Annotated in this window: 98 protein-coding genes, 1 tRNA gene and 1 pseudogene; 64 read left to right on the top strand and 36 right to left on the bottom strand. The window is 66.8% G+C overall.

Annotated features, from left to right (window positions below):
- Window positions 1-42: 42 nt before the first annotated feature.
- The 11 genes from AC1DEY_RS02575 to AC1DEY_RS02525 all read right to left on the bottom strand — a co-directional run bounded on the left by AC1DEY_RS02575 (window position 43) and on the right by AC1DEY_RS02525 (window position 9,328).
- On the bottom strand, window positions 43-270 hold the full coding sequence (locus tag AC1DEY_RS02575; protein ID WP_476866650.1) for a Flp family type IVb pilin: 228 nt from the start codon (window positions 268-270) through the stop codon (window positions 43-45).
- A gap of 49 nt (window positions 271-319) precedes the next feature.
- A complete protein-coding gene (locus AC1DEY_RS02570) occupies window positions 320-532 on the bottom strand; it encodes a Flp family type IVb pilin (RefSeq protein WP_476866649.1) in 213 nt (70 codons plus the stop codon).
- Window positions 533-808: 276 nt separating this feature from the next.
- Window positions 809-2,209 carry a pilus assembly protein TadG-related protein gene (locus AC1DEY_RS02565; RefSeq protein WP_476866648.1) on the bottom strand — a complete coding sequence of 467 codons (1,401 nt, stop codon included), beginning with the start codon at window positions 2,207-2,209 and terminating at the stop codon, window positions 809-811.
- A gap of 53 nt (window positions 2,210-2,262) precedes the next feature.
- Window positions 2,263-2,718 (bottom strand): TadE/TadG family type IV pilus assembly protein, encoded by a 456-nt coding sequence (locus AC1DEY_RS02560; protein ID WP_476866647.1) that lies wholly within the window; start codon window positions 2,716-2,718, stop codon window positions 2,263-2,265.
- 75 nt (window positions 2,719-2,793) lie between these two features.
- A complete protein-coding gene (locus AC1DEY_RS02555) occupies window positions 2,794-3,675 on the bottom strand; it encodes a type II secretion system F family protein (RefSeq protein WP_476866646.1) in 882 nt (293 codons plus the stop codon).
- A 12-nt stretch (window positions 3,676-3,687) separates the two neighbouring features.
- On the bottom strand, window positions 3,688-4,632 hold the full coding sequence (locus AC1DEY_RS02550) for a type II secretion system F family protein (protein ID WP_476866645.1): 945 nt from the start codon (window positions 4,630-4,632) through the stop codon (window positions 3,688-3,690).
- Between the two features lie 5 nt (window positions 4,633-4,637).
- A complete protein-coding gene (locus tag AC1DEY_RS02545; RefSeq protein ID WP_476866644.1) occupies window positions 4,638-6,086 on the bottom strand; it encodes a CpaF family protein in 1,449 nt (482 codons plus the stop codon).
- The gene (locus AC1DEY_RS02540; RefSeq protein WP_476866643.1) at window positions 6,083-7,276 is read right to left on the bottom strand and encodes a CpaE/TadZ family protein; all 1,194 of its coding nucleotides are present in this window, start codon (window positions 7,274-7,276) and stop codon (window positions 6,083-6,085) included. Before AC1DEY_RS02540 ends, AC1DEY_RS02545 begins: the two co-directional genes overlap by 4 nt.
- Window positions 7,273-8,001, bottom strand: coding sequence for a Flp pilus assembly protein CpaB (cpaB, locus tag AC1DEY_RS02535; RefSeq protein WP_476866642.1), 729 nt, complete (start codon window positions 7,999-8,001; stop codon window positions 7,273-7,275). The genes AC1DEY_RS02540 and cpaB overlap by 4 nt, the downstream gene beginning before the upstream one ends.
- A gap of 149 nt (window positions 8,002-8,150) precedes the next feature.
- Window positions 8,151-8,357: a Flp family type IVb pilin gene (locus AC1DEY_RS02530; protein ID WP_476866641.1), complete on the bottom strand. Its 207-nt coding sequence runs from the start codon at window positions 8,355-8,357 to the stop codon at window positions 8,151-8,153.
- A 269-nt stretch (window positions 8,358-8,626) separates the two neighbouring features.
- A complete protein-coding gene (locus AC1DEY_RS02525) occupies window positions 8,627-9,328 on the bottom strand; it encodes a prepilin peptidase (protein ID WP_476866640.1) in 702 nt (233 codons plus the stop codon).
- A 319-nt stretch (window positions 9,329-9,647) separates the two neighbouring features.
- Between AC1DEY_RS02525 and rplM the strand changes: the two genes are divergently transcribed.
- Complete coding sequence (rplM, locus tag AC1DEY_RS02520) at window positions 9,648-10,091, top strand: 50S ribosomal protein L13 (protein ID WP_015937805.1); 444 nt, start codon at window positions 9,648-9,650, stop codon at window positions 10,089-10,091.
- A gap of 36 nt (window positions 10,092-10,127) precedes the next feature.
- Window positions 10,128-10,637 (top strand): 30S ribosomal protein S9, encoded by a 510-nt coding sequence (gene rpsI / locus AC1DEY_RS02515; protein WP_018773707.1) that lies wholly within the window; start codon window positions 10,128-10,130, stop codon window positions 10,635-10,637.
- Between the two features lie 81 nt (window positions 10,638-10,718).
- On the opposite strand, the gene AC1DEY_RS02510 is transcribed toward rpsI, so the two are convergent.
- A complete protein-coding gene (locus AC1DEY_RS02510) occupies window positions 10,719-12,644 on the bottom strand; it encodes a glycosyltransferase family 39 protein (protein WP_476866639.1) in 1,926 nt (641 codons plus the stop codon).
- Window positions 12,641-13,858, bottom strand: coding sequence for a bifunctional glycosyltransferase family 2/GtrA family protein (locus AC1DEY_RS02505; RefSeq protein ID WP_476866638.1), 1,218 nt, complete (start codon window positions 13,856-13,858; stop codon window positions 12,641-12,643). The genes AC1DEY_RS02510 and AC1DEY_RS02505 overlap by 4 nt, the downstream gene beginning before the upstream one ends.
- A 217-nt stretch (window positions 13,859-14,075) precedes the next feature.
- Here AC1DEY_RS02505 and glmM point away from each other — a divergent pair, with 217 nt between their 5' ends.
- The gene (gene glmM / locus AC1DEY_RS02500) at window positions 14,076-15,437 is read left to right on the top strand and encodes a phosphoglucosamine mutase (protein WP_476866637.1); all 1,362 of its coding nucleotides are present in this window, start codon (window positions 14,076-14,078) and stop codon (window positions 15,435-15,437) included.
- Window positions 15,438-15,674: 237 nt separating this feature from the next.
- Here the strand turns inward: glmM and AC1DEY_RS02495 are convergent, their stop codons facing one another.
- Window positions 15,675-16,616 carry a M15 family metallopeptidase gene (locus AC1DEY_RS02495; RefSeq protein WP_476866636.1) on the bottom strand — a complete coding sequence of 314 codons (942 nt, stop codon included), beginning with the start codon at window positions 16,614-16,616 and terminating at the stop codon, window positions 15,675-15,677.
- A 5-nt stretch (window positions 16,617-16,621) separates the two neighbouring features.
- The gene (gene coaA, locus AC1DEY_RS02490; RefSeq protein WP_441407875.1) at window positions 16,622-17,587 is read right to left on the bottom strand and encodes a type I pantothenate kinase; all 966 of its coding nucleotides are present in this window, start codon (window positions 17,585-17,587) and stop codon (window positions 16,622-16,624) included.
- Window positions 17,588-17,767: 180 nt separating this feature from the next.
- Here coaA and glmS point away from each other — a divergent pair, with 180 nt between their 5' ends.
- The 8 genes from glmS (at window position 17,768) to AC1DEY_RS02450 (ending at window position 30,633) form a co-directional block, all read left to right on the top strand.
- On the top strand, window positions 17,768-19,660 hold the full coding sequence (gene glmS, locus AC1DEY_RS02485; RefSeq protein WP_476866635.1) for a glutamine--fructose-6-phosphate transaminase (isomerizing): 1,893 nt from the start codon (window positions 17,768-17,770) through the stop codon (window positions 19,658-19,660).
- Between the two features lie 4 nt (window positions 19,661-19,664).
- On the top strand, window positions 19,665-20,012 hold the full coding sequence (locus tag AC1DEY_RS02480) for a holo-ACP synthase (protein WP_011692749.1): 348 nt from the start codon (window positions 19,665-19,667) through the stop codon (window positions 20,010-20,012).
- Between the two features lie 68 nt (window positions 20,013-20,080).
- Window positions 20,081-21,619: an NAD(P)H-hydrate epimerase gene (locus AC1DEY_RS02475; RefSeq protein ID WP_476866634.1), complete on the top strand. Its 1,539-nt coding sequence runs from the start codon at window positions 20,081-20,083 to the stop codon at window positions 21,617-21,619.
- Window positions 21,620-21,710: 91 nt separating this feature from the next.
- The gene (gene glgX, locus AC1DEY_RS02470) at window positions 21,711-24,179 is read left to right on the top strand and encodes a glycogen debranching protein GlgX (RefSeq protein ID WP_476866633.1); all 2,469 of its coding nucleotides are present in this window, start codon (window positions 21,711-21,713) and stop codon (window positions 24,177-24,179) included.
- A complete protein-coding gene (gene treY / locus AC1DEY_RS02465; RefSeq protein WP_476866632.1) occupies window positions 24,176-26,500 on the top strand; it encodes a malto-oligosyltrehalose synthase in 2,325 nt (774 codons plus the stop codon). The genes glgX and treY overlap by 4 nt, the downstream gene beginning before the upstream one ends.
- 45 nt (window positions 26,501-26,545) lie before the next feature.
- Window positions 26,546-28,318 carry a malto-oligosyltrehalose trehalohydrolase gene (gene treZ / locus AC1DEY_RS02460; RefSeq protein ID WP_476866631.1) on the top strand — a complete coding sequence of 591 codons (1,773 nt, stop codon included), beginning with the start codon at window positions 26,546-26,548 and terminating at the stop codon, window positions 28,316-28,318.
- Window positions 28,319-28,345: 27 nt separating this feature from the next.
- Window positions 28,346-29,383 carry an L-glyceraldehyde 3-phosphate reductase gene (gene mgrA, locus AC1DEY_RS02455; protein ID WP_476866630.1) on the top strand — a complete coding sequence of 346 codons (1,038 nt, stop codon included), beginning with the start codon at window positions 28,346-28,348 and terminating at the stop codon, window positions 29,381-29,383.
- A gap of 164 nt (window positions 29,384-29,547) precedes the next feature.
- Window positions 29,548-30,633, top strand: coding sequence for an inositol-3-phosphate synthase (locus AC1DEY_RS02450; RefSeq protein WP_476866629.1), 1,086 nt, complete (start codon window positions 29,548-29,550; stop codon window positions 30,631-30,633).
- Window positions 30,634-30,728: 95 nt separating this feature from the next.
- Here the strand turns inward: AC1DEY_RS02450 and AC1DEY_RS02445 are convergent, their stop codons facing one another.
- The 3 genes from AC1DEY_RS02445 to mshA form a co-directional block, all read right to left on the bottom strand.
- Window positions 30,729-31,646, bottom strand: coding sequence for a DUF559 domain-containing protein (locus tag AC1DEY_RS02445; RefSeq protein WP_476866628.1), 918 nt, complete (start codon window positions 31,644-31,646; stop codon window positions 30,729-30,731).
- Between the two features lie 132 nt (window positions 31,647-31,778).
- Window positions 31,779-33,512 (bottom strand): formate--tetrahydrofolate ligase, encoded by a 1,734-nt coding sequence (locus AC1DEY_RS02440; protein ID WP_476866627.1) that lies wholly within the window; start codon window positions 33,510-33,512, stop codon window positions 31,779-31,781.
- A gap of 77 nt (window positions 33,513-33,589) precedes the next feature.
- Window positions 33,590-34,855 (bottom strand): D-inositol-3-phosphate glycosyltransferase, encoded by a 1,266-nt coding sequence (gene mshA / locus AC1DEY_RS02435; protein ID WP_476866626.1) that lies wholly within the window; start codon window positions 34,853-34,855, stop codon window positions 33,590-33,592.
- Window positions 34,856-35,003: 148 nt separating this feature from the next.
- Between mshA and AC1DEY_RS02430 the strand changes: the two genes are divergently transcribed.
- The gene (locus AC1DEY_RS02430; RefSeq protein WP_476866625.1) at window positions 35,004-35,621 is read left to right on the top strand and encodes an N-acetyltransferase family protein; all 618 of its coding nucleotides are present in this window, start codon (window positions 35,004-35,006) and stop codon (window positions 35,619-35,621) included.
- Between the two features lie 58 nt (window positions 35,622-35,679).
- Here AC1DEY_RS02430 and AC1DEY_RS02425 read toward each other — a convergent pair whose 3' ends face one another.
- Entirely contained in the window at window positions 35,680-37,110 is a 1,431-nt protein-coding gene (locus AC1DEY_RS02425) for a family 4 glycosyl hydrolase (protein ID WP_476866624.1), read from the bottom strand.
- An 81-nt stretch (window positions 37,111-37,191) separates the two neighbouring features.
- Here AC1DEY_RS02425 and AC1DEY_RS02420 point away from each other — a divergent pair, with 81 nt between their 5' ends.
- The 6 genes from AC1DEY_RS02420 to tsaD all read left to right on the top strand — a co-directional run bounded on the left by AC1DEY_RS02420 (window position 37,192) and on the right by tsaD (window position 42,715).
- Entirely contained in the window at window positions 37,192-38,283 is a 1,092-nt protein-coding gene (locus AC1DEY_RS02420; RefSeq protein WP_441407888.1) for a carbohydrate kinase family protein, read from the top strand.
- A gap of 209 nt (window positions 38,284-38,492) precedes the next feature.
- A complete protein-coding gene (alr, locus tag AC1DEY_RS02415; RefSeq protein WP_476866623.1) occupies window positions 38,493-39,713 on the top strand; it encodes an alanine racemase in 1,221 nt (406 codons plus the stop codon).
- Window positions 39,710-40,411, top strand: a complete 702-nt coding sequence (gene tsaE, locus AC1DEY_RS02410; protein WP_476866622.1) for a tRNA (adenosine(37)-N6)-threonylcarbamoyltransferase complex ATPase subunit type 1 TsaE — start codon at window positions 39,710-39,712, stop codon at window positions 40,409-40,411. Before alr ends, tsaE begins: the two co-directional genes overlap by 4 nt.
- Window positions 40,411-41,082 (top strand): tRNA (adenosine(37)-N6)-threonylcarbamoyltransferase complex dimerization subunit type 1 TsaB, encoded by a 672-nt coding sequence (gene tsaB, locus AC1DEY_RS02405; RefSeq protein ID WP_476866621.1) that lies wholly within the window; start codon window positions 40,411-40,413, stop codon window positions 41,080-41,082. Before tsaE ends, tsaB begins: the two co-directional genes overlap by 1 nt.
- Window positions 41,083-41,135: 53 nt before the next feature.
- Window positions 41,136-41,603, top strand: coding sequence for a ribosomal protein S18-alanine N-acetyltransferase (gene rimI, locus AC1DEY_RS02400; protein ID WP_476866814.1), 468 nt, complete (start codon window positions 41,136-41,138; stop codon window positions 41,601-41,603).
- Window positions 41,600-42,715, top strand: coding sequence for a tRNA (adenosine(37)-N6)-threonylcarbamoyltransferase complex transferase subunit TsaD (tsaD, locus tag AC1DEY_RS02395; RefSeq protein ID WP_476866620.1), 1,116 nt, complete (start codon window positions 41,600-41,602; stop codon window positions 42,713-42,715). The genes rimI and tsaD overlap by 4 nt, the downstream gene beginning before the upstream one ends.
- Before the next feature lie 68 nt (window positions 42,716-42,783).
- On the opposite strand, the gene AC1DEY_RS02390 is transcribed toward tsaD, so the two are convergent.
- Complete coding sequence (locus AC1DEY_RS02390) at window positions 42,784-43,935, bottom strand: glutamate--cysteine ligase (RefSeq protein WP_476866619.1); 1,152 nt, start codon at window positions 43,933-43,935, stop codon at window positions 42,784-42,786.
- Window positions 43,936-44,231: 296 nt separating this feature from the next.
- Here AC1DEY_RS02390 and AC1DEY_RS02385 point away from each other — a divergent pair, with 296 nt between their 5' ends.
- A complete protein-coding gene (locus AC1DEY_RS02385) occupies window positions 44,232-45,065 on the top strand; it encodes a shikimate 5-dehydrogenase (RefSeq protein ID WP_476866618.1) in 834 nt (277 codons plus the stop codon).
- A 42-nt stretch (window positions 45,066-45,107) separates the two neighbouring features.
- On the opposite strand, the gene AC1DEY_RS02380 is transcribed toward AC1DEY_RS02385, so the two are convergent.
- Window positions 45,108-46,340 (bottom strand): class I SAM-dependent methyltransferase, encoded by a 1,233-nt coding sequence (locus AC1DEY_RS02380; protein ID WP_476866617.1) that lies wholly within the window; start codon window positions 46,338-46,340, stop codon window positions 45,108-45,110.
- Between the two features lie 66 nt (window positions 46,341-46,406).
- Between AC1DEY_RS02380 and AC1DEY_RS02375 the strand changes: the two genes are divergently transcribed.
- The 4 genes from AC1DEY_RS02375 (at window position 46,407) to AC1DEY_RS02360 (ending at window position 51,610) form a co-directional block, all read left to right on the top strand.
- Window positions 46,407-46,841, top strand: coding sequence for a hypothetical protein (locus AC1DEY_RS02375; RefSeq protein ID WP_476866616.1), 435 nt, complete (start codon window positions 46,407-46,409; stop codon window positions 46,839-46,841).
- A 452-nt stretch (window positions 46,842-47,293) separates the two neighbouring features.
- Window positions 47,294-47,590, top strand: coding sequence for a co-chaperone GroES (gene groES, locus AC1DEY_RS02370; RefSeq protein ID WP_028275747.1), 297 nt, complete (start codon window positions 47,294-47,296; stop codon window positions 47,588-47,590).
- Between the two features lie 80 nt (window positions 47,591-47,670).
- Window positions 47,671-49,281 (top strand): chaperonin GroEL, encoded by a 1,611-nt coding sequence (gene groL, locus AC1DEY_RS02365; protein ID WP_223980133.1) that lies wholly within the window; start codon window positions 47,671-47,673, stop codon window positions 49,279-49,281.
- A 250-nt stretch (window positions 49,282-49,531) separates the two neighbouring features.
- Complete coding sequence (locus AC1DEY_RS02360) at window positions 49,532-51,610, top strand: acyltransferase family protein (protein WP_476866615.1); 2,079 nt, start codon at window positions 49,532-49,534, stop codon at window positions 51,608-51,610.
- Between the two features lie 47 nt (window positions 51,611-51,657).
- Here AC1DEY_RS02360 and AC1DEY_RS02355 read toward each other — a convergent pair whose 3' ends face one another.
- Window positions 51,658-51,879, bottom strand: coding sequence for a DUF389 domain-containing protein (locus AC1DEY_RS02355; RefSeq protein ID WP_476866614.1), 222 nt, complete (start codon window positions 51,877-51,879; stop codon window positions 51,658-51,660).
- Between the two features lie 679 nt (window positions 51,880-52,558).
- Here AC1DEY_RS02355 and AC1DEY_RS02350 point away from each other — a divergent pair.
- From AC1DEY_RS02350 to AC1DEY_RS02340, 3 genes are all read left to right on the top strand, one after another.
- The gene (locus AC1DEY_RS02350; protein WP_476866613.1) at window positions 52,559-54,649 is read left to right on the top strand and encodes an acyltransferase family protein; all 2,091 of its coding nucleotides are present in this window, start codon (window positions 52,559-52,561) and stop codon (window positions 54,647-54,649) included.
- A gap of 214 nt (window positions 54,650-54,863) precedes the next feature.
- On the top strand, window positions 54,864-56,375 hold the full coding sequence (gene guaB / locus AC1DEY_RS02345) for an IMP dehydrogenase (protein ID WP_476866612.1): 1,512 nt from the start codon (window positions 54,864-54,866) through the stop codon (window positions 56,373-56,375).
- A 169-nt stretch (window positions 56,376-56,544) separates the two neighbouring features.
- Window positions 56,545-58,395: an ABC transporter ATP-binding protein gene (locus tag AC1DEY_RS02340; RefSeq protein WP_476866611.1), complete on the top strand. Its 1,851-nt coding sequence runs from the start codon at window positions 56,545-56,547 to the stop codon at window positions 58,393-58,395.
- On the opposite strand, the gene AC1DEY_RS02335 is transcribed toward AC1DEY_RS02340, so the two are convergent.
- A complete protein-coding gene (locus tag AC1DEY_RS02335) occupies window positions 58,382-59,014 on the bottom strand; it encodes a hypothetical protein (RefSeq protein WP_476866610.1) in 633 nt (210 codons plus the stop codon). The two genes, AC1DEY_RS02340 and AC1DEY_RS02335, sit on opposite strands and share 14 nt — an antisense overlap.
- 54 nt (window positions 59,015-59,068) lie before the next feature.
- On the opposite strand from AC1DEY_RS02335, the gene AC1DEY_RS02330 reads away from it, so the two are divergent.
- From AC1DEY_RS02330 to AC1DEY_RS02300, 7 genes are all read left to right on the top strand, one after another.
- Entirely contained in the window at window positions 59,069-60,205 is a 1,137-nt protein-coding gene (locus tag AC1DEY_RS02330) for a GuaB3 family IMP dehydrogenase-related protein (protein ID WP_476866609.1), read from the top strand.
- Between the two features lie 92 nt (window positions 60,206-60,297).
- Window positions 60,298-62,049 carry a glycerol-3-phosphate dehydrogenase/oxidase gene (locus AC1DEY_RS02325; protein ID WP_476866608.1) on the top strand — a complete coding sequence of 584 codons (1,752 nt, stop codon included), beginning with the start codon at window positions 60,298-60,300 and terminating at the stop codon, window positions 62,047-62,049.
- Between the two features lie 89 nt (window positions 62,050-62,138).
- Window positions 62,139-62,627 (top strand): PTS sugar transporter subunit IIA, encoded by a 489-nt coding sequence (locus AC1DEY_RS02320; RefSeq protein WP_441407904.1) that lies wholly within the window; start codon window positions 62,139-62,141, stop codon window positions 62,625-62,627.
- Between the two features lie 76 nt (window positions 62,628-62,703).
- On the top strand, window positions 62,704-63,639 hold the full coding sequence (locus AC1DEY_RS02315; RefSeq protein ID WP_476866607.1) for an SURF1 family protein: 936 nt from the start codon (window positions 62,704-62,706) through the stop codon (window positions 63,637-63,639).
- Window positions 63,636-64,145, top strand: a complete 510-nt coding sequence (locus AC1DEY_RS02310; protein WP_476866606.1) for a DUF3817 domain-containing protein — start codon at window positions 63,636-63,638, stop codon at window positions 64,143-64,145. The genes AC1DEY_RS02315 and AC1DEY_RS02310 overlap by 4 nt, the downstream gene beginning before the upstream one ends.
- 141 nt (window positions 64,146-64,286) lie before the next feature.
- Window positions 64,287-65,876 carry a glutamine-hydrolyzing GMP synthase gene (gene guaA / locus AC1DEY_RS02305; protein ID WP_476866605.1) on the top strand — a complete coding sequence of 530 codons (1,590 nt, stop codon included), beginning with the start codon at window positions 64,287-64,289 and terminating at the stop codon, window positions 65,874-65,876.
- Window positions 65,877-66,191: 315 nt separating this feature from the next.
- Entirely contained in the window at window positions 66,192-70,382 is a 4,191-nt protein-coding gene (locus AC1DEY_RS02300; protein ID WP_476866604.1) for an AAA family ATPase, read from the top strand.
- Window positions 70,383-70,395: 13 nt separating this feature from the next.
- Here AC1DEY_RS02300 and AC1DEY_RS02295 read toward each other — a convergent pair whose 3' ends face one another.
- The 3 genes from AC1DEY_RS02295 to AC1DEY_RS02285 form a co-directional block, all read right to left on the bottom strand.
- Window positions 70,396-71,307, bottom strand: a complete 912-nt coding sequence (locus AC1DEY_RS02295; RefSeq protein WP_476866603.1) for an RcpC/CpaB family pilus assembly protein — start codon at window positions 71,305-71,307, stop codon at window positions 70,396-70,398.
- Between the two features lie 138 nt (window positions 71,308-71,445).
- Window positions 71,446-71,700, bottom strand: coding sequence for an FmdB family zinc ribbon protein (locus tag AC1DEY_RS02290; protein WP_476866602.1), 255 nt, complete (start codon window positions 71,698-71,700; stop codon window positions 71,446-71,448).
- Window positions 71,701-71,855: 155 nt separating this feature from the next.
- Entirely contained in the window at window positions 71,856-72,491 is a 636-nt protein-coding gene (locus AC1DEY_RS02285; RefSeq protein WP_476866601.1) for a 5-formyltetrahydrofolate cyclo-ligase, read from the bottom strand.
- A gap of 106 nt (window positions 72,492-72,597) precedes the next feature.
- Between AC1DEY_RS02285 and galU the strand changes: the two genes are divergently transcribed.
- From galU to AC1DEY_RS02250, 7 genes are all read left to right on the top strand, one after another.
- Window positions 72,598-73,515 carry a UTP--glucose-1-phosphate uridylyltransferase GalU gene (gene galU / locus AC1DEY_RS02280; RefSeq protein WP_476866600.1) on the top strand — a complete coding sequence of 306 codons (918 nt, stop codon included), beginning with the start codon at window positions 72,598-72,600 and terminating at the stop codon, window positions 73,513-73,515.
- 5 nt (window positions 73,516-73,520) lie between these two features.
- Window positions 73,521-74,141: a GNAT family N-acetyltransferase gene (locus tag AC1DEY_RS02275; RefSeq protein WP_476866599.1), complete on the top strand. Its 621-nt coding sequence runs from the start codon at window positions 73,521-73,523 to the stop codon at window positions 74,139-74,141.
- Between the two features lie 142 nt (window positions 74,142-74,283).
- The gene (locus AC1DEY_RS02270; protein ID WP_476866598.1) at window positions 74,284-75,285 is read left to right on the top strand and encodes a hypothetical protein; all 1,002 of its coding nucleotides are present in this window, start codon (window positions 74,284-74,286) and stop codon (window positions 75,283-75,285) included.
- Between the two features lie 107 nt (window positions 75,286-75,392).
- Window positions 75,393-76,205 carry an SDR family oxidoreductase gene (locus AC1DEY_RS02265; RefSeq protein ID WP_476866597.1) on the top strand — a complete coding sequence of 271 codons (813 nt, stop codon included), beginning with the start codon at window positions 75,393-75,395 and terminating at the stop codon, window positions 76,203-76,205.
- Between the two features lie 46 nt (window positions 76,206-76,251).
- A tRNA-Ala gene (locus AC1DEY_RS02260) sits at window positions 76,252-76,324 on the top strand.
- Window positions 76,325-76,941: 617 nt separating this feature from the next.
- The gene (locus tag AC1DEY_RS02255) at window positions 76,942-77,469 is read left to right on the top strand and encodes a hypothetical protein (RefSeq protein WP_476866596.1); all 528 of its coding nucleotides are present in this window, start codon (window positions 76,942-76,944) and stop codon (window positions 77,467-77,469) included.
- Window positions 77,470-77,577: 108 nt separating this feature from the next.
- Window positions 77,578-78,192 carry a GNAT family N-acetyltransferase gene (locus AC1DEY_RS02250; protein WP_476866595.1) on the top strand — a complete coding sequence of 205 codons (615 nt, stop codon included), beginning with the start codon at window positions 77,578-77,580 and terminating at the stop codon, window positions 78,190-78,192.
- Between the two features lie 15 nt (window positions 78,193-78,207).
- Here AC1DEY_RS02250 and AC1DEY_RS02245 read toward each other — a convergent pair whose 3' ends face one another.
- Window positions 78,208-78,711, bottom strand: coding sequence for a hypothetical protein (locus AC1DEY_RS02245; protein WP_476866594.1), 504 nt, complete (start codon window positions 78,709-78,711; stop codon window positions 78,208-78,210).
- 177 nt (window positions 78,712-78,888) lie between these two features.
- On the opposite strand from AC1DEY_RS02245, the gene AC1DEY_RS02240 reads away from it, so the two are divergent.
- The gene (locus AC1DEY_RS02240) at window positions 78,889-80,562 is read left to right on the top strand and encodes a phosphodiester glycosidase family protein (RefSeq protein WP_476866593.1); all 1,674 of its coding nucleotides are present in this window, start codon (window positions 78,889-78,891) and stop codon (window positions 80,560-80,562) included.
- Between the two features lie 24 nt (window positions 80,563-80,586).
- Here the strand turns inward: AC1DEY_RS02240 and AC1DEY_RS02235 are convergent, their stop codons facing one another.
- Window positions 80,587-81,447: a glycosyl hydrolase gene (locus AC1DEY_RS02235; protein ID WP_476866592.1), complete on the bottom strand. Its 861-nt coding sequence runs from the start codon at window positions 81,445-81,447 to the stop codon at window positions 80,587-80,589.
- Between the two features lie 288 nt (window positions 81,448-81,735).
- Between AC1DEY_RS02235 and AC1DEY_RS02230 the strand changes: the two genes are divergently transcribed.
- The 5 genes from AC1DEY_RS02230 (at window position 81,736) to AC1DEY_RS02210 (ending at window position 85,641) form a co-directional block, all read left to right on the top strand.
- Window positions 81,736-82,119, top strand: coding sequence for a hypothetical protein (locus AC1DEY_RS02230; RefSeq protein ID WP_476866591.1), 384 nt, complete (start codon window positions 81,736-81,738; stop codon window positions 82,117-82,119).
- Between the two features lie 25 nt (window positions 82,120-82,144).
- Window positions 82,145-82,615, top strand: coding sequence for a GatB/YqeY domain-containing protein (locus tag AC1DEY_RS02225; protein ID WP_476866590.1), 471 nt, complete (start codon window positions 82,145-82,147; stop codon window positions 82,613-82,615).
- Window positions 82,612-84,204 (top strand): ABC-F family ATP-binding cassette domain-containing protein, encoded by a 1,593-nt coding sequence (locus tag AC1DEY_RS02220; protein ID WP_476866589.1) that lies wholly within the window; start codon window positions 82,612-82,614, stop codon window positions 84,202-84,204. Before AC1DEY_RS02225 ends, AC1DEY_RS02220 begins: the two co-directional genes overlap by 4 nt.
- Before the next feature lie 167 nt (window positions 84,205-84,371).
- Window positions 84,372-85,175: a hypothetical protein gene (locus tag AC1DEY_RS02215; RefSeq protein ID WP_476866588.1), complete on the top strand. Its 804-nt coding sequence runs from the start codon at window positions 84,372-84,374 to the stop codon at window positions 85,173-85,175.
- A gap of 142 nt (window positions 85,176-85,317) precedes the next feature.
- Complete coding sequence (locus AC1DEY_RS02210; RefSeq protein ID WP_441407924.1) at window positions 85,318-85,641, top strand: hypothetical protein; 324 nt, start codon at window positions 85,318-85,320, stop codon at window positions 85,639-85,641.
- 34 nt (window positions 85,642-85,675) lie between these two features.
- On the opposite strand, the gene corA is transcribed toward AC1DEY_RS02210, so the two are convergent.
- Window positions 85,676-86,671 (bottom strand): magnesium/cobalt transporter CorA, encoded by a 996-nt coding sequence (gene corA, locus AC1DEY_RS02205; RefSeq protein WP_441407925.1) that lies wholly within the window; start codon window positions 86,669-86,671, stop codon window positions 85,676-85,678.
- A 7-nt stretch (window positions 86,672-86,678) separates the two neighbouring features.
- Window positions 86,679-87,218: an Lrp/AsnC family transcriptional regulator gene (locus AC1DEY_RS02200; RefSeq protein WP_441407926.1), complete on the bottom strand. Its 540-nt coding sequence runs from the start codon at window positions 87,216-87,218 to the stop codon at window positions 86,679-86,681.
- Window positions 87,219-87,394: 176 nt separating this feature from the next.
- Here AC1DEY_RS02200 and AC1DEY_RS02195 point away from each other — a divergent pair, with 176 nt between their 5' ends.
- On the top strand, window positions 87,395-88,636 hold the full coding sequence (locus tag AC1DEY_RS02195) for an MFS transporter (protein WP_476866587.1): 1,242 nt from the start codon (window positions 87,395-87,397) through the stop codon (window positions 88,634-88,636).
- Between the two features lie 18 nt (window positions 88,637-88,654).
- Here AC1DEY_RS02195 and AC1DEY_RS02190 read toward each other — a convergent pair whose 3' ends face one another.
- Window positions 88,655-89,152 (bottom strand): Lrp/AsnC family transcriptional regulator, encoded by a 498-nt coding sequence (locus AC1DEY_RS02190; protein WP_476866586.1) that lies wholly within the window; start codon window positions 89,150-89,152, stop codon window positions 88,655-88,657.
- Window positions 89,153-89,285: 133 nt separating this feature from the next.
- Here AC1DEY_RS02190 and AC1DEY_RS02185 point away from each other — a divergent pair, with 133 nt between their 5' ends.
- Window positions 89,286-90,449: a trans-sulfuration enzyme family protein gene (locus tag AC1DEY_RS02185; protein WP_476866585.1), complete on the top strand. Its 1,164-nt coding sequence runs from the start codon at window positions 89,286-89,288 to the stop codon at window positions 90,447-90,449.
- A 48-nt stretch (window positions 90,450-90,497) separates the two neighbouring features.
- On the opposite strand, the gene AC1DEY_RS02180 is transcribed toward AC1DEY_RS02185, so the two are convergent.
- On the bottom strand, window positions 90,498-91,865 hold the full coding sequence (locus tag AC1DEY_RS02180; RefSeq protein ID WP_476866584.1) for an MFS transporter: 1,368 nt from the start codon (window positions 91,863-91,865) through the stop codon (window positions 90,498-90,500).
- Window positions 91,866-91,956: 91 nt separating this feature from the next.
- Here AC1DEY_RS02180 and AC1DEY_RS02175 point away from each other — a divergent pair, with 91 nt between their 5' ends.
- Window positions 91,957-92,985 (top strand): LysR family transcriptional regulator, encoded by a 1,029-nt coding sequence (locus AC1DEY_RS02175; RefSeq protein ID WP_476866583.1) that lies wholly within the window; start codon window positions 91,957-91,959, stop codon window positions 92,983-92,985.
- A gap of 159 nt (window positions 92,986-93,144) precedes the next feature.
- On the opposite strand, the gene AC1DEY_RS02170 is transcribed toward AC1DEY_RS02175, so the two are convergent.
- Window positions 93,145-94,206, bottom strand: a complete 1,062-nt coding sequence (locus AC1DEY_RS02170) for a nitronate monooxygenase (protein WP_476866582.1) — start codon at window positions 94,204-94,206, stop codon at window positions 93,145-93,147.
- A gap of 87 nt (window positions 94,207-94,293) precedes the next feature.
- On the opposite strand from AC1DEY_RS02170, the gene AC1DEY_RS02165 reads away from it, so the two are divergent.
- The 9 genes from AC1DEY_RS02165 to AC1DEY_RS02125 all read left to right on the top strand — a co-directional run bounded on the left by AC1DEY_RS02165 (window position 94,294) and on the right by AC1DEY_RS02125 (window position 103,323).
- Window positions 94,294-95,196, top strand: a complete 903-nt coding sequence (locus AC1DEY_RS02165) for an N-acetylglucosamine kinase (RefSeq protein WP_476866813.1) — start codon at window positions 94,294-94,296, stop codon at window positions 95,194-95,196.
- A gap of 35 nt (window positions 95,197-95,231) precedes the next feature.
- Window positions 95,232-95,687, top strand: coding sequence for an NUDIX hydrolase (locus AC1DEY_RS02160; protein ID WP_476866581.1), 456 nt, complete (start codon window positions 95,232-95,234; stop codon window positions 95,685-95,687).
- A 426-nt stretch (window positions 95,688-96,113) separates the two neighbouring features.
- Entirely contained in the window at window positions 96,114-97,229 is a 1,116-nt protein-coding gene (rsgA, locus tag AC1DEY_RS02155; RefSeq protein ID WP_476866812.1) for a ribosome small subunit-dependent GTPase A, read from the top strand.
- 238 nt (window positions 97,230-97,467) lie between these two features.
- On the top strand, window positions 97,468-98,571 hold the full coding sequence (locus AC1DEY_RS02150; RefSeq protein WP_476866580.1) for an ABC transporter ATP-binding protein: 1,104 nt from the start codon (window positions 97,468-97,470) through the stop codon (window positions 98,569-98,571).
- The gene (locus AC1DEY_RS02145; protein WP_476866579.1) at window positions 98,571-99,311 is read left to right on the top strand and encodes an ABC transporter permease; all 741 of its coding nucleotides are present in this window, start codon (window positions 98,571-98,573) and stop codon (window positions 99,309-99,311) included. Before AC1DEY_RS02150 ends, AC1DEY_RS02145 begins: the two co-directional genes overlap by 1 nt.
- A complete protein-coding gene (locus AC1DEY_RS02140; RefSeq protein WP_476866578.1) occupies window positions 99,308-100,054 on the top strand; it encodes an ABC transporter permease in 747 nt (248 codons plus the stop codon). The genes AC1DEY_RS02145 and AC1DEY_RS02140 overlap by 4 nt, the downstream gene beginning before the upstream one ends.
- Window positions 100,051-101,016, top strand: a complete 966-nt coding sequence (locus AC1DEY_RS02135) for an ABC transporter substrate-binding protein (RefSeq protein WP_441407314.1) — start codon at window positions 100,051-100,053, stop codon at window positions 101,014-101,016. Before AC1DEY_RS02140 ends, AC1DEY_RS02135 begins: the two co-directional genes overlap by 4 nt.
- A 162-nt stretch (window positions 101,017-101,178) precedes the next feature.
- Window positions 101,179-102,399 carry a pyridoxal phosphate-dependent aminotransferase gene (locus AC1DEY_RS02130; protein WP_441407315.1) on the top strand — a complete coding sequence of 407 codons (1,221 nt, stop codon included), beginning with the start codon at window positions 101,179-101,181 and terminating at the stop codon, window positions 102,397-102,399.
- Window positions 102,400-102,468: 69 nt separating this feature from the next.
- Window positions 102,469-103,323 carry a polyphosphate kinase 2 family protein gene (locus AC1DEY_RS02125; protein WP_476866577.1) on the top strand — a complete coding sequence of 285 codons (855 nt, stop codon included), beginning with the start codon at window positions 102,469-102,471 and terminating at the stop codon, window positions 103,321-103,323.
- Window positions 103,324-103,371: 48 nt separating this feature from the next.
- On the opposite strand, the gene AC1DEY_RS02120 is transcribed toward AC1DEY_RS02125, so the two are convergent.
- Complete coding sequence (locus tag AC1DEY_RS02120) at window positions 103,372-103,602, bottom strand: exodeoxyribonuclease VII small subunit (RefSeq protein ID WP_441407317.1); 231 nt, start codon at window positions 103,600-103,602, stop codon at window positions 103,372-103,374.
- A 75-nt stretch (window positions 103,603-103,677) separates the two neighbouring features.
- Complete coding sequence (gene xseA, locus AC1DEY_RS02115) at window positions 103,678-104,961, bottom strand: exodeoxyribonuclease VII large subunit (RefSeq protein WP_476866576.1); 1,284 nt, start codon at window positions 104,959-104,961, stop codon at window positions 103,678-103,680.
- Window positions 104,962-105,219: 258 nt separating this feature from the next.
- Here xseA and AC1DEY_RS02110 point away from each other — a divergent pair, with 258 nt between their 5' ends.
- Window positions 105,220-106,080 carry a hypothetical protein gene (locus tag AC1DEY_RS02110; RefSeq protein WP_476866575.1) on the top strand — a complete coding sequence of 287 codons (861 nt, stop codon included), beginning with the start codon at window positions 105,220-105,222 and terminating at the stop codon, window positions 106,078-106,080.
- Between the two features lie 9 nt (window positions 106,081-106,089).
- Entirely contained in the window at window positions 106,090-107,178 is a 1,089-nt protein-coding gene (locus AC1DEY_RS02105; RefSeq protein ID WP_441407320.1) for a 4-hydroxy-3-methylbut-2-enyl diphosphate reductase, read from the top strand.
- 123 nt (window positions 107,179-107,301) lie between these two features.
- Here AC1DEY_RS02105 and AC1DEY_RS02100 read toward each other — a convergent pair whose 3' ends face one another.
- Complete coding sequence (locus AC1DEY_RS02100) at window positions 107,302-108,540, bottom strand: DNA recombination protein RmuC (RefSeq protein ID WP_476866574.1); 1,239 nt, start codon at window positions 108,538-108,540, stop codon at window positions 107,302-107,304.
- Between the two features lie 201 nt (window positions 108,541-108,741).
- Between AC1DEY_RS02100 and ychF the strand changes: the two genes are divergently transcribed.
- The 4 genes and pseudogenes from ychF to AC1DEY_RS02080 form a co-directional block, all read left to right on the top strand.
- Window positions 108,742-109,827: a redox-regulated ATPase YchF gene (gene ychF / locus AC1DEY_RS02095; protein WP_441407322.1), complete on the top strand. Its 1,086-nt coding sequence runs from the start codon at window positions 108,742-108,744 to the stop codon at window positions 109,825-109,827.
- Between the two features lie 338 nt (window positions 109,828-110,165).
- Window positions 110,166-111,947 carry an ABC transporter family substrate-binding protein gene (locus AC1DEY_RS02090; RefSeq protein ID WP_441407323.1) on the top strand — a complete coding sequence of 594 codons (1,782 nt, stop codon included), beginning with the start codon at window positions 110,166-110,168 and terminating at the stop codon, window positions 111,945-111,947.
- Between the two features lie 177 nt (window positions 111,948-112,124).
- On the top strand, window positions 112,125-113,666 hold the full coding sequence (locus tag AC1DEY_RS02085; RefSeq protein ID WP_476866573.1) for an ABC transporter permease: 1,542 nt from the start codon (window positions 112,125-112,127) through the stop codon (window positions 113,664-113,666).
- A pseudogene (locus AC1DEY_RS02080) lies at window positions 113,663-114,129 on the top strand (ABC transporter permease); the annotation flags it as partial. The gene AC1DEY_RS02085 and the pseudogene AC1DEY_RS02080, both read left to right, overlap by 4 nt.

Below are 114,129 nucleotides of genomic sequence, written 5' to 3'. Positions count from 1 at the left end.
GCTCAGAGCCGCCACCACACGATGTTTCGGGGCCGATGGGGTTTAAGGCGTGCAGGAAGCCTGGCCGGCCGCGCCACCTGCAGCGAAAGTCCCATGCGATACGGAGCATTGCACCTGGACGAACGTGTCATGCAAGGTGCCTCCGAGGAGCGTGACGGCCGCGATGATCACGACCGCTATCAACGAGACCATGATCCCGTATTCGACGGCGGTAGCGCCGCGCTGGTCGCGGCAAAGACGGGCAGCGATGTTACTGAAGAACGAACTCATGAATGCCTCCTGAACGGACTTGCTAGCGGAGAAGTACCTTGGCGGGGTGCTACGCGCAAGTCGACGTAGCTGCTGTCCAGGTCTTACCCGAGACTTGGCACTGCACCTGGCTGAACGTGTTCTTCATCGTGGTGCCGAGGAGAGTCACGGCGACGATGATGACGACCGCGATGAGGGAGACCATGATGCCGTACTCGACGGCGGTGGCGCCGCGCTGATCTCGGCGAAGGCGGGCTGCGAAGCTGGAGAAAATAGAACGCATTGGTGACTCCTGAGCGAGTTGGGAGGCTGGCCCTGCACCAGCACTGAGAGGAACTTAGCAACGGACGACACGCCGACGATTCGCCTTTGACGCATCCTGTGCTAAGGCTTCCCAAACTGCACGTTTCCTGTACATTCCCTGCGCTCATCTTGCGCTTGAAATGCAACATTGCTGTCGCCGGGCCCAAGGAAGGACCCCCTTGGCTCTGGTCCAAGGGGGTCCGGTTTCTGGGGCACGAGCCGCGGTTGGCGGCTTCCTGCGCGGCTGATCGAAGGGTCAGCCGGGAATACGTATCAGCCGGGAGTTCGAGCTGATCGCATTGATCGCTGAGACAAATATCGGACCGAGGTCCGCTCCGTTTGACGCGCAGAAGAAGTAATCCCCGTCGGAGTTCTCCGCCGCCGCGAGAGCCGGCGTTGAACAATCGTTGCTGGCAGTGCTTGGGACCCCTGTGGATTTTTCGGAGGCAGCGGCAGCGAGGACGTCGCGCACATACGCTGAACCGCTGCCGCCGCATCGGGCTGACGTTGCTGCGTTGTACGCGACAGTGACGATCAGGATGTTCCGCGCCTTTGCGTCGGCTGCAACGGCTTTCAGATTGTTGCAGGCAATCACCGGGTCTGAGTTCTTGACGTCGGCAGGATCACTCACCGAGGTGGTTCCTCCGGTGCCCGTCTCGTTTGGTTGACCATCCGTCTCCAGGACAATGGCCTTGCGGGGTGTTCCTGAGCGGGCCGGCAGGCTCCCCAGGTTGTTGGCATCCATGCCAAGCAGATACCGGGCCGCGGCCTTCATGGGCGAGGCCAAATACGTGCCGCTGCCCGAGTGCGCCAGGCATTGCACACCCTTGACGAGTGCGCTGCTGTTGTTGAGCGCAGGCGGTGTGCCTGTGGTGGTGTAGTCATTGGAGAACGGGACGGGAATCCAAGGGCCACTCGTGGCCGAGCCCGAAGGGTTGGTGACGCAGCCGCTGGTGGGGCTGCTCCGGCCGATAGTTCCCAGAGCTACGTACTGCTGGTCCTTGGTCATGGTCTTGAGCGTGGTCTGAATGGCGGTTTTCATACTGGAAAGGTCAGTGTCGCTCATACTGCCGGTCCGGTCGGCCACCAGTGCGACGTCCATGGGGTTCGGTGTCTGGGAGCCGCAGGAGCCCTTGCAGGCATCTGACGCCAGCGAGCCGGTGTTGCCGCTATTGATCCCGATCACGGGCGCGAAGCTGAATGCTACGTCCTTATCGTCGGTCACTGTGATCGAATTACAGGCGATACTACCCCCTGGGATACAGGGGATTGCGCAGATGGTTTCGTTGCATCTGGCGCCGGCGATTGTTCCGGGATTGCAGACGCTCGGAATCTGGCTGGTGACCACAGTCCTGCCCGTACCTGTTGACGCCACCACGCACCAGAAGGTGACCGTGGGTGCCGCTTCCGGGTCGTTGGCCCGGGCGAATGATGCCGCTGCGTTGCGGGCAGCCACCGGGTCGCCGGGGAGGTATGACGCGCCAGCCAGCGCGGCGGCGTCCAGGGCGTTGCTCAGGTGCTGGCGCTCATAGACCAACTTGCCGACGTCGAGCGCCATCGCAAGGGCTCCGAAGAGCACAGGAACCATCAAGGCGAAAATGACGGTCGCCGCCCCGCGCTGCCGGAGTGCTTTGCTGCGCTTGTTCTTGCGGTTCACTGGCTCCTGGTTGCTACGGACGCGACGTTGCCGCTTAAGGAACGATCCTGATGTCAAGGCGTGCATGATCCTCCGGTCCAACGCTGTGCACCCGAGGCCACGGCGGCCGGGCTTTCCATTTTCATGACGGCTTTTGCTTCGAAAACGCCCCCGAGCGCCCACGAATAGAAACCGGTCAGGGACGACTGGGGGTAGCGCAGGCACACGACCATGAGCCCCGGGGCCCCTGCTGACGTGTCGACGGCAAATCTGACTTGGAGCTGGCTGGTGTCCAGCGAACCTCCGGCGCGGTTGGCGGAGGCAATGACGTCACCCTGAGTCACCCCCTGCCTGGCGCTCTCGCGGGCCGCTCCCTGCAGACTGACGCTTTGCCCGAAGGCCATCCCAAAGTCGATTACGCCAAGCAGCATGGACACGAGCAAGGGAAGCACCAAAGCAAATTCAACAGCCGTGGCACCGCGCTCCCGGCCATCCCGAACCGTTCGACGTCCCGTCCTGGACCTAAACATCTGTTGCTCCTTCAATCTTGGGATTCCTGCCCACTCCGGCGAGGTGAGGGATGAATTGCGTGCCGACTAGATGCGTTACCGGCCCGAAAAGGTGGCGATTGCGTTGATAACAGCGGGACCAAGGATGACGATAAACAGCGGTGGAAAGATAAAGAGAAGCAACGGAAAAACCACGGCGACCGGAAGCTTCATTGCTTTTTCCTCTGCCCGAAGACGTCTCTTGATTCGCATCTGGTCTGCCTGGGGTTTTAGGACCCGGGCCACTGAAAGGCCCTGCACATCGGCCTGGATGACAGCACCTACGAAACTCTTCAAATCCCTCACCGTGGACCGGGCGGCCATGGCCTTGTAAGCCTCACGGCGGGTACGGCCGGCCTGGATGTCCTGCAGCGTGCGTACCATCTCTTCCGCCAGCGGACCCTTTCCACTCGTGCCCACGCGAGCCATGGCAGTTTCAAAACCGAGGCCGGCCTCGACTGAGATGAGCAACTGGTCAAGGACATTGGGCAGATCCAGTTGCAACCTCGCCTGGCGTTTTGTTCCGCTGTTGTAGATCAGCAGGTCAGGGAGGAAGTAGCAGGCTGCCGTAAAACAAACTGACAGCAGAGCTGCCTGAGGACTCTTTGTTCCGCCGAAAAGAAGCGCCAGGACAACCCCGCCAAGGGCCGCCAGAGCTTTCAGGCTCAAGAGGCGGTCCAACGGCATTGAGGCCGGCCGTCCGGCGTTCCCGAGCATCCGGTCCAGACGGGACACATAGGACGTCGGCGTGAGCCTGCGTGCAAGACGGACCAGCCAGTGCGGTCCGGCAGACGAGACATCCGCTTGCGGGGCCGAAGCGGCAGCCAGCCTCGATTGGATCAAACGGCCGGAAGCTCTGTCGACGCCGATCAGGGACCAAGCGAAGTACGTCAAAGGAAGGATGATAGTGGCGATCAGCAGCCAGACTGTGGTGTTCATGTCCTCAGCTCCTCAGAATTCGATCTTGACCATGCGGCTGATCCAGAAGGACCCGATGGCCATCATGACCACGCTGGCTGTGATGAGGACCCAGCCCAGCGCCGTGGTTGTCAGGACCGACATGTATCCCGGATTGACGAGATTGATGAATAGTGCGACGAAGAACGGCAGCGCAATCAGGATGTATGCCGAGAACTTTCCTTCTGCCGCCAATGCACGGACCTGGCCCTTGATCTGAGCCCTTTCGCGCACGGTCTCTGCAACGTGGTCGAGAACCCCGGCCAAATCGCCGCCAACCTCTCGGTTGATCTCAATCGCTTGGCTGAGCCACTGGAAGTCCTCGCAGCGCATCCTATGACCCACCTCGGCCATAGACTCCGACACGGGTCGGCCAACTCTTTCCTCATTGACGATCCTGGCGAGTTCCTCGCCCATCGGAGCCGGCATCTCGACGCTGGCCGTGTGCATGCTCTGGGCGATGCTGTGGCCTGCGCGCAGGCTGCCAGAGAGGGACATAAGCATGTCGCTGAGCTGCTCGTCGAATTCGGCTCGCCGGCGCCCGGTCTTGAAGGAGAGCAGCGCCCTCGCGCCCACCGGACCAATGGCCGCGAACACGACGGCGAGAAGCCAGCCCTGTAGCACGTAGCCCACCAGGCCCAGAACGAAGGAAGCAACCAAGATCAGGACGACGAATTCGGAGGGCCGGACTTTCAGTCCCGCCCCGCCGAGTGCGTCGCGGCCAAAGGGGCCGCCACTTCCTTGTCCGACTCGACGCTCAACGACCGCGACGGTGACGCCGCTCAGCTTCGAAATCATGGAGGAGTTGGACTCCGCCTGAGGCCTTCTCCGGTCGACATGGATGTCGGTGTACCGGGGCCTGAACGCAACGAAAAGGGCGAGAGACACGGCGAGCAGAATGAGAACGGTTCCGGCCAGCAACGCCGAATCATGAGTCATGGTGCTCACCATCCCGATTTGGGGGAAGCAGGGACGAAGATTTCGCCGGGAACGCTGATTCCCAGGTCGGCGAACCGTTCGACGAAGCGTGGGCGGACACCAGTGGGAATGGGCTTGCCGATGAATCGACCATCCTGGTCAACGCCCGCCGCGTAGTCGAAGACGAAAGCATCCTGTAGCGTCACGACGTCGCCCTCCATGCCGAGGACTTCGGTGATGTGGGTGACTCTTCGGGTGCCGTCCTTCAGCCTGCTCAACTGGACGATCAGATGGACTGCGCTGGCGATTTGTTCACGGATGGCCCTTAGCGGAAGATCCATGCCTGCCATGAGGACCAGGGTCTCCATGCGGGCTATGGCGTCCCGGGGCGAGTTTGAATGCACCGTGGAGATGGATCCGTCATGGCCGGTGTTCATGGCCTGGAGCATGTCCAGGGCTTCCCCGCCCCGGACTTCGCCCACCACGATCCTGTCCGGCCGCATACGGAGAGAATTTCGCACGAGGTCGCGGATGCCAACGGCGCCGCGGCCTTCGATGTTTTCCGGCCGGCTTTCCAAACGGACCACGTGCTCCTGCTGCAGTTGCAGTTCCACGGCGTCTTCAATGGTGACGATGCGTTCATCGTCCGGTATGAACGAGGAAAGAACGTTGAGCAGTGTGGTTTTTCCAGTGCCGGTACCGCCCGAGACGATGATGTTCAGGCGTGCCTGGACGCAGGCGTGGAGCAGCTGCGCCATGGCCGGTGAGAGAGAGTCGAACCTGATCAGGTCCTCGACGGTCAGCGGTACGGCGGAGAACTTTCGGATAGTCAACGACGGGCCGTCCACCGCGAGGGGCGGGATGACGGCGTTGACTCGCGAACCGTCCTGGAGCCGCGCGTCTACCAACGGCGAGGACTCGTCGATACGGCGCCCCACCCGGGAAACGATCCTCTCGATGACCCTGCGCAGGTGGGAATCCGAACTGAATGTTGTGCCGGTCAAGTGCAGCCGGCCGCCGCGCTCCACATAGATTCTGTTGGCGCCGTTGACCATGATTTCGGACACCAGCGGGTCGTCCAGGAGCCGCTGTAGCGGCCCAAGGCCCAGGACTTCGTCCACGATCTCCCGGATAAGGCGCCGCCTTTCTTCCGGCGTCAGGGGGACCTGCTCGTCATCGATGAAGGAGCCAAGGGCCTCGCGCACCATGCGCCGCACGTCGCCTTCGTCGAGGCTGCTGTCAGTGATGCGATTGCCAAGACGGGCTGTCAGTTCTTCGGCCGCGCGCTTCTTGATCCCTGCCAGGGCGTCCGAGGAGGCGGCTTGAGGTGCCACGGCCAGGGTCCCCAGCAGATTTTTGCCGGCGGGTTCGGCCGCCGGGACAACGGAAACCGGGGCGGTGCCGGGCGTGTGATCCGGCTGGGTGGGGCCGTCCGTGGCCATCCGGACGACTTCAAGTCGGTCTACGAGACTCATGGCATTTCGCCCCTTCGGTTCAGGTGCTTATTGGCGGCGGAGGACGAATTTGGCCCCAAGAGCGCGATTAGGCTTTTCAACCCTTTCAAGGCCGGATCCCGGCGGTTGTCCTGGATCAGCGGGACGCCGGCATTCGTTGAAAACGGCAATGTGCGGGACCACGGCAGGATGATGTCCACCGGCAGACCAACCGTGGCTTCCACATCCTGGACAGTTAGTCCGCTGCGCTTGTCGGCGAAGTTGAGGACAATCGTGTTCGACGGGGGCATGAGGTCCAGTTGTCGCAGCACGTCCAGTCCGTGGTTGAGGCCCCGGATGCTGGGAATGTCCATTCCGCAAACCCAGACGCCGTCGGTGGCCAGTTCCAGGACGGCCAAGACCTCTTCCCCGAGACCTGGCGATGTATCCAAAATGACGAACGGGAACTCCAATGACAGCTGGTTGATCAAAGTTGTCACGTGCGCCGGCTTGATGAGGTCGGCATCTGCCGGACGACGCGGCGCACACATGGCGTATGCCCCGGACGGATGCCGGCTGAGGAACGCCTTCAGCACCATGGCGTCACTTGAGGCGGCACCCGAAACTGCATCATTGATGGTGTACTGCGGCTCCAGGCCCAGCCCCGAGGCCACATCTCCGAATTGAAGGTCGAGATCGACAATCACAGCGCCCATCGGTGCCAGTTTGGCCAAACCAACAGCCAAATTAGTGGCAACGGTGGTCTTCCCCACCCCGCCCTTCGGGGACATCACGGAGATCACCCGCCCGCGGACCCGATTCTGGCTGGCATCATCGGATACAACCTGCTTGCGGCTCCTGGACGTTTCCGCAGCGTATTCCAATGCCTCACGCAGGAGTCGGGCCTCCGTGTCCGGCGGCAGGACATCGCGGATGCCGGAACGCATGGCGGCCAGAGTGAGTTCGGGTGTCACGACTGCTGCCAGCACGAGCACTACATCCGGGAAAGCGTGCTCCAGGCCTGCCGCCAAGGCGAGCATCTGCTCGGTCCGGACGTCGGGGCCCAATACCATCACATCGATGGGCCCGCCCAGATTTTGGGCCATCAGATGGCCCGGGCTGCCGCCCGCGGCTTCGGAGGCAAGGACCTGGATCTCGTGCGCGTCTCCCAGAGCTGCCGCGAGATGCTGCTCGAACTCAGGGGTCGACGTCAGGACTAGGAAGCGGCTCATTGGAAGATCCCGCTGGTGGTGACGGCTGTGCGTTGGCTTGCGGGTGTCTTCGCCGTCTGTTTGGTCAGCCAGATATTGCCCACACGGGCACTGAGAATGATTTTGGCGGAGTCAGTGGAATTGCGGGCCAGGGTCACAAACGAGGAACCGGTGGGAACAGCAGATGTTCCATCCGCCGTGTTTCCATTGCTGGGCGGCGCCTGCTGGATTGCAGTCACCAGAACCTTGTCGAAGACCAGTTGGGTGCTCATGACTTGCGGAGCCGCAGGATCTCCCTGGGTGACGTAGAGTCCCACGAGGTCTCCGGCACGGAGCGTGCCGCCGACCACACTTTCCGGGGGCAGCAGAATGGTGACTTCCTGCATGCCGGCGGGGACCTCCACTGCACCCGGGGTAACCCGTTGGGACGGGTCCACCAGCCGGCTTGCCAGCAGCTGTTCCCCCGGTTCCAGGGCGACGGCCGTGACCTGACCCGTGAATCCGTCCAGCGAGGACAGAGCGCCGTCGGCCTTGGCCGCATCCGGAATGGACCGGAGCCGGACGTGCAAACGGAGGTCTTCCACAGCGGTACCGGCAGGAACCGCTGAATCGATCACGACGACGTCGACGGGCTGGAGGGATTCCTGTGCCCGGCGGTCTGCATTCGACACGTAATTTACCAACATCAGGGTGCCGGCGATCGCCAGGACGAGCGCAGCCAGCCCAGCGATTAAACGAGATTTCATGACTAATTCCTCACCTCTTGGAAAACCTCAAGATTGCTTGAGCGCACATTAGAGCGTCAGCGTGGGCGCGGCTTGCCGCTGCCGAAACACTCCTGCCGGCTGCCCGGTGTTTCGGACAGCCGGCAGGAGAGCGAGCGGTTAGCGAGGAATTAGGCCGGCGGCGCGAGGTGGGTGGTTACGCCAGTGAAGACGTCGCGGAGGCTTGTCCCGAAGGCGGTCACGGCGCCGATAATGACGACCGCGATCAGAGCGACCATGATTCCGTATTCAACGGCGGTGGCGCCCTTTTCCTCGTCCGAGAGGCGGTTCTTGATTCCAGAGACAAAAGCGAGCATTGAGACCATGAGACCAGTCATTTTCTTATTCCTTTTCCAGAGTTATGAATAGTGAACGAATTTCCAGCAAATCCCCTTTGCCTATTTGCTGGAGCTTCGTTGGAACAACATTTGCACGGCTGTTATCGGCGGCGCAATGAATGTTGATACTCGACTTTTGGAAGGAAAATTGGGGCACCACCTACCCGCAAATGAGAGGTGTACTCAGTTTCCAAGTAGGGGCAGGGCCCGACTACTTGGTTTGATAAGCCGTCTTACTGAAACGTCGCCCGTGGCCGGACGGAGGCTACCTAGGGCAACAGCAAGATAACGGCCAGGCCGGCTGCCAGCATGGAGGGCCCGTAGGCCACTTCCTTTGGCTTGTTTCCGCGGTTTTTCAGCATAATAACGGCCGAGCCGAGGCCTCCGACGACGAATCCCAGTGCTCCGCCGTAGAACAAGTGGGGCCAGCCTAGGTAGCCCAAGTACAGGCCAAGTGGCGCGGCGAGCTTCACATCACCCATTCCGAGGCTGTTTCGGCTGGTCAGGGCAAGAAAGAGGTACAAAACGAACAAAATTAAGGCGCCGGCAGCTCCCCGTAGCAGGCTACCTGCCTCGCCGGACACCCCTGCGGCGACCCCGAGAAGCGCCAGGCCGGCCCCCAGCAGGGGCAAAACCATCCGGTTGGGCAGTAAATGGTGCAAAAGGTCGATTCGCGCCAGCTGGACGCCGGCAACCGCCAGTAAGGCATAGGCGGGGAGCTCAGGGGAGAGCCCGAAGCGCCAGGCCAGCAGGGCTGAGAATACAAAGGTGGCCGCCGCCGTCGTAATTCTCAGTCGTACCGTCAGCGGTCCGCCGACATGGGGGAGTGCGCGCCCGATGAGGAGCTCTGCCAACTGGCCCAGGCACGCTCCCAGGAGGCCAACGCCGGCTATGAAGAGGATCCCGGTTGACGGTCCGACAGGCTGTGCGAGCAGCAGGGAGATGGAGTCGGCGGTGACGGGGTGGGACACGGTTCCTCCAGGGATGCGGCGGGCCGGCACGGGAAAGTCTGCGCAACGAGGGGCAGACAGGATGCATCCGGACACCCCATTTTGACCCAAGAGGCCGCCGTCGGCTATTCTTGGTAGTCGTTGTGCGTGTCCTATCTCGATGGTGCGTGCCCGCTTGAGAATCCGGTTGCAGGATAGCTACTCAACGTGCACATTCGAGACCTCAGGATGACTGGTTACATAGAGCCCTCACCTCTGTTCCGGTAGCGCATAGATAGTAGGTGCACCGTAAGAGTGACGCCTAAAACAAGAACGCCAGAACAAGAACGAGGCAAACACCGTGCGTACGTACACCCCGAAGCCCGGCGATATCAACCGCCAGTGGCACGTCATTGACGCCACCGACGTTGTCCTTGGTCGTCTTGCCAGCCAGACCGCAATCCTGCTGCGCGGCAAGCACAAGGCCACCTTTGCGTCCCACATGGACATGGGCGACTTCGTCATCATCATCAACGCTGAAAAGGTTGCCCTCACCGGCGCCAAGCTGGAGCAGAAGCGCGCATACCGCCACTCCGGCTACCCGGGCGGCCTGACCTCCGTCAACTACGCGGAGCTGCTTGAGTCCAACCCGGTTCGCGCCGTGGAGAAGGCCATCAAGGGCATGCTCCCGAAGAACTCCCTCGCTGCACAGCAGCTGGGCAAGCTGAAGGTGTACCGCGGTGCAGAGCACCCCCACGCCGCCCAGCAGCCCAAGACTTTCGAAATCACCCAGGTCGCCCAGTAGTCCTGGCCACCAACCAACTTTTTATCAAGGAGAATCGTGGCTCAGAACGAAGAACTGACCACCGAAGCCGTTGAGGCTGAGGAAAACCTGACCAGCTACACCTCGGAGAGCGGTGCTGCGGAAGCAGCTGCGCCGAAGAAGGAACGCCCGGCACTGACCGTTGCCGGCGCTGCAGTTGGCCGTCGCAAGGAAGCCGTCGCACGCGTTCGCGTTGTGCCGGGCTCCGGCAAGTGGACCATCAATGGCCGCGAGCTGGCGAACTACTTCCCGAACAAGCTGCACCAGCAGGATGTCAACGAGCCCTTCAAGATCCTCGATCTTGACGGCGCCTACGACGTCATCGCCCGTATCCACGGTGGCGGCATCTCCGGCCAGGCCGGTGCCCTGCGCCTCGGCATCGCCCGTTCGCTGAACGAGATCGACACCGAGAACAACCGCGCCACCCTGAAGAAGGCCGGTTACCTGCGTCGTGACGCCCGCGTCATCGAGCGTAAGAAGGCTGGTCTCAAGAAGGCTCGCAAGGCTCAGCAGTACTCCAAGCGCTAATCCCGCTTGGGGCGCAAAGCGCCCCTCCGAAAGCCCGTTCCGCCACCCGGCGGGGCGGGTTTTCGCCGTTCCAAGGGCCCCTTATTTGGTGAGTTGGAAGTACTGTGCGCCGTCGATGTCCTTGGCAACGAACCGCTGCCTGACCCATTCGACGATTCGAGCTGACTCGCCGCGCCCTTCAAGCGTGAGCGGCGGCAGACCCTGGATCACGACAGATCCCACACGCCCCTCCTCTACCAGGACTTTGAACTGCTCGAGGGTCGGGAAGGGGTCTGTGCCATCGAAGCCGCCGAGTGGCAGCACTGCCCGGCCCAGCTCCAGTTGATAGTTGGCCGCCGACTCTGAACCCACCACGGCTGCCGCCCACGCAGCGGACGAGGGCGACTGGCGGAGGCGTTCCAACAGTGCCGGTGTCGGCACGTCACCGAACACAACCGTCAGGAGGCTTGAGGGCGTATCGGGGGATGAGCGGGACCGGTCGTCTGTCCGAAACCCGAAGATGCTGGGTCCGGCGTTAACTCCTGCTCCTGTGTGAGAGTTCAGAACTGTATTCATCGACCAGGTGACGGGCCCGGTGAACAGCGCGGCCACGATAAGAAGTGAGGACGCTTTTGCCACTCGGGGCCCCGGGGCCCGAACGAAGACTGCAGCGATGGCTAGGCCCCATAGGCAGAGCATGGCGACCGGCATCCACGGAAGCTCCTTCACCGAATAGGCGGCGGTGATGCAGGCAAAGGCCATGCTCACGATCAAGGTGAGGCCGGTCAGAATCCGAATTCTGGTCCGCTGCAGGCCACGAAGGAAGTGCATCAAAGCAACCGCGGCCAGGACGCACAGGGGCGGCACTGCCGTGAGTACGTAGTAGGGATGCACGATTCCCGACATGAAGGCCAGCACAGTTGCTGCGCAGACAAACCAGATGCCGCAGGCCAGGAGAAGCGCGCGTGCCCCGGGCCGCCCCTGGCGCCGCCCCAGATACCAGACGGTCACGCAGAGCCCCGCAATGGCCAACGGAAGGAACCAGCCACTTTGACCAGAGAACTGCGGCTGGAGGAACCGTTGGAAGCCAGCGTCCAGCTTGTCGGCGGTCCCCGCACCCGGAGCCATTGTCCTGCTGGCATCGGCGCCAGTGAGGCGGTCCAACCCGTTGTAACCAAGGGTCAGTTCGATAACGCTATTGTTCCTTGATCCCCCGATGAACGGTCGCTGGGAGGGGCTCGTCAGCTGGACCACAAGCAGCCACCATCCCCCGGCCACGGCGGCCGCCCCCAGCGCTCCCAGCAGGTGCAAGAGACGCCTGGGCAGTGAGGCGCGGGCGAAGGAAAAGTAAGCAACCCCCACGGCCGGCAACACCAGCAGGACTTGGAGCTGTTTCGTCAGGAAGCCCGCGCCCGTAAGAACTCCAGCCAGCAGGAGCCACCGGAACCTTGAGGTCTCCACGGCCTCGAGGGTCAAATAGACAATGCCAATCATCAGCAGCGTCAAGAGTGCATCGGGGTTGTTGTAGCGGAACATCACGGTTGCAACTGGAATGACTGCCAGGAATGCGCCGGACAAAAGTGATGTCGCGGCATCGAAGCGCTTGCGGACCATGCGGTAGAGGAGGTAGACGCTGATGACGCCCATGAGGGCCTGAGGGAGCAGCAGACTCCAGGAGTTGAGTCCGAATATCCGGACCGATAGTGACATGACCCAGAGGCTGAGCGGGGGCTTGTCCACGCTAATGGCGTTGTTCGGATCGGATGAACCGAATAGAAAAGCCGTCCAGTCGAGCGAGCCGGACATCGCCGCCGCTGAATAGAACGAGTTCGCCCATCCGTTACGGTCAAGCCCCCAGGTGTACAGCAGCGTCGTCAAGGCAATGAGCGCCAACAAGGCCGGCCGCTCCCAGACGGGATCCACCAACCGGCCGCGAAGAAATTTGGCCACAGGTGCCGGTGTCCGGTGCTGTCGCCTGACGCCGCGTGTACCGGTTGCACCCGCGGTGTCAGCTGCGACGCGGCTCACTGGGCTGCTCCTTGGGCCGGCGCCAGGGCGAGTGCGGCGGTCCGGCCGCCGCTGCGACTGTCGCGGAATACCCAGACTCGCAGCAGCACGAATCTCATCAGGGTTGCGAGAACATTTGCCCCGGTAAGGATTATCAGTTCAAGGTTCGGAGGGGCGTCGGCGTTGACCGTGTGGAGGATGGCCAGCGAGGACGACGTCATGGTCCACGCGAGGAGGAACACGACCAGACCCTGGATTTGCTGTGTGAACAGCTTGACCGGCCCGCTAATGCCAAACGTAAAACGGCGGTTGGCCGCTGTGTTGCCGATGGCGGTCAGCAACAGGGCCATGAAATTGGCCTGCTGCGCACCGAACGGCGCCTGAAGGACCAGGTACAGCAGCGCAAAGGCGATTGTGGATAGCGCCCCGACGATTCCGAACCGGAGTACTTGGCCAAAGAAGCTGGGCCGTCCCGGAGGGGCGATCGGCCTGCGACCCAGTTCCGCATAGATGGCTTGAACCGGGATGGTCCCCTTGAAAAGAGCTCCGGCAACGCGGACCAGGCCACGAAGATCATCAATGGCAGTCTGCTTGATATCGACTCGGCTGTCGGGGTCGTCAATCCAGTCCACGGGAATTTCGTGGATCCGCAGGCCGGAGCGCTCGGCGATGATCAGCATTTCCGTGTCGAAGAACCATCCGTTGTCCTCGATGTGGGGGAGAAGCCTCCTGGCGACGTCTGCGCGGAGGGCTTTGAATCCACATTGGGCGTCGGAGAACTTCACCTGAAGGGTCCGTCGGAGCAGATAGTTGTAGGACCGAGAAATGAACTCGCGCTTTGGCCCGCGGCTCACCCGGGAACTCTGCCCCAGTCTGGTTCCGATGGAAATGTCCGAGTGACCCGACAGCAGCGGAGCTACGAGTGGGGGCAGGGCGGCGAGGTCCGTTGACAAATCGACATCGAGGTACGCAACGACGTTGGCCGAGGATGCGCTCCACGCATCCCTCAGCGCGAACCCGCGTCCCTTGACCTCAAGCCTTCGGTGAACAACATTTGGCAACTGCGCCGCTAAGCGTTGGGCAATAGTCGAAGTATTGTCCGTGCTTGCATTGTCCGCAATCGTAATTTGCCACGTCGAAGGCATTTCTTGCGATAAGTAATTCGCGAGCTTAGTGATGCTGCTTTCAAGTACGGCCTGTTCATTAAAGACCGGTACTACGATTTCGAGCGCCAAGCCCCCAGAGCTAGGTTTCATGCCACGAAGCCTAAACGCATCCTGGAAAAGGCAGTAGGTTTTTGGGGAAAGTAGAGTACAAGAAACTTCAAAACCAAGTAGTCGGCCAACCCGCTTGGCTTGGGTGGCCATTTCCATGTGCCGGGATCGTCACCTCTGCAGCGGATTGATGGCGTGCACCCCCTCGTGTGGCCGGCCATCGACTAAGCTTGGTCCGATGTCTAGATTATTTGGAACCGATGGAGTCCGTGGCCTGGCGAACGGGTTGCTGACCGCCGAGCTCGCCTTGCAGCTGGCTCAGGCCGCCGCCGTCGTACTTGGCCATGACCGCAACACGACCGGGAAGCGGCCGATCGCCGTGGTGGCACGCGACCCCCGAGCCAGCGGCGAGTTCCTCGCTGCCGCCGTGGAAGCGGGGCTCTCAAGCTCGGGAATCGACGTCTATGACGCCGGCGTCCTCCCCACCCCGGCCGCCGCCTACCTCGTGGCCGACCTTGACGCCGACTTCGGCGTCATGATCTCCGCCTCCCACAACCCCGCGCCGGACAACGGCATCAAGTTCTTCGCCCGCGGCGGCCAGAAGCTGCCCGACGACGTCGAGGACGCCATTGAAGAGCAGCTCGACAAGGAACCCTTCCGGCCCGTCGGCGGTGAGGTGGGGCGGATCCAGCGCTTCTCCGACGCCGAGGACCGCTACATCGTGCACCTGCTCGGCACGCTTCCGTACCGCCTGGACGGCCTGAAGGTAGTGCTGGACTGTGCGCATGGTGCGGCCAGTGGCTGCTCCCCGCAGGTGTTCAAGGACGCCGGCGCGAACGTGGTGGTCATCGGCGCCGAACCGGACGGTCTCAACATCAACGAAGGTGTCGGCTCCACCCACCTGGGCCCGCTCAAGCAAGCTGTCCTGGATCACGGGGCGGATCTCGGAATCGCCCACGACGGCGACGCCGATCGTTGCCTCGCCGTGGACCACGAGGGCAACGAGGTGGACGGCGACCAGATCATGGCCATCCTTGCCGTGGCGCTCAAAGCCTCCGGAAAGCTCAAGGACGATGTCCTGGTGGCCACCGTCATGAGCAACCTCGGCCTGAAGCTCGCCCTGCGCGACGCCGGGATCAGCCTGCGTGAAACGGGGGTGGGGGACCGCTACGTCCTCGAGGAAATGCGCAACGGCGGCTTCAGCCTTGGCGGCGAGCAGTCCGGGCACGTGATTTTTGCCGACCACGCCACCACCGGCGACGGTGTGCTGACCGGCCTGCAGATCGCCGCTCAGGTGGCTCTCACGGGGCGCCCGCTCAAGGAGCTGGCCACGGTGATGACCAAGCTGCCCCAGGTCCTCATCAACGTCAAGGGCGTGGACCGCACCCGTGTGAAAGGCGATGAAGTAGTCGCAGCGGCCGTTTCCGTGGCCGAAACAGAACTCGGCGACACCGGACGCGTCCTCTTGCGGCCCTCCGGTACCGAGCCGGTGGTGCGCGTGATGGTGGAAGCCGGAGACCACGAAACCGCCCAGGGCGTCGCGGAGCGGCTGGCCCAGGTGGTCCGGACCGAACTGGCCCTGGCGCTCGTCCCCGAATAGCCCCGGCCCCGAATAGCCCCGTCCGGAATAGCCCGGCCCCGAATCGTTAGCCTGCGGGTCCGTGGGCGCGTCGCAGTGGCCGGCGCCGCCGGGGTTCCCACGTTTCCCGGCGGCCGACGGCGTGTCGGCCGGTTGCGCCGGAGTGTCCCGGCGCCGTGGTGCCAAAGGTGGGAAAATCCGGCGCGGTCTTACGCCCAGGCAGACCTAGGACTCAGGCTTAGGACCTTGAGCCAGGCCCTACAAATACGCCGGCGCCGGCTCCAGGCCGAAGTACTCCTCCAGCGTGCCGATGCCGCGGGTGGACATGTCCATGGCCGCCTCGGTGCCGATGAAGCGCAGGTGCCAGGGCTCGTAGTAATACCCGGTGATTTCGTGCAGCATCCACGGGTAGCGGACCACGAAGCCGAAGCGGTGGGCGTTCGCCTTGGCCCAGATCGCCGCCGGCCGGTCCTTGAACTGTGGCGTGAAGCTGTCCGCCCCGCTGCCGTCGCCGATGTCGAAGGCCCACCCCGTCTGGTGCTCCGAATAGCCGGGCCGGGCGGAGGCAGTGTCGGCCTCGGCCCTGCCACGGGAGTTCACGTAACTGCCGTAGGTCGCCCGCTGGGTCGTGAAGGAACGGTATCCGCTGGCCAAGGTGATGATGACGCCGTCGGCGGCCGCCGCCGCGAACATCTTTTCCGCCGCGGCCGCCGTCGTGCTGTTCAGCAAGGCCGCCTCGCCGGAGGTGGCCAACCGGACGGCCGGCCGGACCAGATCCGGCGGCACAAACGTGGCGGGGGAGAGCGGGCGGTGCTTGTTGACGATCACCCAGGGGCTGGTGGGGTCCGAGAGTGAATGCTGCGGCCCCGGCGCTGCGGCTGAAGGCGGGCGTGCCGCTGCCGAAGGAGGGGGCGCCGCGGCCGACGGCGGGACGGCAGCCGCCGTCGTCGGGGTCGCCGACGGTGAGCCTGCCGGCGAGCTGGATGCCGCCGCGGCGGCTGGCGGCGTGGCACTGCCGATGCGCGGGGCCGGCGTCGGTCCCGGCGTGCCGGATGGCGTGTAGGGCTGGGCCGGTGTGCAGGCGGACAGCGCAGCCAGGCCGGTGCCCGCCAGCAGCAGGCGGCTGAAGGCCCGGCGGCTGGGCGAATCCGGGCCGGCCGCCGGCCGCCCCAACTCTCCGTCTCCGCCGTCGTAGCACATCTGTGCTAGACCTTCCTCAGCAGCATTCGCCGGATGGAGTGGTCCGCGTCCTTGGTCAGCACCAGCTGCGCGCGGCCCCGGGTCGGGAGGACGTTTTCCTCGAGGTTGGGCTCGTTGATGCGCTTCCAGATCTCACGCGCGGTCTGTTCGGCCTCGGTGTCGGAGAGGGTTGCGTACCGGTGAAAGTACGATTCCGGCTGGGCGAAGGCCGTGCTCCGCAGTTTGCGGAACCGGTCCACATACCACTCCTCGATGTACGAGGTCTTCGCGTCGACGTAAATGGAGAAGTCGAAGAAATCACTCAGGGCAAGGCCCTGCCGGCCGTCCTGCCGCGGCCTGGCCGGCGCCAGGACGTTCAGGCCCTCGACAATCAGCACGTCCGGCCGGCGTACCACCACTTCCCTCCCGGGGACGATGTCGTAGGTGACGTGGGAGTACCAGGGGGCGCGGACTTCCTCGGCGCCGCTCTTGATCTCGCTCACGAAGCGCAGCAGGGCCCGGCGGTCGTACGACTCCGGAAAGCCCTTGCGTTCCAGCAACTGCCGGCGCTTGAGTTCGGCGAGAGGGTAGAGGAATCCATCTGTGGTGATGAGCTCCACGTTGGGAGTGCCCGGCCAGCGCCGCAGCATCTCCCGCAGGACGCGGGCGATGGTGGACTTGCCGACGGCCACCGAGCCGGCCACGCCGATCACGAACGGAGTGCGCTGGGTGCTCTCGCCGAGGAAGGTGGTTGTGGCCGAATGCAGTTGCCCTGCGGCTTCCACATAAAGGTGCAGGAGCCGGGACAAGGGCAGGTAGACCTCGCGCACTTCCTTGATATCGAGGGGGTCCCCGAGGCCACGGAGACGGAACACGTCCTCTTCATTAAGGGGCTGCTCCATCTGGGCAGCGAGCCGGGACCAGGTCTGCCGATCCAGCTCCACGAACGGTGAGACACCTTCCCCGTTCGCTTCATTGCGTTGCAAAGTCACCCTAGAGATTCTGCCCTTCACGGCGCCGAGAGCGAAATGGACGGGCCGGTGGGAGCCCGAATGAGCCCACCGCAGGCCAGTGCCCTGGCCGGTCGCGGCTGCCCGCCGTGGCGTCCGCACTGGCGGCCGCTCGCCGCCATCCCACGTCCTCCCTCCGGGAAACCCGCTAGGCTTATGACCATGTGTGGAATCGTTGGATATGTGGGCCACTCAGATGGCCGGGTAAATGCTGGACACAATGCATTGGACGTTGTCCTAGAAGGATTGCGGCGCTTGGAGTACCGCGGCTATGACTCCGCGGGCATTGCAGTGGTTGCCGACGGCACCATTTCCTCCCGCAAGAAGTCGGGCAAACTGAGCAATCTGATCAACGAGCTGGACTCCAGCCCGCTGCCGGATTCCCTKACGGGCATCGGCCACACGCGCTGGGCGACGCACGGCGGCCCGACGGACCAGAACGCCCACCCGCACCTGGCCGACGACGGCAAGCTGGCCCTGATCCACAACGGCATCATCGAGAACTTCGCCGARCTCAAGCTGGAGCTCCTGCGCAAGGGYGTCACCTTCGCCTCCGAGACCGACACGGAGGTAGCCGCAGCCCTCCTGGGCGACATCTACCGCAACCAGCTCGGCGGTGACACGSTCAAYGGCGGCCTTACCCGGGCCATGCAGCTTGCCTGCCAGCGGCTCGAGGGCGCCTTCACGCTGCTCGCCGTCCATGYCGACCAGCCGGACGTGGTMGTCGCAGCCCGCCGCAACTCCCCGCTGGTCGTCGGCCTCGGCGAGGGCGAGAACTTCCTCGGCTCCGACGTCTCCGGCTTCATCGACTACACCCGGCGTGCCGTGGAACTCGGCCAGGACCAGATCGTCACGATCACYGCCGACGCCGTGGAGATCACGGACTTTTACGGYGCCCCCGCYGAGGGCAAGGAATACCACGTCAACTGGGACCCKGCCTCCGCCGAAAAGGGCGGCTTCCCGTCCTTCATGGAAAAGGAAATCCACGACCAGCCGGACGCCGTGCTGCAGACCYTGCTGGGCCGCTCCGACATCCACGGCAAGCTGACGCTGGATGAGCTCCGYGTCGATCCGGAGCTGCTCAAGAGCGTCGACAAGATCATCGTCCTGGCATGCGGCACCTCCGCCTATGCCGGCCAGGTTGCGAAGTACGCCATWGAGCACTGGTGCCGGATCCCCACCGAGGTCGAACTCTCACACGAATTCCGCTACCGGGATCCGATCGTGGACGAGAACACGCTGATTGTCTCCATCTCCCAGTCCGGCGAGACCATGGACACCCTCATGGCCGTCCGCTACGCCAAGGARCAGGGCGCCAAGACGGTCTCGATCTGCAACACCAACGGRTCCACCATCCCGCGCGAATCSGACGCCGTGCTSTACACGCACGCCGGACCCGAAATCGCCGTGGCCTCGACCAAGGCCTTCCTGGCCCAGATCACGGCCGCTTACCTGCTGGGCCTTTATTTGGCACAGCTGCGCGGCAACAAGTTCCAGGGCGAGATCAAGGACATCCTGGCCGACCTGGGCAAGATTCCCGCCAAGATCCAGCACATCCTCGACAACGAGGCCCAGATCAAGGAACTCGGCGTCTCCATGGCCGACGCCAAGTCCGTGCTGTTCCTGGGCCGCCATGTCGGATTCCCGGTGGCGATGGAAGGTGCGCTCAAGCTCAAGGAGCTCGCGTACATCCACGCCGAGGGCTTCGCCGCCGGCGAGCTCAAGCACGGCCCGATCGCCCTGATCGAGGAAGGCCAGCCCGTCTTCGTGGTGGTCCCCTCCCCGCGCGGCCGCGACTCGCTGCACTCCAAGGTGGTCTCCAACATCCAGGAAGTCCGCGCCCGCGGCGCCCGGACGATCGTGATCGCGGAAGAGGGCGACGARGCCGTGAAGGCGTAYGCCGAGCACGTCTTCTACATCCCGGAGACCCCCACGCTCCTGGCCCCGCTGCTCGCAACGGTTCCGCTGCAGATCTTCGCCCTCGCACTYGCCTCGGCCAAGGGTTACGACGTGGACCAGCCACGCAACCTGGCCAAGAGCGTGACCGTAGAATAACGCCATGATCGTTGGCATAGGCGTAGACGTCGTAGACATTGAACGGTTCGGCCGGCAGCTCGAGCGCACCCCCGGGCTGCGCGACAGGCTGTTCGTCCCCGCCGAACGGGAACTGAACACGCGCTCYCTTGCCGCGCGGTTCGCGGCGAAGGAAGCCGTGGCCAAGGTGCTCGGGGCGCCGGCGGGCATGAACTGGCAGGACTGCTGGATCGGGCTGGACCAAAACGGGCCCACCATCCAGGTCAAGGGCACCGTGCTGGCCGTAGCGGAGTCCAAGGGCGTCAAACGCTGGCACCTGTCGATGAGCCACGACGGCGGGATTGCCACTGCGACGGTTCTCGCCGAAGGCTGAGGCGGCCGTTCACGCAACACCGGCCCAAGCGCCAGGCATTCCCCAGCGACCGCGAATGGACTGAAACCATGATCAGCGCCTACACCGGAACCCAGGTACGAGACGCCGAGAAGCCATTTCTCGACGACACCYTGGGCTCCGGTGCGGGCGCTGTTCTCATGCAGCGGGCCGCGTACGGCCTCGCCAACGCCGTGATCAACAGCCTGCGCGGCCGCGGGCARCGGCTGTACGGCTCCAGCGTSGCSGTGCTGGCGGGCAAGGGCAACAACGGCGGAGACGGGCTGTTCGCCGCCGCGCTGCTGGCYGGCCGCGGCATGCGGACGACGGCGGTGCTCACYGCCGGCTCGGCCCACGACGCCGGGCTGGCCGCGTTCCGGAAGGCCGGCGGCCACGCCGTCGCCCTCGCCGCGGACAACGTGACCGAACTCGCCGCGCTGGCCGGCGGCGCCGACGTCGTGATCGAYGCAATCCTCGGGACCGGAGCCCARGGYGGGCTGCGGGGACCGKCCGCCGAGCTGRTCRMSGCCCTGRARCGCTCCCGGCCGGGCYCSCGTTCYCCCTTGGTGGTGGCCTGCGACATCCCCAGCGGCGTCGACGCGGATACGGGGGAGGCGCACGCACCGGTGCTGGCCGCTGACATGACTGTGACGTTTGGTGCCGCCAAGGCAGGCCTGCTGGCAGACCCCGGCGCCGACTTCGCGGGCACCATCCGTGTGGTTCCGATAGGAATCGAAGGAGCGCTGCCATGGCCGGCCCTGAGACGGCTTGAGGCCGGAGACCTTTCCGCACTGCTGCCGCGCCCGGAGCGGCGGGCGCACAAGTACTCCAGGGGGGTGCTTGGGGTGGTCGCAGGGTCCAGCGCATATCCCGGCGCCGCGGTGCTGGCCTGCGAGGGTGCCCTGGCGGCCGGCGTCGGTATGGTGCGTTACCTTGGGCCGCCGGACGTTGCCGATCTGGTCCGCCGGTCCTGTCCCGAGGTCGTGTGCAGCACCGGCACTGTGGCCGATACGCACGTTCAAGCCTGGCTCGTGGGCCCGGGAGTGGATGACTCCGATGAGCAGCAGTTGCAGCGCGCCCGCGACGCCGCAGACTCGGGCCTGCCGACGATCGCCGACGCCGGGGCACTGGCCGCCCTGCCTGATGTGCTGGCCCCGCAAGTGATCCTGACACCCCACGCCGGCGAACTGTCAGCGCTACTTCAGCGCCTCGGCGTCGCAGTGGACCGCTCCGCGGTTGAAGCGTCCACGCTCAGCGCGGTGCGGCGGGCTGCCGGTCTGACCGAAGCCACGGTGCTGCTCAAGGGAGCCACGACCCTCGTGGCCTCCCCGTATCAGGACTTCTACAGCCAGGCCGAGGGCACGCCCTGGATCGCCACGGCGGGCAGCGGCGACGTCCTGGCGGGAGTTATCGGTGCGCTGCTTGCGCAGCTGGGCGCCGACGTCGGGCGCTTCGGTGAACATGACATCGATCCCGACGCCAGGTGGGCGGCGATCGCGGCGATGGCAGCCAGCGTCCACGGCCGTGCCGGAGTCCGGGCCTCCCAAGGGGGACCGGTGACGGCAACGGCCATCGCCCGTGCGGTTCCGGAGGTGATGCGGGAGCTGTAATAAACGGGCGCCCTCAGTGCGCCCGAACAAATACTAACCCTACTTACAAGTAGTCTGTCTAGAGAATATTCGTCACGCACGAGGAGTACACATGGAAGTCTGGCCCGGAACGGCTTACCCGCTGGGAGCCACTTTTGACGGCACTGGCACCAACTTTGCCCTGTTCAGCGAACGCGCCGACCGCGTTGAACTGTGCCTCCTGGCTGACGACCTGTCCGAAACCAGGATCGAACTGACCGAGGTGGACGGCTATGTGTGGCACTGTTACCTGCCGCAGATCCAGCCCGGCCAGAAGTACGGCTACCGCGTCCACGGAGAGTACGAGCCGGACAACGGCAACCGGTTCAACGCCAACAAGCTGCTGATGGACCCGTATGCCAAGGCCATCCAGGGCCAAATCGACTGGGACCCCGCGCTCTTCTCCTATAACTTCGGCGATCCCACGTCCCGCAACGACACGGACTCGGCTGCGCACACCATGCACGGCGTTGTCATCAACCCGTTYTTTGAGTGGGACGGCGACCGCCAGCTGCGCATCCCGTACCACGAGTCCGTCATCTATGAAGCCCACGTCAAGGGCCTGACCGAGCTGCACCCGGARGTCCCGGAGGAGCAGCGCGGCACSTACGCSGGCGTCTCCCACCCCGCCGTGATCGAGCATCTCAAGAAGCTCGGGGTCACCGCGATCGAACTCATGCCCGTGCACCAGTTCGTCAACGACGGCACCCTCGTGGAGAAAGGCCTCAACAACTACTGGGGCTACAACACSATCGGMTTCTTCGCCCCGCAGAACACCTACAGCTCCTCCGGSGACGTYGGGCACCAGGTSCAGGAATTCAAGGCCATGGTCCGCGACCTGCACAAGGCCGGCATGGAAGTGATCCTGGACGTGGTCTACAACCACACGGCCGAGGGCAACCACCTGGGCCCCACCCTGTCCTTCAAGGGCATCGACAACGCCGCCTACTACCGGCTGGTGGATGATGACCTGAAGCATTACATGGACTACACCGGCACCGGCAACTCGCTAAACGTCCGGCACCCGCACTCSCTCCAGCTGCTGATGGATTCCCTGCGCTACTGGGTCACCGAAATGCACGTGGACGGGTTCCGCTTCGACCTCGCCTCCACCCTGGCCCGGGAGTTCTACGACGTCGACAAGCTCTCCACCTTCTTCGAACTGATCCAGCAGGAYCCGATCGTCTCCCAGGTCAAGCTGATCGCCGAGCCGTGGGACGTGGGTCCCGGCGGCTACCAGGTGGGCAACTTCCCGCCGCAGTGGACCGAGTGGAACGGCAAATACCGCGACACCGTCCGTGACTTCTGGCGCGGCGARCCRTCCACGCTCGGCGAATTCGCYTCSCGCCTGACCGGMTCGGCCGACCTCTAYGAGAGCTCCGCCCGGCGTCCGGTKGCGTCSATCAACTTCGTCACCGCCCACGACGGCTTCACCATGCGCGACCTCGTGTCCTACAACGAGAAGCACAACGACGCCAACGGYGAAGGCAACAACGACGGCGAATCGCACAACCGCTCCTGGAACTGTGGCGCRGAAGGCGAAACCGAGGACGACGCCGTGCTGACGYTGCGCGCCCGCCAGCAGCGCAACTTCATYGCCACCCTGCTGCTCTCGCAGGGCGTCCCGATGCTTCTGCACGGCGACGAGATGGGCCGCACCCAGCAGGGCAACAACAACACGTACTGCCAGGACTCCGAACTTAGCTGGGTGCACTGGGACGCCATGGACCAGCCACTCGTGGAGTTCACGGCGGTGGTCAACAAGATCCGCCGCGACCACCCCACCTTCCGGCGCAGCCGCTTCTTCGACGGCCGCCCGGTACGCCGCGGGGAGGGCGAGAAGCTGCCGGACATCGTCTGGCTCAACACCGACGGCAAGGAAATGCTGCCGGAGGACTGGGACAGCGGATTCGGCCGGACCATCGGCGTGTTCTACAACGGCCACGGCATCCAGGAACAGGATTCGCGCGGACGCCGTATCACCGACGACAGTTTCCTGCTGGCCTTCAACGCYCACGAYGACAACGTCGACTTCCTGCTCCCGGCCGAGGAATACACGCCGTTCTGGGACCTCCTCGTGGACACCGCCGACAAGGCGGACACCGGCCAGCCGCTCAAGGCCGGCAGCGTCCTGAAGCTGGCGGCRAAGTCCCTSGTGGTGYTGCGCGCCTACTCGGGCCCGGAGGTGGAGGTGGACTACTCCGCCGCCGCATCCCTGGCCGCSMGGGCCGAGGCTCCGGCGGAAGCGCCTCTGGCTGCGCAGGCTGAGCAAGTKGCCGAGGTTACCGAGGTTCCTGCCTCTGCWGMGTCRCCTGCGCAGGCCRCTCCTGCTGAGGCGGCGCCTGCTGAGGCGGCGCCTGCTGAGGCGGCGCCTGCAGAGCCTGAKACGGCCTCTGCACCTGAGCCCGAGCCTGCACCTGAGCCCGAGCCTGCACCYGAGCCSGCSCCTGAGCCGGCGAAGCGTGCCCCGGGCAAGCGTGCTCCGGCCGGGAACTCGAAGGGCGCCAAGAAGCCGCGGTCCAAAAAGGGCCCGGCCTCATGAGGWCGCCYGTCTCGACGTACCGGCTGCAGATCCGCCCCGGCTTCACGCTGCAGGACGCCGCGCAGACGGTGCCGTACCTGAAGTCGCTGGGCGTGGACTGGATCTACCTGTCGCCGATCCTCACGGCGGAGCGGGGTTCGGACCACGGCTATGACGTCACGGATCCCTCCTCCATCGATCCGGACCGGGGCGGCGCGGACGGGCTGCTGGCGGTCTCGACCGCCGCGCGGGAGGCCGGCMTGGGCGTRCTGRTCGACATCGTGCCCAACCATGTCGGCGTCGCGACACCGGYCCAGAACMCGTGGTGGTGGTCCCTCCTGAARGAGGGGCAGCAGTCCCGCTACGCGCAGGCGTTCGACGTCGACTGGGACTTTGGCGGCGGCCGCGTGCGRATCCCGGTGCTGGGGGCGGACTCGGACGTGGACGCACTCCAGATCACRGACGGGGAGCTGCGCTACTACGACCACCGCTTCCCGCTCGCCGAGGGCAGCTACACCGCGGGTGACGATCCGCGTGAGGTCCACGACCGGCAGCATTACGAGCTGGTCGGCTGGCGCCGGGCGGACACGGACCTGAACTACCGCCGGTTCTTCGCYGTCAACAGCCTGGCCGGGATCCGSGTGGAACTYCCCGAGGTCTTCGMTGAAKCCCACGCGGAGGTTGTGCGATGGTTCCGGGAAGGGCTCGTTGACGGGCTGCGGATCGACCACCCGGACGGCCTCGCCGATCCGGAGGGATACCTGCACCGGCTGCGCGAAGTYACGGGCGGCAGYTACCTGCTGATCGAGAAGATCCTGGAACCGGGCGAAACCCTGCCGGCCGGCTTCGAGTGCGAGGGCACCACCGGCTACGACGCCCTCGCGGACGTGGACCGGGTGTTCGTCGACGCCGCCGGCCAGGGACCGCTCGACGCGCTCGACGCCGAACTGCGCGGCGGCGCCGCCGACTACGAGGAGATGATCCGGGGCACCAAGCGAGGGATCACGGACGGGATCCTGCATTCGGAAATGCTCCGGCTGGCACGCCTGGTCCCGGCCGGAGCTGGGCTGGCCCAGGACGCCGCGGCGGACGCGTTGTCCGAGATCATCGCCGCGTTCCCGGTCTACCGCAGCTACCTGCCGGAAGGTGCGGACGTCCTCAAGGAGGCCTGCGAACTCGCTGTCCGCCGACGCCCCGAACTGGAAGACGCCGTCGGCGTGCTCCTTCCGCTTCTGCTGGATGCTGGTCCTGACGCCGGCGCGGAGCTGGGGATCCGCTTCCAGCAGACCTCCGGGATGGTCATGGCCAAGGGCGTGGAGGACACCGCGTTCTTCCGCTACACCCGCCTGGGTACCCTGACCGAGGTCGGGGCGGACCCCACGGAGTTTGCCGTGGCGCCGGAGGAATTCCACGCCCGGATGGCCCGCCGCCAGGCCGAGCTGCCGCTGTCCATGACGACCCTCAGCACCCACGACACCAAGCGCAGCGAGGACACCCGGGCCCGGATCTCGGTCCTCGCGGAACTCGCGCCCGAATGGCAGGCCTCCCTGCAGCGGCTGCAGAAACTGGCGCCCCTGCCGGACGGGCCGCTTGCCAACCTGCTGTGGCAGGCTATCGCGGGGGTCTGGCCCGCGGACCGCGACCGGGTGCAGTCCTACGCGCAAAAAGCCGCCCGGGAAGCCGGGAACTCGACCAACTGGTTCGATCCGGACGAGGCCTTCGAGGCGAAACTTGTGGACGCCGTCGACGCCGCCTTCGACACCCCGGAGGTGACGGCGGAGCTGGAATCCCTCGTGGCCCTGCTGGAGCCGTACGGAGCCGTCAACTCCCTCGGCGCCAAGCTCGTGCAGCTGACCATGCCCGGGGTGCCGGACGTGTACCAGGGCACCGAGTTCTGGGACCGCTCGCTGACCGATCCGGATAACCGGCGGCCGTTCGACTTCGGCGCCCGCCGGCGCGCCCTCGCCGCGCTCGACGCCGGCGAGCGTCCGGCGTCGTTCCTGGACGAGGCAGCGAAACTCCTCGTCACCTCGCGGGCCTTGCGCCTGCGGCGGGACCGGCCGGAGCTGTTCACCGGGTACACGCCGGTCACGGCCACGGGCGCCGCCGCCGCGCACCTGCTCGCCTTTGACCGCGGAACCACCGGCGCCCCGGGCGCGCTGACGCTCGCCACCCGGCTGCCGCGCGGCCTGGAGCAGCGCGGCGGCTGGCAGGACACGACCATCGAACTCGCCGCGGCCATGGCCGATGAACTGACCGGTTCCACGCACGGTCCGGGCACTGTAGCCGTGGGGGAGATCCTGCGGGACTACCCGGTGGCCCTCCTGGTGCCCACCGCGTAGAAGACGGCCTGGAAGCACGCACAGAACCACCGATAGGGGACGGACATGAACACGCCTGGACACGACAGCGCACGCTTTGATCTCTGGGCGCCGGAGGCGGGCACCGTCACCCTGCTCGCCGACGGCCAGGAATACCCCATGAGCCGGCGCAGCGGTGAGCACGGCGGCTGGTGGACCGCTGCCGGGGCGCCGGCGGCCGGGGACGTGGACTACGGCTACCTGGTGGACGGAGACCCCACGCCGCTGCCGGACCCCCGGTCCCGGCGCCAGCCCGCGGGCGTCCACGCGCTCTCCCGCACGTTCGACGCCGGTCACCACGAGTGGGCCGACGGCCAGTGGACGGGACGGGAACTGAAGGGCGCCGTCATCTACGAACTCCACGTGGGCACCTTCACCCCGGAGGGAACTCTGGACGCCGCGGCCGGGAAGCTGCAGTACCTGGCGGACCTCGGCATCGACTTCGTGGAGCTGCTGCCGGTCAACGGGTTCAACGGCACCCACAACTGGGGATACGACGGCGTCCTCTGGTACGCCGTGCACGAAGGCTACGGCGGGCCCGCCGCGTACCAGCGCTTCGTGGACGCGGCCCACGCCGCGGGCCTGGGTGTCATCCAGGACGTGGTCTACAACCACCTCGGCCCCAGCGGCAACTACCTTTCCCGGTTCGGGCCGTACCTGAAATCGGGGGAGGGCAACACCTGGGGCGACTCCGTGAACCTGGACGGCCCGGAATCGGACGAGGTCCGCCGCTACATCCTGGACAACGCCGCGATGTGGCTCCGGGACTACCACGTGGACGGGCTGCGGCTGGACGCCGTGCACGCCTTCAAGGACGAGCGTGCCGTGCACCTGCTGGAGGACTTCGGTGCCCTGGCGGACCACATCTTCGCCGAGACAGGACGCCCGGCCACCATGATCGCGGAATCGGACCTGAACAACCCGCGCCTGCTCTACCCGCGGGATGCCAACGGTTACGGGCTGGCCGGGCAGTGGAGCGATGACTTCCACCACGCCGTGCACGTCAACGTCAGCGGCGAGAGCACCGGCTACTACGCCGACTTCGACTCGCTGGCGGCGCTGGCCAAGGTCCTGCAGCGCGGATTCTTCCACGACGGCAGCTACTCCAGCTTCCGCGCCCGCCACCACGGCCGGCCCATCGACAGCGAGCTGGTCCACCCCGCCGCCCTGGTGGTGTGCAGCCAGAACCACGACCAGATCGGCAACCGTGCCACGGGGGACAGGCTGTCCCAGACCCTGGGCTACGGGCAGCTGGCGCTCGCCGCCGTCGCCACCCTGACCTCGCCGTTCACTCCCATGCTGTTCATGGGCGAGGAGTACGGCGCGACGACGCCGTGGCAGTTCTTCACCTCGCACCCGGAACCGGAGCTTGGCAAGGCCACGGCCGAGGGGCGGATCCGGGAGTTCGAACGGATGGGCTGGGACCCCGCCGTCGTTCCCGATCCGCAGGATCCGGAGACGTTCACCCGGTCCAAACTCAACTGGGCCGAGGCCGCCGACGGGGACCATGCCCGTCTGCTGGAGCTGTACCGGGCGCTGATCGCGCTGCGCCGCGCCACCCCGGACCTGACGGAACCCGGCCTCGGCGACACCGGGGTGGAGTTTAGCGAGGACGAGGGCTGGCTGGTGCTGCGGCGCGGCAAGGTCCAGGTGGCGATGAACTTCTCCGGCGTGCCGCGCCGCGTCGCCGTCCGCGGCACCGCCCTGCTGCTGGCCACGGACGACGCCTTGCGGCCGGAAGCCGTCGCTGCAGGCCACCTCGACCTCCCCGGCCACAGCGCCGCCATCGTTTCCGAATAAGTATTCGACTAAGGCAGGATATGACGTATGACATATTTGGCAGCTGACACCCGCTACGACTCCATGCCCTACCGCCGCGTGGGACGCAGCGGCCTGAAACTCCCCGCCATCTCCCTTGGCCTGTGGCACAACTTCGGCGATGACAAGCCGTTCGAGGTCCAGCGCGCCATCCTGCGCCGCGCCTTCGACCTCGGCGTCACCCACTTCGACCTCGCCAACAACTACGGCCCGCCCTACGGCACCGCCGAGACCAACTTCGGCCGTCACTTCAAGGACGACTTCGCACCGTACCGCGACGAACTGATCATCTCCACCAAGGCCGGCTACGACATGTGGCCCGGTCCCTACGGAAACTTCGGTTCCCGCAAGTACCTGCTGGCCAGCCTGGACCAGTCGCTGGGCCGGATGGGCCTGGACTACGTGGACATCTTCTACAGCCACCGCCCGGACCCCGAGACCCCGCTGGAAGAGACCATGGGCGCCCTGGACCAGGCCGTGCGCTCCGGCAAGGCCCTCTACGCCGGCATTTCCTCCTACACGCCGGAACAGACCCTCGAGGCGGCCCGGATCCTGAAGGAACTCGGCACCCCGCTGCTGATCCACCAGCCCAGCTACTCCATGCTCAACCGCTGGACCGAAAACGGCAGCCCGAACCTCTACGAGGCGCTGGAGCAGGTGGGCGCAGGGTCCATCGCGTTCTCGCCGCTGGCGCAGGGCATGCTCACCGACCGCTACCTGCAGGGCATCCCGGCCGACTCCCGCGCCGCCCAGCACAAGTCACTCGGCGAATCCATGATCACCGAGGACAAGCTGAGCCGTGTGCGCGGGCTCAACGGGATAGCCGAGGGCCGCGGGCAGACCCTCGCGCAGCTGGCCATCGCCTGGATCCTCCGCGAGCAGGGCAAGGGCTCGTCCGTCACGTCCGCCCTGGTCGGCGCATCCAGCGTCCGGCAGCTCGAGGACACCCTGGCCGCCGTTCAGAACCTGGATTTCACGGCCGAGGAGCTGGACGCGATCGACGAGTTCGCCGTCGAATCCGACATCAACCTGTGGGCCCAGAAGTAACCGGACCCTCCACCTGTCACAGAAAGCCGGGGCCGCGGGAACAACCGCGGCCCCGGCAGTGTTGACTAGACTACTAAGGGCGCCTAGCGGCGCCGTGTCCGCCTGCCGCCGGAGCACAACAGAGTGCTGCCGCGCCGGGCACCCTTGTTCTCAAAAGGAGTTCCGTGTCTTCACATCCGATTCGTGTTGCAATCGTCGGCGTAGGTAACTGCGCCACCTCGCTGGTCCAGGGCGTCCAGTACTACAAAGATGCCGACCCCAAGGCCACGATCCCGGGCCTGATGCACGTGGAGTTCGGCCAGTACCACGTCGGCGACGTCGAGTTCGTTGCAGCGTTCGACGTCGACGGCAAGAAGGTGGGCCAGGACCTGTCCGCCGCCATCCTGGCCAGCGAAAACAACACCATCAAGATCGCCGACGTCCCGCCGACCGGTGTCACCGTCCAGCGCGGCCACACCCTGGACGGCCTCGGCAAGTACTACCTCGAGACCATCGAGCAGTCCCCGGAGGAGCCGGTCGACGTCGTCCAGGCCCTCAAGGACGCCAAGGTTGACGTCATGGTCTGCTACCTGCCGGTCGGCTCGCAGGAAGCAGCCGAGTTCTACGCCCAGTGCGCAATCGACGCCGGCGTGGCGTTCGTCAACGCCCTGCCGGTGTTCCTGGCCGGCACCAAGGAGTGGGCGGACAAGTTCACCGCCGCGGGCGTGCCGATCGTGGGCGACGACATCAAGAGCCAGATCGGTGCCACCATCACGCACCGCGTCATGGCCAAACTGTTCGAGGACCGCGGCGTCACCCTGGACCGCACGTACCAGCTGAACGTCGGCGGCAACATGGACTTCAAGAACATGCTSGAACGCGACCGSCTCGAGTCCAAGAAGATCTCCAAGACCCAGGCCGTCACGTCCAACGTCGAGGCTGAGCTCGCCGCCAAGGACGTSCACATCGGCCCGTCGGACTACGTCCAGTGGCTCGATGACCGCAARTGGGCCTTCGTCCGCCTYGARGGCCGCAACTTCGGCGACGCCCCGGTGTCCCTSGAATACAAGCTCGAAGTCTGGGACTCGCCCAACTCCGCCGGYGTGATCATCGACGCCRTMCGCGCSGCCAAGATCGGCCTGGACCGCGGCATCGGCGGCCCGCTGGTCTCGGCGTCGAGCTACTTCATGAAGTCCCCGCCGGAGCAGTTCAACGACGACCTCGCCCGGGAAAAGGTCGAGGCCTTCATCCGCGGCGACCTGGAGCGCTAAACGCCTCCTCCTTCCCCCGGTTGCCCTATCACTTACGGCTCCCAAACCTCTGGTTTGGCCGCTGTAAGTGATAGGGCAACCGGCGTTTAAGGGGGTCAACGGGGACGAAGGGCGGAGCGGACTATTTGGGCCGCGCCGCGGAAGTCATCTGCAAGATCGTCGGCGTTGAATTTGAAATACCGCCAGCCGGCCGCGTTGAACGATTCGTCGCGGCGGTTGTCCCGGGACTGCTGTTCGCGGGTCAGGTGGTGGCCGCCGTCGTACTGGATGGCCACCCGCTGCCGGCGGTAGCCGAGGTCCGCGGCGGGGGAGTAGGGGTCTTCCGGCACAATCCGGAGCTGCAACTCCGGCTCCGGTAGCCCGGCCGCGGTCAGCGCCAGACGCAGGAATGTCTCGGGGGCAGAGTCGGCGCCGGGCCGGATCAGTGCCGTCGCCTCGCGAGCTCTCACGATCCCCTTCAGCTTTGGGTGGCGCTTCAACATCGTGTCCAGCTCGGGAAGGGTGGCCCACGGCTCCGCGCGGTTCTCCAGTTCAGGGCGGGGACGCCGCACCAGCTGGTCGCCCACCGCCACGAGATCCTCCAGCGGCAGGATGCGGGCAAGGTCCAGCCAGGTCCGGGCGGGTGTTGAAATTCGGATTCCGTCCAGGACCATGAGCTCGTCGTCGAACGCAAGGACGGTATGCCCGACTACTCCCGCACGCCGGACCGGCGGCAGGGCCCTGCGCTTGCTCAGATGCAGTTCGCGGCAGCCGCGGTACCAGGACGGAAGCCACAGCCCCAGCAGTACAGCCGCCGTGAGGTGCGAAATCCACGCGCACGGCGTCGCGGCAGACAGGGCACGGGCCAGGCTTCGGAGTTCAAACTCCCAACCCGTCGGCACATGGATCAGCCGGCCCGCCGAGCTGAGATCGGAGGAACGGAGCCGGGCACTGCCCAGGCTGGCGGCCCGCGCCTCATAGACCGTGAACGGGGCCGTGGAAAGGTGGGCCGGCAGGGGTGCTGGTGGGTGCATGCGGACCATTCTGGTCCGAATGCCGGGTCCCCGCTCCGGTTATCCACAGGGCCCCGGTTGCGCTATCACTTGGAGCGGTCAACAGCGGTCAAAAGACCGGAATGGCAGCCCAAAGTGATAGCGCAACGGGGGCTAGAAGAGGCCGACCGGGTTGCCGGCGTCGTCGACGTCCATCCTCATCGCGGCGGGGACCTTGGGCAGGCCGGGCATGGTCATGACCGCGCCGGTGAGGGCCACGATAAAGCCGGCCCCGGTCTTGGGGATGAGGTCCCGGACGTGGATGGTGAAGCCCTTGGGGGCGCCGAGCCGGGTGGCGTCGTCGGTGAAGGAGTACTGGGTCTTCGCCATACACACTGGCATCCCGGACCAGCCGTTCTTCTCGATCTCCGCCAGCCGTTTGAGCGCGGGCACCGAGAAGTCCACGCCGTCGGCGCCGTATACCTCCTGCACGATGGTCCGGATCTTGTCCTCAACGGACATGTCCAGCGGGTACAGGTGGCGGAAGCTGTGCGGGCTGTCAATCGCTGCGGCCACCTTCGCCGCGAGCTCGTCCCCGCCGTCGCCGCCCCCGCCGCGGCCCCAGACGTCGGCCACCGCGGCCTGGACACCCTCGGCGGCGCACCACTCGAGCAGCCAGTCCAGTTCCTCGGCGGTGTCCGTGCCGAATTTGTTGACCGCCACCACCGGGACGATGCCGAACTTCTCGACGTTGCGGATGTGGCGCTGCAGGTTGGCGACGCCGGCGGCGAGGGCTTCGACGTTGGGTTCGGTGAGCCGGTCCTTCGGCACGCCGCCGTGCATTTTGAGCGCCCGGACGGTGGCGACGATGACGACGGCGGACGGGGCGACGTCGGCTATCCGCGACTTGATGTCCATGTACTTTTCGGCACCGAGGTCCGCGCCAAAGCCCGCCTCGGTGACCACGATGTCCGCAAGGCTGCGGGCCGTCTGCGTGGCGATGAGGGAGTTGCAGCCGTGGGCGATGTTGGCGAAGGGCCCGCCGTGCACAAGGGCCGGGGTGCCGGCGATGGTCTGCACGAGGTTGGGCTTGATGGCGTCCTTGAGCAGCATGGTCAGGGCGCCCTGGACGCCGAGGTCGGCCACTGTGACGGGCTGGCGGTCATAGGTGTAACCGAACGTGATCCGGCCCAGCCGTTCGCGCAGATCGTTGAGGTCCGTGGCGAGGCAGAACACGGCCATGATTTCCGAGGCTACGGTGATGTCGAAGCCGTCCTGCCGCGGCGTGCCCTGGGCCGGTCCGCCGAGTCCGATCACGACCTCCCGGAGGGACCGGTCGTTCATGTCCAGGACCCGTTTGAAGGTCATCCGGCGCGGGTCGATGTTGAGCTCGTTGCCTTGGAAGATGTGGTTGTCCACGAGGGCCATGAGGGCGTTGTTCGCCGAGGTGATGGCGTGGAAGTCGCCGGTGAAGTGCAGGTTGATCTGGTCCATCGGCAGCACCTGGGAGTACCCGCCGCCGGTGGCGCCGCCCTTCATGCCCAGGATGGGTCCGAGGGAGGGTTCGCGCAGGGCGATCATCACCTTGTGCCCGGCCCGGGCCAGGGAATCGGCGAGGCCGACCGTGGTGGTGGACTTGCCCTCGCCCGCCGGGGTGGGTGACATGGCCGAGACCAGCACGACCTTTCCGGGAATCCGGCCGGCGCGTGCCGGGGCTCCGTCGGTGGCGCCCGGCGCGCTCGTCAGCTTCGCGGGATCGATCTTGGCCTTGTATGGCCCGTAGAGTTCCAGCGCGTCCGGGTTGATGCCGGCGGCCGCGGCAATCTCCACGATCGGCTTCATGACGGCCCGCTGGGCAATTTCAAGGTCGCTGGGCACGTTGTTCCCGGCAGTGGTGGTCTCAGACATCGTTGTCCTTCGGCTCGTGGCTTCGGCGGGGTTGTCCCACTCCGGTGTTGCCGGGCGGGGGTCGGGGCGGATCCGGTTCAGGGCGTGTGGCCCACCGGGATGGTCAGGCTTCCAAAATACTGGCTCACGGCAGTGCGGTAGCTCTCCAGCGTTATCGCGGCGGTGCGCTGCCAGCCGAAGTCCTGGGCGTGGATCGCGGCGGCGCGCCCCATGTCCGTGCGCGTTTGGGTGTCATCGAAGAGCGCTTCGAGGGCGTCCGCCCAGTCGCTGGCCTTGTGGCCCTCAATCAGCATCCCCGTGCGCCCGTCCTGCACGGCGCGGGAGAGGCCGCCCACCTTCGTGGCCAGGACGGGCGTGCCGCAGGCCTGTGCTTCCAGGGCCACCAGGCCGAAGGACTCACTGTAGGAGGGCATCACCACGACGTCGGCCGACCGGTACCAGCCGGCCAGCTCCGGGGCGTTCACGGGCGGGTGGTGGGTGGCGACGTCGTCCATTCCGGCGGCGCTGATCAGCGACTTGAGGTTGAAGTCCTTGGCGCCGCTGACGGCCCCCAGAATGGTCAGCTGCAGGTCGATATCCGGGCGCCGGGATCGCAGGAGCGCGGCAGCCTTGACCAGGATCTGCGGGCCCTTCAGCCGCTGGATCCGGCCCGCGAACAGCAGATGGAACTTGCCCGGGGCAATGCCATGCTGGGCCCTGGCACGGTTCCTGAAGGCCGGCGTGAAGACCGCCAGGTCCACGCCCGGCGGGGCGACGTCGATGCGGTCGATGTCTGCGTTGTAGTGCGAGACCAGCTCGGCCGCCTCGGTGCCAGTATTGGCGACCAGTCGGGACGCGCCGTCGACAATCCGCTGCTCGCCGTCCTCGCGCCGCCGCGGCTCGGGCTGCTCGCCGGACTCCAGGAGCTGGTTCTTGACCTTGGCCATCGTGTGCATGGTGTGGATGAGGGGCAGCTGCCACAGCTCCGCGAGCTCCAGCCCGGCCACCCCGGACACCCAGTAGTGGGAATGGATGACGTCATACCGGCCGTGCGGCTGGAGGTGCCGGATGCGGTCGATCTCGGCGACCATGCTGTGCAGCAGCTCCGGTAGCTCCTCCTTGGGCAGCTTCCTCGGCGGGCCGGCGAGGACGTTGTGCACGCACACGCCCGGGGAGGGGTGTTCGACGGCGGGCTGCGAGGCTGAGGTGGAGCGGGTGAAGATCTCCACTTCCACGCCCGTCTCGGCCAGGGCCGCCGCCAGCGCCCGCACGTACACGTTCATTCCGCCGGCGTCGCCGGAGCCGGGCTGCTCCATGGGCGAGGTGTGCAGGGAAAGGAATGCGACGCGGCGGATCAGCGACACGGTTCCCCTTTCCCTTCCGGAGTGCATTGTCTGTGCACAATTTCCACTGCAAAATGCGTTTCGATAAAACACTACTCCTGAAGTGCCGGCCGGTTCACGGGTCCGCGCTTTGACCCATACCGGGCGGCAACCTGGCCGTGCTGCTAACGTGGCCGCTGTGAGCGCAACTACAGAATCTGGTCCAGCAGCCGGGTGGACAATCAGGGAGGCCCGCCCGGAGGACTGGCCGGGCATCTGGGCGATCCTGGAACCGGTCATCCGGGCCGGGGAGACTTTTACGTGGGACCGGGACACCGCCGAGGACGAGGCCCGCGGACGCTGGTTCAAGCAGGCGCCGGGGCAGACCTTCGTCGCGGTCGCCGCCGTGGCCAGTGACGTGCCCGGTGACCTGGCCGGTGACCTGGCCGGTGACCTGGCCGGTGACGTGTCCGGCAACGGCGACCAGGCAGCGGGCGCCGTCCTTGGCACCGGCGAGCTGCACCCGAACCAGGGCGGCGGCGGCAGCCATGTCGCCAACGCCGGCTACATGGTCCACCCCGCCCAGGCCGGCCGCGGACTGGCCCGGGCCCTCTGCGCTTATTCGCTTGAGGCCGCGCGCGACGCCGGCTTCCGGGCCATGCAGTTCAATGCAGTCGTCGAGAGCAACGTCCGGGCCGTTGCGGCCTGGAAGTCCATGGGTTTCGAAGTGCTCGCGACCATTCCCGAGGCGTTCAACCACCCGGAGCTGGGCTATGTGGGACTGCACGTGATGTACCGGAAGCTGTAGGGGACTGCCCGCTGGTGGCGGGCCGTTCCTGCCGGCGACCGCTACTGGCCACCGGTCGTTACCGGCCGCCCTGCCAGAGGCGGCCCAGCTCCGGGAACGCGGCCTCGTAGCCGGCGAGCAGTTTGCCGGCCAGGTCCGCCGAATCCACGAGCGGATGCCGGGCGAACGCGGCGAGGGCTGCCTCCCGCCGGCCCGTGGTCTCCGCCTCCACGACGAGCCGCTCGACGTACTTGACGCGCCGCATCAGTTCCAGCTGCGCCGTGCCGGGACGATCCTGCGGGACCGGCGCGGCGCCGTCGCGCGTCACCCTGCACGGAACCTCGACGACGGCGTCCGCCGGCAGTCCCGGGACGGCAGGCACCGCCGGTGTCGCCGGCGCCGCGAACCCCGCACCGGCATCACGCGCCGGACCGGTGGCGCCGCGGACCGTGTTGAGGGTGTTGAGGATCAGGCTGGCCGTGCCGCCTCCAGACAGGGCCCGCATCGCCGCCAGGGCCACCCGCTCGTAGCCGCCGCCGGCGAGGTCGGTCTCGTCACGGTGTTCGCCCGAGGCGCGGGCCTCCGCGAGATAGCCTTCCTCGCGGGACCGGCGGCCCGCATCCCAGAGGGCGAAAGCGTTGGGTCCGGCGGCAGCCAGCCGGGGATAGAGATCGGCCTGCTGCCGGTCGATGGATTCCCCGCGGGTCAGGTCCGCACCACGCATGCCGGCGACCGCCCGGGCGGTGCAGTAGTAGTAGAAGAGGTACTCGTTAGGCAGGCAGCCAAGGCCGGCGAGCATCTCCGGCGGAAACAACCGCCCTTCCTCGAATCCGGCCAGCGCCGCAGGGTCCGCGAGCAGCTCCGGGAGGGCGTCCCGGCCTCCGGCCTCGAGCCGGTACAGCCAGCCGAGGTGGTTCAGGCCGTAGTAGCCCACGCCGTCGAGCGTGCCCTCCGGCAGCGCGACGCCGGCAGCCCGCGCCGCGCGGTGCACCAGGCCGCTGGCCGAGTCGCAGATCCCGATCACGCGGTGCCCGAGGACCGGGACGAGGGCCTCGGTGACCATGCCGGCCGGGTTGGTGAAGTTCAGCAGCCACGCCTCGGGGCAGCGGCGGCGCATCTCCTCGGCGAGATGCAGCATCGGCGGAATGGACCGCAGCGCGTAGGAGATGCCGCCGGGGCCGGTGGTTTCCTGGCCCAGGAGCCCGAGGTCCAGGGCCACCCGCTCGTCGGCGGTCCGCCCGGCGGTGCCCCCTGGCCGGATCGCGGCGAAGACCATGTCGGCGCCGTCGAGGGCCTCGGGGAGGGAGGACACGGCACGGACACTCGGGCCGGAACCGGGCGGGCCGTGCCGGGCCAGAGAGGCCAGGACCGCCTCGATGGCCGCCAGCCGGGCCGGGTCGACGTCGTAAAGCACCAGCTCCCGCACCAGCCCCGCGAACGGGCCGGCAGAGAGCGCCCGGTAGACCAGCGGGACCCGGAACCCGCCTCCGCCGGCGATCGTGAGCCGCATGCGGAACAGTCTATTCCCCGCTGGTCGCGGCCCGGCTTCCCGCAGTATCCCTCGACGGAGGTACAGCGTAGTGTGCCGTATATGGACGCGAACCCGACGCGGCGCTTTGACCCCCTGTCCGCCGTCCGCAGCCCCGCCGCGGACGGGTTCGATCTGCTCCTGACCGGCACCGTGTTCCAGGACATCATCTTCACCGGGCTGCCCCACGCGCCCGAGCCCGGGACGGAAATCTGGAGCGACGGGATGGGCAGCTGCCCCGGGGGTGTCGCCAACCAGGCGATCGCCGCGTCCCGGCTGGGGCTTCGGACCGGCCTGGCCGCCGTGTTCGGCGACGACGGCTACGGCGACTACAACTGGAAGATCCTGGCCGCCCAGGAACATGTGGACCTGTCCCTCTCGCGGCGCGTGCCGGGCTGGCATTCGCCCGTCACGGTGTCCTTAAGCGTGGAGAAGGACCGGTCCATGGTGACGCACGGGCATCCGGCACCAGTGTCCTCCAGCGAACTGGTCGGCTGTCCGCCGCCGGCGCTCGCAGCCGTTGCCGAGCTGGGAGAAGAACTCGAACCGTGGGCCGTCGATGCGCAGAAGAATGGCGTCCGGTTGTTCGGCGACGTCGGCTGGGACCCCACCGGCGCGTGGTCCTCGTCCCGGCTGGACAACCTGCGGTATTTCCACGCTTTCATGCCGAACCAGCATGAAGCCATGAACTTCACCGGCCGCGACGACCCGTGGTCCGCGTTGTATTCGCTCGCGGACAGGGTCCCGGTGGCGGTGGTCACGCTCGGCGCGCAGGGGTCCATGGCCGTCGATTCCGAAACCGGGGAGGAGGAGTGGGTCCCGTCTCTGCCAGTCCGGGCCTACGATCCCACGGGTGCCGGGGACTGCTTCGGCGCGGCGTTCATTGTCGGATCCCTGGCCGGCTGGCCGCTGGGCGACCGGCTCCGCTTCGCCAATCTTTGTGCCGCCCTGGCTGTACAGGAGGTTGGCGGCTCACTTGCCGCACCCGGTTGGGGGGACATTGCCGACTGGTGGCAGCGGGCCAACGCCCGGAAGGAACGCCAGGGCAGTCAATGGCTGCGCCGCTACCGCTTCCTGGAGGACATTGTGCGCGACGTTCCGCCCGGGGCACAGCGGCGGGCGACGGCGACGATCGCGCATCTGTCCGACGCGTAGCTGCGCTCCCGGAGCATGGCCTGGCGCGGCCCTCGGGTCCGTGTCACCACTGGACATGTTCCCTGGCGTGGCCAGGGCGAGGGCACGCACGTGTTGTGCCCCGTGGTTGGTGTGAGGAATGGGCATGTCCCGCGGGAAGGGAGGGCATGTCCAGCGGTGGACCTGCCCGCGGATTATTCGGCCCGCGGCGCCGCGCCTAGAATCGTTAAGTGACTTACCAAGCATCAACAGGCGAACTCCTGCCCGGTTCGGCGGCAGTGCCGGCCCACGCTGAGGAACGCTCGGCAGTAATCGACCTCGACGCCATCCGACACAACGTCCGCCACATCGCTGCAGTGGCCTCACCCGCGCAGGTGATGGCCGTGGTCAAGGCCGACGCCTACGGGCACGGCGCCGTCCAAGTGGCCCGGGCGGCACTCGGCGCGGGCGCCAGCTGGCTGGGCGTCGCCCACATTTCCGAGGCCCTCGCCCTGCGCGCCGCCGGGATTGAGGCGCCGCTGCTGGCCTGGCTGCACACCCCGGACAGTAACTTCGGCGCCGCGGTGGCCGCCGGCATCGACATCGGCTGCTCGGGCTGGGAACTGGACCGGATTGTCGCCGCCGCCCGCGAACAGGAACGGCCCGCCCGCGTCCACCTGAAGGTCGACACCGGGCTCGGCCGCAACGGCGCCACTCTCGACACCTGGGACAGCCTGGTGGGCGAGGCCATGGAATACCAGGACCAGGGCCTGCTCCGGGTCGTGGGGATCTTCTCCCACCTGGCCGTCGCCGACGAACCGGAACGGCCCGAAACCGATGACCAGCTCGCCGCGTTCCGGCAGGTCCTCGCCATCGCCCAGGACGCCGGCGTGGACCCCGAGGTCCGCCACCTGGCCAACACCCCGGCCACCCTTTCCCGGCCGGACACCCATTTTGACCTGGTCCGCGTGGGGCTGGGCCTGTACGGGCTGTCCCCCTTCGAGGGACAACGCCCGGCCGAACTTGGGCTTCGCCCGGCCATGACCGTCCGCACCGTGGTGTCGCACTGCAAGGACGTGCCCGCTGGGCAAGGCGTTTCCTACGGGCTGAACTACCGCACCGACGGGGTCAGCACCCTCGGACTCATCCCGCTGGGCTACGCCGACGGCGTGCCGCGCATCGCCACCGGCGGCCCGGTTCGGGTCGAGGGCGTGAACTATCCGGTGGTGGGGCGTATCGCGATGGACCAGATGGTGATCGACCTCGGACCGCGCCATGTGGCGTCCGGGGGCCAGAGTATCCTCGGGGCCGAGGCGGTGCTGTTCGGCGACGGCGCCGACGGCGGACCTACGGCGGATGACTGGGCCCGGGCCGCCGGCACCAACAACTACGAAATCGTCACCCGGATCAGCCCCCGGGTGCCGCGGCGCTACCTTCACGAAGAACCCTCCACCGTCGAAGAGCGGCCGTGAGCAGGCCAGCGTGGGAACGAAGCCTTGAGGTCCGGACGGCGGCGGAGACGCACGCGCTCGCCGCAGCCCTCGGCGCCGTCCTGGAACCGGGAGACCTGCTGGTCCTGACCGGCGAGCTTGGTGCCGGCAAGACCACCTTCACGCAGGGACTGGGGGAGGGGCTGGGCGTGCGGTCAGGCATCATTTCGCCGACGTTCGTCCTGGTGCGCATCCACCCCAATCTGCCTGGCGGACCCCGGCCCGGTGGTCCGGACCTGGTGCATGTGGACGCCTACCGGCTGGAGTCGGCCGCCGAAATCGATGACATCGACCTTGAAAACACCATGGACAGCGCCGTGACGGTGGTCGAGTGGGGCCGCGGCCGGGTTGAACACCTGAGCGAGAGCCGGCTCGAGGTGGAACTGCACCGCCCCCGCGGCGGCGCCGCCTGCGTGCCCGCCGTGACGCACCCCGCCGGCGCACCCCAGGCGCCCGCCGATCCCTCAGCCGATCCCAGCGTGCTGGACTTTGACACGGACGACGACGACGAACCACGGTCCGTCGTGATCCGCGGCTTCGGCCMGCGCTGGGCCCAAGCCCCGGCGCTGCCCGGCGGCGAGACCCTGTCGAAGGGCGGTTCCCTGCCCGGCGCCGAGACCCTGCCTGAGCCGCAGCCAGACCCACTGACCGCGCCCCAGACCCCGGAACGGAACTCCTGATGCTCATCCTCGCCATCGACACCTCGGCCGTCGCCAGCGCCGCGCTGGTCTCCGATGACGCGCCGGAATCGTTGCTCGCCAGCTTCGCCACCGAGGATACGCGCACCCACGCTGAGGTCCTGGCCCCGGGGATCGACGGACTCCTGGCCGAGGCCGGAGTCAGCGGGAGCGACGTCGACGCAATCGTCACCGGCGTAGGTCCCGGACCGTTCACGGGGCTGCGCTCCGGGATCGTCACCGCCCGCACGCTTGCCTTTGTCTGGGGGAAGCCGCTTTACGGGGTCATGAGCCTGGACGCGATCGCCCTGGAAGTGGCCGAATCCACCGACTCGGCCGCGGAGTTCATTGTGGCCACCGATGCGCGCCGCAAGGAGGTCTACTGGGCCCGGTACACCTTCGCCGATGCCCAGCTGCCGCACCTGGCAGACGGCCCGCACGTGGGCTTCGCCGCGGACCTGCCGGATCTGCCGGTCTATGGCGCCGGGGCCGGAATCTACTCCGACGTCGTCAAGGCGGTCGCCGAATTCAGCACCCGGCAGCCGGAGGCCCTCTCCCTGGGCCAGTTCGCACTCGCCCGGCTCGCCGCGGGCGAACAGCTCCTGGACTCCACGCCCCTGTACCTGCGCGAGTCCGATGCCCAGGTGCCCGGACCCCGGAAGCGTGCCCTGTGAGCGCGGAACACACCACACCGCCCAGGCTGCCCGGCGGGGTCACCCTGCGCGACATGGACGCCGCGGACATCCCCGCCGTCCACGAACTGGAGCGCCGGCTGTTTCCCGTGGATGCCTGGCCGCTGCAGATGTTCCACGACGAGCTGGCGCAGGCCGACACCCGCCGCTACCTCGTAGCGGAGATCCACGGCGGGATCGTAGGCTACGCCGGGCTCATGTGCATCGAACCGATCTCCGACGTCCAGACCATCGCCGTCGTGCCCGAGCAGGAAGGCAGGGGCATCGGCTCGGCGCTGCTCACCGAGCTGATCGTGGAGAGCAAACGCCGGCGCGCCCAGGACGTGCTGCTGGAGGTCAGGGCGGACAACCCCCGCGCCCAGCAGCTCTACCGGCGCTTCGGTTTTGAACAGATCCACATCCGCCCCCGCTACTACCGCGACGGCGTCGACGCCCTGATCATGCGGCTCCAGCTGCCCCGCGAACCGCTCAGCCCCCAGCCAGAGGAAGCAGGCCGACCTTGAACCGCACCCAGCCACTCGTGCTCGGCATCGAGTCCTCCTGTGACGAGACCGGCGTCGGCATCGTCCGGGGGACCGCCCTGCTGACGAACACCGTCTCGTCCTCCATGGACGAGCACGTCCGCTTCGGCGGCGTGATTCCCGAGATCGCCTCCCGCGCCCACCTCGACGCCTTCGTCCCCACCCTCGAGGAAGCGCTGGCGGAGGCGGCCGTGTCGCTGGCCGACATTGACGCGATCGCCGTCACCTCCGGCCCTGGCCTGGCAGGGGCGCTGATGGTGGGGGTATGCGCGGCCAAGGCGCTCGCCGTCGCCACCGGCAAACCGCTTTACGCCATCAACCACCTGGTCGCGCATGTCGGCGTCGGGCTCCTCCAGAACGGCGCCGGCACAATGGCTCCGGCCGGCGAACCGTCCCAGCAGCCGCCGCTGGCGCTGCCGGAGAACATGGGCGCGCTCCTGGTGTCCGGCGGCCACACCGAGATCCTGCGGATCAGGAGCATTACGGACGACGTCGAGTTGCTGGGTTCCACGATCGACGACGCCGCCGGCGARGCCTACGACAAGGTGGCGCGGCTCCTGGGCCTGGGCTATCCGGGCGGTCCGGCCATCGACAAGCTCGCGCGCACCGGCAACGCGAAGGCCATCCGGTTCCCGCGCGGCCTGACCCAGCCCAAGTACATGGGGACCGCCGAGGAGCCCGGGCCGCACCGTTACGACTGGTCCTTCAGCGGGCTCAAGACCGCCGTCGCCCGCTGCGTGGAGCAGTTCGAGGCGCGCGGCGAGGCCGTTCCCGTCGCGGACATCGCCGCGGCTTTCCAGGAAGCCGTGGTGGACGTCATTACCTCCAAGGCTGTGCTGGCCTGCCGCGAAAACGGCATCACCGAGGTCCTCCTGGGCGGGGGMGTCGCSGCSAACTCGCGGCTGCGCCAGCTYACCGAACAGCGCTGCCGTGCCGCCGGSATCCGGCTGACGGTGCCGCCGCTGCMGCTSTGCACGGACAACGGCGCCATGGTGGCCGCACTCGGGGCACAACTGGTCATGGCCGGGGTGGAACCGAGCGGGATCGGATTTGCCCCGGACTCCTCGATGCCGGTCACGACGGTTTCCGCCTGATCCTTCGACCGAGCGAAGCTTCGACCGGCTGAAACTACGCCTCCATGGAGGCTGTTGGCGCGCAGAACCTAGGCGTCGGGCCCCTGCCGCATCTGCTTGACCAGATCCAGGACGACGGCGCGCAGGTCMCCGCCGTGCTCSGCGGCCACCCGGCGCTGACGCTGGTAGCCGGCGCCRCGCTSGATGATCTTCTCGACGTCGGCCAGCTCSGCGSTGCAGCCSAGCTTCGCSGCGACGGGCTCAAGCCGCTTGAGGGTCTCGCGCAGGTGCTCCGTGACGAGCTGCTCGTTGCCTTCGGCGTCGAGGATGATGATTGCCTCCAGGCCGTACCGGGCCGCCCGCCACTTGTTTTCCTGGACGTGCCACGGCGGCATGGTGGGAATGGTGCCGCCGTTCTCCAGCGTGGTGGAAAATTCGTCGACAAGGCACTGCGTCAATGCAGCGATGGCCCCGACGTCCTCAAGGGTCGCCAGGCCGTCGCAGATGCGCATCTCGATGGTGCCGAGGGCCGGGACGGGCCGGATGTCCCAGCGGATCTCGGAGAGCGTGTCGATCACACCCGTGGTGAACATGTCCTGCACGTAGGATTCGTAATCCTCCCAGCTGGCGAACTGGAACGGCAGCCCGGCGGTGGGCAGCTGCTGGAACATCAGGGCACGGTGCGAGGCGTAGCCGGTGTCCTCGCCACCCCAGAACGGGCTGGAGGCCGAGAGCGCCTGGAAGTGCGGGAAGTAGTTGACCAGGCCGTCCAGAACCGGAAGGACTTTGTCCCGGCTGTCCAGCCCGACGTGCACGTGGACGCCATAGATGACCATCTGCCGGCCCCACCATTGGGTCCGGTCAATGAGCTTGGCGTAGCGTTCTTTGTCCGTGACGGGCTGCAGCTGGGGCGGGCTGAACGGATGGCTCCCGGCGCAGAAGACCTCCACGCCCATGGGATCGGTGACATCCCGGACAGCCGCGAGGGAGCTGTTCAGGTCCGCCTTGGCTTCGGCGACGGTGGTGCAGATGCCCGTGACGAGTTCCACGGTGTTCAGCAGCAGTTCCTGCTTGATGTGCGGGTGCTCGTCGTCCTCGTTGAGTTCGGGGTGCCGGGAAGCGACTCCGCGGAGCACCTGGTTCGCCACGGAGGCGAGTTCGCCGGTTTCGGCGTCGACGAGCGCCAGCTCCCATTCCACGCCCAGAGTCGACTGCTTGGATGAAGCGAACTCGATCTTCATGTGGTCCCTTCACTGTTTTGCTGTCACTGGCCGTGGTCCTGATGGGACATGCGCTGGCTGATACCCTCGGACGCGCCCCTGGACGTGCCACCGGCGGTGCCACATGCCATTCCCACACCAGGGCGCCGGCCGGGAGGGCTGGCAGGGCTACGGGTGGTCCAAGTCTAGTGCAGGGGCAGCCCCGGGACGGTGCCTAAGTTACCGCTGGTGCGTGAGTGTGTTCACAAACGTTGCTGGATACTGACGGTTTGCGTGGCGGCCGCGGGACCGGACCCGTCCTGGCGTTTAATGGAGCTGTGCCCATTCTGAACAAAGACATGACCCTGTGTATCTCGCTCTCGGCCCGGCCCAGCAACAACGGGACGCGCTTCCATAACCACCTGTATGAGCAGTTGGGCCTGAACTGGATCTACAAGGCCTTCGCCCCCACCGACCTCGCCCAGGCGATCGCCGGCGTGCGCGGCCTCGGCATCCGCGGCTGCGCGGTGTCCATGCCCTACAAAGAAGACGTGATCGCCCTCGTGGACGTCATGGACCCTTCGGCGAAGGCCATCGATTCGGTCAACACCATCGTCAACGACGCCGGCCGGCTCACGGCCTACAACACCGACTACACGGCAATCGAGCAGCTCCTGCAGCGCAACGCCGTGCCCACCGACTACTCGGTGCTGGTCCTGGGCTCCGGCGGCATGGCCAAGGCCACCGTGGCCGCGCTGCGGGATGCCGGCTTCAAGGACGTGACCGTCGTTGCCCGCAACGAAGCCTCCGGCCGCGCCCTGGCCGACCAGTACGGGTTCGGCTGGAGCGCGGAACTGGGCTCCGCGGAGTCCGGCAAGGGCACGGCCGACATGATCATCAACATAACCCCGATCGGTATGGCCGGCGGACCGGACGCCGAGTCGTTGTCCTTCCCGCAGGAGACGATCGACGCCGCGAAGGTGGTGTTCGACGTCGTCGCCCTCCCGGCCGAGACGCCGCTCATCAAGGCCGCCCGCGCGGCCGGCAAGAGTGTGATCACGGGCGCCGAGGTGGCCACGATCCAGGCGCTGGAGCAGTTCGTGCTCTACACCGGGATCCGTCCCACGGATGAACAGGTCAGGGCCGCCGAGGACTTCATGCGGGCCCAGTAGCTGCCGCGGTGCCCCAAAACCGGCGCCTGCGCGCCGACGGGGCTAGACGGGCTCCACCGAGATGGCCACCCGGTCCTCGCCGATCCTGGTGAGGACCAGGGTGGCTGATTTCTTGCCCTTCGCCTTGGAACCGGCCGGTTTTCCGCCGGGCAGGAGCTGCTTGCGCAGCTCCTCCGGCGTGACGGCCGTGCCGCGCTTCTTAATGTCCAGGACTCCGATTCCGTGCTCCTTGACCCAGGACTTGAGGGCCTTGACGTTGAAGGGCATCACTTCGAGGACCTTGTAGGCCTTGGCGAACGGCGTATCGCGCAGATCCGGGGCACAGATGTAGGCGATGTGCTCGTCCACGAGGTGTCCGCCCAGCTGGAGGGCGACGTCGGCCACCAGCCCGGCGCGGATGACCGCGCCGTCGGGCTCGTACAGATACCCCTCCACGGGACCCACGGGCGCCGCCGGGCCGCCGTCGAAGTCCTCGGCGCTGGTGAGTTCGGCAGCACCCTGCGGGCCGAGCAGGAGGGCCGCGCGCCGCACCCCGGGACGCCGCACCGCGTTGAACCACAGGGCCACCTCGGTCACGTCCCCGCCGACCGAGACCCACTGGGCCTCGCAACCCGCGGGCACGGAATCGTGCGGCATGCCCGGCCCCATCTTCACCCCGACGGCGCGGCCGGAGCCGGCCAGCGACTCCGCGAAGGACAGCGGAGGGGAGAAATCCTCCGGATCCCAGATCCGTTGGGTTCCCGATGTCGACGTGGTGCGCCGGGCCGGGTCGAGCCAGACGCCGTCGACCCCGTCGAGCGGCACCGCGGTGGCATCCGAATGGACCACCGTGGCATTGCGGAACGGGATCAGGTTCATGGTGGCGCAGGCTGCCGTGGCCTCGTCCATTTCCACCGCGGTGACCACCAGATCCAGGGACGCCAGGGCCATTGCATCGGCCCCCAGCCCGCAGCCCAGGTCAGCGACGTGGCCGATCCCGGCCTCCGCGAACCGCTGCGCGTGCCGTGCCGCGACGGTGAGCCTGGTGGCCTGCTCCAGGCCGGCCTTGGTGAAGATCATCTGCCGGGCGAATTCGCCGAATTTGGCCTCGGCCTTGGTCCGCAGCCTGGATTGCGTGAGCACGGCCGAGACGAGCTCGGGGGAGTGGCCGGCCTTGCGCAGCGCGGCGGTGAGGCGGAAGGCCTCGTCCTCGCGGTACGGGCCCAGCGACGCCAGCAGCTCCCAGCCCTCGGGGGTGAGGATCGGGGCAATATTTTCCTGCGGTGCGTCAGTCATGCCATCCAGCGTAGTTGAGCCCCGCCGGCACGCTGTGACCGGACCACGGGGGCTAGGCTTGACGGCATGGAAGACAGCGGCACAGGCGACAGCATCTCAGAGGACACAGCCGGGCAGAACACAGCCGGATACGACGACGACGGGCAGGAGCGCACGAGCCCGCAGGGGCTGGCCCGCTACGCCAAGCCGGCGCTGATCGCCGGCGCTGTGATCGCCGTCGTCTGCATCGCCTTGCTGGTGATCATTTTCTTCCTCGATTCCTTCAATGCCACCGTGTATTCGGTGGGCGGCAAGAACGTCCAGGACGCCACGGACGAGGCGCGGGCCATCCGCGACACCTATTCCGGTGCCCGGCTCGGCGGCATCATCTTCCTGATCGCGGGCGTGCTCCTCGCCGCTGCCGGCGCCGTGCTGACGTACCGGCACCGAAATGACGAGGGCCAGGACGCCGACCCGGACGACGGCGAGGACGTCGACTTCGAAGACCTCGCCGGCCAGTAGCCGCAGGCCGGTTCCCGCGTCCGGGGTGGTGCTAACGTGCATCCCCCGGGCGGGACATGCCCGTTTCTCGGTTCGAACAATGGGCATGTCCCCTGTGGCAGGGCTAATGCGTTGCACATGTCCACGGCCCGGCTCTACCAATGAGCATGATGCCCGGGTGCCCACGGGCCGCGACGAAGAATGGGCATGTCCCGCGAGAAGGCCCGGACCCGGCGGCGAAGAATGGGCATGTCCCGTGGGAAAACATGTTCACCCGGAACGAATTTCTGGCACTCGCCTTGACCGAGTGCTAACCATGTACATAGAGTCGTCATTAGCACTCTCCCTAGGAGGGTGCTAACACATGAAGCGCGTTCCGCCAGGCTCGCTGCCGGCACCGCGACGACGGTCTGTGCGCCATGGCATCGCCGCTTCATAGTCCACGAATTTGCTGACGAAAAGGAGAGGTCCGAGTGTCGGTCTCTATTAAGCCTCTTGAGGATCGTATTGTTGTCCGCCCGCTCGAAGCCGAGCAGACCACGGCTTCCGGCCTGGTTATCCCGGACTCCGCGCAGGAGAAGCCGCAGGAAGGCGAAGTTGTTGCAGTAGGCCCCGGCCGCTTCGATGACAACGGCAACCGCGTTCCCGTTGACGTTGCCGTCGGCGACGTCGTCATTTACTCCAAGTACGGTGGAACCGAAGTCAAGACCGGCGGCACCGAGTACCTCGTGCTCTCCGCCCGCGACGTTCTGGCGATCGTCGTAAAGTAACTCTCTTGGACCCCCGCGCAGCCGATCCTTCGCATTGAATGGATCAGTTGCGCGGGGTTCTGTCTTGAAAGGACAAAACCATGGCAAAGCAGCTTGCGTTTAACGACGCTGCCCGCCGGTCGCTTGAAGCCGGCATCGATAAGCTCGCCAACACCGTCAAGGTCACGCTGGGCCCGCGCGGCCGCAACGTCGTACTGGACAAGAAGTGGGGCGCCCCCACGATCACCAACGACGGCGTGACGATCGCCCGTGAAATCGAGCTGGACGACCCCTACGAGAACCTTGGCGCGCAGCTTGCCAAGGAGGTCGCCACCAAGACCAACGATGTTGCCGGTGACGGCACCACCACCGCCACCGTTCTGGCCCAGGCCCTGGTCAAGGAAGGCCTGCGCAACGTGGCTGCAGGTGCCGCACCGGGCGAGATCAAGCGCGGCATTGAGGTTTCGGTCGAGGCCGTCGCCGCCCGCCTGCTGGAGAACGCGCGCCCCGTCGAAGGCACGCAGGTTGCCAACGTTGCCGCCATCTCCGCCCAGAGCGACGAGGTCGGCGAGCTGCTGGCCGAGGCGTTCGGCAAGGTCGGCAAGGATGGTGTGATCACCATTGAGGAGTCCTCCACCACGCAGACCGAACTGGTCCTCACCGAGGGCATGCAGTTCGACAAGGGCTACCTGTCCCCGTACTTCGTCACCGACGCGGAACGCCAGGAGGCAGTCCTCGAGGACGCCCTGATCCTGATCAACCAGGGCAAGATCTCCTCGGTGCAGGACTTCCTGCCGCTGCTGGAAAAGGCGCTGCAGAGCTCCAAGCCGCTCTTCATCATCGCCGAAGACGTCGAGGGCGAGGCCCTGTCCACGCTGATCGTCAACCGCATCCGCGGCACCCTGAACGTCGTCGCCGTCAAGGCGCCGGGCTTCGGCGACCGCCGCAAGGCCATGCTGCAGGACATCGCCACGCTCACCGGCGCCCAGGTTGTCTCCCCGGAGCTGGGCCTGAGCCTGGACACCGTTGGCCTTGAGGTGCTCGGCACCGCACGCCGCATCACGGTCACCAAGGACAACACCACGATCGTCGACGGCGCCGGTTCGGCCGAGGACGTCGCCGCCCGTGTTGCCCAGCTGCGCGCCGAGCTGACCCGCACCGATTCGGACTGGGACAAGGAAAAGCTGCAGGAACGCCTGGCCAAGCTGGCCGGCGGCATCGGCGTGATCAAGGTCGGCGCTGCCACCGAGGTTGAGCTGAAGGAAAAGAAGCACCGCATCGAGGACGCCGTGTCCTCGACCCGCGCCGCCCTCGAAGAAGGCATCGTGGCAGGCGGAGGCTCCGCCCTCATCCACGCGCTGAAGGCGCTTGACGAGGACGCTGCGGTCCAGGCCCTCGAAGGCGACGCGGCTGCCGCCGTCGGCATCGTCCGCCGGGCCCTGACCCAGCCGCTGCGCTGGATCGCCCAGAACGCCGGCTTCGACGGCTATGTTGTCGTTGCCAAGGTGGCCGAATCCGCCGTGAACCAGGGCTTCAACGCCAAGTCCGGCGAATACGAAGACCTGATCGCCGCCGGCGTGATCGACCCCGTCAAGGTGACCCGCGCGGCTCTGCGCAACGCGGCCTCCATCGCGGCCCTGGTCCTCACCACGGAAACCCTCGTGGTGGAGAAGCCGGCTGACGAAGACGAGCACGCAGGGCACAAGCACTAAGCTCAGCCCGAGTAGAACGGACGGCCCGGCATCCTTGCCGGGCCGTCCTTTTTTCTGCCGCCGCATCTTCGGCGTCGCCGGGCTCGCGTTCGCCCCACCCCCGCCTCGACGCGTCCCCTTGCCAGGCCTTCACTGGAAATTCCCAACTTGGCATGCCTCAATGGAGGTCTATGGCCTCGACGGCGATTGGCCATGAAAATTACGTTTTGGTAACATGGACGCTTTGGTTATCTGGTTGAGGGGTTGTTCTATGACACAGCAAAGGACCCTGCCCCTGCCTGCCCGCCACAGTGCCGCGCACAGGGCGGGCCAAAGCGCCGAACGCAAGGACGGCCGAAAGTCCACGTTCAGGCCCGAAATCCAAGGGCTCCGGTCCCTGGCCGTCCTGATGGTCATGAGCTACCACATCTGGCTCGGCCGGGTCTCCGGTGGCGTGGACGTATTCCTTTTGATCTCGGCGTTCCTCATGACGCTGCAGTTCGTCGGCCGCTACGAGCAGGGCCGCCCCATGGCCCTCCTCAAACATTGGCTGCACCTGTTCCGGCGCCTCGTCCCGGCTGCCGTCACCGTCCTGGTGGCCGTACTCGCCGCGAGCATCCTCTTCCTGCCCCGGACCCGCTGGCTGGAAGTCATCAACCAGGGCTGGGCCTCCCTGTTCTACGCCGAGAACTGGCTCCTGCAATCCCAGGCCACGAACTACTACGCCTCGGACCACAGCCAGGCCAGCCCCTTCCAGCACTTCTGGTCCCTCTCGATCCAGGGGCAGATCTTCATCCTCTGGCCGCTCATCTTCGCAGGGGCGGCGCTCCTCGCCAGGCGCTTCAAGCTCCGCTACCGCGTGCTGCTGTGCTACATATTCGCCGTCGTTTTCCTGGCTTCTCTTGCCTACTCAATTGTCTTCACCCAGGCGAGCCAGACCGAGGCGTACTTCGACACCTGGGCACGGCTGTGGGAGTTTGCCCTCGGCACCCTCGTGGCTTTGGCCCTTCCCTCCATGCGGTTGTCCCGGGGCTGGCGGCTGGCACTTGGCTGGCTGGGTATTGTGGCCATGCTCAGCTGCGGCATCCTCCTGAATGTCCAGGCCTCCTTCCCCGGCTACGTGGCACTCTGGCCCACTCTGGCCGCAGCGTGTGTCATCGCCGCCGCCCAGTCCGGCAGCAAGCTCGGCGTCGACCGGATCCTCAGCTCCAAGCCCCTCGTCAGGCTGGGCGATATCTCCTACGCCCTGTACCTGTGGCACTGGCCGGTCCTGGTCATCGCGCTGGCCGCGACGGACAGGGACCACGCGGGCCCGATCGCGGGCGCCGTCATCGTCGCCGTTTCGCTGGTTCTCGCATATCTCACCACCCGCTTCGTCGAGAAACCCTGGCGGGAATGGAAGTGGCCGGAGGTGCGCCGGCGTCGGGCCGGCGTGGCCATCGCAGCGGCCGTGACAATCGCCGCCGTGCCGCTCGCCGGCTGGCAGCTCCAGATCAATTACGCCATGGCGGCCGCCTCGAGCCAGGCCTGGGCCAACAATCCCGGTGCCCGGTCCCTGGACCCCGGCTACGTCGACGGCTCTGACAAATCCGCCCCGCTGCTTCCCACCCTGGCCACGGCCGCGGAAGAATGGCCCCAGTACGCGGGCGGCTGCACCGCGGATGAGAAGGAACTCACGAACGTCTGCAACAACGGCAAGGAACATGCCGCCAAGACCGTCCTGATCATCGGCAACTCCCATGCCCACGTGTGGGCGACCCCCATCCTGGCGATGGCCGAGAAGTACGGCTGGCGGGTGGAGGCCATCACCAAGGGCTACTGCCCGGTGACGGTGGGCCCGGCCAACGGGCTCTCGGACGGCTGCCTGGACTTCAACAAGGACACGCTGAAGAAGGTGCTCGAGATGAAGCCGGATGTCGTGGTAACAACCAGCACCCGGACTGACCCGGAGCCGAGCAACACCGAGTTCATGGACCCGGGGTGGGTTCCGCCGATCAAGTCCATCAACGACGCCGGCATCCCCGTCGTCGCGCTGCGGGACACCCCGCGCATGCACGAGGCCGTCCCCGCGTGCCTCGAGAAGAATCCCGACAACTACGCCGCCTGCGGATCGACCACTGCCGAGAACTATCAGGCCGCTTCGCCCGACGCTGCCGTGGCCGCGCAGTTGCCTGCCACTAAGTTCCTCGACTTCAGCCGGTACTTCTGCCAGGACGATGTCTGCCCGGCCGTCATCGGCAACGTGATGGTCTACAAGGATGACAACCATGTCACCCGGACCTACATGGAGAGCCTCGCCCCGGACTTCGAGACCGAGTTCATGGCAGCAACCGGCTGGAAGGCCGGGTAGGGGCCGCGGCTGTCCTTCCCGGCCGGCTGCGGGCACCCAGCCGGCCGTCAGTGCCGTGAGCGGTCGGCCGTGAGCCGCAGCCGCATTGCGGCATCCGGCGGCAGCCGCTTGGTCACAAGACGATAAAAAACCAGGACCCCGACGGCGGCCACCACGATTCCCACAAGGTTCAGGAAAAGCTGGAGCGCGGAGCCGGCCGCCTTTTGATACTCGCCCAGGACCAGAGCCACGGCCACAAACCCGGCCGCCGGCACCGTGGTGACCGACATGAAAACTCCGATCAGCGCGGCCGAGCGCCGGCTGGAAGCCGACACTGAGGGCCAGCGCCGCGTCGCGTCCGAGCGTGCGCTGGCGCCGGACCACGGCCACGGCCAGCGCAGCCAGCGGCCCGAACTCCGGGCCCACGGCCATGGCACCGACGATCGCAATCGTCTAGTTCGTCACGATGCCGATGGCCGCCAGCTGGGTCGCCAGGACCAACAAGGAGAAAAGTCCACGTCAGGCGCGAATCTTCGCCGGTCTGCCGGGACACCTCGTCCCAGGTCACAGCGTCCGCGCCCTCGCCGGGTGCCTCCGCCTCCGCCCGGTCGGACCGGTCCGAGAGCACCAGGTCAGGCTCGAGGACCGAAATCGATCCCTGCTGCTGGACATCGAGGACGTGGAGCTTCTCCACCAGCGCCTCCACGGATTCGCGCGCCAGCAGGACTTGGACCACGTCCCCGGGCGGCAACACGGATGCACCATTGGCCAGCGCGACCTCCGAGACGCCGACGTGACTTGTTCAACTTTCGACAACAACTCCGGACAACTCACCGGGGACACAAATGCGCAGCTGCACGATCACTTAGCAGAGCCTATGGAGGGCTTCCGAGGGGCATCCGGCAATTGGCCAAGAAAGTTACGTTTCGGTAACATTGATGTTTTAGAAGCCGGCCTGAAGGGTTACTAGTGTCGATCTCGCGAACCACAGCCACCCCGCCAACAGCGGATGCGGGTTCACGGACGAGCCGGAAAACAAGTTACCGTCCCGAGGTCCAGGGCCTGCGCGCCCTCGCGGTGCTCATGGTCGTCACCTACCACGTGTGGCTGGGCCGGGTCTCCGGCGGCGTGGACATCTTCCTGCTCATTTCGGCATTCCTGATGACGCTCAGCTTCACGCGGAAGGTCGAAAGTGGTGCGCCGCTCCGGCTGCTGCACCACTGGCTGCATCTGCTCAAGCGCCTCCTGCCCGCCGTCGTCGTGGTGGTTCTCGGCGTCCTCGCCGGCACCTGGGCCATCCTGCCGCAGAGCCGCTGGCCCGACGTCCTGGACCAGGCCTGGGCCTCCCTGCTGTACCGGCAGAACTGGCTCCTGGCCGACAGCGCCGTGGATTACTACGCCCAGGACCACTCCGGCGCGAGCCCGCTGCAGCACTTCTGGTCGCTCTCGATCCAGGGCCAGGTGTTCGTGCTCTGGCCGCTCGTGTTCGCCGGCATGGCACTTCTTGCCGGCCTGCTCCGTCGGCTGCGCCGGACCGGCCAGGTCCATGTCCTGCTGCGTTACCGCTCGCTGCTGGCCGCGGCCTTCGGCGCCATCTTCGCAGGGTCCCTGGCCTACTCGATCCAGCAGACCGCCACCAACCAGGCCCACGCCTACTTCGATACCGGCGCCCGGCTCTGGGAGTTTGCCCTCGGCTCGCTGCTTGCCCTCGCCCTGCCTTACCTGAAGCCGGGCAGGATGCTGCGCGTGGTGCTGGGCTGGGCCGGCCTGGTGGCCATGCTCTCCTGCGGGCTCCTGCTGACCGTGGACCGTTCGTTCCCCGGATTCATCGCGCTGTGGCCCACGCTGGCCGCCGCCGCGATCATCACCGCCGGTCAGAGCGGCAGCCGCTTCGGCGTCGACCGCTTCCTGACCTGGAAGCCCCTGGTGGCACTGGGGGACAACTCCTATGCGCTCTACCTTTGGCACTGGCCGCTGCTGGTCTTGGCCCTCGCGGGGGCGGGCATCACGGCGCCAAACCTGTTCCAGGGGCTGTGCATCGTGGCCGCATCCCTTGTCCTGGCAGTGCTCACCACGCGCTTTGTCGAGAAGCCGCTGCGCGAGTGGCACTGGCCGAAGCGGCGCGCCTGGCGCACCGCCGTCGTGATTGCCGCCTGCGGTGCCTTGATGGCGGGTCCGGTCTCGGTGTGGCAGAGCCAACTCGTCGCCGACGAGGCGGAGGCGGCCTCCCAGCCCAGGGAGCTGACCCCCGGCGCTGCCGCCCTGGCGCCGGAAAACGCCGGCAAGCCCACGCCGGAGGCGAAGATCATCCCCGCGCCGGCCGCGATGAAGAATGAGTGGGCCGACATCGATGGCCTGTGCACGGACGAAAACACCACCAGCGACCCGCTGCTGCAGGGCTGCCTGCAGAACAACAAGCCGGACAAGGTCAAGAAGCGGATCGTGGTGCTCGGTGACTCGCACGCCCAGCAGTACATGGCGGCGCTCGGACCCATCGCGAAGAGCCACGACTGGGAAGTGGTCACGCTCCTGAAGGGCAACTGCCGCTTCGGCGGGGAGTCCCTGGAACGGGACGCTGACTGCAACGCCTTCAACAGCGCCAGCACGCAGTACGTCCTGGACCACCGCCCCGACGCCGTGTTCACGGTGGCGTCCCTGACGCACAAGGATGCGCCGTTCGAGACCGAAGTGCCGCAATACCTGGAGGGCATCAAACCCTTCACCGACGCCGGCATGGACGTGGTGGGCATCCGCGACAACCCCCGCTTCAATGTCAACATGCCCGAGTGCGTCCAGAAGAACGGCAAGGACGCCACCGAGTGCAAAGTGCCGGTGCAGGAATCGCTTGCGGGGTCCTCGCCACTGGATGCCTACCGCGGCCAGGTGCCCCGGCTGTCCCTCATGGACATGAGCGATTTCATCTGCGCCGACGGGACCTGCCCCGCGGTGGTCGGCAACGTGTACGTCTACAAGGACGACAACCACCTGACCAAGACATACGTGCAGACCATGATCCCCATGTTCGAAAAACGGCTGCTCGCCGCCACCGGCTGGAAATAGGCCCCGGCGCTCCCGGCGGAGCCTCGCGGGCATGGGACTGCTCACATTCGCGCCCACATTACCGCCCCGGAATATGGCTATCGCCGCCAAGGTTCTACTATTTATTCAACACTTCTGCATGACCTTCTGCACAGGCCAGACCCGTAATGACGGGCTGGTCATCAGTTGCAACCCCTACCCGTGAACCCCGTAACCCAAGGTAAGAGGCGCACTCATGACCGAGCCCGAACACAATCCCTTCGCCCTCATCGGCCTGACCTACGACGACGTCCTGCTCCTGCCAGGCCACACCGACGTGATCCCCTCGGAGGCGGACACGTCCTCGCGCATCTCCAAGCGCATCACCGTCCAGACTCCGCTGCTTTCGGCCGCGATGGACACCGTCACGGAGTCCCGCATGGCCATCGCCATGGCACGCCAGGGCGGCCTCGGCGTCGTGCACCGCAACCTCTCCATCGCCGACCAGGCCGATCAGGTGGACCGGGTCAAGCGCAGCGAATCCGGCATGATCACCAACCCGCTGACCATCGGCCCCGAGGCCACGCTCGCCGAGCTGGACGAGATCTGCGCCCGCTACCGCGTCTCCGGCCTTCCGGTCGTGGACGAAGGCAACAGGCTCCTGGGTATTGTCACCAACCGCGACACCCGCTTCGTGCCCGAATCCGACTTCCCGCTCCGGCTGGTCAGCGACGTCATGACCAAGATGCCGCTCGTCACAGGACACGTCGGCATCAGCCGCGAGGAAGCCTCGCACAAGCTGGCCACGAACAAGATCGAAAAGCTCCCGCTCGTTGACGAGCAGGGCCGGCTCAAGGGCCTGATCACCACCAAGGACTTCACCAAGGCCGAGCAGTACCCGCTCGCCACCAAAGACGAGGAAGGGCGCCTGCGCGTTGGCGCCGCGATCGGCTTCTTCGGCGACGGCTGGGAGCGTGCCATGACGCTCATCGACGCCGGCGTGGACGCCCTGTTCGTGGACACCGCCAACGGCCACTCCCAGGGCGTGCTGGAGATGATCCGCCGGCTCAAATCCGATCCCGTAGCCGCGCACGTGGACATCATCGGCGGCCAGGCCGCCACCCGCGAGGGCGCCCAGGCCCTGATCGACGCCGGTGCCGACGGCATCAAGGTCGGCGTCGGTCCCGGGTCCATCTGCACCACCCGCGTGGTGGCAGGCGTCGGCGTCCCGCAGATCACCGCCATCTACGAGTCCGCGAAGGCGGCCATCCCGGCCGGCGTTCCGCTGATCGCCGACGGCGGCCTGCAGTACTCCGGCGACATCGGCAAGGCGCTCGTCGCCGGCGCCGACACCGTGATGCTCGGCTCCCTCCTGGCCGGTTGCGACGAATCCCCGGGCGACCTGATCTTCGTCAACGGCAAACAGTTCAAGAGCTACCGCGGCATGGGCTCCCTGGGCGCCATGCAGACCCGCGGCAAGAACACCTCCTACTCCAAGGACCGCTATTTCCAGGCCGACGTCTCCGGCGATGACAAACTCATCCCCGAAGGCATCGAGGGCCGGGTCGCCTACCGCGGGCCGCTGTCGTCCGTGGCGTACCAGCTGGTCGGCGGCCTCCGCCAGACCATGTTCTACACCGGAGCCCCGACAATCCCCGAGCTGAAGGCACGCGGCAAGTTCGTCCGCATCACCGCCGCCGGGCTCAAGGAATCGCACCCGCACGACATCCAGATGACGGTCGAAGCCCCGAACTACGGKTCGCGCTAAGACCGCCACGGCGTGAACCGGGTGAGCCCGCTGAAACCACAGTTTCGGCGGGCTCACCCGTTTCCGGACTCACCCGGTTCCGGGTGCGGCCGGTTCCCGCGCCAATGCCGGGCCGTTCCGGCGGGGCACTGCCCGCGCCGGCTCCGGATCCCGGAACTAGGCTGGAGGCATGTCCGAACTCCTGCCGGCACGCGAGCCCAAACGCAAGCTCGCGCTCAGGCCCTACGCCCGGGCCGTGGCCCAGGTTCTGCGCGTGAGCTTCCGCGCCTCGCCGGCCGCCGTCGTCATGAAGGTCCTCGGCTCGCTGATCTCGGCCGTCCTGCCGCTGGTCACGACGTACTTTGCCGCGCTGACCACCACGTCCCTGGCCGCCGCCTACGCGGGCAACGCCGCCGCCGGCAGCCAGGCCATCATCTACGTCATCATCACCGCGGTACTCGGGCTCTTTTGGGGATCGTTCAGCAGCCTGGACCGCTACATCCAGCAGCTGATGAGCTTCCGGGTCGGCGCGATCGTCGGGGACCTCATGTACGAGCGCTTCCTGACCCTGGACTTCTGGCGCTACGACGACAAGGAGACCGTGGACCTGTACGACCGGGCCAAACGCTTCTCCGACTCCTATGCCCGGGTGCTGGACCGGATCGCGGCCATCTTCACCCAGCTGGTGTCCGTGTTCCTGGCCATCGGCGCGCTGCTGCTGGTCAGCTGGTGGATCGCCGTGATCGTCCTGGTGGCGATCGTGCCCAGCGTCTACCTGCAGTTCAAGCTCTCCCGCGAACAGATCGCGCACTGGAACACCCAGGTCGATTCGCGCAGGCAGCGCAGGATGATCGAGACCAACCTCCTGCGCCCGCAGCACATCGCAGAGATGCGGCTCTACGGGATCGTCGGCCACCTGATGGGACTGCGGTCCCGGCTGCGCGACGCCGACGAAAAGCGCCGGCTGGACTTCCAGAAACGTTACATTCCCAGGCAGCTCGCGGCCGATGCCCTGCAATACGGCGCCGAGGTGGTCTCGCTGATCTGGGTGGTGGGCCAGATCATCGCCCGGGCCCAGCCGGTGGGGCAGTTCCTCTATGTCCAGCAGATCGTCAGCCGCGCCCTGTCCACCGCCAACAACCTCGTCTCCTCGCTCAGCTCGATCGATGAGGACCTGGCCAACCTCAAGGACTACGAGCTGTTCATGGCGCTGCCCGTGAAGTCGGACCACGCGCCGCCCCTGCTGCGGGCGCCGGAGACGGTGGAACTGCGCGACATCCGTTTCACCTACACCGGCAGCGAACTGGAAGTGATCCGGGGTATTTCAATGACCATCAGGCAGGGCCAGCACATCGCGATCGTGGGGGAGAACGGCGCCGGCAAGTCCACCCTGATCCGTATCCTGGCCGGGTTGTACCGTCCCGATTCCGGGCAGGTGATGCTCGACGGCATGGACCTCGCCGCCGTCGACGTCACGTCCTGGCACCGGCACCTGGCGGTGCTCAGCCAGGAGTTCCTGAAATACGAATTCGCCACCGCGGCGGAGAACATTTTCTTCGGCGACGTCGATTCGCCGCGCGACGACGGACGGATCCGCCGTTCCGCCGCGGATGCCGAGGCCCTGGAATTCCTCAACAAGCTGCCCAACGGCCTGGACAACCACGTCAGCAACTGGATGGAGGATCCGCGCGGCCGGAAGGGGTCCGGCCTGTCCGGCGGCCAGTGGCAGCGCCTGGCAATGGCGCGGAACTTCTACCGCGGCGCCACGTTCATGGTGATGGACGAGCCGACGTCGGCCATCGATGCTCTGGCGGAGCACCGGATCTTCACCCGGCTTTTCGCCGACCGCAGCAGCACCATCATCGCCATCAGCCACCGGCTCGCCACGATCGAGAAGGCTGACGTCGTCTACATGCTGGAGGACGGCCGCATCGTCGAACAGGGCACCCACAAGGAACTCGTGGCGCTCCGCGGCCGCTACTTCCGGATGTTCGAGTCCCAGCTGAGCGTCCCGGACGCCGAGAACGTCAGCGGGGAGTGAGCGGGGCTCCCTCGATGGTGGTCCGCACGCGGGCCAGGCTGGGTTCGGGCGGGACACTGCTGAAGCCGAAGCCGACGGCGGGCCGGACGGCGGCGAGCGGTCCGGCGTCGTCGCCCTCCCAGCTGACGGCGGCGGCGTCGATCCGGTGCAGATCGGTGACCCCGTAATACTCCCGCCGGCCGCCCTTGGCCGTGCCTGCGGTGCGCGCGCCGGGGACTATGAGGGCCGCCACGGGGCTGACCGCGCGCAGCCAGCGCGGATCCACCGCCAGGGCCCGGGGGAGCCGCCGGGCCACGGCACCGAGCCGGGTGCGGGACCCGAGCCGGGCACGGATCCGCAGCGGACCGGCGTCGACGGCGAGCTGCCCGGCCTCACAGGCGGAGGCCACGGGCAGGATGCGGGTTTCGTCGAAGTTGTAGACCGCGCCGATGAAGTCGCCGGCCTCGACACTTGGAGCGAGCAGGATCCGGTGGCCCGACGGCAGCTGGACCATCGCATCGGTGAAGGGCCCAAACGGGGACCGCATCCACAGGCCCACCACCGCGCGCAGGCCCGATCGGGTGCCGATCCCGGCAACGTGTCCCTCGAAAATCCAGCGCTGTCCGTGTCGCCAAAGCATGACGCCACAGTACGTCGAAGCGGCGCCCCGCGTCTGCTGGGATAACCTAGAGCAGTGACTTACGAGATTGAGATTGGCCGAGGCAAGCGTGGGCGTCGTGCCTACTCCCTGGATGACATTGCGATCGTCCCCAACCGACGTACCCGTGACCCCAAGGACGTCTCCGTCTCCTGGCAGATCGATGCCTACAAGTTCGACATGCCGGTCATCGCGGCGCCGATGGATTCGGCCATGTCGCCGGAAACCGTCATCGCTCTGGGCCGCCTCGGCGGACTCGGTGTGCTCGACCTCGAGGGCCTGTGGACCCGGTACGAGAACCCGCAGTCAGTGCTGGAAGAGATCGCAGGCCTCGCGGACGAGACCAACAGCCCCGCCGTCACCCGGCGCATGCAGGAGCTCTACCAGGCACCGATCCAGCCCGACCTGATCACCTCCCGCCTCGCCGAAATCCGCGCCGCCGGCGTCACCGTGGCCGGCTCTCTGACACCCCAGCGCACGCAGGAACACTACAAAACCGTGGTGGCCGCCGGCGTGGACATCTTCGTCATCCGCGGCACCACCGTCTCGGCAGAGCACGTCTCCAAGGACCACGAGCCGCTGAACCTCAAGCAGTTCATCTACGAACTCGACGTCCCCGTGATCGTCGGCGGGGCGGCCGGCTACACCCCGGCCCTGCACCTGATGCGCACCGGCGCCGCCGGCGTCCTGGTCGGCTTCGGCGGCGGMGCRACCACCACCACSCGCCGCGCCCTGGGCATCCACTCGCCGATGGCCTCCGCCATCTCCGAYGTYGCCGCSGCCCGCCGSGACTACATGGACGAGTCCGGCGGACGCTACGTCCACGTGATCGCCGACGGCGGCATGGGATCCTCCGGTGACATCGTCAAGGCCATCGCCATGGGCGCCGACGCCGTGATGCTGGGCAGCGCCCTGGCCCGCGCCGACGAGGCGCCCGGCAAGGGCTGGCACTGGGGGCAGGAAGCCCACCACCTCGAACTGCCCCGCGGCGACAGGGTCAACGTGGGTACGGTCGGGCCGCTCGAGGAGGTCCTGTTCGGACCGGGCCACCACACGAACGGCACCTCCAACCTGATCGGTGCGCTGCGCCGTTCAATGGCAACCACCGGCTATTCGGACCTGAAGGAATTCCAGCGCGTCGACGTCGTCGTCTCGCCGTACGCCGGCAACTGAACCCCAGTTGGGCGTTGTTTGGCCCTGCCCATCCGGGGGACTTGGACGTAGTCTGGTGCCCTAACGAGGTTTGACCCGGATGGAGGCGTGACATGAACAGTTTTCCCGGCGGTTCAGCCGTGGCCGGAGGTGCCCTGGGGCCTGCCGAACGCGAGGCATCAATCTCTGTGCTCAGGGGCAGCACAGCCCCGGGTAAAGAGCTCGACATCCTGATCGTGGGCGGCGGCATCGTGGGCGCCGGCGCTGCCCTGGACGCGGTCACCCGCGGGCTCAGCGTAGGCATCGTGGAGGCCAACGACTGGGCCGCGGGAACGTCGTCGCGTTCCTCGAAGCTCATCCACGGCGGCCTCCGGTACCTCGAAATGCTCGACTTCGGCCTGGTCAAAGAGGCCCTGCACGAGCGCGGCCTCATCCTCTCCGTGCTGGCACCGCACCTGGCCCGTCCCGTCCCGTTCCTGTACCCGCTGCACAAACCGTTCCTGGAACGGCCCTACATCGGCGCCGGCATCGCGCTCTACGACGCGATGTCCATCACCGGCGGGCACAGCCGCGGCGTTCCCTTCCACAAGCACCTGACCCGGCGCGGAACCCTGCGCGCCGCCCCCAGCCTCAAGGACGACGCCTTCGTCGGCTCGATCCGCTACTACGACGGTCAAGTGGACGACGCCAAGTACGTCGCCAACCTCGTGCGGACCGCGGCGCACTACGGCGCCCACGCGGTCAACCAGATGGCTGTGGTCGACTTCCTGCGCGAAGGCGAGCGTGTGGTCGGCGCCAAGGTGGTCAATCACGAGGACGGCTCGAGTTTCAACATCCGGGCCAAGCAGGTCATCAACGCCACCGGAGTCTGGACCGACGAGACCCAGGCCATGGTGACGGACCGCGGGCAGCTCAAGGTGCGCGCCTCCAAGGGTATCCACCTSGTGGTGCCSCGSGACCGSWTCCAGTCCACCGTGGGACTGATCCTGCGGACCGAGAAATCCGTGCTGTTCGTCATCCCGTGGGGCCGGCACTGGATCATCGGGACCACGGACACCGACTGGCACCTCGACAAGGCCCACCCGGCGGCGTCCAGCAAGGACATTGACTACCTGCTGGAGCACGTCAACAAGGTCCTCAAGCGCCCCCTGACCCGCGAGGATGTCGAGGGCGTCTACGCGGGGCTGCGTCCGCTGCTCGCCGGGGAAAACGATTCCACCGCGAAGCTCTCCCGGGAGCACGTTGTTGCCCACCCGGTGCCGGGACTCGTGGTGGTGGCCGGCGGAAAATGGACCACCTACCGGGTCATGGCCAAGGACGCCGTCGACGAGGCAACGCGCAGCATGGACGAGCGCGTCCCGGCCAGCTGCACCGAGTCCATTCCGCTGCTGGGGGCGAGCGGCTTCAAGGCCGCGTGGAACCAGCGGAACCGGATGGCAGAGGAGACCGGCGTCCACGTCGCCCGGATCGAACACCTGCTCAACCGTTACGGCGCCATGGCCCCGGAGGTGCTGGCGCTGATCGCCGGCAACCCGGAACTGGCCGAGCCGCTGCCCGGCGCGGACGACTACCTGGCCGCCGAAGCCGTCTACGCTGCCACCCATGAGGGCGCCCGCCATGTCCAGGACGTCCTGACCCGCCGCACCCGCATTTCGATTGAGGCGTGGGACCGGGGTGTGTCCGCCGCTCCGGTAGTCGCTAAACTGATCGGAGACGTTCTCGGTTGGAGTGATGCGCAGCGCGAGGGCGAAATCAAGCACTATCTGGCCCGGGTCGATGCCGAGCGCCTGAGCCAGCAGCAGCCGGACGACGAATCCGCCGATGCCGCACGGCTGGGCGTCGAGGACATCGTGCCCCTGCGCTGAGCCTCAGCGCGGGCCGGCGGTGCGGACTACATCGTTAGTCATTGGACTGCCGGCCGGCGTGCTCTGACGCCACTTCGAAGGGACATCTCTTGGCGGAACCACTGGACCGGTACGACGCCGAGCTCACCACACCGGACATGGTGATCCTGGAAATGGACGCCGCGGACAAGCTCGACGCCACTTCCCAGCTCGCGGAACGCATGCATGCGGCCGGACGGATTGCCGATCTTGAGGGCTTCCTCAAGCAGGTCAACGCCAGGGAACACCAGCTCGCCACCGGCCTGCCCGGCGGCGTCGGACTGCCGCACGCCCGCAGCGAGCTCGTCTCCCAGACCTCCATCGCGGTCGGCATCACCAAGTACGGCAGGGCGCTGGACTTTGGCGCGGCGGACGGTCCGGCCACCGTGATCCTGCTCATCGCCACCCCGGCCAGCTCTTTTTCGGACCACCTTGAAGTGCTCGCGACGCTGGCTCGCTCCCTGTCGAAGGAGTCCTTCCGCGAGTCGCTGCGCCGTGCCTACGACGCCGAAGTGATCGCAGAACTCATCAATTCCAGCCTGGTGTTCTTCGACCACTGAAAAAGTGAGGACCCGGCTGCCCACTCTGATTTGGCCCGTTTCGCTGTTCTACACGGGGACGAAGTACGGTTAAGAGGTGCTGAAAACTGCCCTCAAACCCCGCTGGATCGCAGGACTCGTGTTCGCGATCGCCATTTCCGGGGTGTTTGTGCTGCTCAGCCAGTGGCAGTTTGGCCGTTCGACGCAGTCTGAAGCCCCGGTCTCCACCACCACGGAGGAAACGCGCCAGCTCATCTCGGTCCTGCAGCCGGGCGGCTTCTTCCCCGGATCAGTCGCCGACCAGATGGTCTCCGCCACCGGCAGCTACGACCCCCAGAAGCAGGTCCTGGTGCCCGGCCGCCTCAACGACGGGGCGAAAGGCTACTGGATTGTCTCCGCGTTCGCCGTCAAGGGCGCCCCGGCCCTGGTGGGCGGCGGGGCCACGCCGCAGACCTGGATTCCGGTCGCGCGCGGCTGGGTTGCGAATCCTTCGGACGCCGTGGCGCCGCCGTCGGGCACCATCGAACTGACCGGGCGGCTGTTGCCGTCCGAGTCCCCGCTGCCGCAAACCGATCCCGGACCCGGCCGCGCCAGCGCCGTCTCGGTCGCCGAGCTCATCAACGACTGGAACGTCAGCAGCTACCCCGGCTTTGTCGCCGCGACAACCGAGCTGTCCGGCGGGACCGACGTCGGGCCCCTGGCCGCTGGCGGCGACGTCAAGCCCCTCCGGATCGGCCCGCAGCCGCCCGCCCAGCAGGTCAACTGGCTGAACCTCTTCTACTCCGTGGAATGGGTGGTCTTTGCCGGCTTCGCGTTGTTCATCTGGTGGCGGCTCGTCAAGGATGACTACCGCCGGGACCTCGAAGACGCGCTCGACGAGGAACTGGCCGGGGAAGCGGCCAGCCCCGACCCCGGTGACGCCGCCGAAGAGCCCGCCTCCGGCTCGCCCGCAGACCCAACACCCGCAGACCCGAATCCCGCAGACCCGCACCCCACAGCCCCCTACCCCTCAGACCCGAGAGTGCAATCATGATCGAGCCCCAGCCCGCCATCCAGCCGCAGTCAACCAACGGCACCGGGACAGCCGGCAAGAAGCGCCGCTTCGGCGGCACCGAGGCCCAAATCCGGTCCGCCCTGAAGTTCTACAAGGTTCTTGCCTACCTGACAGGCTCCATGCTGCTCCTGCTGTGCGCCGAGCTGGTCGCCCGGTACGGCTTCGGGCAGTACCTCTTCGCCGGCGGCACCAACGCCCTCACCGGCCAGCCGTTCGGTTTCGGATTCGCCGACGCCGAACCGGCAGGAGTGATCGGCGGCGTCAACCTCTCCGTCACGGTCCTGATTGTGCACGGCTGGATGTACGTCGTGTACCTGATCTCCAACTTCCGGCTGTGGTCCCTCATGCGCTGGCCGTTCGCCAAGCTGGTGGTCATGGCCCTGGGCGGCGTCGTACCGTTCCTGTCCTTCTTCGTCGAGAAGAAGTTCCACGCCGAGGTCGAGGCCGAACTCGCGGCCAACCCGCAGGCGCCCCAGCGCTACTGAGCCCCAGCGGCAGGGGCAGGGGACCGTACGACGGCGACTGCCGCAGTCGGGCGTGTGAGATCGCTTACCTCACCCCCGATTCGGGGCCTGCGCCGGCTTCTCAATGTGCGGGCGGGCAGCGGCGCAAAGTAGTCTAGTGGGGTGACTACTCCCACTTCATCCCAGACGTCCCACAGGCCGGTTCTGGTTGTTGACTACGGTGCCCAGTACGCGCAGCTGATTGCCCGCCGCGTCCGGGAAGCGAATGTGTATTCGGAAGTGGTTCCGCATACGTACAGCACCGAGCAGCTGCTGGCCAAGAACCCCGCCGCGATCATCCTCTCCGGCGGCCCCGCGAGCGTCTACGCCGACGGCGCCCCCAGCGTCGGTGCCGACCTCTTCGAAGCCGGTGTCCCGGTCTTTGGCATCTGCTACGGCTTCCAGGCCATGGCCAACGCCCTCGGCGGCAAGGTGGCCCAGACGGGGCTCCGCGAATACGGCGCCACCGAGACCACCACCCTCGGCGAGGGCCGCTCCATCCTGGCCGGCATGCCCCAGCACCAGAGCACCTGGATGAGCCACGGCGACTCCGTCCACGAAGCCCCCGAAGGCTTTGAGGTCCTCGCGACGACGGCCGGCGCCGAGGTGGCAGCCTTCGCCAACGAAGAGAAGTGCCTCTACGGCGTCCAGTGGCACCCCGAGGTCAAGCACTCGGCCTACGGCCAGCAGGTCCTGGAGAACTTCCTGTTCAAGGGCGCCAAGCTGGAACCGAACTGGACCGCAGGCAACATCCTGGAGGAGCAGGTCGACCGCATCCGCGAGCAGATCGGCGACGCCCGGGTCATCTGCGGCCTCTCCGGCGGCGTCGACTCCGCAGTGGCCGCCGCCCTCGTCCAGCGCGCCGTCGGCGACCAGCTGACCTGCGTCTTCGTGGACCACGGACTGCTGCGCGAGGGCGAGGCCGAACAGGTCGAACGTGACTTCGTGGCCGCCACAGGCGTCAAGCTCTACGTCGCCAACGAGCAGGAGCGCTTCCTGAGCGCCCTCGCCGGCGTCAGCGATCCGGAGACGAAGCGCAAGATCATCGGCCGCGAATTCATCCGTGCGTTCGAGGAAGCCGAACTGGCGATCATCGCCGAGGCAGCTGCGCACGGTGAAAAGATCAAGTTCCTGGTCCAGGGAACCCTGTACCCCGACGTCGTCGAATCCGGCGGCGGCGAAGGTGCGGCGAACATCAAGAGCCACCACAACGTGGGCGGGCTGCCCGAGGACCTGCAGTTCGAACTCGTGGAACCGCTGCGCGCCCTGTTCAAGGACGAGGTCCGCGCGGTCGGTGCTCAGCTCGGCCTGCCGCAGGAAATCGTCGGCCGCCAGCCCTTCCCCGGCCCCGGCCTGGGCATCAGGATCGTCGGCGACGTCACCAAGGAACGCCTGGACCTGCTCCGCAAGGCCGACGCGATCGCCCGTGCCGAGCTGACCGCGGCCGGACTGGACAGCGAAGTCTGGCAGATGCCCGTGGTGCTGCTGGCGGACGTCCGCAGCGTGGGCGTCCAAGGCGACGGCCGCACCTACGGACACCCGATCGTGCTGCGTCCGGTGTCCTCCGAGGACGCCATGACCGCCGACTGGTCGCGGCTGCCCTACGACCTCCTGGCCCGGATTTCCAACCGGATCACCAACGAGGTGGACGGCGTGAACCGCGTGGTGCTGGACGTGACCAGCAAGCCGCCGGGAACCATCGAGTGGGAATAGCAATGTGAATGGCCGGCCTTTCGAGGCCGGCCATTTCATTTTGTTGCTGGCAATTCGGGCTATTCCTGGCAATTCGGGCTGAATTTTGGCCGCCCCAGTGTTGCGGCCCCGCACGTGCGGAGGATTCGGGCTACCCTCGAAAGCATGCCGGTATGGTCCAAGGCGTCCCGCGCGAGCCAGACAACCGCGAGCACACACTACGTGGCCTGGGAAAGCGCGGACGCGACACAGACGAGCGTTGATGCGACGAACGCGCTAGAGTCGAGCCCGCCACGGTCCGGCCCAGAGAAGTCGAGCACAGAAAAGAAGGCAGCAGTGTCAGTTGGTCAAGGCCACCCCGAGGGCTCCGAGGAGTTCAGGAAATGGCTGTCGGGGCTCAAACCCGTCACCGGAGCAGACACCATGCTGCGTTTTACCAAGACGCCCGAAGGCTCGATTGACCTGACAAACGCCCATCCGTCAGGGCTTGCCCAGCTGATGGCAGGCCGGCGGACCCGGCTCTCCACGCTGATCCGCGACCGGCAGCAGTACATTGTGGCGGCCCGCGCATCGCGCAACCTGCGCTCCAAGATCTTCGAACTCGCCAACGACCGCGGCATCGACGCCGGGTATTTCTCCGCCGGCACGGTGGTCTGGACGTCCGCCGTCGGGGGCAAGCCGCAACGGATCTCGGCCCCGGTCATGCTCACGGCCATCTCTCTGACGGTGCGGCCCGGCGAGGACGATTACGAACTGCAGTTGACCGAACAGGCACAGATCAACCCGGCGCTGGTCCGGCACCTCAAGTCGGTCCACGGCATCGTCTTTGACGTCAACGCGGTGACCCGGATGGCCTACAGCACGGCCCGGTACGACCCCCAGCCCGTCCTGGACCGCCTGGGCACCCTGGTCCAGCCGATTCACGGCGGCGAGGTCGAGCACAATCTGCTCGTCTCCACGTTTGCCGACCTCTCCGGCAACCTGGACGATCCGTGGATCAACGAGAACAACCCCCTCGTCACCGCACTGGCGCGGTCCGGTTCCGGTGAACGGGTGGAGGTGCCCGTCCTTGAGCCCGGCCGCTTCCCCAGCACGGATGAGCGGGACCCCGCCGAGGAGCTTTTGCTGCTCGACGCCGACACGGACCAGCAGTATGTCGTCGACGCCGTCCGGGCGGGCGACTCGCTGGTGGTCAGCAGCCCGCCGGGAACCGGCCAGACGCAGACCGTCATCAACACCATCGGCGCACTGGTGGACGGGGGCAAGTCCGTCCTGGTTGTGGGCGACAGGCGGGCCAGCCTGGCCGAGATCTCCGCCCAGCTGGAGGGCCTCGGCCTGGATTCGGTGCTCTTGCAGCTGACCGGCAACGCCAGCCCGCTGCAGCTCAAGGGCCAGCTGGTCCGGGCGATCGTCCGCAACGAGAAATCGCTCGAGCCGCAACTGAGCAACCTGCACACAACGCTGACCGGGCACCGCCACGCCCTGATGGACCATGTCGCTTCGCTGCACAATGTCCGGGCCCGCTGGGGCTGCTCGCCGTATGAGGCCATGCAGTCGCTGGCAGAGCTGACCTCCATCCAGCCGGCGCCGTCCACAACCGTCCGGCTCAAGCGCAGCGTCCTGGACAACATCCGGGACCGCGAGGAACTCGCTGGTCGACTCCGCCGCGCCGCCGAGCTTGGCGGCTTCAGCCGCACGTCAACCACCAGCCCCTGGCACGGCGCGCGCCTGCTCACGCGCAAGGAGACCCAGGAAGCGCAGAGCGTTGCCAGGACCGTGGCGGAGAAACTGCCTCTGCTGCGCGGCCGCATGGAGGCAGTGGCCGAACACGCAGAGATCCGCCTCGGCGGAACGTTCGCCGAATGGGGCGAGCAGATCGAACTGCTGGTGGCCGTGCGCGAAAGCCTCGATAAATTCACTCCCGACATCTTTGACCGGCCCGTCCACGACCTGATCTCCGCCACGGCGTCCTCCGCCTGGCGCCGGGAGCGGGGGATCGAGATGCCGTCCATGCAGCGCTCCCGCCTGCGCAGGGTGGCGAAGGAATACGTCCGGCCCGGTGTGCACATCGCGGACCTGCACAGTTCCCTGCTCCTCGTCCAGGAGCAGCGCGCCGCCTGGTCCGGCTACGCCACGACGCAGCGGCACCCTGCCGTGCCGTCCGGGCTCGGCGAAATCACCGGCCTGTACCGCGAGCTGGCAGCGGAACTGGACGAACTCGGCCAGGCGGTCAAGCACACTGCCGCCGGCGGCGATCTGGACCGCGCGCCCTACGCGGAACTCCTGGCCCGCGTGCAGCGGCTGGTCGCCGACACCGCGACCCTGGAAACCCTGCCCGAACGTACCCTGCTTGTCGAGAGCATGCGCGAGCACGGCCTGGGCGAGCTCCTCGCAGACCTCGCCGAGCGCGAGGTTCCGGAGGGATCGGTGACCGCCGAACTGGAGCTGGCCTGGTGGCAGTCGGCCCTGGAAGCCATGATCAGCGGCGATGACTACCTCGCCATGTCCGACGGCGACGCCCTGCGCCAGCTCGAGGCCGAGTACCGTCTCGCGGACAACGCCCACATCGCCAGCGGCGCTGCCCGGCTGCGGTGGAACCTGTCCGAAAGCTGGCGCACTGCCATCGCCGAGTACCCCCGCCAGGCCGAGCTGCTGCGCAGCCTGCTGAAGGACGGCCGGGTCACCCTGGCAGCCCTGGGCGGCCAGGCGCAGGAACTGCTGCCCACACTCGTACCCGTCTGGTCCGTCAGCCCCTACCTCATGACCGGTCTCCTGCCGATCGATCAGACCTTCGACGCCGTGGTGATCCTTGACGCGGAGACGACCTCGCTGCAGGCGGTCCTTCCGGCCATCGCAAGGTCCCGGCAGGTGATCGCCTTCGGCGACGAACAGATCGCCAGCCCCCGAACCTTCACCGTCGGTGTCGAGCGGCTCGCCGTGGGGGAGACCTCTTCCCAAGGCGTTGAGAGCTCATACGCGGCACTCGCTGCCGTGCTTCCCGTCCGGAACCTGAGGACCGTTTACCGCGCGGTCGATGAAGACCTGGTGCGCCAGCTCAGCAAGGGTTTCTACGCCGGAGAACTCACCCGGCTCCCCGAAGGACAAGCCGCCACGGGCCTTGACCGCTCCCTCAGCGTGGAATACCTCCCCGACGGCACCGGGCTGCCCAGCGCGGACCACGACGGCGTTGAATCGGTGGTCGCCGAGGTGAACCGCGCGGTGGAACTCGTCTTCGAGCATGCCCGGCTCCGGCCGCGGACCTCGCTGGCTGTGGTGACCGGCAGCCTTCGCCACGCCGCCCGGATCGGCGAGGCCATCAGGGCGCAGCTGCCCAACTACCCCATGCTCGGCAGCTTCTTCACGGCGGGGGAGGAGTCCTTCCGCGTAGTGGATCTGGAACGGGCCCAGGGCCTGGTCCGCGACCACGTCATTTTCTCCCCGGGCTATGGCCGTACACCGCACGGGCGCACCCTCCACAGCCTCGGCCCGCTCTCCGCCGACGGGGGACGCGCCAAATTCGCCCTGGCGATGACGCGGGCACGCCGGTCCCTGCACGTGCTCAGTTGCTTCCGTCCCGAAGACCTCGACGTCAGCCGCCTCAGCCATGGCGCCGTGGACTTCTACGAACTGCTGGACCGTGAGATCGCGGGCAATACCGACCTCGGCAGTCCCGCGTCCCGGGCCGCGGCCAGCGAACAGGCGCTCGGCGCCGATCCGCTCGTGGCCGACCTTGGCGACCGGCTCCGGGCCCGCGGGGCACGGGTGTGGCACCAGTACGACGGCGTCCTGAACATGGTGGCCGCCGCCGACCCGATGACCACGATCGGCAGGGACGACGCGGAAATTCCCCGTCCGGTGGCGATCGAGTCAGACGGGACCGGCCACTACCGGCGGATGAGCGTCCGGGAACGGAGCAGGCTGCGGCCGCAACTTCTGGAGCGGCTTGGCTGGCGTTACATGCCACTATGGACCATAGAGGTCTTCACCGACCCCTCGGCCTGCGCTGACCGGATTGGCGGCTACCTCGGGTTGGAGAAGCCTGCCGTGTCGAGCCGGCTGCTGACATCGCACGGGTTCTTCGATGACGACATCGAGCACCTGGCAATTGACGAGGCGCGCGCCGCGGAAAACCACCTGGCTGCCGAGTTCGCGGAGCGCACATTCGGCGGCCACGAGTCTTCGGCGCAGGAACACCGCCAGGGGCCGGCAACAGCAACAGCAGACAGTACAGGCAGTAAGGAGGCCGGCGGCATGAAAGCGGACAGCAACATCCAGAACAACACCGGCGATAACCAGGGCGACGCGAGGGGCACCTCCGGGCCGAAGCCGGGCGAAGTGACCGAAACCGGCGCGGAGCAGGAAGCGGCCAAGGAAACGGCCCGCCGTGCCGAGGCGCAGGCCACGGTCCCCGACGGCGTGCTGCCGAACAAGGCGGCGGAAGACGATCCCCGCCGCTGGGGCGACCAGCCTGACAACTACGATCACGACGCATGGCTCCAGGAACAGAAGCCGCCGCACTGGGGGTAAGGACGCAACGGCCCTAGCCCGGCGCGGCCGCCACGAGCACGAAGAACAGCTTGCCCTGGGTAGAAGCGCCCGCCAGCCTTCGCGCCTGGTCTGCCGACGCCGCTACGACCACCAGCCCCTCAGCCTCCGTGCTGGCTGGCCACGGTCCGGCGCTGCCGCCCTGCGCGGATGTCCAGAGCACCGGGACGGCAACAGCGAGGATTTGGCTTTCGGCGGATTGTTCAAAGCCGTTGCCACCGGTGAGCACCACGTTGACGAGCTGTCCGGGGGAGACCAGCTGGATCGAGGCAGGGTCAGCCATTCTCAGCGGCACCGCAGCGGAGCCGGGCGGGGTTCCGGCGAGCAGGCCCGGGCCGAGGACCTGGGCGTCTGTGAGGAGTTGGCCCTTCCGCAGCGGCGCAGCCAGCTGTTTTCCCTCGAACGCGGTCTCGCTGCCGGGGCTGCCGGCAGGCACGATGCCGGGCGGCACGCTGATCCGGTTGACGTCGCCGGGTCCCAGGGTCTTCCCCGCGGGAAGATCCGACGCCGCGGCGAAAGCAACAACAGTTTCGGCGGGCGCGGGGGTGAGTTGCTGAACCGTAAGGCCGGCGGGGATGCAGAACAGGAGCGAGGCAAAGAGCCGCCGATTCCGGTTCAGCCAGCTGCGCAGGCGGCGCCGCGACGGACGGCCGCGAGGCGGTTGCTGACTGCGGGGCTTGCCGGGGCCGTTCCGGCTCCGACTGGAGCGGCCGGCCGTGGACAACGTGGCCGACGGAAGGCGGGCAGCGCGGATCCCGGTGCGGTTCCAGCGTGCGGAGTCCTCGGCGGGCCGTCGCCGCGACCGTGTGGAAAAAATCCCGGGCGAAGCCGCGTAGGGAAACCCGCCCCACGTCGCGAAGGGCAAACAGAACGACGAAGGGGACAGCGGACTGAGGGAAAGGGCCATGCCGCCACGCTACGGACCCGCGGAGGGCGGCGAGAGCCTCGAAGTGGCCTATGTGGACAAATTCGCAGGCGTCCAAGCGATGAGGCAGGCCTAGCCTGAGGGGGACCCGACGGCAGCGGCGTCGGTCCGGTGGGCCTTTTACGCCGCGGGGGCCGGAGCCGGTGCGGGGGTGGCCGCAGGTGCTGCAGGAGCAGCGGAAACCGTGCTGCCCTTGGTGTCGCGGGAATCGTTCCGGTAGAACCCGGAGCCCTTGAACACGACGCCGACGCTGTTGAACTTCTTGCGCAGCGTGCCCTGGCACTCGGGGCAGGACGTCAGGGAGTTGTCGCTGAACGACTGCACGATCTCGAAGGCGTGGCTGCAGTCCTTGCAGGCGTATGCATACGTGGGCACTGGAAATCCTCACTCTGGGACAAACGAGCAGGTCCCGTGCTGTCGAGTCGTGACCGCTGCCGGGATGGTTACCGGCGGGGTCCGTGCTTAGCAGTCGCAGGGCCTGAGTGCCAATTCTATCACCCTGACTTGAACCCCCATCCACCGGGCCGGTATCAGCCGAGCCGGATGATTCCGCCCGGGGTCAGCGCCGCGTCGACCTTACGGTCGAACGACTCGGCGGGGATACTGTCCGCGGGCAGCACCTCCGTGTCATAGACGACGGCGGCAGTCGGCAGCGCCGCGGCGTCGGACGCCTCGCCGGCCGCCTCCCCGGATGAAAGGGACAGGGCGGACAGGGCGGCAAGGAACTTGTCGTAATAGCCGCCGCCTTGCCCGATGCGGTTGCCGGAGAAGTCCAGGGCGGTGGCCGGAAGGATGATTGCGGTAGCGGCGCGCATGACGGCGGTGCCGTGGCGCTCGCCGACAGGTTCCTGGATGGGGGCGAAGCTGCTCCGGACAAACACTGACTGCGGGGTCCAATAGACCCAGCTGAGCCCAAGGTTGGGCTCGCACACCGGAAGCAGCACCCTGTGTCCGGCGTCGGTCAGGGCCGTCAACAGCGGCAGTGTGGGCGGTTCGGTGCCCACGCCGAGGTAGGCCGCGAAGGTGCCCCGGCGGCCGCCGGCCAGCGCCGAGGCCCACTGGAGCCCATGGCGGGCGATGCCCACCGCGGCGGCATCAAGCTCGGCCACCGGGAGTTCGGAACGCTTCGCCCGGTGGCTGGAGCGTATTTGGTCTTTTGACGCCATGCTGGCCCGTCCTCTGCCTATTGCGGCCACGACGGCCGGGGGGAAGGTCCGCCGGCGGTTCGATTAAGAATTACGCAATGATTGGTCCCTCCGTTAGATTAGTCGAGTGAATACACCCAACGCTTCCGTTCGCAAGGCCGTCATTCCCGCCGCGGGCCTTGGTACTAGGTTTCTTCCGGCTACTAAGGCCATGCCCAAGGAAATGCTCCCCGTCGTTGACAAACCGGCTATCCAGTACGTCGTTGAGGAGGCCGTGAACGTCGGCCTGAACGACATCCTGATGATCACCGGCCGTAACAAGCGGGCGTTGGAGGACCACTTCGACCGCGTGCCGGCGCTGGAGTCCACCTTGAAGGCGAAGGGCGACACGGCCAAGCTCGAGTCCATCCAGGCCGCCAGCAACCTCGGTGACATCCACTACGTCCGCCAGGGCGATCCCATGGGCCTTGGCCACGCCGTCCTCCGGGCCAAGCAGCACGTCGGGCAGGAGCCGTTCGCCGTCCTCCTGGGCGATGACCTCATTGACGCCCGCGACGAACTCCTCAGCACCATGATCGAGGTCCAGGCCAAGACCGGCGGGTCCGTGGTCGCACTGATCGAGGTGGATCCGTCCCAGATCAGTGCATACGGCTGCGCCGACATCGAGGCGATCGGCGGTGAGGACTACGTCCGCATCAACCAGCTCGTGGAGAAGCCGGACGTCGAGGACGCCCCGTCCAACCTGGCCGTGATTGGCCGCTATGTCTTGCACCCGGCCGTCTTTGAAGTGCTTGAGCGCACCGCGCCCGGACGTGGCGGAGAAATTCAGCTCACGGACGCGCTGCAGGAACTCGCGGCCGGCACCGGCGAGGGCTACGGCGTATACGGCGTGGTCTTCCGCGGCCGCCGCTACGACACCGGCGACAAGCTCAGCTACCTCAAGGCATGTGTCCAGCTCGCCTGCGACAGCGATGACCTTGGCCCGGGCCTGCGCGAATGGCTGCCTGGCTTCGCGTCCAGCCTGGCCCCCAGCCTCACCAAGTAACTCCCGTGGGGGGCAGCTTCAACTGGCCGGTGACTCTGGAGAGTGGCGACATCGTGTTGCGCCCGATCCGGTACCGGGACCGCAGGGAGTGGACAGAACTTCGGTCCCGTAACTGCGAGTGGCTGGCCCCCTGGGAGGCATCAAACCCGGTGCCCGGCGGTGGGCTGCCGGACTACCGGCAAATGGTCCGCTCACTCAAGGTCCAGGCTGCGCAGGCCACGGCCCTGCCCTTCGTGATCGCCGAATGGACGCCGGGCCACCAAGCGCCGGTGATCGTAGGGCAGCTGACTGTCTCCTCGATCGTGTGGGGTTCGGCCATGATGGCGACCCTTGGCTACTGGGTCGACAAGGGACGGGCTGGCCACGGGATAGCCCCCACCGCCGTGGCCATGGCAACGGATTATTGCTTCGGCACCCTCGGCCTGCACCGCATGGAGATCAACATCAGGCCGGAGAATGCCCCGAGCCTGAGGGTGGTGGAGAAACTCGGGTTCCGGGACGAGGGATACCGGCCCAGATTCCTGCATATCAACGGCGAATGGGCCGATCACCGTACGTTCGCACTCACGGCTGAGGAAGTGCCGGAAGGCTTGCTCGCACGGTGGCTGAGAACCCGCCAGGCCTGAGCCCGTGAGTGCCGTCTGACCAGCCACGACGCCCGGCCGGAGCCCAGCCGCCGCCACGCCCGCGACACACCCCTGACAATGCGGGGCAGTACCCCATATACCTCATACGGTTTTGAGTGTGGACTTCCCTCTTAGCAGCTCTGTGATACTTGTCATTGCTGTTGCGCTCTGGATCGTGTGGGTGGCGCCTTACGTTCTCCGGAACGGGCGCCACCAGCTGCAGCCTGCGGGCGAATTCCTGGCGGACGTCATTGACATGGAACCAGCAGATCCACATGCGGGGAAGGTTATGAAAATGGCGGCGCAGCAGGAGAAACCCATGATCAGCACCCAGCGCGCAGAACCGGCCAGCGGCTTCGCTGGTAGCCGGGTCAGTACTGGCGCGCCCGGAGTGGCGACGCCTATTGCCGGTGCTTCTCCGGCCTTCAAGATTCGGTGGGGGCGGCTGGTGCTTGCGATGGCCGGCCTGATGTTCCTGCTCACGGGGGTCGTGTCCGGGGCCCTTCGACTTTTCGGGTTGGGGTCCGGCTGGCTGCCGGTGACGGCCCTGCTGGGCGCTGTCGCCGCCGTGGCCATGCTCCGCCGTCTCGCTGTCCGTGACCGCCGGCGAAAAATGAACGCCGCCTTCCGCGCAGCAATGGGCGGCCCGCAACGTACCACCGCCCGGTCTTCACGGCCCGAGCAAACCCCCTCCCGGCCTGCTGAGAGTCCCGGCGCACGGCCGGAAAGCCCTCTCTTCGACGCCGAAGCGGGCCCCTCAACCCAGGAACAGAAACCTGCTCCCAGGCCGCTGACCGCGCTGGAGCTCCGCCAGGCCGCCCTCGCCGAGGCCGCAGCCTCGGGGGATACCTCGGCCGCTGTGGCAGCCGAAACGGTGGCAACTGCTGCGGATTCCAGCTGGGAGCCAGTCGACGTTCCCAGGCCCACGTACGTCGAAGCGCCGAAGGCCGAGCGGGCGGCCCCCATGCCCCTCGACCTCCCCGAGGCGCCGAAAGCCCTGGGGAAGCCCTCGCTCAAGCAGGCCTCCGCGCGGCCGGCCGCGTCCGATCCGCGGACCGCAGAGGATTCCGAGACAAAGCAGCTCAGCAAGGCCCAGAGCGCCCTGAGCAACCTGGACGATGTCCTCCAGCGGCGCCGCGCCTGATCCGGTCCCTCTGAAAAGTTTTCACCCCGGGCAGCCACCGATGGCTGCCCGGGGTTTTCCTTTCCCCGAAGCGTAGCCGCCACGGTTGGTTGCGGTAGCCTCGGGTCATGACAAGGATCTGCGTGGCCGGCGGAACAGGGCAAGTGGGCCGCGAGGTAGTGCGGCAGGCCGTCGACGCAGGACACTCCGTGGCGGTCCTGAGCCGCAACCCGCCGCCCGCAGGCGCCTCCGGCCGGGTCGGGGGAGCGGAATACTTCCGCGCGGACGTGACGACGGGCGAAGGCGTGGCGACCGCCGTGGGGGGCGCCGACGTCGTGATTGACTGCCTGGAGGGACGCTCCGGGAAGGCGCGGAAGAACTTCGCCGACGGCGGCGCACGCCTTCTGGCCGCCGCCCAGGATGCCGGGACGGCCAGGGCCGTCATGCTGTCCATCGTGAACTGCGATCGCAGCAGCGCAGCTTTCTACCGGTCGAAGGCTGCGAAAGAACAGGTTTACGAGCTGTCCGGGCTTCAGACTGTGGTGCTCCGCGCCACCCAGTTTCATTCGTTGCTGGCGATGATGTTCGGCGCCGGCTCCAGAATTCGGATCATCCCCGTGGTGCGGGGCAGCCGGTTCCAGCCCGCGTCGCCGGCTGACGTGGCTGGGATGCTCCTGGAGGCCGCGCTGGAGCCGGCACCGGTTCCAGCGGCGGGCCCGCCGCACCGGGTGCTGGACTTCGGCGGTCCCGAGTCCAAGGACATGGCCGACTTTGCCCGTGAATGGAAGCGGGCCAGGGGCGTGAAGGGCCAACTGGTGCGCCTGCCGTTGCCCGGGCCGATGGGCCGCTACCTTCGCGAGGGGCTGAATTTGGTACCGGACGCACGACACGGCAACGAGACATTCCGGGGCTGGCTGGAAAACAACGCGGATAGTTTGTAGCCTAGGGACACCGGCAACGCCGTTCCCTCAGGACCGGCGTTGCTTCGGGGCTATAGCTCAGTTGGTAGAGCGCTTCGTTCGCATCGAAGAGGTCAGGAGTTCGAATCTCCTTAGCTCCACCGATTTCGGGGATTCTCTGGTGCCGTTCTTAAGAGCCTCCACGTTGCCCGGATCCCATTCGCGGACTTTCTGCCAGTGATCTTCAGGGGCACCATGCGTGCGGCTTGGGTCCCTCGGTTCCCCGGATACACGAAGAGGGTCCCCCAAGGACCCTCTGCCATGCGGCCCGCGGCTGCAGGCCATCCGTTCGCGCACCACTACCATAAGCATGCTTAGGGTCGCGTGTCAGCCTTGCGGCCGAATATGGCAAAGAACTTTCTCCGGAAAGCGGGCTCCGGAGCGGCTTCGCATGTTAGGTTTGCGGCAAAGCCGCGGCCATTGCCGGCAGCTTCCGTACTCTTGGGGGAGAGTGACGATGATCCGGAACCACAGACAGCTCACAGGCCTCATGGCCGCCGCTACCCTGACGAGCCTCCTGCTCACTGCCTCGGCGTGTGCCGTTCCTCAGGCGGGCACGGAGCCGAACGCCACGCAGTTGCTTGAGTCGGCAGCCACCGTGGAGCCGTCGCCCTCCGCGACAGCCACAACCGCGTCAACCGCCGCCTCGGCGCCGGCTGCCAGTGAGACGGGCGCGCCGCCTCAGACGCAGGCACCGGAGACCCGCCAATCTGCGCCTATGGAGACATTCACGTTCCCGGACGGCCACATTTCCTTCACCTACATGGCCGACTGGTCCGTCACGGTCAAGCCCGGTCCGGTGAACAACGCCGAAGAGCAGAAGATCTCCTTCGAAGCGACCGTCAAGGACGCGTCCGGCGCAGTTCTGGCCCGGGTTTACAGCGGCAAGTACGGCGACGGCGCCGTCGCCCCGGTCCAACGGACCGTCTTGGACCACAGCCCGGTGTCAGGCATCACCAACACCGTGGGGGAGGCCGGTGAGTTCGGTTTCGCCTATGACCAGTATCTGGACGGCAGCTACTACTACTTCATGGATGTCCGGAATGCCAAGGAATTCCTGGCAACAATCGACTCTTCGGGTTCCAACCAGATCGCACTGCCCGACAGGATCATGAACGCATACGTCGTCCTCACCGATTCGCCGTCCGAGCAGGCCTTTCCGTCACCGGCCGCCGCGAAAGCCTGGATGGCAACCGGACGTTATGCTCAGCTCAAGACGATGCTGCTCAGCCTGGAATATTCATAGCCGCAACAGCCGCAGAACGCCCCGGCAGTGCTACCGGGCCGTCCGGGGCAGTGTTGCCTGCCCCAGACGCCGCCACGGTGCGCGGCCACCCGTCAACCAAGGAGCAACATGACAATCACTGCGACCAGGACCCCGACGGCGTCGAACGTCAACCTGCATGTAGGCGCCCCTGGGCCCGCCGTGGCCACCGAAACGGCAGCCCTCTTGAACGAATCCCTCGGCTCTGGATTCGTCCGCCCAAGTGACCTGGCCGAGCTCACGGGGGGCCGCCGCGGAGTCCTCGTCCGGGCCCGAAACCGCCCAGGCCAACTGCTTGGCGCAGCCACGGCCCGCGTCCTGGGCCGGGAAAGCGTCGATGCGCTGCGCGACCGGCTCAGCCGTGCCGGCATCGAGGCCGGCTGGGACGTGCACGGGGTCGGTGAACTGAAATCCATTGTCGTCGCTCCGACAGCCCGCGGCATGGGCCTCGGCACGGACATGCTCGCGGCCAGCATCGACTTTCTGAAGGCTTCCGGCTGCCGCTATGTAGTGTCCGCGTCATGGGTTTCAGCCGATCCGCAGCAATCTTCTCTGAGGATGTTGGAACGGGCCGGATTCGCTCAAGTGGCCACCATTCCTGCCTTCTGGGCGGACGACCAGGACGCGGCCGGTTACCTGTGCCCCGAATGCGGCGCCCAATGCGTCTGCGCGGCCACCATCCTGGTCCTCGACTTGGATGCCTGACAGGGCTGGGAGCGGCTAGAGCTCCTCCTGGGCAAGGGCCTTGGTCCGGGCTGGTGCTGGCCGTCCAAGGCGCTCATCCAGAGTCCAGCGCAGCCTGGCGGCGGCGACCTGAACCCGGTGCTGCGAGGCGGTCGGAGAGAAAACTTTCGCCGGGACGTGGTCGGTAATGTCCCCAGGCCCGTTCACGGACTTCCATGCGATGTCCAAGAGTTCGAGTTCCTCGTTCCGGGCCAACTCGCTGCGGGCAAGCACACCCAGCGTTGCCAGCCCCAAGGCCTTGATGTCCTGTTCCTCATCCAGAGCGCGGTCAAGTGCCCATTGCGTCCGTTTCCACCACTCGGCCCGGTCGTCCGCAGTGGCCTTCTGGCGGAGCGTCTGCCAGGCCATGAACGCTCCGACGGCTGCCGCTATGAGGACCGCCACCGGTGCAAGGGCAGCAACAATCTGCCACCACTCGGCCGGACTTGGGTGGAGGATGACTTCAACCGGAATCGGAGCAGGGGCAGGCGTTGGCGGCATGCGACCAGCCTAAGCCGGGGCCCGGACAATGGCAGGCGACGAGGCCGATGCGGCGTGCTCTCTGTGCCCGCAGTCGACCACGGCGGCCGTGAACGGGCCGCCAAGATTCGGCCAACAGGTGGCCAACCGCGGATGGAATGGGCGGATTCCGCCTGCCCGCTTGTCTACGGTGGACGCATGAAAGCCTCACCAAAGCACCGCAGCGCCCTGACCGCCGCCCTGGTTCTCACGGGCTGTTTTGCGTTCCTCAGCCCCGTGGGACCTACTCTGGCGGACAACGGCCAGAGTGTAGACACCCGGGCCAATCAGGGCCCACACCTCAACCTTGGCGCCGCTGTCCTGCCGGAAAACCGGACATTGACGACGCTCGCGCCGGGCGTCACCCTGACGAGGATCAGCCGCGGCGCCTCGGACTCTTCATTCTTATGGACAGCCGAAGTGGCCATCCCTTCCGATTCACCGGATCCTGACGCGCCTGCCTCGGCACTCTCCAGCCAGGCCACCGCGGAGCGCGTCGCCGAGAAACTCAAGGCGAACGGAGTCGACGCCCGCATCGAACATGTCCAGTCCCCGCAGCTGGCCGACGCCGGCGGCGACCTTGGGTACCGGGTCCGCGCCGGTCACCTCGCCACCAAGGCCGACGGAGACGCGGTTGTCGCGCGGATCAAGGCGGCCGGGCTAGCCTCCTCAGTGATCTATACCGGCTGGGACGGGGATGTGGGCACAAGCGCGAAGGACCGCGGGCCGTGGAAGCTTGAGGTCATCACCATCGATCCGGAGAAATACTATGGCCAGCTGTCCGCCACGTTCGGCCCGGATCTGGAGAAGCGGGAGACCACCAGCGAGCTGGCTAGGGACGCGCGCGCCATCGCTGCGGTTAACGCAGGCTACTTCGTCTTCGACCCGGCGGCTGGCGCCGAGGGTGACCCGGCCGGAGTGGGTGTCTATGATGGCCAGACCCTTAGTGAACCCATCGCAGACCGACCGGCCCTGGTCATTGACGGCAACAAGAACAGCACCAGCATCAAGCGGCTGACCTGGGCCGGTTCCGTCTCCTCCGCGTCCGGTGAGGCGACCTTGGACGGCATCGACCGTGTCCCGGGCCTGATCCGCAATTGCGGCGGAGCCAACGACCTGCCCACCCCGCTCGCACTCCACGACGTCACCTGCACCAATGCCAACGAGCTCGTGACGTTCACTCCCGAATTCGGAACCTCCACCCCGGCTGGTCCGGGCGTGGAAGTGGCGGTGGACAGCCACAACATCGTCACTTCAGTCGCCGAGACGCGCGGCATGGCCGTGCCTGCCGGTGGTCACACCGTCCAGGCCACCGGGACCGACACAGCACGGCTCCGCGCACTGGCCCCGCTGGGCGCCACGCTGAAAATCGGCACCGGCCTGCTTGGCCAGGACGGAAAGACTCTCCGGACAGACAAGTCCACCAGCGTGGTCAATGGCGGTCCGCTGCTGGTCAAGGATGGTCAGGAACACGTCACTGCCAAGCGTGACGGCATGGTCCACCCCCACGACGGGAACAGCTTCTACTACGGCTGGGTCCACAAACGGAACCCGCGGACTTTCGCCGGCACTGATGCCCAGGGGAAAACCTTGCTGGTGACCGCTGACGGCCGCTCTACCGCCTCGCTGGGTCTGAGCCTGAAGGAAGAGGCCGACGTCGCCTCGTCACTTGGCATGGTTCAAGCGATCAACCTCGACGGCGGCGGATCAACAACGGCCGTTGCCGGAGGAACGGTCCTGAACACCCCTTCCGGCGGCGCGGAGCGAGCCGTCGGTGACGCCCTCCTCGTGCTTCCCACCCGTAAGGATGAGCAGGACAGCTCCGGCAAGTAGCCGCCACTTCCTGGGCTGGGGACATCAAAGTGAGGCGTAAAGCCTCCCGATTGATGTCAGCTGGCCGTTCGTTTTGAAGAGAGCGGACGGGCCCATGGCGGGGTCTGAGGGTTCCCGGGATTTCCACGCAAACCGTTCGACGAAGGGCATCAGGCGCATGCCGGCGACCGCAGCCTGCATGAAATACCCGACCTCCCGGGTAGTGTACCTGGACGGCCGTGCGGGGGATGCCGACCAGTCGGCCACAGCAAATTCCGTTACCCAGATCGGACGTCCATACCTGTAATGCAAGTACAGGACCTTCGCGAGGAAGCTCTCCGGGTTCGGCGGCGTATAGGAGTGCATTGTCATGAAGTCGACGCGAAGGTTCGCCTGCCTCGCCCGGGCCATGAACTGTTCCAGCCACGGGCTCCTGACGCCGACGGTGGCGGGGGATCCCAGCCGCAGGCCCGTGGACTGAAGGTGGGGCCACAGCCGGATGGCCTCATCGACTGACATGTTGGACTGGCCTGGGTGGTCCGGCTCGTTGAATGCGAGTAGGTGTTTGGTCCTTGTCGCTGGAAGTTGTCTGGCCACGTCGCCGAGGGCGTCCTTTTGGATTAAGGCATTGGCGCTCCAGACCATCGGGACAAAGGCCGGGCTCGTAGTGACCGTATACGCCGATCCCCAGGAGTAGTACCAGCTGGCGTTCAGACTTCGGATCTGTCTCAATGCCAGCGCATCGTCACCGCCGTGAGCTGCGCCCTTGAGGGCCCGGGGTGAGGATAAAGCCGCGTGGGTAGTCGAAGGTGCGAACGGGGCCGGGACCGGTCCCGAGGCTGCGAAACTCGTCCCGGCCGCGGCCGGGGCAGCCAACACAGCAGTGAGAAATGTCCGGCGATCCATGGGGGTTCCCTCTTTCGGAGCGAAGGGCCGATGCGATTCCTCAACCAAATGTGACGAGGGTCACGCTACGCCCTTCCTTGGGTATTTGGAACAGCCCAAGGGCACTGTGGCACCGGCCTTTCGGTACGAAGGGGGGAGGGGTTTCATGAGATCGTGAGTACATACGTGATCGGCGCCGTGGCCGCGCCGACGCAGCAATCTGGGTGGCGAGAACCAGGATGGCTAAGCCGGCGAATCCGCAGCTGACATCGAGTGCAGACATCCAGAGTGCAGACAGGGCCACTATCCATGAAGACCACCGCGATCGCGCTTGGCGTGCTGACGCTACTACTGACTGCCTCTTGCTCTACCTCGCCGGATCCTGCCTCCCCGAACCCCGGGCCGTCGGCCGGGACCCCGTCCGCTGGCCTGTCGGCGTCGCTTCCCACACCGAACCCGGCCCAGAAGGAAGCGCTTCTGGCCGCGCTCGCCAGGATCAACCCCCGCCTGCAAAGCGACCAGGCAGTCGACAAGGCCCGCGGCCTGTGCGGCCGCCTCTTGGGGCTGTCGCCGGCCGAACAGCTCATCGCCGCTGCAAAGGCGGAGTTCAGCGGCGGGGACGTCCCGGCGGTTTCGGATGAGGACGCCCAGCGGATTATCTCGGCGATCGGTGCCAACGGGTTCTGCCGCTAGCCTTGGTAGTAACACGAGGAGAACTATGACCACCCTGAAAGAACGCCTGCACGCCGACGTCGTGAGCCACATGAAGGACCGCAACAAGGTAGCCCTCACCACTGTGCGCAATGTCCTGGGCGAGATCGAAACCCGCGAGAAGTCCGGCAAGACGCCCATCGTGCTGGACGACGCGCAGGTGACAGCCCTTTTGCAAAAGGAAGCCGCGAAGCGCCGCGACACGGCCCGCATCTACACCGAAGCCGGTGAAGCCGAGCGTGCCGCCGCCGAAATCGCCGAGGCAGAGGTGATCGAGGCCTACCTGCCCAAGCCGCTCACTGCAGCCGAGGTCGAGTCGATCGTGGACGAGACAATCACGGCCCTGAAGGCCGACGGCGTCGAGCTTTCCATGCGTCAGCTGGGGGCAGTGATGAAGCCTGTCACCGCCACGGTGGCCGGACGTTTTGACGGCAAGGCTGTCAGCGAAATCGTCCGCAACCGGCTCGCGCAGCAGTGAGCCTGATCCGGCTCCACGACGTCGCTGTCCGTTTCGAGAACACACAGATCCTCCGCGAGGCGTTCTTCCGCCTCGAAGCCGGGGACCGGGTCGGCCTGATCGGCAAGAACGGCTCCGGGAAAACCTCCATCCTCAAGCTCATCCTGGACCACGTCTCCCCGGATTCCGGAACGGTCAGCGTGGAGCAGGGGACCAGGGTGGGGTACTTCTCCCAGTTTTCCGAGCTGGACGGCGAGGCGACCATCCTCGAGGTCCTTGACGGCCTTTTCGTCGAGATCAAGGCTGCCGAGGCCGAGCTGGCGGCCATCGACGCCGCCATTGCGGCAGACCCCGCCGAAGCAGAGCTGGACCGGCTGATCAGCCGCCAGGCCGAGCTGTTCGAGGACATGGACCGTCTCGACGGATGGGACTACAAGCGGCGGATCGACACTGTCCTGACCACGCTGGGGTTCAGCGAGGCTCACCGCGCGTGCGCGATTGACGAACTCTCCGGCGGGTGGCGCAACCGCGCCGCCCTGGCCAAGATCCTCTTGGAGGGTCCGGACGTCTTGCTGCTGGATGAACCCACCAACTACCTCGACGTCGCCGGCGTCGAATGGCTGGAGAGCTGGTTCCGCGACTTCCGTGGGGCCGCGATCGTGGTCTCGCACGACCGGAAGTTCCTCGATGCCGTGGTCACCCGGATCATCGAGGTGGAGAACTTCCACCTGCACGAATACCCGGGAAACTTCGCCGAGTACGTTGTCCAGAAGCAGTTCCGGCTCAAGACGCTCGAGGCGCAGTTCGTCCATGAGTCCGAGCTCCTGGCCTTTGAAGCGGAGGGCATCGCTGACCGCCGCGAGGCCGCTAAGGCCGCCAGCCGCGGGCTGGGGAACCAGCTGGCCAAGATCAAGAAAGCGCGGACGCCCCGGCCCGTCGACCAGATCGTCACGGAGATCTATGGCGGCCTGCACGTGAAGGATATTCTCTGCCGGGTCGAAGGGCTGGGAAAGTCCTTTGGCGAGAAGGTGTTGTTTGAGGACCTGAGCTTTGAGATCCGCCGTGGCAACAGGATTGTGGTCCTGGGCTCCAACGGCAGCGGCAAATCCACGCTGCTCAAAGTGCTGACCGGCGAGGAACCGGCGGATTCCGGCGATGTGGTCTGGGCCAAGGGGCCGGGCTTTGTCTCGTACAACAAGATGCTGGAGGATCTCGACGACGCCGACACCGTCTCGCACGCGGTCAACGCACTGCCGGACAGCCTGGCGTTCAGCGCCACGAAGAAGTCCGTCAACAGGTTCCTCGCGATGTTCCAGTTCTCCGAGGCTGACCTCAAGCAAAAGATCGGGAACCTCTCCGGCGGTCAGAAAGCACGCGTCGCCATGGCGCAGTGCCTGCTGTCCGGGGCCTCGGTGCTGCTCCTGGATGAGCCCACCAACCACCTGGACATGTCCAGCACCCAGGTGATGGAACGGGCACTGCTTCATTTCCCCGGGGCAGTCCTCGTGGTCAGCCACGACCGGTTCTTCACCGAGAAAATCGCCAACCGGCAGCTGGTCTTCGGCAGCGACGGTGCGGAAGCCGGCGAGGTGGAAGTCCGCGCCGCCTAAAACAACGCGCAAGTGAACGCAGGCTCAGTGTTTGCTCAGCATTTGATCAGGATGCGGCGGAAGCGGTCGAAGGGCCACAACACGGGGGATTCTGGGCGGTAGTGTAGCGCTGGCTGCCGATGGGGGACGGCAGTGGTCTCTCTACCCGCTTTTGAAAGGAATTCCCCATGGCAGGAATCATCGGATGGCTCAGCGCGCTGGGCACCACAGGCAAGGCCGTAGTAGTGGCCTCAGTCGTTGTCACCGGCGGCGCCGGCGCGACGGCTGCCACAGCGACCAGCAATCTTCCGGCTGAAACGACGTCGACCACGACGTCGACCGGCACCGCGAGCTCTGAGCCGGGGGACCCGGCAGAGTCGGAGAAGCCAGTAGCGGACGGCCGGGAATCCAGCGACGAGGAATCCGCCGAGCCGGGAGATCCGGCTGAGTCGGAGACTCCGGGAGCGGACGGCCGGGAATCCAGCGACGAGGAATCCGCCGAGCCGGGAGATCCGGCTGAGTCGGATGACCAGGAAGCCGGCGATCAGGGTGCGGGAGATCAGGGCGCCAATGATCAGGGTGCGGATGATCAGGGCGCCGATGATCAAGGCTCGAAAGAACAGGGACCCGCAGCCCAGGCTCCTGCCCCGACGGCTCCGGAGTCTCCAGCCGCACCGGCACCTGAGGCTCCCGCCCCGGCGGCCCCGGAGTCTCCAGCCGCACCCGCACCCGCGGCTCCCGCCCCGGCGGCCCCGGCGGCTTCCGAAGATGACGCGGCCGACGCGCCTGAAACCGATGGGTCCCATGCCTCGAACGGCAACGGCGGATGGGCACACCAGAACGCCGCAGAGCACCGTGCCGCCGGCCAGGCCAACGCCTCCGTACACCGTTCCGACGTTGAGGACCACGGAGGCGAACACACCGGCAAGTCTGACTGGCACGGCAAGTCCAACGGGCACGGTGACTCGGGCGAGCACCGCCACGACGACTAGCCCGAACATCACTGAAGCGGCGGCCCGGACCATTGGTCCGGGCCGCCGCCGTCGTTCCGTCGTCGATGCGTTGGCGAAAAGTGTTGCTCACATCGGATCGGTCTCAGCGGCGCGACGATCCGGTCCGCGAGATAATAAGAACATGACCAACAAGGAGCAGGACCGCGACCCGTGGGAGGAGTTCGACCAGCTCAAGCCCGCTGGCCCGGACCGGGTTGCCGGCTACCCCGGCGGGGAACCGCAGGGCTTCGGCTTCCGGACCGGTGTCCGCAGCGCCCGGGTTGCCCTCGGATTTGCTGTCTACTCCCTCGCGCTGGGAAGCCTCCTGGTCTTGACCGGCGCCATCGTCTTCATCGAAAGCGGCAAGTGGCTGCTGCTGGGACTCATGGTGCTGATCGAGGTCGTTTTTATCCTCGCGTTCCGGCGGCTCATGGTCCAGGTCCGGGACCGCCGGGCATCCAGCTAAAGCCAGCGCGTCCAGCTAAGGCCGGCGCATCTGGCTAGAGCCAGCCCTTCCGCTTGAAGATGGCGTACATGAGCCCCGCCGTGGCGGCCATGAGTCCGATCGCCATTGGGTAGCCAAGTGACCAGTGCAGTTCGGGCATGTTGTCGAAGTTCATCCCGTACAGGCCGGCCACGAAAGTCGGCGCGAAGAAGATCGCGGCCCAGGAGGAGATCTTCTTGACCTGTTCGTTTTGTTCCGCGCTGGCCTCGTTCTGGCGGTTGGCGGTCAGGGTTCCATCGAGCGTGAGAGCGTTCTGCAGCAGGTCACGGAACGAATCGGCACGCGAGATCAGCCGCTCCACGTGGTCCTCGACGTCGCGCAGGCTGTGCTGCAGTTCCGAATCGACGCGGTACTTTTCGAAGCCCCGCCGGAGCTGCTGCATCATTGCCGGCAGGGGGTGGATGGCGCGCTGGAAATGGATGACTTCCCGGGCGAGTTCGTAGATCCGCCGCGAGACCAGCGGGTCGCCGCTGAAGAGCTGGTCCTCGATCTCGTCGATGTCGTTTTCCAGCCCGGCCACCACGGGTCCGTAGTCATCCACCACCTGGTCCATGAGGGCGTACAGGACGGCCTCGGGCCCGTGGCGCAGCAGATCGGGTCGGCTCTCCATCCGCCGCCGGACCTGGCCCACCACTTTCGTCTCTGCATGCCGGACGGTCACCACGAAGTTTCGGCCCGTAAACACGTGCAGTTCGCCGAACTCGACCGTCTCCGTCTCGTCCAGATACCTGGCGGGCCGGAGCACTGTGAACAGGTTGTCGTCGTAGCGTTCCAGCTTGGGCCGCTGGTGGGCAGAAATTGCGTCTTCCACCGCCAGCCCATGCAGGTTGAATTCGGCCGCGACTGCCGCCATTTCGTCGGGCGTGGGCCGGTAGAGACCGATCCAGGCCATGCCCCCGCGCTCGGTGAGGGTCTCGAAAGTCTGCTCGAGGTTCCGCGGTTCGGCGCTGCGGATTCCGTCAACGTAGACGGCGTTGTCGATGATAGTCACCGGGACATTATCCTTCGTTCACCTGATGTTCAGCGGAACCGGCCCGGCGCGGGGCGGACCGGCCCGGAGCCAGCGCGTTGCCCTGGGCGAGCCGGCTGATCAGCGGCTCGGTTCGGTAGGGGATATGGGTGTGCAGCGCCAGCACAGTCTCGGTGCGGATGACTCCCTTGATCCGGAGGATGGAGCGGAGTGCCGCCTGGAGGTTGTGGGTGTCCGTCGCCACCACGCGGCACCATACGTCGCCGCGCCCGGAGATCTCGTGGACTTCCAGGACCTGGGCGATCAGCCGCAGGGCCCCTACGACGCCGTCGAGCTCGCGGTGGTTGACCTCGATCGTCACGAACGCGACGACGTCGTATCCCACCGCCTCCAGGTCGATCTCGCGGCCGCCGTCGTGCAGCAACCCCGAGCGCAGCATGCGCCGCACGCGCGACTGGGCGGTGTTCCGTGCAATGCCCAGGACATCGCTGAGCTCGCCGATCTGGATCCGCGGATCCCGGATCAGTTCCAGCAGGATCTTCAGGTCGGTCGGGTCCAGACTGTTCAAATCATCACTCCGGTTCACTTCGACAGTCAGAGATTGACTGTTTTGCTCAATTTTGGCACGAAACTTGGCCGTGAAGATCATTGATGCCGCATTCTGTAGGTACCAATCTTCGACCGGGCCGGGCGGTTCCCCCACAACAGGGAAAGCCCGGCCCTGCACTTTGCAAGGGCACGGACATGACAGTCTTCAGTGAACTCCGCATGCGCCCGGCCACAGCTGACCGCTGGGGTTGGGACGCTTCCACCACCGCACGGCTCGTGATGGCCGGAGTAGTGATCTTCACGCTGCTCGTCGGCGCGAACCTGGCGACGCCGCTCTACCCCCTGCTGCAGGCAAAGCTGGGGATCACGGCGCTCGACGTCACGGTGGCGTTCTCCGCCTACGTCCTTGCGCTGGTGGCCACCCTGGTCCTTGCCGGTCACTGGTCCGACCACATTGGACGCCGCGCGGCCCTTGTACTGGCCGTCCTGGTGGGTCTGGCCGGCGGCTTTGTCTTCGCCACCGCGAGCAGCCTCGTGGCGCTCTGCGCCGGCCGCGCGCTGCAGGGTGTGGCGGTGGCGCTCGCCACGGGCGCCAGCTCGGCTGCCCTGCGCGAGCTCCTGCCCAGCCGGCCCGAGTGGGCGTCCCGGTTCACGCTCCTGGCCTCGGCCGGGGGAGTTGCTGCGGGCCCCGCGATCGGCGGCATGCTCTCGCTCCTGCCGGGCCCGACGTCGACGCCGTACTACGTGCACTCCCTCGTCCTCGCCGCAGTTCTGGTGCCCCTCTACCTGCTCAAGGCGCGGCCCGCCATCAGCCTGCATGCCGGCCCCCAGCCGCTGCGCGTCCTGGCGCCGCGGCGGCCGTCGGTCTCCAGCGACGCGCGGGGGGCCTTCTGGCTGGCCTCCTCGGTGGGCTTCCTGAGCTTCACGGTCTTCGGCTTTTGCCTCTCGCTCGCACCGGGCTATTTCGCCCAGATCGTGCACGCCGACTCGCGGCCACTGATCGGCCTGCTGGCAGGGCTGACTTTGGGATCTTCAGCCCTGAGCCAGCTGCTGGCCATCCGGGGGCGTTTTGCCGTCCCCGCCGGCCTGGCCGTCCTGGGCTTTTCCGTCCTGCTGATGGCCGCGGCCGCCGCCTGGAGCAGCCCGTGGCTGCTCATCCTGGCCAGCATCACGGCCGGCGTGGGGCAGGGGGTGGCCTTCCGGACCGTGTTCAACGACGTCGCCGGCAAGGTGGAGGCCGCCCGGCATGCCCAGATCATCAGCACCGTCTACGTCATCACCTACCTCGGCAGCGCCTTGCCGGTGATCGGGCTGGGGCTCGCGGCCGGGGCCGTGGGGCTGCAGAGCGCCGTCGCCGGTTTTGTCACGGTGTGCGCTGCCGCCGCGCTGGCACTGGCCGCCGTCACCCTGCGGACGTCGCTGCGCCGGCAGGCCTGAGTGCGCCGTTGCCCGCTGTTACGGCAGCGGGCCGTGGTTGCCCTGGATGTGGTCGAAAACCAGCGTGGTCTCGGTGTGGCCCACCACGGGGTCGGTGGCCAGGTTGTCCAGCACCCAGTCCCGCAGGTCCTCGGTGGTGGCCACGGCGATGTGCAGCAGGTAGTCCACTGACCCGGACGTGTGGAACGTCGAGAGCACTGCCGGGAGGTTGGGCACCCGGGCTGTGAAGCGGTCGATCTGCTCGCGGTCGTGGGCCCGGAGCCGGACAGCAATGAGCGCCTGGACTGAGCGCCCGATCGCGGACAGGCTCAGATTGGCCTCGAAGCCCTCGATGATTCCACGCTCGGACAGGGCACGGGTGCGCATCAGCGCGGTCGACGGCGCGATCCCCACGAGCTCTGCCAGCTGCTTGTTCGAGATGCGGGCGTCCGCGACGAGGGCAGCGAGCAGGCGCTCGTCGATCGCGTCCAGCGGCTCGCTGGCTCCCGGCCGAACATTCTTCGCACTGCTGCTCACGGATCCTCCTTGTTGGGTTGTCCGTTCATCATAAACGGCATAATCCGACAGTTCCATTCAGAACCTCTACAAAAGCTCGAATTATTGCCAGATACTTGCGGAATTCAATGGCGAATATTCGTAAGGAGTTAGGGTGCTTTCACAAGATTCACTGGCGGTCCACGCAGGCCGGAACGGGCTCACGGAACTGGGCGTGCACGCGGTGCCCATCGATCTGTCCACGACTGCGCCGCTGCCGTCCGTGCACGACGGCGGCCTGGCCTACGAGCACATGGCCACCGGCGGGTCGCATGCCGAAGGCCAAAGCACCGTCTACCAGCGGCTGTGGAACCCCACCGTGGCACGCTTCGAAGAAGGCGTCGCCGTCCTGGAAGGCACGCCCGAGTCGGTCGCCTTTGCCACCGGCATGGCGGCACTCAGCGCCGTGCTCCTCGCTGTGGTTGCGGCGGGCAAGAAACATGTTGTCGCCGTACGGCCCCTCTACGGCGGCAGCGACTACCTGCTCGCCTCCGGGGTCCTGGGCAACGAGGTCACCTTCACGACGCCGGAGGGCGTCCGCGGTGCGCTGCGTCCGGATACCGGCCTGGTGATCCTGGAGACGCCGGCCAACCCGACCCTCGAGCTCGTGGACATGGCCCGGGTGGCCGCCGACGCGGACGGAGTGCCGCTCCTGGTGGACAACACGTTCGCCAGCCCGGTGCTGCAGCAGCCCTTCAAACATGGTGCGGCCATGGTGCTGCACAGCGCCACGAAGTTCCTGGGCGGCCATGGCGACGCGATGGGCGGCGTGGTGGCGGCAGGCTCTGAATGGGCGGTCCGCCTGCGCCAGGTCCGGGCCGTCACCGGCGGGATCCTGACCCCGTGGCCTGCCTACCTGCTGCACCGCGGCCTGGCGACGCTCCCTGTCCGGGTCCGCGCCCAGCAGGGCGGCGCCGAAAAGGTCGCGGTGGCCCTGGCCGGGCACGGGCTCGTGAAGCGGGTCTACTACCCGGGACTGGCTGAATGCGATCCGCAGGGCCTGGTCGGCACGCAGATGTCCGGGCCGGGATCGCTCATGGCCTTCGAGCTCGCCAGCGCCGAGCACGCCGAGCGGATCCCGGCCGCCGTCGGCATGATCACGCACGCCGTTTCGCTTGGCGGGATCGACACCCTGATCCAGCACCCGGCCGGCCTGACCCACAGGCCGGTCGAGGCCGCGGCGAAGCCGCACGCCAGCCTGTTACGGATTTCGGTGGGGTTGGAGGACCCGGCCGACATTGTCGCGGATCTCGTGCAGGCGATCGAGTCGACCCGGTAGCGGGACTGGACGCCTAACCGGATCCGGCGCCGAGCCGGACGCGGCAGTCTAAGCGGACATCGCCGCGTTCCCTGATGCCGCCTTGCCGGTTCCTGCCGCCGCCTTGCCGGCGGCGGGAGCGGCAGGTCCGGCTGCGGGCGCCGAGGCGGGATGCGCGACGGCGGTGATTGCCGCCGTCGCGCATGCCAGTCCGATGACCGTCAGGGCGAGGGCCGTCCAGCCGAGCCCCTGGAAGATCAGGCCGCCGGCCCAGCCGAGCACGCTGGAGCCGAGGTAGTAGGCGAGGTTGTACAGCGAGGCGGCCTGCGCGCGGCCTGTCGTGGCGATCACGCCGGTCCAGCCCGAGCCGATGCTGTGGGCCGCGAAGAAGCCGGCGGTGAACAGCAGCAGTCCCACGAGGATCAGGGCCAGTAGCTGCGTGAGCGTCAGGGCCAGGCCGGCCGCCATCAGCGCGGTGCCGGCAATCAGGACGGTGCGCCGGCCGAACCGGGAGGTCAGCCCGGCTGCCCAGCGCGCCGAGACGGTTCCGGAGAGGTAGGCCAGGAAGATCAGGCTGATTGCGGTGGCCGGCAGGCTGAATGGTTCCCCGGACAGCCGGAAACCGAGGTAGTTGTAGACAGCCACGAAACCGCCCATGAGCAGGAACGCCTGGACGTAGAGTGCCAGCAGCCGGGGATTGCGGGCATGCCCGGCCAGGGTGGCCATGGCACCGCGGAATCCGGCCGCGGACGCGGCGGTGAATCCCTGTGCCCGCGGGACGAGGACGAGGAACAGGACAGCCGCGCCGGTAGCCAGGACGGAGACGGCCAGGGCGGCGGCCCGCCATCCCCACAGTTCGCCGACAGGCCCGGCGACCAGCCGGCCGGCCAGGCCGCCCAACGTGGTCCCGGCGACATAGCTCCCGGCAGCGAGCGCGGCGTGGGCCTTGTTGACCTCTTCGTTGAGGTAGGCGATCGCGATGGCGGGGATCCCGCCAAGGGCCATTCCCTCAAGCATCCGCAGGCACAGCAGCACGGGGAAGCTGGGGGCCAGGGGGACCAGCAGGCCCAGGACAGTGGCCGCCGAGATGCCCCACATCATCGCCCGGACGCGGCCGATCCGGTCAGCCAGGAAGGACCATGGCAGAACGGTCAGGGCCAGCCCCACCGTCGCCAGGGAGATCGTCAGAGCGGCCTCCGCTGCCGAGATCTTCAAGTCCGTCGCCAGGAGCGGCAGGACCGCCTGGGTGGAGTAGAGCTGGGCGAAGGTCGCGACGCCGGCAAAGGCAAGCCCGGCGAGAATCCGGCGGTAGGCCGCGGAGCCTTTCGGATGCCCGGCCCACGCAGCAGCGCCGGCCTTATGACCAGCTGCAGGAGCGGCCGCGAGATTGGCCACGGGACTGGGACCGGCACTGGAGCGTGCGGAAAAGCGTGGCATACCCTCAGGCTAGAACGTGTCCAAGGGATGCTTCCAATGCATCATTTCCATAGAATAGATAGCAAATATGGAACGATGCCGCGGAGGCCGCATGGACGTCGAACACAAGCAGCTCGTGCAGTTGCTGCCCCTCCTGCCGCTGCTGGCAGAACTCGGGCGGACGGAGCACATCACCGAGACTGCCGAGCTCCTGGGTGTGCCGCAGTCGACGGTGAGCCGTGCCATTGCGCGTGCCAGCGCCATCGTGGGGACGGAGCTCTTGGTCCGGGACGGCCGCGGCGTTCGGCTGACGCCGGCGGCGAAGGCTCTCCTGCCCCACATAGACGCCGCCCTGGGTGAATTCCAGACAGGACTCGACCTTGTCCGGCACGAGTCCGAAGTGGTCCGCGGCCGGGTCGCCGTGGCCTTCCAGCACACCTTCGGCGAGGCGATGCTGCCGCTGCTCATCAGTGCGTTCCGGAGCCGGCACCCGCAGACAGCCTTTGACCTCAGCCAGGGCGCACGGGACGGCTGCCTGGCTGAACTGGCCGCGGGTTCCGCAGACCTGGCCCTGACCGCGCCCGTTGCCACCCCAAGCAGAACCATCAGTTCGGCCGCGCTCTACCGGGAACCTCTGCGCCTGGTGGTGCACCACCGTCATCCCCTGGCCGGCCGCCGTCGGGTCCGGGTTGCCGAGATCCGGCAGGAGCCGTTCGTGGCGATGGGTTCCGGCTATGGCATGCGCTCGCTGACCGATGCGTTGTTCCGGGAGGCCGGATTCCGCCCCCGCATTGCCTTCGAGAGCCAGGACTCGCACACCGTCCGTGGACTCGTCTCGGCCGGGCTCGGCGTCAGCATACTGCCGCCGGGAGGCTCCGCACCCGGCAGAGCCGTACCAGACAGCCAGGACCCGTCGCCCGGGACCGGGACCGGAGCCGACGACGGCGGGCCGGGGTGGGTGGAGATTGCCCTGGATTCGGCGCTGGCGTTCCGTGAGATCGGCCTGGCGTGGCGGGAGCCGGTCTCGCGGAATGCCAGGGCCGATGCCGAGCCCGACTCCGTGCGCCTGTTCCGCGAACTCGTGCTGCGCGACGGGCCTGCGCTCCTGGCAGGCTTCGTGCGCGAACGCTCGGCAGGCTGAGCCGGGCCGACTTGTGCGCCGGGGCCGCCCAAGCCCCTGAGGCCGCCCAGGCCGCTGAGGTCGCCGGAAGCGTGCGAAATCGCCGTAAGACATCCGCGGTTTCGCACGCTTCCGGCGATTTCGACGCCGGTGTGTCGGTGTGTGTGGGTGCGTCGGGCGTCAGCGGCCGGCGAGCAGTCCGCGCACGACGTCGGCCACGGGGCCGGCCTGGGCCTGCTGCCAGCCCGTGCCCGCCCACAGGTTCAGGCGCTCCGCGTCTCCCGCTGCGGCGGCCGCGGCCCGGATGGGGGCCGTGAGGTGGTGAATGGCCGGGTAGCCAACAGGTGCCTCGGGGTGGTCGCGGACAAATTCGTTCTCCAGGGAGCGGGCCTGCCGGCCGGTGAAGGCGCGGGTCAGCCGGGTCCGGCTGAAATGCGGATCGGCCAGGGCATCCTTGTGCAGCCGCCGGGTGCCGGCTTCATCAGTGCGGAGGAACGCCGTGCCCAGTTGGGCGGCAACCGCGCCCGCGCGCAGCACAGCATCGAGCCCCGCAGCATCCATGATGCCGCCCGCGGCCACCAGCGGGAGGCCGACGTCGGACCGCACCTGGGCGACCAGCTCCGCCGTCGTGCCGGCCGCCTCGGATCCGCTGGCCTGGGATCCGCCAGCTTGCAATCCCAAGGCCGGAAGGAACGCCCCGCTGTGCCCGCCGGCGCTCGCGTGCTGCACCACGAGTGCGTCCACCCCCTGGTCTGCCGCCTGCAGGGCCTCGGCCACGGTGGTGACAGTGGCAAGCACCGCCGAGCCCGCCCGCTGCAGGGCGGTGACGACGTCGGGACCCGGGAGGCCGAAGGCGAAACTCACCAGCTCCACCGGGTCCGCCAGCAGGGCCTCGATCTTGCCCTGCCACTGGTCATCGTCATCGAGCCGAAGCTGCGGGAGCTCCACGCCGTAACGCCGGGCATCGGCCACCAACTGCAGCCGGTAGTCCTCGAGTTCCGCCAGCACCGATGCCGGCGACGGCAGCTGGGCCGGGTCCGGAACGAAGACGTTCATGCCGAACCGGGCTCCGGACGCCCGGGTAGCCCGGATATCCGCCTGCATGGCACCCACGCTCTTGTACCCGGCCGCCAGGAAGCCCAGCCCGYCGGCGCGGTGCACGGCCTCGACAAACGCCGGCGTGGAAGTTCCTCCGGCCATGGGCGCCGCGATGACGGGTGTGCCGACAAGATCGTAGGGCAATGCGGGCTCCTTGCAGCGATTCAGTAACCTGTTCGAGTGACTAACACTGATATGCCGCCGGCGGCGGACTCCGTTCCATCTTCCACCATGCCATCCGACGCTGCGGTGACGGGTGCCGTGATTGGCCTGGACATCGGCGGCACCAAAACCCGGGGCGTCCGGTTCGAAAACAGCGCGCCCGTGGCCGACGAATCAGTGGGCAGCTCCAACGTCCAGAACGTCACGCCCGAGGAAGCGGCCCGCAACCTGGCAGAACTCTTCGCCAGGATCGGCGGGGGAGACGTCGCCCAGGTCTACGTCGGAGCCGGCGGGATCGACACTGACGACGACGCCGCGGCCCTCGCGGCACTGATTGCCCCCCACGTGCCCGGCGCGCGGATCACGGTGGTCCACGACACCCGTCTGCTGCTTGCTGCGGGCGGCGCCAGCACCGGCGTCGCAGTAATCGCCGGCACTGGCTCGGCGGCGTGGGGCAGGAACAGCCGCGGCGGGGAAGCCCGGGCCGGCGGCTGGGGCTACCTGCTCGGCGACGAGGGCAGCGGCTACTGGCTGGGCCGGGAGGCCGTCCGCCACAGCCTGCGGCGGATGAACCAGGGGCTGGAACCGGACGAACTCAGCAGCGCCCTGCTGGCATCCTGCGGTGTGGACCACCCCAACATGCTGATCGCACTCTTCCACTCGCCCGCGACCGGACGCCGCTTCTGGGCCCAGCAGGCCCGGCTCGTGGTGGAAGCTGCCGGCGCCGGCCACGCGCCAAGCCAGGCCCTCATGGACCAGGCCGGGAGCGACCTCGCCGAGCTCGCCGCGCAGACCGTCCGGCAGCTCGGCCTCGAGGGTCCCGTCATCCTGGGCGGCGGGCTCGGCATGAACGTGCCGCGCCTGCAGGAGTCCTTCCGCGCGGCACTTGCCGCCGCGGGGATCACCGATGTCCGGGTCCTGGAGCAGGAACCCGTCTTTGGAGTGCTCCAGTTGGTGGCCGAACAGCAGTAGCAGGAGCGAATCCCTCCGGCTACTACGCTGGAGGGATGAGCATGCAATTCGATACCCGGCCCGCCGCCTACGCTGTCATCATCCGTGATGCCGAGATCCTCCTGGCGTACTGGAAGCAGGACGGCCGCGAGGGCTGGACGCTGCCCGGCGGCGGGCTGGACCTGGCCGAACACCCGGTGGACGGCTGCCGCCGCGAGATCCACGAGGAAACCGGCTACAACGCCGAGGTCGGCGTGATGCTGGGCATCGACGTCGGCCACTGGCCGTCGGAGGTCCGGCTCGACGGCGGCGAGCGGGACTTCCAGTCGCTCCGGCTCGTCTACGAGGCGACGATCACAGGCGGGGAACTGCGCCACGAAGTAAATGGCAGCACCACCCACGCGGCCTGGATTCCGCTGGATGCGGTGGCCGAGCTGAACCGAGTGTCGCTGGTGGATGCCGGACTGCGTCTGTACCGCGAGAGGCCGCTGAACGGAAAACTTTCCGGCTAAATTGCTGGCCAGGCGCGGGCGCCTTGGCTATTCTGTAGAAACCGCCCGGCCGCGGACGCCACAGCAGGCCACAGCAGGCCACAGCAGGCCGGCAAACGATGGGGAGGTGGAAGCAATGAATGCGATATTTCTGAGTGCTCAGCGCACCGAATCAAGCCACGTCATTACTCCTGCCCCGTCCCACGGCGCGGCCTAGCCATTCAGCGCTAGTTTCCACGCACCCGCGGCACACGCCGCCCGCAGCGTATCTGCGCCGCACCACGGGGCCCCATCAAAGGGTTTTCGTTGATCATTCATGCTGCATCCCAGGGCGCCCGCAGCGCCCAGTCCACTGATTCCGCATCTTCCCTTGAAGGGCTTTCCCCTGAAGGATCCGCCTATGAGGACAGCCCCGCCGGCCCTGTCCGTTACGGCTACACGGCCGGAATCGCGGAGCGGTTCGCGGCCCATCCCGTGTCGGGGGGCCACCGCCCGGGCCGCGTCATCCGGGTAGACCGCAACCTTGTCCTGGTGGCCGACTGCGACCGGACCGCCCACCTGCCCTACCCTCGCGGAGGGGACCTTCCCGCCACCGGGGACTGGGTCTGGCTGGGTTCGAATGCGGCGGGGGAGCCCGCCATCGTAGGCATCCTGCCGCGCCACTCGGAGCTGAGCCGGAAGCGTGCCTTCGAGTCCTCCTCCGAGGCGCAGGTCCTTGGCGCCAACATGGACGTCGTCGGCATCGTCGTCCCCGTGGACCGGCCGCTCACGCACAACCGCCTGGAACGGACGCTGGTTGCCGCGTGGGACTCCGGCGCCAAACCGCTCGTGATCATCACGAAGGCGGATCTCGCGGATCTCGCGGACGACGTCGTGGGGACGGTCGTGCGCCAGGCRGCCGGCGTYGACRTCGTCACCACCTCCGCCGARWAMGGCGACGGCCTSGACGAAGTGCTGGGCCATCTGCCGCCCGGCGGCACSCTGGTGCTGCTGGGACCATCGGGTGCCGGCAAGTCCACGCTCATCAATGCRCTCGCCGGGGTCCAGGCCCAGGAGACCGGGGCAGTCCGCGCCGGCGACGGAAAGGGCAGGCACACCACCACCTCCCGCGAACTGGTTCCCCTGCCCGGCGGTGCCGTCCTGATGGACACCCCGGGGGTGCGCGGCTTCGGGATCTTCGACGCCGAGGAAGGCATGGAAGAAATGTTCGGCGACCTCGAAGAACTCTTCGGCCACTGCCGGTTCTCCGACTGCGCCCACGGCGGGGAACCCGGCTGTGCCGTCCAGGCCGCACTCGCCGACGGCGTCCTGGATGACCGCCGGTGGGCCAGCTACCTGAAGCTGCAGCGCGAGCTCGCCGCCCTGGCCCGCCGCCATGACGCGGCGGCCCGGCGGGCCTACCAGCGCGAATGGCACCAAAAAATCGCGGTGGCGGGCAAGAGCCAGCGGGCAGCCGAACGGGAAAACCACGAAAACGGTCCGGGCCACGGCAAGAACAGCGGCAAGGGCGGCAACGGCAAAGGCAAGAGCGGGGCCAAGAACGGCCGGCAGCGGCCCCGCTGAGGCAACCGGCGCTGCCCCAACGCTCCGGGTGCCGCGCCGGAGGCATTTTCGGCGTGGCACCCATCCGGATTCGTTGTGCTTCCGAAGCCTTACGGGAGCCGCGGCGCCGCTGACTGCATTTCCATGACATTGTCATGAGTGCTGGTTAGTCTAAGTGCTAACTGCTTTATGGCCAGCACACTGATGAAGTTGGCTGGTCCCTGTCGATGTTGCCACCAACAGTTAGGTAAGCCCGGAAATGGCCGAAGCCATGATCGAGTTCCAGAACGTCACGAAGCAGTACCAGGGTGGCCAGCCCGCCGTCGACGGGCTGACCATGTCCATCGACAAGGGCGCCATCACCGTGTTCGTGGGACCCTCCGGCTGCGGAAAAACCACCTCCCTGCGGATGATCAACCGCATGGTGGAGCCCACCTCCGGCGTCATCACCGTCGACGGCGCCGACGTCACCTCGGTGCCCGCCGCGCAGCTGCGGCGGTCCATGGGTTACGTCATGCAGTCCTCCGGGCTGATGCCGCACCGCTCGGTGCTGGACAACATCGCCACCGTTCCCCGGCTGAACGGGGTATCCAAAACCGAAGCCCGCAAGCGCGCCCAGGAACTGCTCGACGTCGTCGGGCTGGCTTCCTCGCTCGGCAAGCGGTACCCGTCTCAGCTCTCGGGCGGCCAGCAGCAGCGCGTCGGCGTGGCCCGGGCGCTCGCGGCCGATCCTCCCGTGCTGCTCATGGATGAGCCCTTCAGTGCCGTGGACCCTGTGGTCCGCGACGAACTCCAGAAAGAGCTGCTCCGGCTCCAGCATGACCTGGCAAAGACGATCGTCTTCGTCACCCACGACATCGACGAGGCCACCGTCCTGGGCGACAAAGTTGCCGTCTTCGCCGTCGGCGGCAAACTGGCGCAATACGCCGCCCCCGCGGAGATCCTGCGGGCTCCGGCAAACGAGTTCGTGGCCGCCTTCGTGGGCCGCGACCGCGGATTCCGGCACCTGGCCTTCAGCCCCTCCGACGGCGTCACCATCCACCCCGTCCGGACGGTCACATCCGAACTGCTCCAGCAGGAGGGGAGCTCCGATGAATGGCAGCTGGTGGTCGATGACACGCTGCGCCCCCTCGGCTGGGCCGGGCCCGGCACTGCCACCGGTGCCGGTCCGGCGATGGTTCCCGGCGGCTCCCTGTTCCGCAAGGGGGACACGCTCCGCCGGGCCCTGGACGCGGCGCTGTCCTCCCCGTCCGGTCTCGGCGTCGCCGTGGACGACGACGGCCGGGTGGCCGGCGTCATCGCGGCCTCCGAAGTCCTCGCCGTGATCGAGTCTGACCGCAGCATCCGGCACAGGGGGCTCTGATGCAGTGGTTCCTGGCCAACAGCGCACAGGTCTTCAGCCTCGCCGGCCAGCATCTGATCCTGGCCATCCTGCCGATGGTGTTCGGGATCCTCATCGCGGTCCCGCTGGCCCAGCTCGCCCGGCAGAACCGGGGGCTTCGGTCCACGGTGCTCACAGGCTCCTCGCTGCTCTACACGATCCCGTCCCTTGCGCTTTTCATCATCCTGCCCACCATCATCGGAACCCGGATCCTGGATCCCGTCAACGTGGTCGTGGCCCTGACCATCTACGCGGTCGCCCTGCTGGTGCGCGCCGCGCTGGATGCCTTTGACTCGGTGGACGAGGACCTGCGGCAGGCCGCCGTCGCCATGGGTTTCAAACCCTTCGCCCGCTTCATGCAGATCGACCTGCCGCTGTCCCTGCCGGTCATGTTCGCCGGGCTGCGAGTGGTCTCGGTCAGCAACATCTCGCTGGTCAGCGTCGCGGCGCTCCTCGGCATCGGCAACCTCGGAATGCTCTTCACCTCTGGGCTGCAACGCGATTTCGTCACCGAAGTGGTGGTGGGCATCATCGCCATCCTGATCCTCGCGCTGCTGATGGACTCCATCCTGGKCCTTCTCGAATGGCTGCTGACTCCCTGGACCCGCGCGGCGGGGGCCAAGGGTGCCGGTGCCGATTCGGACGCCGGCCAGGACAAGACGGGTGCCCCTGCCGCGGCGATGCGGCTTTCGCGTCCCAAGACCGGAGGGGCAAACGCATGAGCAATGTCGTCACGGACACCTTTGCCTGGCTCACCGATCCGGCGAACTGGTCCGGCAGCGCCGGAATACCCACCCGGCTGGCCGAACACCTGTTCTACACGGGCCTGGTGATGGTGATCGCCACGGCCATCGCCGTCCCCATCGGCCTGTACGTCGGGCACACCGGCCGCGGGCGGGTTGCCATCGTGGCACTCGCCGGCGCGCTGCGGGCCCTGCCCACGCTCGGCCTGCTCACGCTGTTCGTGCTGCTCGCCGGCATCGGCCTGATGCCGCCGATCTGGGCCCTGGTGATCCTCACGGTGCCGCCCCTGCTGGCCGGCACCTACGCCGGGATCTCCAGTGTGGACCGCAATGTGGTGGACGCCGCCCGCGCCATGGGCATGACCGAATGGCAGGTCCTGTTCCGGGCGGAATTCCCCAACGCGCTGCCCGTGATGTACGGCGGCTTCCGGACCGGGGTGCTCCAGGTGATTGCCACGGTCTCCGTGGTCGCCTACATCAACCTGGGCGGCCTGGGCCGCTACCTGTTCGACGGGCTCGCGCTTTCGGACTTCCCGCAGATGCTGGGCGGCTCACTGCTGATCGCGGCCCTCGCCATCGCCGTCGACCTTGTCCTTGCCCTGATTCAGAGGCTGTTCCTGTCACGGGGCGCCTCGTCACAGCCAAACCGCAGCCAGCAGGCTGCGGTTGATCTCACAGATCCCGTACTCGCGGGGACTGTTGTTCAAGGAGGTACGTCATGAAGGAATCCCGCCCACCAGCCCTCGGCAGGCGCGCATTCGGCGCCGTGGCCGCCGGCGTCGGACTGGCCATGGCCCTGTCCGCCTGCGGAGGCTCATCCAACCCGCTCAGCTCGGCCCCGGCCAGCAGCGGTGCCGCCTCCGGTTCCGGCGGCGCCCTGGTGATCGGTTCCGCCGATTTCCCGGAGAGCCAGATCCTGGCAGAGGTCTACGCCGGCGCCCTGAACGCCGCGGGTGTCACCGCCAGCACCAAGCCGAACATCGGCTCGCGCGAGGTCTACATCAAAGCAGTCCAGGACGGCTCCGTGGACGTCGTTCCCGACTACAGCGGCAACCTCCTGCTGTACGTAAACAAGGACGCCACCGAGGTCTCCGCAGAGGACATCGCAAAGGCCCTCCCCACCAAGCTCCCACAGGGCCTGGCCGTGCTGGACGCCTCCAAGGCCGAGGACAAGGACGCCATGGTGGTCACGAAGGCCACCGCCGAAAAGCACCAGCTGAAGTCCATCGAGGACATGGCCAAGGTATGCGGCGATCTCGTGATTGGCGCCCCGGCGACCTTCGCCGAGCGCGCCTACGGGCTGCCCGGGCTGGCGAAGAACTACAACTGCGTGCCGAAGAAGCTCGAACCGTTCAGCGACGGCGGCGGCGCCGTCACGCTTAAGGCACTGCTCTCTGACCAGGTCCAGGTCGCAGACATCTACACCACCACCCCCTCCATCCCGGACAACGACCTCGTGGTGCTGGAGGATCCGAAGAACAACTTCATCGCCCAGCAGGTGCTGCCGCTGTACAACACGGCCAAGATGACGGACAAGGCGAAGGAAGCCCTCAACTCCGTGTCCAAGGTCCTCACCACCGAAGACCTCATCAACCTCAACCGTGCCGTGAGCGGCAGCCAGAAGCAGAACCCGAAGGATGCCGCAGACGCGTGGCTGAAGGAAAAGGGCATCGTCAAGCAGTAGCGAGACTTTTGACTGCCGACGACTGACTGCAACCGTTTGGCTGCCACCGACGCCGGTGTCCGGGCCCACAGCCCGGACGCCGGCGTCGTTGTTGTTACTGCCCGGTCAGCGTGTGAGTCATGTCTCAACGGAAGTACATCCGCCATATGGCATATTTGATGAATGGCAGAATTCAAGCAGTCCACCAAGCTTCATAATGTCCTTTACGACATCCGTGGACCGATTCTTCAGGCCGCCCAGCAGATGGAGGCGGAGGGTCACCGGATCCTCAAACTGAACATCGGTAACCCGGCCCCTTTCGGGTTTGAAGCGCCGGACGCCATTTTGGTGGACATGATCCGCCACCTGCCGCATGCCCAGGGCTACAGCGACTCGCGCGGCATTTTCTCGGCCCGCACCGCCGTCTCGCAGTACTACCAGACCCGCGGGATCCAGAACATCCACGTGGATGACATCTATCTCGGCAACGGTGTCAGCGAACTGATCACCATGTCGCTCATGGCCCTGCTCGACGGCGGCGACGAGGTCCTGATCCCCACCCCGGACTACCCGCTATGGACGGCCTCGGTTGCCCTCGCCGGCGGCAAGCCCGTGCACTACCTCTGCGACGAGGAAACCGGCTGGCAGCCCGACCTCGAGGACATGGAAGCGAAGATCACCCCGCGCACCAAGGGCATCGTGATCATCAACCCCAACAACCCCACCGGCGCGGTGTACCCGGAATCCACACTGAAAAAGATCGTCGCCCTCGCCGAGAAGCACGGCCTGGTGCTCTTCGCCGACGAAATCTACGAGAAGATCCTGTACGAAGACGCGGTGCACGTGAACCTCGCCGCCCTCACCGGCGACGACGTCCTGTGCCTGACCTTCAGCGGACTCTCCAAGGCGTACCGGGTGTGCGGATTCCGGGCCGGCTGGATGGCCATCTCCGGGCCGAAAAAAGACGCCGCGGACTATCTTGAGGGCATCAACCTGCTGGCCAACATGCGCCTGTGCGCCAACGTGCCGGCCCAGCACGCCATCCAGACTGCCCTCGGCGGCTACCAGAGCATCAACGACCTGATCCTGCCCGGCGGACGCCTCCTGGAGCAGCGGAACAAGGCCTACGACATGCTCAACGCCATCCCGGGCGTCAGCACGCAGCAGGCCCGCGGGGCCATGTACCTGTTCCCGAAGCTGGACCCCGAGGTCTTTCACATCCGCGACGACGAGAAATTCGTGCTGGACCTGCTCCGCGAACAGAAGATCCTGCTCTCCCACGGCCGGGCGTTCAACTGGGTCCGGCCGGACCACTTCCGGATGGTGACACTGCCAAACGTCAAGGACCTCGAGGAAGCAATCAACCGGATGGCGGACTTCCTGAGCCGATACAAAGGGAACTAGGCTTCGTCTCAGCAGCGCTGCTGGTCGAACGCCCGGCAGGCGGACTGCCCAAACCGGAAAGAGGCTTTGATGGCAGATGTCGTGGACTTCGACGAACACCCTTCCGAAACCCTGAAGACAGGGAAGAAGTTCAGCCTCCAGGACGTCGACCCCGGCTCCACACCGGGCTACGACGGTGACAAGGCTGCCGGGGAAAAGCTGCTCAGTGAACTCGACGGCAAGCTGACGCAACTGCAGGAGCAGCTCTTCGCTGAGTCCCGGACCGGCGGGAAGAAGCGTGTGCTGCTGGTCCTGCAGGCGATGGACACCGCGGGCAAGGGCGGAATCGTCAACCATGTGATGGGCCAGATGAATCCCCAGGGCGTGCAGCTGAAGTCGTTCAAGGCGCCCACCCCCGAGGAGCAGTCCTACGACTTCCTCTGGCGGATCGAAAAGGAAGTGCCCGCTGCCGGCATGGTGGGCGTCTTTGACCGCTCCCACTATGAGGATGTSCTGATCCACCGGGTGCACCGCTGGGCSGACGCCRAGGAACTGGAGCGCCGCTACCGSGCCATCAACGAATTCGAGGCCCGGCAGACGGCCGCCGGAACGAAGATCGTCAAGGTCATGCTGCACATCAGCCGCGGCGAGCAGCAGGAACGGCTGCTCGCCCGTCTGGAGGATCCAGCCAAGAGGTGGAAGTACAGCAGCAACGACCTTAAGGAACGGGCCTTCTGGGGCGACTACATGGACGCTTACCAGGCCGCGTTCGAGCAGACCAGCTCCGAGCACGCGCCCTGGCACGTCGTCCCGGCTAACAAGAAGTGGTACGCCCGCATCGCCGTGCAGCAACTCCTCCTGGAAGCACTCGAAGGCATGAATCTCCAATGGCCGGTTCCGGACATGGACCTTGACATGGAGCGCGAACTGGTCCAGCGCTCCTGAACTGCGCTTTTAGAGGGCCGGTGACAGCCGTCTTTGCAGGGCTGGTGCCTAGCTCTTTTCGGCGGCGTGGTCCCGGGCCGCGGCGAGCCGCTTGCGGGCGCCTTCGAGCCATTGTTCGCAGCGCTTGGCCAATGCCTCGCCGCGCTCCCAGAGTGCGAGGGATTCCTCCAGGCTGGCGCCGCCGGCCTCCAGCTTGCCGACCACGGCGACGAGCTGCTCGCGGGCGTCCTCGTAGCTGAGGGCCTCGATGTCGGCGTTGGGGATTGATTCTGCTGCCATGTGCGTGCTCCTTGGTTGGTGCGGTCTCTGCTTCCGCAATGTCTTTTCCTGCAGTGGTTAGGCGTGTCCGCCGGGTCACTCCTCGGCCGGCTCCTGGCCGCCCGTGGACTGGGCGGTGAACCGGCCGCCTGCCACCCGTACCGTGAGGTCCGTGCCTGCGGGCGCCTGCGAAGGGTGCCGCACCACGTCCCGGTGCGTCGCCGCGGCTGTTCCATCGCCGGCGAGCTGGACCACGGCGTAGCCTCGATCCAGCGTTTTCTGCGGCGAGAGCGCGCGCACCTGCGCCTTGAGGTGGACCAGCTGGTCCGCGGCCCGGACGACGGCCGTACTGATGGCCGCATGCGCACGGCCCTTGAACCTTTCAACGTCGTCGTGGCGGTGGGTGATCATGACGTCGGGGGAGAGCAGCACCGGGCGGGAGCGCAAGGATGCCAGCCGGTCGCCCTCGCGCTCGACGAGCCGGGTAACCCCGCGCCTGAGCTGGTCACGTGCCTGCCGGACCCGGACGAGCTCTTCCGCGACATCAGGAACGATCCTCTTCGCGGCATCGGTGGGCGTCGAGGCCCTGAGGTCTGCGACGTCGTCGAGGATGGGCCGGTCCGCTTCGTGCCCGATCGCACTCACCACGGGGGTGGAAGCGTCCGAGACGGCCCGGATGAGCTCCTCGCTGCTGAACGGCAACAGGTCCTCGAGCGCGCCTCCGCCGCGGGCAATGACGATGACATCGACGACGGGGTGGGCATCAAGCTCCCGCAATGCCGCGACCATCTGGGCTACGGCGGTGTTGCCTTGGACGGCGACCTCGCGGATCTCGAATTCGACGGCCGGCCAGCGGAGGGCAGCGTTGCGCAGCACATCCTTCTTGGCGTCAGAGTCCCGCCCGGTGATCAGGCCGATCCGGTGCGGGAGCAGCGGAAGCCGCTTTTTGCGGGAATCGGCAAAGAGCCCTTCGGCGGCGAGGGCCTGGCGCAGCCGTTCGATCCGCGCGAGGAGGTCGCCGAGCCCCACGGGACGGATGTCCTTCACGGACATGTTCAGGCGGCCCGTCTTGAGCCAAAATTCGGCCTTGATCAATGCCACAACCCGGGAACCGCGTTCCAGYGGAGCGGCCTGACGGTCCAGAACGGTGGTCCAGACCGACGCCGGCAGCGAGATTTCGGCGTCGATGTCCCGCAGCGTCAGGTAGGCGTTGCTGCCGCGCCGGTTCAGCTCGATCACCTGCCCCTCAATCCATGCCGAGGGTGCGCGGTCGATGTGCATCTTGAGCTTCTGGGACAGCAACTGCAGCGGCCACGGGTTGTCCGGGCTGGTTTCAGCTGCGGTGGCCGGCAGTGTCGTGGCCGCCGCGTCCTCAGGCATGCGAGGGTTCCATGGCCCGGAGTGCCTGCGGGAGTGCCTTGTAGGGGGCCCTGTGCATATGTGTGCGTGTCCTTTGCTGCGTGCCCTTGTTGGGGGGACTGCCGGCGGCCCCGCTTTTGCGGCGGGTGGGTGCCGGCCGGCAGCCGGAAGTTGTCACTTTCAACTCTATCCATAGCTCTACCACCGGGGCCCGACTTTATGGCCGCGCCCGGACCCGTCCTAGGATGGGAGGGACGCCATCAACCTCCTAGGAATCCTTTGCGCACTTTTGTCTCCGCCGCCGCCGTCCTCATCGGGCTCGTGATGACCGCCGTCGCGGTTCCAGCCATGTGGGTGGACCGGAACATCGTCCAGGAAGAGGGCTTCGTGGCGCTGACCGCGCCGCTGGGCAAGGACCCGGCCTTCCAGCAGCGGCTGGCCAGGGCCGCCGTCGCCGGCGTGGCCTCCAGCGCCGGCATCCCCGAAGCCTTGACGGAGTTGGCACGCCCGGTCCTGGACAAAGCGGCCCAGTCACTGACGGGACTGCCCGGCTACTCGGAGGCCTGGGCTGAAACCCTGCGCAAGAGCCACCGCCTCACGTTCGCCGACCCCAGCACGCTGCCGCCGGAGGTCGATGGCACCTCTTCGCTCACCCTCGATGTCGCGCCGCTTGCCGGGCTTGTGGCCAAGCAAGTCGCCGACGCGACCACCCTTCCGCTGGAGGCCCCCGGACAGGTGCTGATCCATATCGGGCAGTCCGACCAGCGCCAGTGGATTGAACGTGTCACCGTCTACGCCCCGATGGGGTACGCCGTTGCCGTCGGCGCGGCCATCGCTTTCGCCCTGGCCTTTGTCGCGGCCCGACGCCGGTGGACCGTCCTGGCCGGCATGGGCCTTGGTGCGCTGGTGCTTGCCGGTGCGTGGAAGCTGGCCGGCGATGCCGCCGGGGCCGCCGTCGCCCGGACCTCGAGCGGCAACGATGTGGCGGAGCTCTTCAAGAACGAATTTGTCGCCGCATGCTCGGCCAGCTTCGGCCAGTGGATTGCCGCGACCGCCGTGGCGGGCGGTGCCCTGCTGGTCGCCGGACTTGCTGTCCGCGTTCTCGGGGGCCGCAAAAGGGCCAACATTGAACACCGGTAGCATGGGAGCATGACCACCACCGCTGTTTCCGTTCCGATGCCATCCGTACCGCGCCGACGGCGTTCACCGGAAGACGTCCTGGCGGCGGCCCCCGTCGCCGGACCGAAAAAGGTCCTGCTCGCGGCCCCGCGCGGCTACTGTGCCGGCGTTGACCGTGCAGTCATCGCGGTGGAAAAAGCCCTGGAGCACTACGGCCCGCCGGTCTACGTCCGCAAGCAGATCGTGCACAACGTCCACGTGGTCAGCTCCCTTGAAGAGAAGGGGGCCATCTTCGTCGACGAAACCGACGAGGTCCCCGAGGGCGCCCTCGTGATCTTTTCCGCGCACGGCGTCTCGCCCGCCGTCGTCCAGTCCGCCGAGGACCGCGGCCTGCGCACCATTGACGCGACCTGCCCGCTTGTCACCAAGGTGCACCGCGAAGCCGTACGCTTCGCCAAGGACGACTTCGACATCCTGCTGATCGGCCACGACGGCCATGAGGAAGTCGAAGGCACCGCCGGCGAGGCCCCCGAACACATCCAGATCATCAACGGCCCGCACGAGGTGGACAAGGTCACGGTCCGCGACCCGGAGAAGGTCATCTGGCTCTCGCAGACAACCCTCAGCGTGGACGAAACCATGGAGACCGTCCGGCTCCTCAAGGAGCGGTTCCCCACCCTGCAGGACCCGCCCAGCGACGACATCTGCTACGCCACCACCAACCGCCAGGTGGCCATCAAGAAGATCTCGCCCCAGGCGGACCTCGTGATCGTTGTGGGTTCCGCCAACTCATCGAATTCCGTCCGCCTTGTGGAGGTCGCCTTGGAATACGGCGCGAAGGCCTCCTACCGGGTGGACTTCGCCAACGAGGTCGATGAGGCCTGGTTCGAAGGCGTGGCCACCGTGGGCGTGACCTCCGGGGCCTCCGTCCCCGAAGTGCTTGTCAAGGACGTGCTCCGGCTGCTGGCCGACTATGGCTACGGATCCGTAGAGGAAGTCGTCACCGCCGAGGAAGACCTCCTGTTCTCCCTGCCCAAGGAGCTCCGGGCCACCCTGAAGCAGGCCGGCGACGTCACGCGCGCCCTCGGCGGCCGCGGCACCCGCCCGGAACAGTCCTAGTCAACAGTCGTAGGGGCTGAACCGTCCTCGGCCGGTTCAGCCCGTGCACTGAACAGCCCTGTGCACTGAACAGCCCCGTGCACAGAACAGCCCCGTGCACAGAACCGTCGGACCTGATCAGTCCTAGGCCGCGGACTCTTCGGTCTCGTCACGGGATTGCAGCTCCGGGGCCGCGACCGCCCGCGGCGCCACCTCGACTGCTGGGGGAGTGGCCAGGCCGGCGGCTTCCAGGGCGTTGAGCTTCCTCGCTGTGGGCAGGACCCTGGCCTCCAGGGTCCCGACCATCGAGTTGTACCGCTCCACCGAGGTCTTCAGCGAGGACCCCAGCTTGGTGACGTTCTCGCCGAGGGTACCCATCCGGTCGTAGAGCTGCCGCGCGAGCTCGAAGAGTTCCCGGGCGCTGTCCGTCAGCACGTCCTGGCGCCACGTGAACGCCACCGACTTGAGCACCGCCAGCAAGGTGCCGGGGGAAGCCAGGACCACGCTCTTGGACAGCGCGTAATCCAGCAGTGCCGGGTCCGCCGAGAGGGCGGCCGCCAGGATGGACTCCGCCGGCAGGAAGCAAACCACCAGCTCCGGCGAATTGCCGGGGATGTCCCAGTACTTCTTGCTGCCCAGCGCGTCCACGTGGGCCTTGAGGGCCTTGGCATGGGCGGCCAAGTGCACCTGCTGGCTGCCGGGCAGCTGGGATGACGGCTGGCCTGCCTGCGCTGCGCCAAGGTCCTGGGCAGCCAGATACGAAGCCAGGGGAACCTTCGCGTCGACAACGAGCTGCTTGTCACCGGGCAGCTGGACCACGAGGTCGGGCCGGAGGCTGCCGTCGGGGCCGGCGCCGTGGGCCTGCCCGCTGTGGACCTGTTCGTGGAAATCCACATGCCGCAGCATGCCTGCCGCCTCGACCACCCGGCGCAGCTGGACCTCCCCCCACTGCCCGCGGGCGCTGTTGGAGCGCAGGGCGGACTCCAGCGCATGGGTGGACCGCAGCAGCTGCTCGTCGGACAGCCGGGCCTCCTGCAGCTGCTGGGCGAGCTGTCCGTACTGTTCCAGCCGGTCGCGTTCGAGCAGCGACACCTGTTGCTGCACCGCCGTAAGTTTCTCCGCCACCGGAGCCAGCGCCCGGAGCACACTGCCGTCCTGGTTCCGTGACTCGCCCAGCTCCCTGTTCTGGGCCGCGAGAAGGCGCCTCTCGGCGTCGGCGGCGGCGAATTGGGCGCTGACCTCGGACAGCCGGGCCGAGACGGCGTCGAAGTCGTGTTCCACGGCCACATTTTGCCGGCGGAGCAGGACATAGACGGCCCCGGCGCCGGCAACGGCGCCCGTGAGCAACATGAGCAGGGCGAGAATCAGTGCAAAAGCATCCATGGCTTCACTCTGGCATGCCCCTGTGACAGTTTTGGCTTCGACGCCCGGGAGCGCGCCGAACACGCAAGGGCCGACGCTCCGGCCGCTGCCCTGCTTGCCGGCCGCGCACAGGGCCGCGCACAGGTCTGGGCGCCGGCCTGCGCGCCGGTCCGTGCCGGCCGCCGCAAAGATCTCCCGCGGGTGCGGGTAGAATATATGCTCGTGGCACTTACTATTGGCATCGTCGGACTGCCCAACGTCGGCAAATCAACCCTTTTCAACGCACTGACCCGCAACCAGGTCCTCGCGGCGAACTACCCGTTCGCCACGATCGAGCCCAACATCGGCGTCGTGAACCTGCCGGACGCCCGGCTCGAAAAGCTCGCCGGCATCTTCGGCTCCGCGCGCCTGCTGCCCGCCGCCGTGTCCTTCGTGGACATCGCAGGCATCGTCAAGGGCGCCTCCGAGGGCGAAGGCCTGGGCAACCAGTTCCTCGCCAACATCCGCGAGGCCGAGGCCATCGCCCAGGTTGTGCGCGTGTTCGATGACCCGGACGTCATCCACGTCGACGGCAAGGTCGATCCCAGCTCCGACATGGAGACAATCAACACCGAACTGATCCTGGCCGATCTGCAGACGATCGAAAAAGCCATCCCCAGGATCGAAAAAGAAGTAAAGATCAAGAAGCGGGAGGCGGCCGAGCTGGCAGCCATACTGGCGGCGCAGGCCGTGCTGGAACGCGGCGACACCATTTTCTCCTCCATCAAGAGCGACAAGCTGGAGATGGAGCACCTCAAGGAACTCGGCCTGCTGACGGCCAAGCCCTTCATCTACGTCTTCAACGCCGACGAGGGAATCCTCGGCAACCCGGAGAAGCAGGCTGAACTGCGTGCCCTCGTGGCCCCGGCTGACGCCATCTTCCTGGACGCCAAGCTCGAGTCCGACCTGGTCGAGCTCGACGAGGCGGAAGCCCGCGAAATGCTGGAAATGAACGGCCAGGATGAATCCGGGCTGGACCAGCTGGCCCGCGTCGGCTTCCACACCTTGGGACTGCAGACCTACCTCACGGCCGGCCCCAAGGAAACCCGTGCATGGACCATCCGCCAGGGCGACACCGCCCCGCAGGCGGCCGGCGTGATCCACTCCGATTTCCAGCGCGGTTTCATCAAGGCCGAGGTCGTCTCGTTCGACGACCTCATCGAGGCCGGCTCCATGGCTGAGGCGAAAGCCCGCGGCAAGGTCAGGATCGAAGGCAAGGAATACATCATGGCCGACGGCGACGTGGTCGAATTCCGCTTCAACGTCTAACAGCTCACCGCCCGGCGGAGCGGTAATTCAGCCAAGTAATTAAGGATTAACTGGAGGCCCCGATTTTCGGATCGGGGCCTTTTCCTGTGTCCGGCTCTTTTATCCTTTTGTTACGCCGCCGTCAACGCTTTTGTGGAAAGCTGGCCTTGCGGAACTTGCCCAATGTTGCAGCTCGGTAACGAACTTTACAGTGAGTCAACTTTGGTGGCTCCGAGTGGCATTTGGGGATTACGCTTCATGCCATGTGAGACGGGCCACACTGCCGCTGGGGGAGTGTGGACGTCTGTCTGGTGCCTTTGGCGCCGGTCTCACCCACACCACAGAAACAAGGAGGCGGAATGCGCTTGGGTCGTATTTCCAAAGCAGTGGGCGTGGCGGCAGCAGCTGCCATCGCCCTCAGCGCCTGCGCAGGCAACAGCGGCGGGACAACCCCGACCACTGCGGCCGCAGCAAGCAAGCAAGGCGGATCGGCAACCGTAGTAGAGGTCAACGCGTTCAACACGTTCAACCCGAACACGGCTGACGGAAACACTGACATCAACTCGAAGATCAGTTACGCCACCCACTCGGGCTTCTTCTACATCGACAACAAGCTCAACGTTGTCCGCAACGAGAAGTTCGGCAAGATGGAAAAGGTCTCTGACGATCCGCTGACGGTCAAATACACCATCAACGACGGCGTGAAGTGGTCAGATGGAACGCCCGTCACCGCAGCCGACCTTGTGCTGCAGTGGGCCGCTTTCTCCGGCTACTACAACGACGCCGATGCGGCCGCGAAGACCGGAACGTCCTACTTCTCATACGCCGGTGACCCCACCGGCATTGGCCTCACCGACTTCCCGGAACTCGGCGACGATGGCCGCAGCATGACGCTGAAGTACTCCAAGCCGTTCGCGGACTGGGAAATCGCCATCGGCGGCCCCGGCATCGACATCCCGGCCCACGTCCTCGCCAAGAAGGCCGGCCTGGCCGACACCAAGGCGTTCATCGACCTGCTCAAGGGCATGCCGCGCGGCGACTCCAAGGCCCCGAAGCCGGCCAACGCGCAGCTGAAGGCCATGGCGGACATGTGGAACACCGGCTTTGACACCAAGACCCTGCCGGCCGACCCGAGCCTCTACCTCTCCAACGGCCCGTTCATCGTCAAGAGCGTCAACCAGGACCAGTCCCTGACCATGGTCAAGAACAAGGACTACAACTGGGGCCCGGAAGCCAACCTGGACGAAATCACCGTCCGCTACATCGGTGAGGCCCCGGCCCAGGTCCAGGCACTGAAGAACGGCGAAGCCGACATCATCGCCCCGCAGGCATCCGCCGACACCGTGGAGCAGCTCAAGGCCCTCGAAAGCCAGGGCGTGACGGTCGACGTCGGAAACCAGCTTGCCTACGACCACATCGACCTGAACTACTCGGGCCCGTTTGCCGACAAGAACGTCCGCGAGGCGTTCATGAAGGCCGTCCCGCGTGCGGACATCGTCGACAAGATCGTCAAGAAGCTTGATCCGAAGGCTGCACCGCTTGACTCCCAGCTGTTCGTGCCGGACCAGGCGCCGTACGCCGACTCCGTCAAGAACAACGGTTCCTCCGCCTACCAGGGCGTGGACATCGACGGCGCCAAGAAGCTCCTCAACGGTGCCACCCCCGAAGTTCGCATCATGTACAACAAGGACAACCCCAACCGTGTTGACGCCTACTCCCTGATCAGCGAGTCCGCCACCAAGGCCGGCTTCAAGATCGTCGACGGCGGCCTCGGCAAGTCTGACTGGGGCAAGGCMCTCGGAAACGGCAGCTACGACGCCACCATCTTCGGCTGGAGCAACTCCGGCGTCGGTGTCTCCGGCGTTCCGCAGATCTTCAAGTCCGGCAACGACTCCAACTTCAACCAGTTCAGCGATCCCGAAGCCGACAAGCTGATGGACGAACTGATTGTCACCACCGACAAGAGCAAGCAGGACGGCCTCGTTGCGCAGATCGACAAGAAGATCTGGGATTCTGCCTACGGCCTTCCGCTGTTCCAGTCGGTTGGCGTGGACGCGTACAGCGACCGCGTCACCGGTGTGAAGTACATGCCGAACCAGACCGGCGTTTGGTGGAACTTCTGGGAATGGGCACAGAAGTAGCCCGCGACCCTAAGTAACACTGCTGGAAAGGCGTCGGGACCACTGTTCTTCGGTCCCGACGCCTTTCTGGCGATATCCTGGCGATGCCGTGGTCCCGCCGCCACATCGGCGGGAACCGGCCAAACTCCGCGACCGGTCCGGGCAATCCCCGGGCCCGAATTCCGAGGTTCTATTCCAATGGTGACCTACATCTTCCGGCGGCTTGTGACTGCCGCCCTCATTCTTCTCGGTGCGTCCTACTTCGTGTATCTCCTGACAGCGGCGTCCGGCGATCCCCTGGAGGAATTCCGCGCCAACAACTCGCCGCAGAAGCAGCAGCTCATCGATTCGAGGACCGAGCTCCTGCAGCTGGACACCCCCGCCCCGCTKCGGTATTTCAAATGGTTCGGCGGCGCGGTCCAGTGCCTCATCCCGTTCGCCAACTCCTGTGACCTCGGGAAAAACATCGCCGGCCAGCCCGTCACCGAGGCCCTCGGCTTCGCGCTCGTCCAGACCCTGACCCTGGTCACCGCGGCCACCGTGCTCGCCATCCTTGTCGGCATCACCCTGGGCATCGTCACCGCCCTGCGGCAGTACAGCACCCTGGACTACGGTGTCACGTTCATGGCCTTCCTGTTCTTCTCCCTGCCGATCTTCTGGGTCGCCGTCCTGCTCAAGGAATTCGGCGCCATCGGCTTCAAYAACTTCCTGCGAAACCCCGACGTGCCGCTGACGACGGCGCTCGGCATCGSCGTCGTCGTCGGCGCKGTGACAGCCGTGGCGGTGGGYGGAGCGATGCGYCGCCGGCTCCTGGCCGGCGGGGTYGCCTTCGCCTTCGTCACCGCGGTGCTCATCTACTTCTCCGCCACYGAGTGGTTCAAGACGCCGGGGCTGGGCCCTGTGGTCATCGCCATCGCCGGCGCCGGCATCGCCTTCGCCGTGACMCTGCTCTCCGCCGGACTGAAAAACCGCAAGGCCCTGCACTCGGCCCTCATCGCCGTCGGCGTCGGCGTCGTTCTGTACTTCGTCCTCCAGCCGYTGCTKAAYGAGGCCACGTTCATCATGATCGTGCTGCTGGCGGTCGCCTTTGTCCTGATCGGCGTGGGCATCGGCTACCTGGTGGGCGGTTATGACCGCGGGCAGTCCATGCGGGCGGCAGCCATCACCTCGTTCCTGGTCGGGTTCCTGATTCTGCTGGACCGGTACATGCAGGCCTGGCCGACCTACTTCAACAACAGCCGTGTGCGGGGCCGCCCCATCGCCACCATCGGTGCCACTACACCGAACATTGASGGTGACTTCTGGGTTCTGAGCCTCGACTCSTTTACCCACCTGATCCTGCCSACCGTGGCCCTGATCCTYATTTCGCTGGCCAGCTACACTCGGTTCACCCGCTCCTCGATGCTGGAAATCATGAACATGGACTACATCCGCACGGCCCGGGCCAAGGGCCTGAGCGAGCGGACCGTYGTCATGCGCCACGCCTTCCGCAACGCCCTGATCCCGATCGCCACGATCGTCGCCTTCGACATCGGAGCATTGATCGGCGGTGCCGTCATYACCGAAACCGTCTTCTCGGTCCGCGGYATGGGCTTCCTGTTCCTGGACGGGATCGCGCACGTCGATCCCAACCCGGTCATGGGCGTCTTCATCTGCGTCGCCATCACGGCCATGGTYTTCAACCTCATCGCGGACCTGGCCTACTCCGCACTGGATCCGCGCGTAAGGGTAAAATCATGAGCCAGCCAAGYCAGCAGGAAGTCATCATGGCCGAAGATGCAGCCTCGCGGACATCGCCCGCGGCCGGCATTGARCCGGTCCTCGAGGCCAAGGGCCTCAGCCAGGGCCAGATCGTCCGAAAGCGGTTCCTCGGACACTCCGGCGCCATCATCGGCCTCGTGGTGTTCTCCTTCATTTTCATCCTGGCCTTCACCTCCGTGGGCTTCATGGGCATCCCAGGCTGGTGGAAGTACACCCACGAGCAGGTCTCACCCCTGGTCAACGACGGCGCACCCACCTCCTCATTGTGGCCGTTGGCCTGGGGCGAACATCCGTTCGGCCAGGACCGGATCGGCCGTGACCTGTTCGCCATGACCATGCGCGGCGCGCAGCAGTCCATCACCATCATGCTCGTGATCGGCCTCCTCGCCGGCCTGATCGGCGTGGTAGTCGGGGCCATCTCCGGCTACTTCCGGGGCTGGGC

It is taken from the genome of Arthrobacter sp. 05T47 (assembly GCF_056395825.1).
Note: the sequence above shows the minus strand (reverse complement) of the source record. Positions and strands in the feature narration are given on the sequence as shown.

What these genes read in the sequence shown, in the direction of transcription:
- AC1DEY_RS02550 (WP_476866645.1), bottom strand. Translation starts at nt 4,632, where the DNA reads ATGACTCATGATTCGGCGTTGCTGGCCGGAACCGTTCTCATTCTGCTC.
- AC1DEY_RS02335 (WP_476866610.1), bottom strand. Translation starts at nt 59,014, where the DNA reads ATGCTTTGGCGACACGGACAGCGCTGGATTTTCGAGGGACACGTTGCC.
- AC1DEY_RS02545 (WP_476866644.1), bottom strand. Translation starts at nt 6,086, where the DNA reads ATGAGTCTCGTAGACCGACTTGAAGTCGTCCGGATGGCCACGGACGGC.
- AC1DEY_RS02495 (WP_476866636.1), bottom strand. Translation starts at nt 16,616, where the DNA reads ATGTGCTACGACGGCGGAGACGGAGAGTTGGGGCGGCCGGCGGCCGGC.
- AC1DEY_RS02230 (WP_476866591.1), top strand. Translation starts at nt 81,736, where the DNA reads ATGAAGACCACCGCGATCGCGCTTGGCGTGCTGACGCTACTACTGACT.
- AC1DEY_RS02445 (WP_476866628.1), bottom strand. Translation starts at nt 31,646, where the DNA reads ATGCACCCACCAGCACCCCTGCCGGCCCACCTTTCCACGGCCCCGTTC.
- AC1DEY_RS02165 (WP_476866813.1), top strand. Translation starts at nt 94,294, where the DNA reads ATGCCATCCGACGCTGCGGTGACGGGTGCCGTGATTGGCCTGGACATC.
- AC1DEY_RS02540 (WP_476866643.1), bottom strand. Translation starts at nt 7,276, where the DNA reads ATGAGCCGCTTCCTAGTCCTGACGTCGACCCCTGAGTTCGAGCAGCAT.
- mgrA (WP_476866630.1), top strand. Translation starts at nt 28,346, where the DNA reads ATGACATATTTGGCAGCTGACACCCGCTACGACTCCATGCCCTACCGC.
- AC1DEY_RS02245 (WP_476866594.1), bottom strand. Translation starts at nt 78,711, where the DNA reads ATGCCGCCAACGCCTGCCCCTGCTCCGATTCCGGTTGAAGTCATCCTC.
- tsaB (WP_476866621.1), top strand. Translation starts at nt 40,411, where the DNA reads ATGCTCATCCTCGCCATCGACACCTCGGCCGTCGCCAGCGCCGCGCTG.
- AC1DEY_RS02295 (WP_476866603.1), bottom strand. Translation starts at nt 71,307, where the DNA reads ATGGCCCTTTCCCTCAGTCCGCTGTCCCCTTCGTCGTTCTGTTTGCCC.
- cpaB (WP_476866642.1), bottom strand. Translation starts at nt 8,001, where the DNA reads ATGAAATCTCGTTTAATCGCTGGGCTGGCTGCGCTCGTCCTGGCGATC.
- AC1DEY_RS02105 (WP_441407320.1), top strand. Translation starts at nt 106,090, where the DNA reads ATGACCACCACCGCTGTTTCCGTTCCGATGCCATCCGTACCGCGCCGA.
- AC1DEY_RS02240 (WP_476866593.1), top strand. Translation starts at nt 78,889, where the DNA reads ATGAAAGCCTCACCAAAGCACCGCAGCGCCCTGACCGCCGCCCTGGTT.
- AC1DEY_RS02235 (WP_476866592.1), bottom strand. Translation starts at nt 81,447, where the DNA reads ATGGATCGCCGGACATTTCTCACTGCTGTGTTGGCTGCCCCGGCCGCG.
- AC1DEY_RS02530 (WP_476866641.1), bottom strand. Translation starts at nt 8,357, where the DNA reads ATGACTGGTCTCATGGTCTCAATGCTCGCTTTTGTCTCTGGAATCAAG.
- AC1DEY_RS02130 (WP_441407315.1), top strand. Translation starts at nt 101,179, where the DNA reads ATGGCAGAATTCAAGCAGTCCACCAAGCTTCATAATGTCCTTTACGAC.
- AC1DEY_RS02310 (WP_476866606.1), top strand. Translation starts at nt 63,636, where the DNA reads ATGATCGAGCCCCAGCCCGCCATCCAGCCGCAGTCAACCAACGGCACC.
- AC1DEY_RS02340 (WP_476866611.1), top strand. Translation starts at nt 56,545, where the DNA reads ATGTCCGAACTCCTGCCGGCACGCGAGCCCAAACGCAAGCTCGCGCTC.
- AC1DEY_RS02440 (WP_476866627.1), bottom strand. Translation starts at nt 33,512, where the DNA reads ATGTCTGAGACCACCACTGCCGGGAACAACGTGCCCAGCGACCTTGAA.
- AC1DEY_RS02180 (WP_476866584.1), bottom strand. Translation starts at nt 91,865, where the DNA reads ATGCCACGCTTTTCCGCACGCTCCAGTGCCGGTCCCAGTCCCGTGGCC.
- AC1DEY_RS02420 (WP_441407888.1), top strand. Translation starts at nt 37,192, where the DNA reads ATGGACGCGAACCCGACGCGGCGCTTTGACCCCCTGTCCGCCGTCCGC.
- AC1DEY_RS02215 (WP_476866588.1), top strand. Translation starts at nt 84,372, where the DNA reads ATGGCAGGAATCATCGGATGGCTCAGCGCGCTGGGCACCACAGGCAAG.
- AC1DEY_RS02375 (WP_476866616.1), top strand. Translation starts at nt 46,407, where the DNA reads ATGGAAGACAGCGGCACAGGCGACAGCATCTCAGAGGACACAGCCGGG.
- AC1DEY_RS02560 (WP_476866647.1), bottom strand. Translation starts at nt 2,718, where the DNA reads ATGTTTAGGTCCAGGACGGGACGTCGAACGGTTCGGGATGGCCGGGAG.
- AC1DEY_RS02360 (WP_476866615.1), top strand. Translation starts at nt 49,532, where the DNA reads ATGACACAGCAAAGGACCCTGCCCCTGCCTGCCCGCCACAGTGCCGCG.
- AC1DEY_RS02555 (WP_476866646.1), bottom strand. Translation starts at nt 3,675, where the DNA reads ATGAACACCACAGTCTGGCTGCTGATCGCCACTATCATCCTTCCTTTG.
- AC1DEY_RS02150 (WP_476866580.1), top strand. Translation starts at nt 97,468, where the DNA reads ATGGCCGAAGCCATGATCGAGTTCCAGAACGTCACGAAGCAGTACCAG.
- AC1DEY_RS02175 (WP_476866583.1), top strand. Translation starts at nt 91,957, where the DNA reads ATGGACGTCGAACACAAGCAGCTCGTGCAGTTGCTGCCCCTCCTGCCG.
- AC1DEY_RS02265 (WP_476866597.1), top strand. Translation starts at nt 75,393, where the DNA reads ATGACAAGGATCTGCGTGGCCGGCGGAACAGGGCAAGTGGGCCGCGAG.
- AC1DEY_RS02160 (WP_476866581.1), top strand. Translation starts at nt 95,232, where the DNA reads ATGAGCATGCAATTCGATACCCGGCCCGCCGCCTACGCTGTCATCATC.
- AC1DEY_RS02425 (WP_476866624.1), bottom strand. Translation starts at nt 37,110, where the DNA reads ATGCGGCTCACGATCGCCGGCGGAGGCGGGTTCCGGGTCCCGCTGGTC.
- AC1DEY_RS02255 (WP_476866596.1), top strand. Translation starts at nt 76,942, where the DNA reads ATGGAGACATTCACGTTCCCGGACGGCCACATTTCCTTCACCTACATG.
- AC1DEY_RS02100 (WP_476866574.1), bottom strand. Translation starts at nt 108,540, where the DNA reads ATGGATGCTTTTGCACTGATTCTCGCCCTGCTCATGTTGCTCACGGGC.
- groL (WP_223980133.1), top strand. Translation starts at nt 47,671, where the DNA reads ATGGCAAAGCAGCTTGCGTTTAACGACGCTGCCCGCCGGTCGCTTGAA.
- AC1DEY_RS02355 (WP_476866614.1), bottom strand. Translation starts at nt 51,879, where the DNA reads ATGTCGGTCACCACGGTGCCGGCGGCCGGGTTTGTGGCCGTGGCTCTG.
- rimI (WP_476866814.1), top strand. Translation starts at nt 41,136, where the DNA reads ATGGACGCCGCGGACATCCCCGCCGTCCACGAACTGGAGCGCCGGCTG.
- AC1DEY_RS02135 (WP_441407314.1), top strand. Translation starts at nt 100,051, where the DNA reads ATGAAGGAATCCCGCCCACCAGCCCTCGGCAGGCGCGCATTCGGCGCC.
- AC1DEY_RS02570 (WP_476866649.1), bottom strand. Translation starts at nt 532, where the DNA reads ATGCGTTCTATTTTCTCCAGCTTCGCAGCCCGCCTTCGCCGAGATCAG.
- AC1DEY_RS02195 (WP_476866587.1), top strand. Translation starts at nt 87,395, where the DNA reads ATGACAGTCTTCAGTGAACTCCGCATGCGCCCGGCCACAGCTGACCGC.
- glmM (WP_476866637.1), top strand. Translation starts at nt 14,076, where the DNA reads ATGTCTAGATTATTTGGAACCGATGGAGTCCGTGGCCTGGCGAACGGG.
- treZ (WP_476866631.1), top strand. Translation starts at nt 26,546, where the DNA reads ATGAACACGCCTGGACACGACAGCGCACGCTTTGATCTCTGGGCGCCG.
- AC1DEY_RS02140 (WP_476866578.1), top strand. Translation starts at nt 99,308, where the DNA reads ATGAGCAATGTCGTCACGGACACCTTTGCCTGGCTCACCGATCCGGCG.
- AC1DEY_RS02120 (WP_441407317.1), bottom strand. Translation starts at nt 103,602, where the DNA reads ATGGCAGCAGAATCAATCCCCAACGCCGACATCGAGGCCCTCAGCTAC.
- AC1DEY_RS02225 (WP_476866590.1), top strand. Translation starts at nt 82,145, where the DNA reads ATGACCACCCTGAAAGAACGCCTGCACGCCGACGTCGTGAGCCACATG.
- AC1DEY_RS02380 (WP_476866617.1), bottom strand. Translation starts at nt 46,340, where the DNA reads ATGACTGACGCACCGCAGGAAAATATTGCCCCGATCCTCACCCCCGAG.
- AC1DEY_RS02210 (WP_441407924.1), top strand. Translation starts at nt 85,318, where the DNA reads ATGACCAACAAGGAGCAGGACCGCGACCCGTGGGAGGAGTTCGACCAG.
- AC1DEY_RS02285 (WP_476866601.1), bottom strand. Translation starts at nt 72,491, where the DNA reads ATGGCGTCAAAAGACCAAATACGCTCCAGCCACCGGGCGAAGCGTTCC.
- AC1DEY_RS02575 (WP_476866650.1), bottom strand. Translation starts at nt 270, where the DNA reads ATGAGTTCGTTCTTCAGTAACATCGCTGCCCGTCTTTGCCGCGACCAG.
- AC1DEY_RS02250 (WP_476866595.1), top strand. Translation starts at nt 77,578, where the DNA reads ATGACAATCACTGCGACCAGGACCCCGACGGCGTCGAACGTCAACCTG.